Raw genomic sequence first — 83082 nt, 5'->3', positions numbered from 1 at the left:
AGAGACCTAGTTTGAAACTGGCCGTGTCCCTATCAGCTGTCATCGAAAGTCCTGGCACCCGGCGGCAACACCCCCCCGGATTATGGAAACTGCAGGGCAAGTAAGCCATACCGGGACCAGCGACTATCCCCATTATCAGGGACACTCACAAGGTAACGGGGCTTTGTAGCAACGGTCGGCAGCGGTCGTTATTGGAGTGCTGTATCAGCGTGACGTTGTAGCGAGCGGTTGTAGCGTGCCGTCTTAGCGTGCGCGGACTTTCGCCAGAAGATGCACCTCGCGACATTTGATAACACACTCAATAACACACTCGAAAATACGAGCGAAAAGGTTTACTAAAGGGGTTGTGCAATCGAACGGGTGTACTATAATGGAGGTATCCAGAACAAAGTGCTTGAGCTTCTCTTCTTGGCGTTGGGCTAGTGGTATTCACTGGTCATCGACACCAAGTGGGGTTGGGGCTTTGGAGGAACAATGTCTGAAAAAGATAGTCCGGCCAAACAACCGTCCGATGTTTACCAAGCGGCTCTGCTGCCTGAAGCGCCGCAGTTTTTCATGAGTCATCCACGAACCAGTTGGCGGTGGCGGGTATCCAACGCAACCGCTTGGAACTGGGTATAGCTTGCGGTTGCACGCCGAAGTCGCTTGAGATTGATGTGGATGCATACATTGCTGAAATCGCACCCGAGTTGGGTATTTCCCGCGGTAAGGCGCTCGAGTATGTAGAGGTCGGCATTCAGTTAGCGCGTATGCCCCGGCTGGGTGCCTTTATTAAAGCTCGAGCTCATTTGCCCTTTGCGCATCTGATCACCATTGCTCGCGCGACAGCGCCGCTCCACGATCCAGAGGTGCGTGCAGCTGTTGAAGAAGAAATTGCCCGCTTTGTCATTCCCCGAAAGCATGGCGAGGCACTCCGGGGAGTTCGCAGCCTACATAAATTCCTGCAACGGGTTATCGAAGAAATTGAACCTCAGCTTCGCCCCAAAAACCTTCCGGGTGATGTCGATCCGCTGCTTCCTGCAGGAGAACGCGAAATAGTAGGAGAGAGTATCGGTTTTGAAGAGAGCGACAACTTCGCGGAAGCTTTTATGGAGCTGGAAAAGACCCGCGCTCTCGAATTCAAAACCACCCTCGAGTCCATCTCCAGCTCAGCTGGCTGCACTCGAGTCGAAGCTTTGACACACCTCATCCGCGGCACCGCCGAGGCAAAAATCGTACTCAACCTATACTGTCCTGCCACAGAGGAGCGTCCCCGCACCGCCTGGCTTGGCGGCGTTGGCTGGATCTCGCAGTTAGCTACGCAGGCGTGGATTGATAAGGTCACGCATATTCGTATGCTTGCCGACGAAACCGCGGAGGGCTACGCCCCAACCGAAAGTCAGAGAGCCTTCGTTAAAGGTCGGGACGGAACGTGTCGCTTTCCGGGGTGTGATGTACCCGCGGAGCTCTGCGACATTGACCATATTGAGCCGTACGACAAAGAGCACCCAGAGGAGGGCGGGGCAACAGAAACGCCGAACCTCCACTGCCTCTGCCGCCGGCACCACAACATGAAAACAGCTGGTCTGTGGAATGTTGCACGTGATCGGGATGGGGTGGAACTGTGGACGTCGTCAAGCACGGGCAAAAAGGCGGTGAGCCTGGAAGACGGGCCGCTTGCCGGGCACGGGCGCTACACTTTCGACAAACGGGGACTGCGGATGACGCAGGCGCTGGCAGAATATAACGAGTATCGCCAGGAGCTGATAGAGCAATCACGGAAGCTGGTCGAGGAAGCGCGCAGGGGAGAAGACACCGATACTCCCAACCCGCAAGACCCCCAAGACTCGGAAGCTCCCCAAGACCCGCAAGACCCGCCGAACATGGAAGAGTTTGGTTTCTGACCAGGGGGTGTGTAATAATTTCCAGGTTGTCTTTATAGGCAGCTTTACCTGTTTCGGGCATGAACCGGCCGAGCGTCCCTCTGTGGGAAAGCGCCGCCAGGGTCCTCTGTCTATGCAAAAAGTAAAGGAATAAGTTTCCATGAACATTCTTGACAAGGTTGATGCAGCATACCTGCGCGACGACATTCCGGAGTTCCGCGCTGGTGACACCGTCGAGGTCGACGTAAAGATTGTCGAGGGTAAGACCGAGCGTATTCAGGTCTTCAAGGGCGTCGTTATCCGTCGTCAGGGCGGCGGCGTCCGCGAGACCTTCACCGTCCGCAAGGTATCCTTCGGTATCGCTGTTGAGCGTACCTTCCCGGTGCACTCCCCGAACATCGACGAGATTCGCGTTGTCTTCAAGGGCGACGTTCGCCGTGCGAAGCTGTACTACCTGCGCAACCTGCGCGGTAAGGCTGCACGCATCAAGGAGCGCCGCTAGTCTTTTGGCGCAAAATAATCCCCATCGAGTGTTGAGCTCGGTGGGGATTTTTCTATCGCGTATAGTCTTTTCCCATGACCGACGACGATTCTCGCGAACAGACTGACGGCCAAAAAGAAGACCGTACTGAAGGCTTGAAAGGCTTCCGGAAACTTGACGAGGAGCCTGAAAAGCACACTCCGTGGTACATCGAGATTCCAATCATTATCGTGATTGCCCTGCTCATCAGTGCTGGTGTGCAGTCCTTTATCGGCCGTGTCTACGTGATTCCATCCGAGTCGATGCAGCCGACGCTCAACGGATGTGTCGGGTGCACCGGTGACCGCATTTGGGTGGATAAGGTTTCCTACCAGTTCTCAGATCCCAAGCCCGGCGATGTTGTCGTCTTTAATGGCCCGGAGTCCTGGAATAGTAACTACGTGTCACAGCGTTCTACTAACCCGGTGGCAAACTCGCTGCAGACGGTTGGTTCCTGGATTGGCCTTGTCGCCCCTGATGAAAATGCGTTGGTCAAGCGTGTGATTGCCACGGGTGGGCAGACTGTGCAGTGTCGCCCAGGAGATCCCGGCATCATGGTTGACGGCAAGATGACAGACCAGGATTTCATTAAAACTCCAGCAGACAAGCCGGTGGTGGATAATCTTGGCTCAGAGCAGTGTGGTGGCCCGTACTTCGGGCCGGTAACAGTGCCGGAGGGGCATCTGTGGGTCATGGGTGATAACCGCACCAACTCCGCGGACTCTCGCTATCACATGGGCGACGAGCTGCAGGGTACTGTGCCACTGGATAACGTCGTCGGCAAGGTGCAGGCAATCATCCTGCCGTTTAACCGCATCGGTGGCGTCGATGATCCGGACATCCAGCACAACTAGTCAGCACAGTCTGCTCACGCCGCCGGCGCCGAAACTGCGGAGGCTGAAGCAGTCGCGCACGATAGAGGTCGCGCTGGCAAAGCGCGGCTTTGGACCTGTAGCCGGGGTCGACGAGGCTGGTCGCGGCGCCTGTGCAGGCCCGATAGTTATCGCCGCCTGCTGCCTTCCAGAACGCCCTATCGCAGAGCTGGATAAGCTCACCGATTCTAAAAAGCTCACGCCGGCCGCACGTGAACGGCTCTTTCCGCTCATCCAACGCTTCGCCACCTCTTTTTGCGTGACGACGATTCCCGCGTCCTACATCGACCAATTCGGCATCCAGGACGCGAATGTCACTGGAATGCGCCGCGCGGTAGCCGGGTTGGGGCAGCGTCCTGGCTACGTGCTTACCGACGCACTCAAGGTGTCTGGCTTCACGGCACCCTATTTGCCCGTGATTGGTGGTGATTCCGCTTGCCGATGTATTGCTGCTGCGAGTGTCTTAGCCAAAGTCACCCGCGACCGCATTATGGTTGACCTATCGGAGAAGTATCCGGACTATGGTCTGGCGGGGCATAAGGGCTACGGCACGTCATCGCATATGGAAGCGATTTCACGCCATGGCGCAACCCCGGAGCATCGGTGGTCATACCGCAATGTGCGCTTGGCACACGCGGAGTATCTTGAGCACCCCGAATAGACCAACATGTACAAAAAGAGCAACATGTAAACACTCGAAGGAGCCGTCGCGGTCGTGAGCGCAGAAGATCTAGAAAACTACGAGGCCGACGTTGAACTATCCCTGTACAAGGAGTTCCGCGATGTCGTTAGTCAGTTTTCGTACGTTGTTGAGACGGAGCGCAGGTTCTACCTTGCTAATGCTGTGGAGCTGATTCCGCACAACAGCGAAAACGAGGTCTATTTCGAGCTGCGGATGTCGGATGCGTGGGTGTGGGATGTCCATCGCCCGGCTCGGTTTGTCCGCTACGTGCGCGTTATCACTTTCAAGGATGTCAATATCGAGGAACTGGATAAGCCGGACTTGCGACTGCCGTAGGTTATCGTCGCCTGTCATCGCATGTTATGGCTAGCTGCTAACAGTTATCCACAGTCGAAAAATTATCCACAGTTAGGGCCCTCTGAGCATTTATCGGAGGGCCTTTGTCATGCCCGCTGTGCAAGAGTGTTTCCGAACCGCCAAGGCGGCAAAAGTCTAGGCAGTAAACCGCCAAGGCACAATTCAACGGGGAACCAGGGGGACCGGGGCTATGACACAGAGCTTTGAAGAACTAACCACAAGACAGCTCGGCGCGTTTGGGGAGGATTTCGTTGCTGAGATGTTGGTGGATCAGGGGTGGGAAGTTATTGCTCGGAATGAGCGGGTGGGGCGCTATGAGCTCGATCTTATTGCTGAAGATGTTGACGGCAGGCTGCATTTTGTGGAGGTAAAAACGCGGCGCAGCTCGCGAAGTAGTCAGTTTGGGGACGGCAGAGAGTCCATCACAGCAGCCAAGCTTCGTCATTTGCGCAAGGCGGCGGGACAGTGGCTGTCAGAGAGTTCTACCTACTGGTTAGAGTCCGTAGTTATCGACTGCGCAGAAGTCACAGTGTCCAGCCCTTCGTCCGGTCCTCCAGTCGTTGCAGTTACGTACATTCCCGCAATCAGCGACGCAATCATGTGGGACTGCTAGATGACTGTCGGTACAGCTCTTGCAGTCAGCCTCAGCGGCATTGAAGGAACTATTGTGCAGGTGGAAGCCGATGTTGGGCGTGGCTTGCCGGGAATGTATATCGGTGGGCTCGGCGATGCCGCCGTCGGAGAAGCCAAACATCGCGTGCGCACGGCGGTTGCTAACTCGCAGTTGCCCTGGCCGAAGACAAAAGTCGTGGTGAGTCTGTCGCCGGCGCATATCCGCAAGCACGGCACTAGCTTTGACCTCGCCATCGTCTGCGCCATCCTTATCGCAACCAGCGATGACATGGAGGCCCGAGGTCGTCTCCGCCACACGGTTCTCATTGGCGAACTTGGGCTCGACGGTTCCATTCGCCCGGTGCGTGGAGTGCTGCCGCAGGTCCTTGCCGCCCGCGAGGCAGGTGCCCGTTGGGTTGTCGTCCCCGCCGCCAACGCCGCCGAGGCCGCGCTCGTCGACGGCATCGCAGTCTGCACCGCAGCCGACCTCACACAGCTATGGGGCTGGGTACTCACCGGCTCAGGTTTGACGACCGCGCTTAACGACGACCCCAGCGAACAAGCCTTCTCGGTAGACCTGGCCGATGTCGATGGCCAACCTGAGGCCCGCTTCGCCCTCGAGGTAGCCGCAGCAGGTGGGCACAATCTGTTCATGCAGGGTTCTCCGGGAACTGGGAAGTCCATGCTCGCTGAGCGCTTGCCCACAATTCTGCCGCCATTGCAGAAGTGGCAGCAGCTGGAGGTCACCGCGCTGCATTCGGTGGCCGGAGCGCTCGATACTGCGGACACTCTTATTCAACATCCGCCGTTTGTGGCTCCACATCACAGCGCGACTGTGGCAGCGTTAGTCGGCGGCGGTGCTGTGCCCAAGCCCGGCGCGATTAGCCTTGCCCACCATGGGGTGCTGTTCTTGGACGAAATCACCCTCATGCGCCCGGCGGTATTGGATGCGTTGCGGATGCCGATGGAAAACGGGGTGGTCGTCCACCTGCGTACGCACCATCGAGTGACCTTTCCGGCGAGAACACAACTAGTCATGGCGACCAATCCCTGTCGGTGTGGGGCGGCGTATGCCAGCGAATGCACCTGTTCTAGTACCGAGCGAGCCAAGCATGGTCGCGCATTATCGGGCCCGCTACGCGATCGCATGGATCTCAACGTCACGCTCAGTCCTGCCGGGGCCAAGCTGGGAATTAAAAACAAAGCACACAATGAGCCCTCCGCGGCCGTTCGCGATCGGGTACAGGCCGCACGTGACCGTGCCCGACATAGGTGGCAGGCCCTGGGGCTTGCCGACGAAGCAGCCGTCACCAACGCGAGTGTGCCACGCTCGCTTCTCCGTCGTCACGCGGGCTTAGACGAAGAAGCGATGGCGTTATTGGACTTCCAGTTGAGGAACGGAGAGATTACCCAGCGGGGAGTGGACAAAGTAATCGCAGTGGCGTGGACGCTCGCAGACCTCGGGGGAGTAGACGCGTTTACCTTCGAGCACGTGCAACGTGCCTGCCAGCTGCATGACCGCGAGGGCGGCTAATACAACCGAACCACTATCAAGGGGGAGAAATGGACGAAATTCACGCGTGGGCTTACCTGAATCGTGTGATAGAGGCGACGCATCCGCAGATTGTGCGGCTCGTGACGGAGTTTGGGCCGGTAGAGGTAGCAGAGAGGATCAAGGCTCGCGCCGGGCTGCCGGAAGGTCTGCTCAATACGACGCAGGCACGGGCCGACGTTGACCAGAGCGGCCACGATTTGGAGCTGGCGGCAGCGATGGGGTGGCGTCTTATTTATCCGGGGCACCCAGAGTGGCCGGGGGAGCTGCTGTCCTGCTTTACGACGCTCGAAGTCCGTGACCGCGCCGATGCACCGCCACTTGCGCTGTGGGTGCGTGGCCGTGACTTGCGGGACGTGGTCAGTGAAGCGGTGGCGATTGTCGGAACGCGGATGGCCAGCAGCTACGGGACACAAGTGGCGGCCCAACTCGCGGGACAGTTCGCGAACGCGGGGGTTAGTGTCATCAGTGGTGGTGCGTTGGGTATTGATGCCGCGGCGCATCGAGCTGCGCTCGACGCTGGCGGCACTACGGTTGTGGTCGGAGCCGGTGGTGTAGGGGTTGACTATCCGCGGGCGCATGCAGAGCTCTTCGACCGGATTGCAGAGCGGGGTGCGCTGATTACGGAGTATCCACCGGGGGTGCGACCAGCACGGCATCGGTTTTTGACTAGGAATCGGCTGGTAGCGGCCCTATCGCGAGCAACCACAATCGTCGAGGCGGGCTGGCGTTCAGGGGCGCGCAACACAGCGCACTGGGCAGTGAGGCTAAACAAGCCCTTGGGAGCAGTGCCGGGACCGGTGACGCTGCAAACTACCTCTGGCTGTCATGATCTAATCCGCAGTGGCGAGGCTGTCCTGGTGTGTAGTGCCGATAATGTGCGGTCGCTGTATCGGTCAGTTGGCACAGTGAATGAGGATGCTCAGCTTGAATTGTTGTGGGAAAAGTCGGCGGTGCAGAAGCTTTCTCGAAACGAGCTCGCTGTCTACGACTCTCTGAATTCTGCGGAGCCAACGCCGGTGGGAGAAGTCGCAGCGCAGGCGGGATTGGCCGTGGCGCTTACGACACATTTGTTGCTGGAGCTGCAGGGACGGGGGCTGACCAGTCGGGTGGAGGGTGGGTGGTTGCGCCAGGAACAGAAGCGTTAGTGAGGCGCTAATAAAGCCTTCTGCAGAGAATCTCGAAAAAATCTTGAATTAGGTATTGCAATTCTCTGTACGCTCAGTAATATAGGCAAGGCAAGCCTAAGTAACTGTTACGGAAACGGGCTTGTGACATGGGTGAGGCAATAGGGCAGTGGCTCTGGCGAAAGTCGGAGTCACTGCCTTTTTCCGCTGTCTGGTGAGGTCTCGCGGTGTGCATCTACTAAGGTCAGAACCGTGAAGCGCGCAACCAATAACGACGACAGGACTGAGCCGGATCTCGGGTTATCCGCCAATATTGAGGCCGTGCTCATGGATTTTCTCGATGAGCTGACTTATTCCCGCAGACTCTCTGACGCAACCGTCCGTGCCTATCGAGCCGATCTCATCCCCCTCCTCGCCGGCCTGGACCACATCAGTGAACTCTCCACCCCTGTCATCCGTGCGCACCTCGGCGCGAAGCATGCGGAGGGTGCTGCGCGGTCATCGCTGGCTCGCTTAACGACGTCCATTCGCCAGTTCTGTAGTTGGCTCGTAGCTCGGCAAATTCTCGATGCTGATCCGTCGCTGCGGCTGTCAACGCCGAAGAAACATCAGCATCTTCCGGAAGTGCTCTCGCCGGAGAGGGTTGAGGAGGCAATCGAGAAAGTCTCCTCCGAGGACAGCGCAGTTGCGGCTCGCGACTTGGCCATTGTGGAACTGTTGTATGCCACTGCGATGCGTGTAGAGGAGCTGTGCAAGGCTGACGTCTCTGATGTGGACTTTTCCCGCCACATCATCTCGGTAGTGGGTAAGGGGAACAAGCAGCGCATCGTGCCCTTCGGTGTACCAGCGGAGGCGGCACTCAAAGGCTGGCTCCAGGTGCGTGGAAGCTTTCATGCTTCCGCACAGGCCGAACATGCGCTTTTTCTCGGTGTGCGTGGAGGTAGATTGAATCCTCGTCAGGCGCGCCGAGTGATTCATAAATGGGCTGATGTTTCACCGCATTCGCTCCGGCACTCTGCGGCCACAGCCATGGTGGAAGGTGGCGCTGACTTGCGTGTGGTGCAGGAGATGCTCGGTCATTCGAGTCTGGCGACCACGCAGATTTATACCCACGTCTCAGCGGACCGCCTCCGTGAAGTACACAAGCGGGCACATCCGCGCGCTTAATCGCGCAGGGTTGTTTAATTGCGTACAGGCTTGAGCACGATTGGTCTCCGCTGTATCAAATCCAGTGGGTTGAGATAGTCTTTGCCGCGCAGTGCGCCCCAATGCAGGCCCGGTTCGGGATGTTTGGCGTTGACCACAAGATGACCAATCACCTGGCCAGCGGCCACGTGGTCTCCCTTTTCTAACGCGGTATCTATGGGCTGATAGGTTGTGCGGATGCCATCGGCGTGCATGATTGACACGGAAGTCATTCCGGCGATCGAACCGGCGAAATGCACCACACCGGGAGCTGAGGCGCGGATTGGCTGGCCCGGGGAGGCGTTCAGGTCTACTCCGCGATGTCCAGGCTGCCAGCGTTTTTCCGGTGGGGTGTAGAAGCGTAGAACTTTGCCGTGCACAGGGAAAGTATGCGTAATAGCGGATATTGGCTCGCCGGTAGCTGCAGGTGGGCTTGGGGGTGTTGTTAGCGCGACAGCGAGCACGAATAGCGCTAATGTGCGCATTAGCGAGCGCCTGAAACTCTGCTTGGTTGTCATGCGCGATAGTGTGGCGGACGCTACACCCGTCGACAAGCGGCAGTGCATTGCAAACGGTTCTAGCTGTGGATGACTTTTTGTCCTGTGGATAGCAGGGCGTGTCAGATATTGCGACCTGCGCGATGTATCAGATAAGATTACGCTCGCGGTGTCTGCCTTAATGGGCGGTCATTAGCACAAAGACTACGCGCGCGACCCATTCCGGCTGGTTCACGGGTGCTCGGCAGGATATCTGTCGGGTGTGAGGCAGCGGGGGAGCGCTAGGGCACAGGGAAAGCCTGTGCGTGAACTGTAACCACCTATATCGGATAAGAAAGGAAGGGAAGCAGCCGCAGCCCTAGTCAGGCTGGACGTGAGGATCTTCCCTGAATATGACATGGCTGTTGTATCCATGCGAGAACTGCTCGATGCAGGTGTCCACTTCGGTCACCAGACCCGTCGTTGGAACCCGAAGATGAAGCGTTTCATCTTCACCGAGCGCAATGGCATCTACATCATCGACCTGCAGCAGACCCTGACCTACATCGACGAGGCTTTCGAGTTCGTCAAGGAGACTGTCGCTCACGGTGGCAACATCCTGTTCGTCGGTACCAAGAAGCAGGCTCAGGAAGCCGTTCAGAACGAGGCAGAGCGCGTTGACATGCCGTACGTCAACCACCGCTGGCTCGGCGGTATGCTGACCAACTTCGCCACCGTTTCCAAGCGCCTGGCTCGCCTGAAGGAGCTTCAGGCAATGGACGCTGCTGAGAACGGCTACGAGGGTCGCGGCAAGAAGGAAATCCTGATGCTGACCCGTGAGCGCACCAAGCTGGAGCGCACCCTGGGCGGTATTCGCGACATGTCCAAGGTTCCGTCCGCACTGTGGATTGTTGACACCAACAAGGAGCACATCGCTGTCTCCGAGGCTAAGAAGCTGGGCATTCCGGTTGTTGCCATCCTGGACACCAACTGCGACCCGGATGACGTTGATTTCCCGATCCCGGGCAACGACGACGCAATCCGCGCTGCTTCCGTGCTGACCCGCATCATCTCCACCGCTGTTGAAGAGGGCCGCAAGGCTCGCGCTGAGCGCGAGGCCAACGCTGCTCGCGAAGCAGCAGGCGACGCTCCGATCGAGTCCGCCGCTGAGAACACCGACCAGGCTGCAGAGATGGACGCCGAGGGCTCCGCTGCAACTGAGACGGCATCCGCTGAGTAAAGCTGAACTTTCTAACCACCACAAGTTCTAACCACCACAAGGAGGAACGCCCAGCATGGCGAATTTCACTGCTGCTGACGTCAAGAAGCTCCGTGAGCTGACCGGCTCCGGCATGAAGGCTTGTAAGGACGCACTCGTCGAGACCGACGGCGATTTCGACAAGGCTGTCGAGATCCTGCGCATTAAGGGCGCAAAGGACGTCGGCAAGCGTGCAGAGCGCACCGCTGCCGAGGGCCTGATTGCTGTTTCTGGTAACACCATGGTCGAGGTCAACTCCGAGACCGACTTCGTTGCCAAGAACCAGGAGTTCATCGACTTCGCCAACAAGGTCGCCGACGCTGCCGCAGCAGTCAAGGCAAACTCCCCGGAAGAGCTCGCAGCAGCTGACCTCGACGGTCAGACCGCAGCTGAGGCTACCCAGGAGCTCTCCGCAAAGATCGGTGAGAAGCTGGAGCTGCGTCGCGCTGCTACTCTCGAGGGCGACAACATCGCTGTCTACCTGCACCGCCGTGCAGCAGACCTGCCGGCAGCTGTCGGTGTTCTGGTTGCTTACACCGGTGAGGGAGAGGGCGCTGCAGAGACTGCTCACGCAGCAGCTATGCAGGTTGCCGCTCTGAAGGCTCAGTACCTGTCCCGCGAGGATGTCCCGGCTGACCGCGTCGAGGCAGAGCGCGCTGTCTACGAGAAGATTACTCGCGAAGAGGGCAAGCCGGAGCAGGCTATCGCCAAGATCGTCGAGGGCCGTCTGAACGGCTTCTACAAGGACGTTGTTCTGCTGGAGCAGCCGTCCGTCGCTGACAGCAAGAAGACCGTTAAGCAGCTCATGGAAGAGGCTGGCGTTACCCTGACCGGTTTCGTCCGCTTCGAGGTTGGTCAGCACTAATTCGCTGTAATTTGTGCATAAGCCTCTAGCTGTGAGCTAGTTTAAATGCCCCGCTCGGGAACCCGGGCGGGGCATTTTGCTGCCATGTTGCAGACAATGCGGAGCGTCAAGTGTGCCTTGCTGTCGTGACCGGGTAGACTCGTCTGCGACTTTTTAAACGGTGTGAGAAAGGTGCATGGTCATGGCAGAATCTGTCGAGCGCAATGGCTTCAAGCGTGTGATGCTCAAGCTCGGTGGTGAGATGTTCGGTGGCGGCAAGGTTGGCGTTGACCCGGACGTGGTGCAAAACGTTGCCCGACAGATTGCGGAAGTTTCCCGAAAGGGCGTCGAGGTCTGTGTCGTCATTGGCGGAGGTAACTTCTTCCGTGGCGCACAGCTTCAGCAGCGCGGCATGGACCGCGCACGCTCTGACTACATGGGCATGCTGGGCACGGTCATGAACTGCCTGGCTCTGCAGGACTTCCTCGAGCAGGAGGGCGTGGACTGCCGTGTGCAGACTGCTATCAACATGGCACAGGTCTCGGAGCCGTACCTGCCGTTGCGTGCTAAGCGCCACCTGGAGAAGGGCCGCGTGGTCATCTTTGGTGCAGGTATGGGTATGCCGTACTTCTCCACCGACACCACCGCCGCCCAGCGCGCCCTGGAGATCGGCTGCGAGGTGCTGCTGATGGCCAAGGCCGTTGACGGTGTCTACTCGGCCGACCCACGTGAGGTGCCGGACGCAGAGCTGTTCGATGACATCACCCACCGTGAGGTTCTGGAACGCGACCTGCGCGTTGCGGATGCCACCGCTTTCTCCCTGTGCATGGACAACAACATGCCGATTCTCGTGTTTAATCTGCTTACCGACGGAAACATTGCGCGCGCGGTAGCCGGTGAGCAAATCGGTACTCTCGTCCACAGCTGATAAATTTGTTCGTAATACGTTCTTTCCACAGAGCGCTCTAGAACTATCTAGAACCCGCGTAGAAACCCGAGGTTAAAAACACAATGATTGATGAAGTCCTGCTTGACTGTGAAGAAAAGTACGGTAGCTCCGTAGAGCACTGCCGCGAGGAGCTGACGCACATTCGCACTGGCCGTGCGAACCCGGCGATGTTCAATGGCGTTATTGCGGAGTACTACGGGGTTCCGACTCCGATTACCCAGATGGCTACCATTTCGGTTCCAGAGCCGCGCATGCTGCTGATTAAGCCGTATGAGCTGAGCGTTATGGGCGACATCGAAAACGCGATTCGCAACTCCGACCTGGGTGTGAACCCGACTAATGATGGCCAGGTTCTGCGCGTAACTATCCCGCAGCTGACCGAGGAGCGTCGTCGTGAGATGGTTAAGGTCGCACGTTCGAAGGGCGAAGACGCCAAGATCGCGATTCGCAATGTCCGTCGTAAGGGCATGGAAACTCTGAAGAAGATTCAGAAGGACGGCGATGCTGGCGAGGACGAGGTGCAGGCAGGCGAAAAGGAGCTGGACCAGGTCACCAAGAACTACGTCGAGCAGGTGGACTCCTTGGTTGAACGCAAGGAAGCGGAATTGATGGAGGTTTAGGCCTTCATATTCAACCGGGAGAGGGGATTTGAGGCGCCAATGCCAACGTCGAAGCCAGCGTCCAATAAGGAACGTGTTCTAGACGAGCTACGGCTTATTAAGCCGCGTAACTCGGCAGGTCGGAACCTGCCGGTTGCAATTACGGTGGGCGTAGCACTTGGTGCAGTCGTCATCATCGGCTTGCTACTGGGGGCGCTCGCCTGGACCGTTCTGGTCGCCGCGGCGGTTGGTCTCGCAACCTGGGAGGTCTGCGAGCGGCTCCGTGAGTCCGATTGGCAGGTCCCTCGCCCGGTATTGATTCTCGGCGGACAGCTGATGGTGTGGTTGTCTGCCTACTGGGGGATTGACGGTTTGGTCATGGGCCTGGCCGCGACTCTGATGCTCTTGCTGGTCGTTCGTCTGTTCTTACACGGGATGGCCGAAGCACCACGGAACTGGCTGCGGGATGTCGCAGTCGGTGTTTTCGTGATGATGTGGATTCCGTTCTTTGCCGCGCTAGCAGTGCAGCTGGTACGCATGGACAATCCCTGGGGAGTTGATCCGCGTCTGGTCATTGTGACCTTCATGATTGGGGTTATTTCAAATGACGTCGGAGGCTATGCCGCTGGTGTAATGTTCGGAAAGCATCCGATGGCCCCAAAGGTAAGCCCTAAAAAATCCTGGGAAGGGTTCGGCGGCTCTCTTGTACTCGCCACCATTACTGGAGCGCTCTGTGCGATCTTTATGTTGCACGCGCCGTGGTGGCAGGGCATCGTGCTGGGCATCGCCCTGGTTATCTCGGCTACGCTTGGTGACCTGATGGAGTCCCAGTTCAAACGAGATCTGGGGATTAAAGATATGTCCTCGATTTTGCCGGGCCACGGCGGTCTGATGGACCGCCTGGATGGCATGCTGCCATCAGCCGCGATGACGTGGCTGATATTGCAGCTATTCAGCCTAGTTTAATTCGGCTGGTTCAATCGGCCTTTAGTTGCCGCCCTTACGAATCTGGCGGCGCAGATCAAACATTCGCCAGCCACCGATGAGTGCGGTGATGAGGGCGCCGAGGATGGCAGCGAACAGCATTCCGACGCCGACTGGGAAGTTCCAGGTCCAGCCGAACAGGTTTAGTGCGGTCTCCTGCTGATTCTGCAGAATGAACACCAGCAGTACGATCAGCAAAACTGCACTGATGACCAGGCCAATCCACATAGAGCCCGCAGTGGTCTTTTTCACCTTACGCTGGCCAGGGGCGGGCGCTGGCTCCGGTGCGGAGTCCTTCTCTGTCGGCGCGTCAACGACTGGCTCTGGAAGGTTGTCCTGCTCAGGTGCAGGAGCCACGGAATCATTTGGGGAGTACGACGGAACGTCGTCGAAAAGCGGACTGTCGTTATTCGGCTGATTAGCGTTAGTCATACCTATCATTCAACACGTTTTGGCAGGTATGTACCACTTATAAAGGTTCACTTAGTTGCGGCTGCCGAGTCACTCATTAGGCCAAAACCGTCATTACATGCGAAAATGGGTGTCATCATGGCATCTTCACTTCCAATCGTTCTTAAAGCTCCACGTCGCGGCATGCCCGCGACCCATTTTGCGGACCTCGATGTTGAGGAACGGAAGGCTGCGGTCAAGGAACTGGGCCTGCCGGCCTTCCGCGCCGATCAGATTGCCCGGCACTATTACGGTCGGCTTGAGGCTGACCCTATGACGATGACTGACCTGCCAGAAGCAGATCGTCAAAAGGTCAAGGACAGTCTCTTCCCACCTCTGTTGACTCCCGTTCGCCACATCACCTGTGACGACGGCGAGACTCGTAAGACTCTGTGGCGTGCAGGTGACGGTACGCTGCTGGAATCCGTGCTGATGAAGTACCCGGGGCGTGCGACCCTCTGTATTTCCTCACAGGCCGGTTGCGGTATGGCATGCCCATTCTGCGCGACGGGGCAAGGCGGTCTGCAGCGTAATCTCTCCACCGCGGAGATTGTCGACCAGGTGCGTGAGGCCGCTGCCACTATGGCAGCTGAGGGCGGTCGTCTGACCAACATCGTATTCATGGGCATGGGCGAGCCGCTCGCGAACTACAATCGTGTTCTCGCCGCCGTCCATCGCATCACGCGGCCCTCGCCGGAGGGATTCGGCATCTCGATGCGCAATGTCACCGTCTCTACGGTCGGTTTCGCGCCGAACATCCGACGGCTTGCCGACGAGTACCTGTCAGTAACTCTCGCGGTGTCTCTGCATACTCCGGATGACGAGCTTCGCGACGAGCTGGTACCGATCAACAATCGCTTTACAGTGGCCGAGGTACTCGATGCAGCTCGCTACTACGCAGACAAGACAGGCCGTCGCGTATCTATTGAGTACGCTTTGATTCGCGATATTAACGACCAGGATTGGCGTGCAGACCTGTTGGGTAAGAAGCTCCACAATGCTCTGGGCTCACGTGTCCACGTCAACCTAATCCCGCTCAACCCAACTCCGGGTTCGATGTGGGACGCCTCCCCGAAGAAGCAGCAGGAGGAGTTCGTCCGCCGCGTACAGGCCCAGGGGGTACCGTGCACGGTCCGCGATACCCGTGGCAACGAGATTGCGGCAGCGTGTGGTCAGCTGGCGGCTGAAGAAGTTTAGTCGCTGAATAGCAAAAATCCGCACCGAATTCGGTGCGGATCTTTTTGTGCGCTGTAGCGCTATAGAGCTGTCGCTATAGAGCTGTTAGGCCAGACTTTCTGCAAAAGTGGCTAACTCTACTGGTTCTGTCCTTCCGGCAGGCGGTTCCAGGAGCGCAGCTGAGAGTCGGTCAGGTTAGCGTAGACACCAGTGCCGTTAACCTGGTCACGTGCCCACTCCGGCTCAATGTGGCCTTCCGGCTTGTTGTGACCGGTAACGGTGCGGACCTGAGAACCCTGCGGGGCGAACAACTGCAGCAGCAGGCCAATAGCAATCAGGGCGGCGATGGCGACCAGCCACCAGTTCTCGACGTTGCCCTTGTGGTTACCAATGGTCATACCCAGCAGGAAAATCACGGAAATCCAGCCGGCCTTCTGCATAGCGCTCTTGCTAATGCCGTGCCAGCCCCACTTCGCCGACGGCTCGTCGAGGGTGCTGACGCCGCGGTAAATCTCTTCCTTTGGCTCGTGGTTGCTCACTTGAAAGTCCTCCTGTAAACACTTTCGGCGAATTGCACTCTATATGCACTTCAGTCTATCTGCGATTTTGCTGAAAGCGACTGAGCGCATTTTCAGACAATCTTGAGTATCGGGTGTAAGGATACCTTAGAACTTGCTGAAATTGGGACTTCGCCCGGCCGGAAACTCTCCGCCGGTGTGCTCGTTTGCCCAAAGTGGGGGTAGGGTGAGCACTCGTGACATTTCTTCTTGGAGTTTTACTCTTCGCAATCGGCATCGCGGTGACAATCGCCCTTCACGAATGGGGCCATCTCACCGCAGCTCGACTGTGTGGAATGCAAGTGCGTCGGTACTTCATTGGTTTCGGCCCAACGCTGTTTTCCTTCAAGCGGCATCACGCTGCGGCAGGAGGGCATGACACCGAGTATGGAGTAAAGGCAGTTCCGTTTGGCGGATTCTGCGACATCGCAGGTATGACCGCTATGGATCCAATCGATCCTGCCGAAGAACCCTACGCCATGTACAAGAAGCCGTGGTGGCAGCGCATTATCGTGATGCTCGGTGGGGTGGCAATGAACCTCATCGTTGGATTCATCATTCTTTACTTCATTGCCGTGACGTGGGGTTTGCCCAACATGGGTAAGGAAATGGCGCCACGCATTCAGGCGGTGCAGTGCGTCTCGCCGGCACAGCGTGCCGACGGCACGCTGGAGCCCTGCACTGGTTCCGGTCCTGCAGAGCGCGCAGGGCTACGTGCCGGAGATGTGATTGAGAAGATCAATGGCACCAAGATTACGTCCTACCCCGAGGCTGTGTCGCTTATTGGCAGCTCTGCAGGTGGCGACATCAAAATGACCATCGACCGCAATGGCACCTCCGAGACGGTCACGGTCACCCCGGAAGTCGTCAAACGCAAGACTAACGACGGCCAGGACATCGACCAGCCAGCGATTGGTATCGCCTTCCAACGCCCAGAAACTGTTCTCCACGAGTACAACGCAGTGACCGCCATCGGTGGTGCGGCCAGCTTCACAGGCAGTCTTTTTGGGGCGGTTTGGAATGGGCTGCTCTCCATCCCGGAGAAGGTTCCCGGTGTGGTTGCGTCCATCTTCGGTGCTCAGCGTGACCCGGCCAGCCCAATGAGCGTCGTCGGCGCTTCGCGTGCCGGCGGTGAATTGGTGGAGATGAACCAGTGGCCGTCGTTCTTCCTATTGCTGGCCAACCTCAATTACTTCCTGGCCGTGTTCAACCTCGTGCCGTTGCCGCCACTCGACGGTGGCCACATCGCCGTTGTTATTTATGAACGCATTCGAGACGTGATTCGCAGGGCATTCGGTAAGCCAGCGCTTGGGCCTGCCGATTACACCAAACTCATGCCAGTTACTATGGCCTTTACCGCGGTTTTGCTGGTATTCGGCGTTCTGGTCATGGCCGCTGACGTGGTCAATCCAATTGTGCTGAACCGCTGATAGCAGGTTGCGGCGTGCCAGCGTCGTCGTAAAGCAAAGCGGTGCTAACGTCAGCCCACATGGAACAAACTTCGCGCCGCAAGCCCGTGCTTCGCAGTATCTCGGCTGTGGCAATCACGGGTCTGGTGTTGTCATCCGCCGCGTGTACGCCGCGGCCTGACACCGGGCGCGAGGTGCTCGAGGAATTCCTGGGGGCGCTGGCGGGAGGGGACGTTGCTAAGGCGGCGGCACTGACTGATCACCCGGACTCCGCTGAAGGAGATCTGAAGGCGGCCACTGCCGGACTCCAGCCGGAGGGGCTTGAGTATGAGATTGCGGGTATCGATTCCAGCTCGAACCAGTCCTCGGCGGAAGTCGCCATGAATTGGCAGCTACCGCATCAGCGACGCTGGGGATATGACACCACTTTCACACTGACCAAGACTGAGACTGGGCAACGGGATTGGGCATTGCGCTGGTCGCCAGCATCCCTGCATCCACAGCTGGGGCGTAACCAACACCCAGAATTGCGCACTATCGCAGCTCCACGTCCGTCTGTGGTTGGCTCGGACGGTGCGGCCTTGCTCGAGCCAGGGACTGTGCACCGGGTAATTCTCCATCGTGATGGGGCGGAGAATGTGCAGTCGTCGATTAACCGGGCGGCGACGGTCATCAATAATGAAATGCCGGAAGACGGTCCGAAGCTTGACGCACGCGCTGTGGGGGAGCAGGCGAGCGGCGGAAGGGGTAATTTTTCGCTGATCGTGTTGCCGGCATCCACGCCACAGCGTGTCAAAGATGATCTCGCTGACATTGATGGAATTTCGGTTAACGATGAAGCCGCTATGGTGCGACCCGACCCGGGGTTCGCGCCCGATTTGATGAGCCGCGTGGAAAGACTAGTGGACACCGGTGATCACGGTGCCGATGGCTGGAATATCGTGGCGGCCAACGAGGGCGGAGCCGTCGTCGGCACCCTCTATGAGGTGTCTCCGGATGTAGCGCCGGCGGTGCAGGCATCAATTAGTAAAAAGGTGCAGGACGCAGCGCAAAAGGCCGTCGATACGCGGCAAGATGCTAAGGCAATGCTGGTGGCTGTGCAGCCGTCTACGGGCAAGATTCTGGCGGTAGCACAGACAGCGGAAGCAGATAAGGACGGCGACCTTGCGCTGATGGGACAGTTCCCGCCGGGATCGACGTACAAGATTGTTACTGCCGCCGCAGGTGTGCAGCACGAGGGGCTAAATGCGGGATCGACTGTGCCGTGCCCAGGTTCGATGGAGATCGGGCCGCGTATTGTCACCAACTACAACGGAAGTGGTGTCGGGAATACCTCGCTGAGCGATGCGTTCGCGCGGTCTTGTAACACCACGTTTGGCAACATCTCTCACAAGTTGGAGCCAGGGCAGTTCAAGGAGGAGTCCAAGAACTTCGGCATCGGCATCAACTATCACATCGCGGGCCTCGACACTATTACCGGCAGCGTGTCTGATGGCAGTGATGAAGTCGAGCGTATCGATGCGGGCTATGGGCAGGGCAATGACTTGACCAGCCCGTTTGGCATGGCGCTGGTTTCCGCGACGGTGGCGGCCGGACGAACTCCGACACCGTCACTCGTGCCAAGCGCGGGAACCTGGCAGTCGCAGGTATCAAAGCCACTGCCGCCTGAGGTTTTGAATGAGGTTCGCACACTCATGCGGGCGGTGGTGACCTCTGGTACTGGTTCGGCCATTGCCGGTCGAGGTGAAGTTTATGCAAAGACCGGTGAGGCCGAGTACGCTGGCGGCTCCCACGCTTGGTTTACTGGCTACCGCGATGATTTGGCCTTTGCCACGCTTATCGTTGGCGGTGGTGGTTCGGAGCATGCCGTGGCGATTACCGATGCCTTCTTTGCCAATATCGATGAAGGTTCGGGGGACGAGGGCTAGAGCATTTCTGGCTTTGAAACCGGCACAGGCCGAAAGGCTAATCCGGGGGTAGGGGTAGAGTATGTTCCATGATTCAGCGTTCTCCACTTACTCAGCAAAAGTCCACTCCAATTCGCACCGTTCCGGCACATATTGAACGGCCGGAGTACGCCTGGAAGGACGAGGTTCAGGAAGGCGTCGGCGAGCCGCTGGTACAGACTCCGGAAGATATTGAAAATATGCGAGAGGTCTCTCGCATTGCTGCCAACGCGTTGGTGGAGGCCGGCAAGGCCGTAGCTCCGGGCGTGACCACGGATGAGATTGACCGGGTGGTGCACGAGTACCTGTTGGATCACGACACCTACCCGTCCACGCTGGGGTACCGCGGTTTTGAGAAGTCGTGCTGTGTGTCTCTTAATGAGATTGTCTGCCACGGTATTCCGGATACTCAGGTTATTGAAGACGGCGATATCGTCAATGTCGACGTCACCGGATACAAGAACGGTGTCCACGGCGACACCAACGCGACTTTCCTCGCGGGCAATGTCTCGGAGGAGCACCTCCAGCTAGTGGAGCGCACTTACAACGCCACCATGCGCGGCATTAAGGTCATCAAGCCGGGCCGTGAGATTAATGTCATCGGCCGCGTAATCGAGTCTTACGCTAAGCGTTTTGGATACAACACCGTTCGGGACTTCACCGGTCACGGTGTCGGTACCACGTTCCACAATGGTTTGATTGTCCTGCACTACGATGAGCCGAGCCAGGACACGATTTTCGAGCCGGGCATGACTTTGACTGTCGAGCCGATGATTAACCTCGGTGAGCTGCCGTACCACATCTGGGAGAATGGCTGGACTGTGCAGAATGATGACTTCAAGTTCACAGCTCAGTTCGAGCACACGGTGCTGGTGACCTCCGACGGCTATGAAATCCTCACTCTGCCGGATGAGCAGAACGTGCCAGGCCAGTTCCAGACTGGTTGGAAGCCCGAGGCCTAAACCGTGCAGGCCCCTGCAGCTCTGATTGCCGGCTGCACCTCAGATGCCGGTAAGTCGGTTCTGGTCGCCGGCATGTGTCGGCTACTCGCGCGCCGCGGCGTGAAGGTCGCGCCCTTCAAGGCGCAGAACATGTCCAACAATTGCGCTGTCACGCTCGACGGCGGCGAGATTGGGCGCGCGCAGGCTCTACAGGCGTTGGCCTGTGGGCTGGAGCCGGATGTCTCCTTTAACCCGGTGCTTCTCAAGCCGGGCTCGGACCACACCAGTCAGGTGGTGGTCAAGGGCAAAGCCGATGGGCATGTGAGCGCTCTGACGTACCGGTCGCGGAGAAAAGCGCTGCGCGGAGTAGTTGCGGAGACATTGGAAGAGTTGCGGGGGCAGTTCGATGTCGTCCTGTGTGAAGGCGCTGGTAGTCCTGCCGAGGTCAATCTGCGAGAGTCAGACATCGCCAACATGGGGTTGGCAGAGCTCGCTGATCTGCCGGTTGTGGTCGCCGGTGACATTGACCGCGGTGGGGTGCTTGCACATTTCGTCGGCACGCATGCAATTTTGAGCCGCGAAGACCGCGCGCGGATTACCGGTTTTATCGTCAACAAGTTCCGGGGCGATGTTTCGCTGTTGACACCGGGATTGGACGTGGTGCGCGAGCACACCGGCGTGCCCGTACTCGGCGTAGTGCCTTTTATTCCGGGGCTGTGGATCGATGCGGAGGATTCGCTCGGTACAGTCGCTGGTGCGTCGGTAGGGCCGGCGAACGCACCGCTGGGTACGGAAACGTTGTCCGTGGCCGCCATTCGCTTGCCGCGCGTGTCCAACGCCACCGATATCGAAGCGCTTGCCTGTGAACCAGGGGTACACGTGCAGTGGACGGTCGATCCGTCGGTCGTTGCTCGCGCCGACCTGGTCGTGTTGCCCGGGACGAAGTCGACGGTCGCCGATCTCAAGTGGTTGCGCGAGCGTGGGCTTGACGACGTGCTGGAGAACCGAGCTGCCCGGGGGTTGCCGCTGATTGGCATCTGCGGTGGGTTCCAAATGCTCTGCACCACCATCACTGACTCGGTGGAGTCGGTAGCCGGGACAGTGAACGGGCTTGGAGTGTTCGATACCGACATTGAATTCGCGGGGACGAAGACGCTGGTGAGCCACCCGGATGGCTCTTACGAAGTCCACAATGGACAGGTTGTGCGAAGCAGCGAGGCGCCCTTTATCACTGAGCCTGAAGAAGGGGCGCGGCGTGGCATGGTGATGGGTACGCACCGCCACGGCTACCTGGAAAATGATCAGGCGCGCCGTCAGTTGCTGAGCGAAGTCGCAGTTGCCGTCGGTCGAGACGGCTTTGAGGTCAGCTCTAATACTTCGTTTGCCGAAGAACGGCTGCGGCAGATCGACCTGTTGGCCGATGCAGTCGAGGAGTACCTGGCTGGGCCCGCATTGGCCCAGGCCACAGGTATTGAACAGCTGGGCTAGTTATCGAACTCCAGGCCCAGGATTGCGTTTTCAATCAGCTCTGGCAGTGCTGGGTGAATCCAGTGCTGGCCCTTGACAACTTCGCGCACATCCATCTCGAAGCTCATCATCTGGATGCACTGCTGCACTAGAGTGGCAGCCTGCTCGCCGATGAAGTGCGCACCCAGCAGGCGGCCGGTGGCGCGGTCCGCAATCAACTTGGCAAAGCCATCGCGATCCTCCAGCGCCCAGCCGTAGGCGACATCGCCGTAGTTCTGTACCTTCACGGTAATGTCCGTGCCATTTTCCGCAGCCCAGGCGCGAGCTTCATCCTCGGTCATACCGACCTGACCAATCTGCGGATGTGAGAAGACTGCCGACGGAATGTAGCGGTGGTCAAATTCGCGCAGGTCCGACGGATTCAGCACGTTGTGGAAGACAACCTTGGCCTCATGGTTGGCAATATGCTTCAGCTGGTACGGGCTAGAGACATCGCCCAGCGCCCACACACCTTCGGCAGAGGTGCGGCCGTACTGGTCAACCTTGATGCGACCATCGTCGTGCATCGCCACACCACCGGCTGCAAGGTCCATACGGTCACCGTTGGGGATGCGTCCGGTTGCCACGAGCAGGGCATCGGCTGCGAGCTCCGTGCCGTCGTCAAGCGTGACCGTGACGATCTCGCCCTCCTGGGAGAGCTCAGTGATGGAGGTGTTCATACGGATGTCAATGTCGCGGGAGGCAACCTCGTGGAAGCGCTCGGAGATAGCGGCGTCTGAGCCACGCAGCATGACATCGGAGCGCACCAGCATGTGCACCTTCGTGCCGAAGGATGCGAAGACATGCGCGAACTCGCTAGCGATGTAGCCGCCGCCGACGACGATCATTTCGCGCGGAAGCTTGTCGACGCGCATGATGTTCTCGTTGGTGTAGTAATCGACCCCGGAGTCTGCGATGAGGCCCGGAACGTGAGGGCGGGAGCCTGCAGCGATGATGATGTTGTCGGCTGTGATGTCGACGGTTTCCTCGCCGATGCCGGTGCGAATAGTGCGAGGGCCGACGAACGTTGCGTGGCGGTCGTAGACATCGATATTGGGAGTCTCGTCCCCGCGGCGGTATGCCTCGCCGCCGTCGGCAATCTGGTCGACGCGCTGGGCAAAAACGCGATCCTGGATTTGCTTGAGATCAACGGAGTCGAAGGTGCCGTGCACGCCCAGGCGGCTGGCCTCGCGGATGTTGCGGGCGGCATCAGCGGCCAGAACGAACATCTTGGTGGGAATACACCCAACGTTGAGGCAAGTACCGCCGAAACGTCCTTCCTCCACCAGAGCGATACGGACATTGTCGTAGGCCGGGGCTGGAATGGAATTGCCGGACCCGGTTCCGATAATGATGACGTCGTAGTGGCGTGGGGTAGTCTCAGGCGAATTCTCAGTGGTCACAAGCACTCCTAGCATTCTGGTCAAACTAGTTTGGTTCAACCGTACTGAATGCTGATTTATTCCGAGTTCCTATTCTGTGCTCCTATTTTGAGCTGTCTCCTGGATTGACTGTGGCAAGGAACTGGAATGTCTCATTAAAAGCGCGGTCTAGTGCTTCGGGTGCGGAGAGATACACGTCGTGGAGAGCACCCGGAATCGCGACGTTGCGAGCCTGCGGTCCCAAGTGGGCAGTGGCATCGGCAATTTGCTCAGTGTTGAGGACAGAGTCAACGCGGCTGAGTTCCGGTGTGTAGTCGGAACCGAGAAGGTAGTTGTCCGAGTGGAGAACGAGCGTCGGCACGCCGGTATCGATACCGCGGCTGACACGTTGCTGGCCGACGATGATGGCATTGAGCCAACGCCAGTTCTTGTCATGGCCAGCCAGCGGCTTGAAAGTGCGGTTGTACTCCCAGCGTCCCTGGTGGTCGGCGCTAATGGATTTGCCATAGCCGCCCGCAGACTGCACCGGAATGAGACTGTTAGGGCGAATCCGCGACATAACGCGAGTCACCAGCGAGTACACGGGAGCCTTTGCCCGGGAAACGTGCAGAGTCAGCCACGGTGAGTTCAAGACGGCAGCTGTGACGGAAATATTGGGTGCTTGCGGGCAATGGCCGCCTGTGCTTCGTAACCAATCGAGCCAGAGCACGGCAATGAGACCACCAGTGGAGTGCGCATTAACAGTGACAGTTGTATGACCGGCGTGGTCTAACACTGCGAGTGCCCTGTTGAGATCCTCGAAGTAATTCGTTAGATCGCTGCAGCCATGCCAAGTCTGCCCCGGTTGGTGTGCGCGCCCGCACTTACGCAGGTCAATAGCGTAAAAGGCGTAGCCTTCGGCGTGGTACCGCTCCGCCACGTGCTTCTGGAAGAAATAGTCCGACATCCCGTGAATCCATAGAACCGCCGGACGTTTTTGGAAGTCGCTTGCCGACGAGTCGGGGCAGTAGCGGACCAATACCGCGTGTACGGATCCCTCACCGTCGGGATCCTGGCCGAGTTCGATGACATGTTGGCTGTAGTCTTCGCCTAGGTTATCGGGGTTAAAGGTGGGGGTAACGAAATCGGGAATATCGGTAGTCACAGGGTCAAGCCTAGCGCCGATTACCGGGGGTAGTGGGAATGTGTGCCACAATAGATTATGGACTGAGACGGTAGCTCTCTTTTGCGTCTTTAGTTGTGTGCGCGCATGTGAGCGAGCGCTAGTTTGAATCACTAATCAAGTTAGTAAGGATGTTGACAGCAAAATGGCTGATAACAAGCTTCCTGCTTCCAGTGGCGACGAGGTAGACGTCGTCCTCATCGGTGCAGGTGTAATGAGTGCGACGCTGGGTGTGCTGCTCAAGGAGCTCGAGCCATCCTGGTCACAGGTTCTGTTCGAGCGTCTCGATCAGCCCGCCAAGGAGTCTTCCTCCCCGTGGAACAACGCTGGTACCGGCCACTCTGCTCTGTGCGAGCTGAACTACACGCCGGAGAAGAACGGCAAGGTCGATGTCACCAAGGCTAAGCTCATTAATGAGCAGTTCCAGGTTTCCCGCCAGCTGTGGACCTCACTGATTGAAAACGGCACCCTGACTGACCCGAAGGAATTCATCAACCCAGTTGATCACACCACCTTCGCTCAGGGTCCGGAGCAGATGGCGTTCATGCGTCGTCGCTATGAGGCACTTGAGAAGGAGCCACTGTTCCACGGTCAGGAGCTCATTGAGGATCCGGACCGTTTCGCTGAGTACCTTCCGCTGATGTCCGAGGGTCGTGACTTCTCCAAGCCGGTCTCCGCTATTCGTAACCCGAATGGTACGGACGTTAACTTCGGTGCACTGACCAAGCAGTACCTGGCCGCACTGTCCGATATGGGTACTGAGATTCGCTACGGACACGAGGTCACCGGTCTGAAGCGCGACGGTTCCAAGTGGATCGTCACCGTGAAGAACCTGCACACCAAGGACGTTCGCACCCTGGTTGCCAACTTCGTATTCGTCGGTGCCGGCGGTGACGCACTGCCGCTGCTGCAGAAGGCTCGTATTAACGAGATTCGCGGTTTCGGTGGCTTCCCGGTCTCCGGCCAGTGGCTGCGCTGCACCAACGAGGAAGTCATTGCTAAGCATGACGCCAAGGTCTACGGTAAGGCTTCCGTCGGCACGCCGCCGATGTCCGTTCCGCACCTGGACACCCGTGTTATCGACGGCAAGCGCGGCCTGCTCTTTGGCCCGTACGCCGGTTGGAACATGAAGTTCCTCAAGAACGGTAACAACCTGGACCTGATTAAGTCCCTGCGTCCGGCCAACCTGCCGTCCATGATGGGTGTTGGTGTCCAGGAGATGGGGCTGACCAAGTACCTGATTACTGAGGTTTTGAAGGACTTCGACGCACGTATTGAGTCCCTGCGTGAGTACGTCCCGAACGCTCGCCCAGAGGACTGGGAGCTGATCGTCGCTGGTCAGCGCGTCCAGGTCATTAAGCCGATGAAGGCTCCGGTCTTCGGTACCCTCGAGTTCGGTACCGCGGTCATCAACTCGTGGGACGGCACCATTGCCGGCCTGATGGGTGCATCCCCGGGCGCTTCCATCGCTCCGGCTGTGATGATTAGCCTGATTGAGCGCTGCTTCGGCCGTCACATGGGCAAGTGGGCCCCGAAGCTGAAGGAGCTCGTCCCGTCCTACGGTACGCACCTGGCTGATGACCCGGCTCTGTTCAAGGAGGTCTGGGAGGCTTCCCAGAAGACCCTGAAGCTGGAGCGCTAGTAACTCACTGAAGAGCTTCAGAGAGTTCAATTAAGCCAACATTGTTCTACCCCGCTGTGAGCCATCCGCTTGCAGTGGGGTAGAACTGTGCTTATGGAAAAAATCACGTCAGCGACCACTGCACAAACAGAGCCCACTTTTCCTTTTACTGCGATCGTCGGGCAGCAGCGACTACAGCTTGCGTTGATTCTGACCGCGCTATCCCCGGAGATTGGTGGTGTCGTCATCCGCGGTGAGAAGGGCACAGCCAAGACCACTACGGTCCGCGCGTTGGCGCCATTTCTCAGCGGATCGTTGGTAAACCTGCCACTCGGCGCTACGGAAGATCGAGTCGTAGGCTCCATCGATGTGGAGACCGTCCTGACTACCGGACACGCACAGTTCAATCCGGGACTACTCAGCGCGGCTGACGGTGGCATTCTCTATGTCGACGAGATTAACCTGCTGCCGGATCATCTCGTTGACTCCGTGCTCGATGCCGCAGCCACCGGTCGCGTGGTTGTTGAACGCGATGGTATCTCGCACTCCGCAACCTCCAGGTTCGTGTTGGTCGGCACGATGAACCCGGAAGAGGGCGAATTGCGTCCCCAGCTTCTCGACCGCTTTGGTCTCGCCATCGACGTCACCGCATCCAAGGATCCGGCTGTCCGCGCGGAAATCGTCGCCCGCCGCCTCGACTTTGACGCCGACCCGGAGAGCTTTGTCGCGCGGTTCGCCGCCGACGACGATGCGCTACACGCTCGCATCGATCGCGCGCGCGCACTGCTTGACGACGTCGAATTGACCCCCAACATTCTTGGTCAAATTGCCACAGTGTGCGCTGCTTTTGATGTGGACGGGATGCGTGCCGACATCGTCATTGCACGTACCGCCCGCGCTCACGCTGCCTGGCGAGTAGCCGGGGACGAGTCGGCGCAGCCGGCACCCGGCAATCCAATTGAGATCACTGCGGAAGACATTAAGGTAGCTGCGGAAATGGCACTGCCGCACCGTCGTCGCCGTGACCCCTTTGATGAACCAGGACTGGACCAGGAACAGCTCGACGATGCTCTGCAGGATGCAGAGGAGCAGTTCCGAGATGACCAGAATCAGCCAGAGTCGAGTCCGGAGTCGGATCCAGAGCCCGATGCTGAGCAGGTCTCCCAGTTCGACTCCAACTCCGAACCTCAGGAGCCACAACAGTCGAATTCCTCGGGATCGAAGGGAGGTCGCGCCGCTGAAGGCGCCCCCTTTCGCCGTTCGTAAAATCAGCGTTGACGGTGTCGGCCAAGGGGATTCCGGTCGGCGTTCCAAGGCCATTGGCCCGCGGGGCAGCACCATTGGTGCCGAGCGGGGAGGCCATGGTCTCCACGTGCCGGCGACAGTGCTGGCGGCGGCCAATCGTGGCGCCCGCATGGGCGACTCCATGATTCCCCTGGAACCGGAGGACGTTCACGGCGCTATTCGACAGGGAACTGAGTCCAATCTGGTCGTCTTTGTCGTGGACACCTCGGGTTCCATGGCAGCACGCGACCGTCTGGCAGCCGTCACCGGCGCGGTCACTGCGCTGCTGCGTGATGCCTACCAAAGCCGCGATAAAGTCGCTGTCATTACTTTCCGCGGAAATAACGCCGAATTAGTTTTACCGCCGACGAAGTCTATCGACACCGCAGTACGTCGCCTCGCAGATGTCCGCACTGGTGGCCGAACTCCATTGGCCGAAGGATTGCTGAAGGCACACGAAGTGGTAGTTCGGGAAGCCCATAGGGAGCCCACACGGCGCGCAATCATGGTCTTGCTCTCCGACGGCCGAGCAACGGGTAAAAATGGCCTGCAGCAGGCGAGGGCTGTGGCCGCAAAGATCCGTCGTCAAGCGTTGGCGGCGACGGTGGTTATCGACTGTGAGCGCTCTCGCGTGCGGCTGGGGCTGGCACAGGAACTCAGCGTGGAATTGGGTGCGACCTGCATAAATCTCTCCGAACTCAATGCCGAAGCCGTGGCGGGCGTGGTCCATGCCTATCATCGAGACCATGGCACAAGGAAAGCTTGACCCCAAATCAATTCCCAACGATGGACTGACCACCAGGCAGCGTCGCATGATTCCGATTACTGCGGTGCATACGGGCCCAGGTAAGGGCAAGTCCACCGCGGCATTCGGTATGGCGATGCGCGCGTGGAATCAGGGGATGAATATCGGTGTCTTCCAGTTTGTAAAGTCGGCAAAGTGGAAGGTTGGCGAGGAAGCTGTCATGCGCCGGTTGGGCGAGCTTCACGACGACACGGGGGAAGGCGGCCCGGTCGAATGGCACAAGATGGGCGAAGGTTGGTCTTGGTCGCGTAAGCAGGGCACTGAGGAGGACCATGCGGCAGCTGCTGCCGAGGGATGGCAGGAGATTAAACGCCGCCTGGAAAATGAGGTGCACGACTTCTACGTGCTCGACGAGTTCACCTACCCAATCAAGTGGGGTTGGATTGATGTCGACGATGTGGTGGAGACATTGAGGAACCGTCCCGGCCGCCAGCATGTGGTGATGACTGGCCGCGATGCGGATCCGAAGCTCGTGGAGGTCGCGGATCTGGTGACGGAGATGACCAAGATTAAGCACCCGATGGATGTCGGACGTAAGGGACAAAAGGGCATCGAGTGGTAGCGCCTGGAATTGTCATCGCGGCGACAGCATCAGGCACGGGAAAGACGACAATCTCCACGGGCCTGATGCGTGCACTGTCGCGCCGTCACGCGGTGGCACCTTTCAAAGTCGGACCCGACTATATTGATCCTGGCTATCACGGGGTAGCCGCTGGTCGTCCCGGCCGCAATCTGGATTCCTTTATGTGCGCGCCTGAGATGATTGGGCCGCTCTACGCACATGGAGCTGCCGACAGCGATATTGCGGTGGTCGAAGGGGTTATGGGGCTTTTCGACGGCCGCATTGGTGACGACCCGCTATCGGTGGAGGGCTCGACGGCTGAGATTGCCTCACTGTTGGGACTTCCGGTGGTGTTGGTGATTGATGCCCGGCATATGTCGCAGTCGGCGGCGGCTGTTGTCCACGGTTTCTCCACGCTTCGCACTGACGTCCGTGTCAGTGGCGTGATTATTAATCAGGTGGGCAGCCCGCGGCATGCGGACATCATTACCCGTTCTGTGGAGACCATGGGGGTCGAGGTGCTCGGCGCTATTCCGCGAGTGACTGATATTGAGGTGCCCAGCAGGCATTTGGGGCTGGTCACTGCAGTCGAGCAGGGTGAGCAGCTAGAAGCGGTCATTGAATCGATGGCCAACTTGGTGGAGACCTACATCGACATAGACCGGATTATCCAGCTTGCCCGGCAGCCCTATCCAGCTGAACCATGGAACCCCGCACAGTTCGTTGTACCGCTGGCTACTCAGCGCCGCGTGCGTGTAGCGGTCGCGGCGGGTCCTGCGTTCTCGTTTACCTATGCAGAGCACCGTGAGCTATTGCAGGCCGCTGGAGCCGAGGTCGTGGATTTCGACCCATTGGTTGACGAACTGCCGGAAGCCGAAGGCTACATCGTGCCCGGTGGATTCCCAGAAGAGCATGCCGACGCGCTATCTATTCGTGATGACATTCGCCGCGATCTACGTCAGGCTGCCGACGATGGTGCGCTGATCCACGGCGAATGCGCGGGGCTGCTCTGGCTGCTTGAAGATCTCGGTGGGCGCCGTATGTGTGGCATCATCCCGGGGCGAGCGCACATGGCACGGTTGAAGCTGGGGTACCGGGAGGCTGTGGCGCTGACTGATTCTGTGCTGTGCCCGGTAGGAACGCGCGTGCGCGGTCACGAGTTCCACAAGACAGCCCTAACCGATGACACCGCAAGTGTCGCTGCTGCGGCCGGGTGGCAACCAGCCTGGGGTTGGCGTGGATATCAAGGCGAAACAGTTCGCGACGGCTTCGTTTCCGAGTCTGGGCGGATTCATGCCGGTTACCTGCATGTTCATCCGGCGGGTGCGCCGGGGAACGTCAGTCGCTTTGTCGCTTCGTGCGCCGGGTAAAGTGTTAGCTATGAGTTTGCTTCTCAAAGACTACGGTGTGTTGGTGATTGGCGGTTCCACGGCTGCAGAGCGCGTGATTCCTCGGCTGTTGGACTCTGGCGCTGATGTCACTGTGTGTGAAGGTGGGGAAGTAACAACTGCGATTGAGGCCTGGGCTGCAGACGGCCGTATTACTTTGACCCGCACCGGTTTTACCGAGGCGATGAGCTGGGGCAAGGCTCTCATGGTCTGCTGTGACGAGGCGTTGTTGCGTGAGGTGACTCTAGAGGGACACCGCCGAGGTATTCTCGTCGACGATGAAACCGGGGCTTCCAGCCCGCTTACTCCTGTGGCGCTGACCGGCCGTCGCGCGTCGCGCGCTGGGGACCTCGCTGGTCAGGTCGCACTCGTAGGCGGTGGCCCGGGCGACCCCGGTCTGATTACCGTTGAGGGGCGTCGCTTGCTCCGGCTTGCCGACGTTGTCGTTGCAGACCACCTCGGTCCACTGTCGCTGCTCGGTGACTTGGAGCCGGATGTCGAGATTATTGATGCCGGCAAGCTTCCTTACGGCCGCGCCATGGCTCAGGAGCGCATCAATGAACTGCTAGTTCATCGTGCCCGTGAGGGCTACTTTGTGGTCCGGCTCAAGGGTGGCGATCCGTACATCTTCGGCCGCGGTTTTGAAGAGCTTCAGGAGCTGCAGAAGGCTGGGGTACCGGTTCGCGTTGTGCCGGGTATTACTTCAGCACTGGCGGTACCGGGGACGATTGGCATCCCAGTTACTATGCGTGGCGTCAACCATGAATTCACTGTTGTGTCCGGTCACGTCCCACCGGGGCACAGGAAATCGCTGGTCAATTGGGATGCGCTGGGCCGGATGCACGGCACTATTGCCATCATTATGGGAGTTAAGAACGGGCCAAAGATTGCCGAGGCTCTGATGAAGGCCGGCCGCAGCCCGAAGACTCCGGCTGCGGTCATCCAGGACGGCACGCTGCCGAATCAGAGGTCGCTACGCTGCACACTCGGCGAGCTTGGCGAGAAAATGGTCGAAGAGGCAATCAAGCCGCCCGCGGTTATCGTCATCGGTGAAGTCGCCGGTCTGGATGAGGGCGATGAGTAAGAACAACAAGTTGAGCAACAACAAGTCGAGGAAGCGTGAGCCAGAGCAGCAAAAGGCAGGGCTTGTTACCCGACTGCTTGCCGACGATCAGCTGCGTAGCGCCATCTGGATGGGCGCTGCGACCTTCCTGGTGTTCTACCTCGGAACCATGATCATCTTCCGACTCCTTCTCCTCGGCGGAGAAGGATCGCGATACGACAGCATTTTCATCGCTATTATCGCTCTGATTGCCGCCATTGTGGCAGGCCGAAAGCGCTACAACGACGACATTTAGTTTTCCGGGACGCGGAAGATGAGGGTGTCGTCGTCAAGCGAGACGTCGTATCCTGCGGCGCGTGCGATGTCGACGGCCTCTGTGGGGGAGGTCGGTGTCGTGTCGGAAAGGGCGATGGCGCGGGCAAATAGGCCCTTGTAGTGCTTGTTGAAGTGGCTGACGATTTTGCCCTCGGCGGTGAGCACGGTCATCGTTGTCGCGCTCTTGACTTTGCCCAAATTGGCGTAGGTGCCGGAACGAAGGTCGATGAGGAAGTCGACATCATTGAGAGCCTCGGTGATGGCGGTACCCCAACGGCGCTTCATTGTGGGAGCCGCGTCGGCAGGCTGATCCGCGAAGGGGAGCTTGACCGTACCAGAGAGACGGTAGTGGGGGATGAGGTCGTCCCCGCCAATGACACCGAAGAGCGCTGACCCGATGGCGAGTCGAGCACGGCCGGTTTCCGGCAAATCGCTGGGGGAGAGTGCGTCGTAGAGCACCCCGGTATAACGCTCGAGAGCCGGCATGGTCGGCGACTCTAGGAGCGCGGCATTAGCTGTGACTTCGTCAGCAAGCCGTGGCCCCAGCTTCAGTGTTTCCATCGCGGCTTCCCTGTTCGCACTTAGCGCCACGAGATCGGCTGCAATGCGCTCGCGGATGGGGTTGAGGGAGCCGAAGCTCAGCGAGGAAAAGTCTACTGCGGGATGGCTGCCACCAGTGGCTTTGGTTTCAGAGGGGGGTAGGACTACGAGCATGGGCACCATAGTAATGCCCCGCATGTTGCGAAGAATGATCGACGGGTAAAATCAGCATTCATGATTACGCGAATGTCCCAGCTGTTCCTGCGCACACTGCGCGAGGATCCAGCTGACGCCGAGGTCCCTAGCCACAAGCTGCTCGTCCGTGCCGGCTACATCCGGCGAACTGCCCCTGGTGTGTACTCCTGGCTGCCACTGGGCTTGAAGGTTCTGCGCAACGTAGAGAAGGTTGTGCGCGAGGAGATGGAAGGCATTGGCGCACAGGAGCTGGCATTCCCTGCACTGCTCCCGCGTGAACCGTACGAGGCGACGAATCGGTGGACCGAATACGGCCCCGAGCTGTTCCGTCTGAAGGATCGCAAGGGCGCGGACTACCTGCTGGGGCCGACGCACGAAGAGATGTTCGCGCTGGCTGTCAAGGATCTTTTCAGCTCCTACAAGGATTTCCCGACGACGCTGTTTCAGATTCAGACCAAGTACCGCGACGAGGCTCGCCCGCGCGCTGGTATTCTGCGTGGCCGCGAGTTCGTGATGAAGGACTCTTATTCCTTCGACATGGACGACGAGGGGCTGGAGAATTCTTATCAGCAGCACCGCGGTGCCTACCAGCGAATTTTTGACCGGCTGGGCATTAAGTACGAAATCTGCCACGCCACCTCCGGCGCTATGGGCGGTTCGGCCTCCGAGGAGTTCCTGGCTGTTAGCGAAAGTGGCGAAGACTCCTTCGTAGTCTCCACCGACGGTGAGTACGCCGCCAATGTGGAAGCCGTGAAGATTCCGGCAGTTGAACCGCAGCCGATTGAGGGACAACCGGAGGCGAAGGTTTACGAGTCTCCGAACTGCACCACAATCGCAGCACTTGTTGATTGGGCCAATGGTGCGGACCTCGGACGCGAGGTCACTGCTGCCGATACTTTGAAGTGCGTTCTCGTCGCCGTCGACCCGAAGAAGGTCGATAAGGAGGGCAACGCCCTGCCGGAACAGCTCACCGCAATCCTGGTTCCCGGTGACCGTGAGGTCGATGAAAAGCGTCTTGAAGTCGCATTTGAACCGGGTGAGGCGCGCTTGCTGGAGGACAAGGACTTCGCAGCCAATGACTTCCTGATCAAGGGCTACGTCGGCCCGCAGGGGCTCGCCGATCGCGGTGTGAAGGTCCTAGCTGACCCCCGCGTGGCGGAGGGCACAAATTGGATTACAGGAGCCAACGAGGAAGGCAAGCACATCGTCGATGTGGTCGCTGGTCGCGACTTCCAGATTGACGGTATTTGCGATGTCGCAGAGGTGCGTGACGGCGACCCGGCTCCGGAGGGGCATGGCACGCTAAAGATCGAGCGCGGAATCGAGATCGGTCACATTTTCCAGTTGGGCCGCAAGTACACCAACGCCTTTGAAATCGACATCCTCGATGTCAACGGTAAGCGTGCTCGTCCGACGATGGGGTCCTACGGCATTGGCGTGTCCCGCCTGGTCGCTGTCCTCGCGGAACAGCAGTTGGATGAAAAGGGCCTCAAGTGGCCAGTTGCCGCGGCACCGTACAAGGTTCACATCGCTGTGGCCGGCAAGAACGCCGAAGCAGCTGAGGCCGCTGAACAGCTGGCGGAAGACCTCAGCCAGCAGGGCATTGAGGTGCTTTTCGACGACCGTCCGAAGGTCAGCCCCGGTGTGAAGTTCAAGGACGCCGAGCTGCTGGGTATGCCGTTTGTGGTCATCTTTGGCCGTGGCTACGCGGACGGCAAGGTGGAGCTGCGTAACCGCCTGACCAACGAGACCGACGAGGTCGCCGCTGACGGCATTGCAGCTCACGTCGCGGAGCTGGTTCGCAAGGCTTAGAGCCCGGGCAACGGCTCCAAGTTGTTGCCACCTAGCGCTGCCGCTCCGGCGGCAGCCACGCCAGCTGCCTGCAGTGCGAACATACGCATCCGAGGGTTATTAGCAGCGAGCAATACGTCTTCCCACGCCTGGGCACAATAGCGCTCCAATGCAATCATGTAATCGACGGGTGCCGTATCTGGCGAAGGAGCGCCTTCCGGCATATAGCCAGGTGCGCTCTCCGGCACCTCAACGTCGGAATCCTCCAAAATTAGTCGGGCACGATCGCGCAAAATTCGGTGGCGCTCGCCACGGGCCAAAAGTGCAGTAGTGGTATCGCCTCCGACACGTGGTGCGGCTACGCCGACACCGTAAATCATCATGTATTCGGCTTGCAGTGCCTTAGTCATCTGTTCTTCGGCACCCGAGATTTCATCCCTGTCACTGGGAATCAATGGGACAAGCTCCTCCCACGCAGCGCCCGCAACACGCAGAGCGAGGACGATACCACCATCGACAGCCGTAGCAAGGCGTGCAGCATGCTTCTCCCGCAGCGCCGTGCGTGAATCCAGAGCCTTCGTCAGTACTGGATTGTTTCGCGAGTCCGTGAGCAGTAGCTTCGCGTCGGAACCGGTAACCAGGGATCCTGGGACTGCTACGTCCGAGCCACATTCATCGACAGGTTTACCGTCCTTGTGGGTACCGCAGGCGCGTGTGATTTCCTTATCCAGTTCGGTTACCTGCGCGGAGCGCACAGCTGCGAGGTCAGGATTGGCGTCGATAAGCGAATGTGAATCGCGCGCCGCCAGCGCATGGAGAACCTCAATGGCGTAATCGGGGCGCGGTGCCACCAGATGCGAGCACGCGGAAAGCGCAGGAAGTGATCCCACGGCGAGGGCAGCAGCGAGGAAGCCACGGCGCGAGAGAGTACGAGTGCGATGCGATGCGGAAGCAAAACTGGGGGCGGGAGGTTCAACAATCACCTCACTATGGTGCCACGGCGGGCGGCACTTTGTGTCAACGCGGTGTGTGGAAACCGCCCAGGTGCGCAATTCCTAGTACTTGACCTGTAGACTCTACGACTATGGCGATACCCGCACCCGAGAAAATTGAACAGTTTGTGAGCCCGGCGCTCGCACAAATCGGCCTGGATGTGGAAGATGTCAAGGTCGTTCGCGCCGGCGCAAAGTCACAGGTCATTGTGTTGGTTGACGCAGATGAGCGTCCTGACCTCGATGTTCTGGAACAAGCCACGCATGAAGTATCTTCGGCTCTGGATGCCGCGGAGGCACGTGGTGAAGCCGACTTCGGCGCTCAGGGCTACACCTTGGAAGTTTCCACTCCTGGTATTGACGCACCGCTGACTCAGCCTCGGCACTGGCGTCGTAACCGTGGTCGTATTGCGGAGATTTCGCTTGCCGACGGTTCCGCGATTGCAGCCCGCATTGGTGCGCTGTCGCCGGATGAAGAATCCATCATTCTCGTTACCTCTAAAGGGCCAAAGGGACGTTTGAAGGCTGTTGGTCAGCGTGTCCAATTAACCAATGTGGCCCGTGCAGTGGTACAAGTTGAATTCTCTAATCCGCCCGCAGCCGAGAAAGATTTTGCGGGACTAGACTATGACGATGCCTTGACCAGGCTGGAGGATAACAAGTGAAGATTGAACTAGCTGCCCTGCGAACCTTGGAAAAGGAAAAGGGTATTCCTGTCGACGAAATGCTGGGACTGGTCGCCCGAGCATTGCGTGAAAGCTACCGGAATACCACCGCACCGGCACAGTATGCGCGCGTCGAAATCGACCGTGAGACCGGTGACGTCATAGTCTTTGCCCAGGAGCGAGACGACGAGGGCAATCTCATCTCCGAATGGGACGACACTCCGGAGGACTTCGAGCGTACCGCTGCATTCGCTGTTCGTCAGACCATCCTTTCGCGTCTGCGGGATGCGGAGAGCGATAAGGTTCTCGACGAATACGCAGACCTGTCTAATCAGGTCATTTCCGGCGTGGTCCAGCGCGATGTCTATGCCAATGAAAAGGGCATTGTCGTCGTCCACATCGGTTCGGAGGCCAACGGCCGCGACGGTATTCTGATGCCGGCTGAGCAGCTGCCAGGTGAGGAACTCAAACACGGTGACCGCATCAAGTGCTACGTCGTCGGTGTGAACAAGACTCCGCGGGGTGTTGCGATTCACCTGTCACGCACGCACCCGGAGCTCACTCGTAAGCTCTTCGAACTTGAAGTTCCGGAAGTTGCCGATGGGGCAGTGGAATTGATTTCCATTGCGCGCGAGGCCGGTCACCGCACCAAGGTTGCTGTACGCCCCACGGTCAAGGGCCTCAACGCTAAGGGCGCCTGCATTGGGCCCCGCGGTCAGCGTGTGAGCTCGATTATGAATGAGCTCAAGGGCGAGAAGATCGACATCATCGACTACGACGAGGATCCGGCGAAGTTCGTTGGTAACTCGCTGGCGCCCGCCAAGGTAGTTAGTGTCAAGATTCTGGACATGGACGAGCGCCGTGCACACGTTGTGGTGCCCGACTACCAGCTCTCTCTTGCTATCGGCAAGGAGGGACAGAATGCCCGTCTGGCGGCTCGTCTGACCGGCTGGCGAATCGATATCCACTCCGACGCGGAGTAGACACAACGTCAGCGTCCCAGCGGTTGCGAAAGTGGCGGGAAAGTGCCTAGGGGGTTGGCACTTTTCCGCCTTTTCGGGTTATGCTGGGAGGTGGCCAAACGACAAGGCGTGATTTTCCTATGCGAATTTTCGCGCTGAATTTTTTAGCAGGAAGGTGGGTGCGTCAGGAGTATGACGACTTCGCGGGTGCTAAACCCGAATTCGACAACTCATACGCCTGCACCCACACGTACCTGTATCGCAACTAAGCAGCGCCACAATTGCTCGGAGCTGCTGCGCATTGTCGCCACCACCCGTTCAGATGGCTCAGTAGCCGTCGTTGCTGATCCGCATCGTCGGATGCAGGGGCGAGGTGCCTGGATCACCCCAACACTAAAGGCTTGGGAGATCGCCGACAAGCGCCGTGCATTTGGCCGCGCACTGAAGGTATCTACGCAGGTAGATGCGTTTCCGGTTAAACAGTTTATCGCCACGCACTACGAAGCGGCGGAGGGTTTCGCCCCCGCTGACGATGTGCGTGTCGCTAAGCAGGGAGGCAGGAAAAATGACAACAGAAAGACCTGAACACTGATGAGCACACGATGAAGCATCAGCGATGAACGGCAATAGATAAGAGGGAGCCCTGCAGGCGCTCTCGGTGCGCGGACAAATCCGCCATCGGGCGCTGCTCGGCCCCCACTAGTGAGGAGAGCAGTGTCCGGAAAGCTACGTGTCCATGAGCTCGCTAAGCAGCTCGGGGTCACCAGCAAAGAACTACTCGCCGAGCTGAAGGCTCAGGGCGAGTTTGTTAAGACCGCTTCTTCGACGGTGGAACCACCCGTCGTCAGGAAGATGAAGAAGGTCTACGAAGAGAAGAATGCTGGCGCAGGTGCTGACGCGTCTGCCCAGGCCCCAACTACCAAGGCTGCTGCTAAGTCGGGTGCCAAGCCAGCTGCAAAACCAGGCGCTAAGCCTGCTGCACCAGCGGCGGCAAAGCCGGGTGCCAAGCCAGCTGCAAAACCAGGTGCCAAGCCTGCTGCACCAGCGGCGGCAAAGCCGGGTGCCAAGCCAGCAGCTAAGCCAGGCGCTAAGCCTGCTGCACCAGCGGCGGCAAAGCCGGGTGCCAAGCCAGCTGCACCGTCCCGTTCGCCGAAGCCGGGACAAGAAATGCCACGCCCGCCGAAGCCTGCTGGCCCGAAGCCAGGGCCGAAGCCAGGCGCACGCGCACCGCGTGTGGCGAACAACCCATTCTCGACCGGCGGATCCTCCCGTCCGGCACCGCGGCCGTCCAACATGCCGCGTCCGCAGGGTGGAAACGGCCGTCCGGGCCCGAAGCCGGGAGCACGCCAGGGTGGCCCTCGCCCGCAGGGTGGAAACGGCCGTCCGGGCCCGAAACCGGGAGCACGCCAGGGTGGCCCTCGCCCGCAGGGTGGACAGGGCCGCGGTAATAAGCCGAGCGGCAATCGTCCGACTCCGGCAATGATGCCTTCGCACCCGAACCCGGGGCAGATGCCTGCAAAGGCAAGCCGCGGTGGCGGTGGCGGTGGCTTCGGCGGCCGTGGTCGCGGCCCGGGTGGCCCGGGTGGCGGACCGCGCGGTGGTCGCGGCGGACGTCGCGGTGGAACTGCAGGTGCATTCGGGCGACCAGGAGGCGCCCCGCGTCGCGGACGTAAGTCGAAGCGTCAGAAGCGCAACGAGTACGAGGCAATGCAGGCACCATCCGTGGTAGGCGGCGTTAAGCTGCCCAACGGTAAGGGCACGACCATTCGCCTCGCACGTGGTGCATCCCTGTCTGACTTCGCTGAGAAGATTAACGCCGATGCAGCATCGCTGGTCCAGGCGTTGTTCAACCTCGGCGAAATGGTGACGGCAACTGCATCGGTCTCCGACGAGACCCTGCAGCTGCTCGGCGACGAGATGGATTACAAGGTCCAGGTCGTCTCGCCTGAGGATGAGGACCGCGAGCTCCTCGAGTCCTTCGACCTCCAGTTCGGTGAGGACGAGGGCGACGATGAGGACCTGGAGCAGCGCCCGCCAGTGGTAACTGTGATGGGTCACGTCGACCACGGTAAGACGCGCCTGTTGGACACGATTCGTAAGGCCAACGTCGGTGGCCACGAGTCCGGTGGTATTACCCAGCACATCGGTGCCTACCAGGTGCCGGTGGAGCTCGACGGTGAGAAGCGCAAGGTTACCTTCTTGGATACCCCGGGTCACGAGGCGTTTACCGCCATGCGTGCTCGTGGTGCCAAGTCGACCGATATCGCGATTCTGGTTGTTGCAGCTGATGACGGCGTCATGCCGCAGACGGTTGAGGCTATTAACCACGCCAAGGCCGCTGATGTGCCGATTGTCGTTGCAGTCAACAAGATTGATAAAGAAACTGCAGATCCGCAGAAAATTCGTGGTCAGCTGACTGAATACGGTCTCACTGACGAAGAGTGGGGCGGCGACACTATGTTCGTCGATATCTCCGCTAAGCAAGGTCTCAACATCGATCAGCTTCTCGAAGCAGTGCTGTTGACTGCCGATGCTTCGCTGGATCTGCGCGCCAATCCGGATATGGACGCTCAGGGTGTCGCCATTGAGGCTCACCTTGACCGTGGCCGTGGTCCGGTGGCAACCGTTATCGTTCAGCGCGGTACGTTGCGCGTCGGTGATTCCATCGTTGTCGGTGACGCATATGGTCGTGTTCGCCGCATGGTCGATGAGTACGGCAACGACGTCGATGAGGCCGGTCCTTCCCGTCCGGTTCAGGTGCTCGGCCTGACCTCCGTACCGGGTGCTGGTGACAACCTCCTGGTTGTTGACGAGGATCGTACGGCCCGCCAGATTGCAGACCGCCGCGACGCACGTCGTCGTAATGCGCTGCAAGCACGTCGTCGCAAGCGCGTCTCCCTGGAGAACCTGGACGAGATCCTGAAGGAGACCAACACCCTCAATCTGATCCTGAAGGGCGACAACGCCGGTACCGTCGAGGCACTGGAAGAAGCCCTGCTCAAGATCGAGGTCGACGACGAGGTCGCACTGAACATCATCGACCGTGGTGTCGGTGCTGTTACTCAGACCAACGTCACGCTGGCTGCTGCGTCTGACGCCGTCATCATCGGCTTCAACGTTCGCTCCGAGGGTAAGGCCACAGAGGTTGCCAACGCTGAGGGCGTTGACATCCGCTACTACACGGTGATTTACCGTGCTATCGAGGATGTTGAGGCTGCTCTGAAGGGCATGCTCAAGCCGGTCTACGAGGAGAAGGAGATTGGTCGTGCAGAGATTCGCGCCATCTTCAAGTCCTCCGCAGTTGGCCTCATCGCCGGCTGTATGGTCGAGTCCGGCAAGGTCCGCCGCAACGCGAAGGCTCGCCTGGTTCGTGACGGCAACGTCATTACGGATTCGGCGACTATCGAGTCGCTGAAGCGAGAGAAGGACGATGCTACCGAGGTCGCAGCCGGTTACGAGTGCGGTATGGTGCTGTCTTACCCGGACATCCAGGTGGACGACGTTATCGAGGTCTACGAGATGGTCGAGGTTCCGCGCACGTAGCAACGTAAGCTAAACACTGCGTGAACTTTGATAAGGCGCTCCCTTCGGGGAGCGCCTTTTTGCGTATCGTGTTCGTTATGGGCTTCAAAACTAATCTCTTTGCACTCTCAGATGAACTGCCGCGAACGAATATTTTGAATTATCCTCCTGCGAGCGCAGAGGAGACTCTTGCGCAATTGGACAAGATTTGGCCAGGGAAATTCGCCTTTGATTCCGAAGAAACCATTGAGGATGGTCATAATTGGTACTTCCACGCGGTAGCGTTTGGGCCAACGCTGCTTTTCGGGACCGACGACGTATACGACCTTATTGAGGACCCAGCGTTGGCGAACGATCCTCGCGAAAGTTGGTCACTGTGCATCAATAGTGTTGTCGATTTCTGCCACTATAAGACTCCTACCAGGGAATTAGAAGCAAGCTGCGAAGACTATGATTTTGACATGCAGCGGTTTTTCAGCTCTGGACGACTGTTGGATTTTGAGGTACCGTTCGCTAACGGTGAACACGTCGAGGTACTACATCCGACGGATGTGGCTGAATGGGAACAAACCCATGGCAGTGTGGCGCCCAAGGATAAAAATGGTGAGGTAAGTTACCTTTTCCATCCGCTGGAGCTAGGTAATGCTGCGGTTAAATGGATTTTCGGCATCGAGGGAGAAACACCATTGCAGGATAGTGTGATGGATTCACTGCCTGACTGCTCCCATGTTAATGGGTTACCGATGTACAACTTCGTGGAGCGCCGTTAAGAGCGTACGGGTAGGCTGCGTTTCAGCTGCGCAATTCCGTAGTAGCGACTCCCCATGCCGTCGATGACATCGATGGTGGTGGCAGTGTTGTCGTGATGATTAATGGGTTAATAACAAAGGGCGAGCGTGCGGCGAAGCAATTGACTGCACTCGGTAAACGGGTGCGGGCGAAGTCGCGAAACATGCGGTTCGAAGTTGAGTAGTGTTTTGCGTGTTAGTATTAGCAGTCCTTTGTATTGAACCGTTTTGCCGGATCCCAAATGGGTCTTTGTCAGCGAAGGGGCACTTCAGGCCCCACGCTAAATGGGGTCTAGCTACGAATCGTTACGCACAGGTAGAGATAGATAGGGAGTAGCCAAAAATGGCAGATCCAGCACGCGCGCGCAGGCTGTCCAAGCGTATTCAGGAGATTGTCGCCAGCGCAATTGAGCGTGAGATTAAGGACCGGCGGCTGGAGTTTGTGACTATCACCGACTGCCGCGTCACCGGCGATTTGCACGACGCCACAGTTTTCTACACTGTGCGCGGACGTACGCTCGACGAGGAACCGGACTACGAGTCGGCAGCAGCAGCGCTGGAAAAGGCGAAGGGGCAGCTACGTTCCCTGGTCGGTCGTGGCACCGGTGTGCGCTACACACCGACGCTGGCTTTTGAGGTTGACACGGTGCCGGAGATTTCCGCGCACCTTGAGGAGCTGCTCGATAAGACTCGCGCGCGCGACGCGGAATTGGCTGAGCAGGCTAGAAACGCAAAGCCCGCAGGCGATGCCAACCCATACCGCGACGAGGAGTAAAACTCTCCACCGGCCACATCTATCGATGAAAGGGGCACCCACGTGACCACTTCTCCGCAGGCTCAGGAGCAGGCAGCTCACCAGCTTTCCCAGGCGATTAATCGCCGCATGTCCAAGCCGATTCAGCAGATGCAGGATATGCTTGCCGACGCCAAGAAGGTCGGCGTCATTGCCCATGTTCACCCCGATGCGGATGCGATTGGTGCTGCATCTGCGATGGTCATGGCACTTGTACAGCGTGGCATTTCGGCTGTAGCCAGCTACGGTGAGAGCGATTTGCCAGCCAAGTCGCTGCTGACCATCCCCGGATGGGAGCGATTTGTCGAGTACACGGACTTGGATGAAGACATTGACACGTGGGTGACTGTCGACTGCGCAAGCCCGGGGCGCCTCGGTGCGCTGGAAGATCGCGTGATGGCCTCCGACCGCGTTATCAATGTTGACCATCACGCGACCAACACTCGCTTTGGGTCCGTCAACATGGTTGACGAACGCGCAGAGTCCTCGACCATGGTGCTCCTGGACTTCTTTGGTGTCTGGGGTATCAAGCTGACCACGCCGATGGCTCATGCTCTCTATGCAGGGCTGTTGACGGACACCGCATCGTTCCAGTTCGGCCATTCCCGCATGCACACTGCAGCGGCGCGCCTGCTGGATAAGGGGCTCAATCCGCGCACGATTGGTGCACAGCTGCTGGAAGAACATCCGTTTGCCTACCTTCCATTCCTGGGCAAGGTGCTTTCCACCGCGACATTGGTGCCCGAGTGGGGCGACGGCGCTGGCCTAATCCACGTCGTCATTGAGCACGACCAGACCGCCGAAGTTGGCCACGATGAGATTGAATCGGTCGTGGACATTGTGCGTACGACTAATGCGGCCGACGTCTGTGCCGTGCTTAAGGAGTATGAGCCAAACCAGTGGGCCGTCTCGCTGCGTTCTCGCGAGCTTGTCGATGTCTCCCAGGTCGCCCTGGAAATTGGCGGCGGTGGCCACGAGCGTGCCGCCGGTCTGACTCGGGAGTGCAGCAAGGATGAGCTGCTGCAGGCCATCCTGGACACCAGCGATGTCGCAGCCCAGGCACGCCGAGGCACGAGCGAGGCCTAGGGGATTGTCGGACTCGCGAGAAACTCAGGAGCGCACTGAGATTGAGCAAACTGGCATAGAGCGAACCGGCATAGAGCGAACCGGGCACAGTGCGAAGTCAGATGTCAGCCTTCGCGCAATCGTTTCGCTTGCGCTGCCAGCGTTGGGTGTTCTTGCCGCGCCCGCACTCTATGTGCTGCTGGATACGGCTGTCATCGGTCGGCTTGGAGCTGTTCAGCTTGCGGCGCTTGCCGCTGGTTCGACGGTTTTTTCTGTGGTAACTACGCAGCTTACTTTCTTGGCTTACGGCACGACCGCCCGATCAGCGCGAGCCTTTGGCAGGGGCAACGTGGACGAGGCGGTTGAAGAGGGACTGCAAGCGACGTGGGTCGCCATCTTTGTGGGCCTTAGCCTCTTTGCCATCATCGTGGGGTTGGCACCAGTATTTACCGGTTGGTTAGCTCCTCATCCGGAGGTCGCTCATGATGCCGGGCAGTGGTTGCGAGTTGCTGCCTTCGCCATTCCGCTGACGTTGATTGCGCAGGCTGGAAATGGTTGGTTGCGCGGTATCCAAAACACCCGCGCGCCGCTGCTATTTGTGCTCTCAGGCCTTGTTCCGGCCGCCATTGTGATTGTGCCGCTGGTCCGCGCCTTCGGTCTCGAGGGCTCTGCGCTGGCCGTTCTCTTCGGCGAATTGATTACCGGCGGACTGTTCCTCCGCAGTCTTTTCAAAGAGTGCTCTAGCCGCAAGCTTTCCATGCGCCCGAATGGCGCCATTATCAAAAGCCAGCTGGTCCTCGGCCGCGATCTCATCGTTCGCTCCTTGTCCTTCCAGGTAGCGTTCCTCTCCGCCGCAGCGGTTGCTGGCCGCGTTGGGCCGACCACGCTCGGTGGGCACCAGGTCATGCTGCAACTGTGGAATCTGATTTCGTTGGTGCTCGACTCGCTAGCGATTGCTGCACAGACGCTCGTCGGTGCAGCGTTGGGCGGTAGCTCCACGGCCGTTGCCCGCTGGACTGGCAAGCGCGTGACGGTCTGGTCAAGCGTCATTGCCCTCGGCCTAGCGGCTGTTTTCGCAGTAGGTAATGCCAGCATCGTCCGCATTTTTACCGACGCAACAGGCGTGATTGACGCAGTCACCGCCGGACCATGGTGGATTCTTGTCGCAATGATTCCTATCGGCGGTGTCGTCTTCGCGCTCGATGGCGTGTTGCTCGGCGCCGGCGACGCAGCCTTCCTCCGTAACGCCACCGTTAGCGCGGTCCTGTGCGGATTCCTCCCACCGGTCTGGCTGGCGCAGGCATTTGGCTGGGGGCTGACCGGCGTGTGGTGCGGTCTCTTGGCCTTCATGATTCTGCGACTAATCTTTGTCGCTACCCGTTTCCGTGGAGAGAAATGGTACGGCATCAGCGCATGAGTGTGCTTGCCGACGTCCAGGAGTATCTGGCCAGGCATTTGCCCGCCGGTAGCCGGCTAGTTATTGACTCCAATGCCGAGCGTCCGTTTAGTGATGCGGAATTGCAGCAGCTCCGTAGCGCTGAGTTGAGGCTGTCTGATAGTGCAGCACCTGTTCGAATCCGTGATTTCACCCGAGGGCGCCTCGCTGCGCATGAGGCGGTGCAACGGCTAGGAGAGCCTGCCCCACATGGGATTGGCATGTCGACCACCGGAGCGCCGCTGTGGCCGCGAGGAGTCGTGGGGTCAATTAGCCATTGCGACGGGGCCGTGGCAGCCGTGTCCGCGAGCGCTGAACAGCTGCAGGGGATTGGCATCGATGTCGAGGTCGAGCAGACTCTAGAGTTAGGAATCATCGAGGCAGTCTTGCGCACTGACGAAGCACGCCTTGACCCGCTGGTGCAATTTAGCGCCAAGGAATCAATGTACAAACTCTGGGAGCCGATAGTCGGGCAGTGGCTAGACTTCGACGAAGTCTCCGTCCAACTGCGAAAGAAACGGATAGCAGCGCGAGGTTTTTCCCGAGGACTCACAGGCGGACCTTTACAGCTAACGTTTCACCGTGAGATTCCCGACGCCTTCTGCGGAGTAAAAGGCTTCTGGGCTCGCGGTGCAGGCATCGTTGCAACCGCGGTGTGGCTCGAGCAGTCTTAAAATCCTTGAGAGGTAGTCACAGCGTGGCCGGGCGCACCACGAAGACCGTCTTAGCCCGTTTGCCAGATTCTGTGAGCAGCGCCGGAACCTTTCCCGTTGGTGACACCGCCGCATAGACTCCAGGTTTTCCGATCGGCTCCAGCCACTTGCCCTGAGCCAAATCAGCCGCCTGCTGTTCAGTAATTTCGCGGGTATCAAAGCAACGCAGGCAGGCCTCGTCCAGACTCATCGGCAGCAAGGAAGCGGCGCGCTCCGGGACTGGGCGTCGCATCTCCGCAATTTCTGGATGGGCGGTGTCGAACTGCTCGGCCTTCGCCGTGAGCTCGTCGATAGTCAACGCCTCATCAATAGTGAAAACGCCGGCGGCAGTACGCCGCAGAGCAGTGAGATGACCACCGACTCTCAGTGCATCCCCCAAGTCACGAGCTAGGGCGCGGATGAAAGTGCCGGCAGAGCAGTCGACCTCCACGTCGATATCGATGCACTCCCCGGGGCGCGAAGGATCGGAGTCGTGGCGGATGTCCAGAACCTCATAGCGGGTGATCGTCACTGGGCGCGCAGGGATATCGACCTTCTCACCACGGCGGATGCGCTCGTAGGCGCGGACACCGTCAATCTTCACCGCTGATACCGCCGCGGGTTTTTGCATGATTGTGCCGGTGAACTTCGCAATTTCCGCTCGAACCATTTCATCAGTCACCGATGCCGCCGAGGATTCGGAGAGCAACTCGCCTTCGGCGTCGTCGGTAAGCGTGGCAGCGCCGAGTCGAATGGTGGCTTGGTAGGACTTCGTGTCGGCGTGGACATGTGGCAGGAAACGGGTGCCGCGGCCGATGCCGAGGACGAGCACACCGGTGGCCATTGGGTCGAGGGTACCGGAGTGGCCGACCTTCTTGGTGCGGAAGATGCGACGGAGTTTGCCCACTACATCGTGGCTTGTCCAGCCTTGGGGCTTGTCGACGATAACAATGCCGGAGTCTGCAATCGGATCGAAGTCGGTCATAGACGCAATCCTATGTTGCGCTATATGCGGTGTGTTAAACGGTGACCAGTTACACTGGCTCTTTGTGGAGATTTGGTATGGCTTGGACAATGCACCCGAAGACCTGGGGGACACGGTCGTAACCATCGGAGTGTTCGATGGTATTCATCTTGGGCATAAGCGCCTGATAGCTGCTGCGGTCAGTGACGCTCGCGCTCGTGGCGTGAAGTCGCTGTTGATGACTTTCGATCCCAATCCCGTAGCGCTGTTTGCCCCGGATAAGGTGCCGCCGGCACTGTCCACCGTGTCCCGTCGCGCCGAGCTGGCAGAAGCGGAGGGAATCGATGCCATGCTTGTCGTGCCTTTCGACAAGAACTTCTCCAGCATCCCCGCAGAAGACTTTGTACGCACCGTTGTCCGCGACAAGCTGAATGCACAGGCCGTCTTCGTTGGCCAGAACTTCACCTATGGGCAGAAGGCCGCAGGTACCGCCGAGACTATGCCGGAGCACGGCTGTAAGTGTGGGGTCGACGTCACCATCGTCGACCTTCTCGACGTCACTGCCGCGGACTCGACCGAACGTGTTTCGTCGACACGTATTCGCGGTTTGCTTGCCGACGGTGCGGTGTCCGCAGCCGCCTCGTGTCTCGGGTACTTCTACCGTGTCGATGGTGATGTTCTTCCAGGTCAGGGGCGTGGAGGAGCGCAGCTGGGCTTTCCGACCGCCAATATTGACTTCGCTGAGGGCCTGGCAATCCCGGCTGATGGTGTCTACGCGGCATGGTTCACGGTTCAGCCGACGGCAGCCCGCCCGGAGCCGGACCCGAAGGGCGATATCGAGTTTGGGGTGCGCTACCCAGCGGCCGTGTCGGTGGGCACTAATGTGACCTTTGGAGACACTGATCGAACGGTCGAGGCCTACGTGATTGACCGTCATGCGGACCTCTACGGCACCGCTGGGCAGGTTGAGTTTGTCGACCGGATTCGCGGCATGGAGAAGTTCGACTCGGTCGAGGAGCTCATTGACCGGATGAACCAGGACGTGGCAGACACCGAAGCCATTTTGGCTAAGACCGATTAGCTGTTAAAGTAAAACGTCGGCTGTGACTGCGGTCCACAAGCAGTTGCGAGGAACCAGTTGCCAGACGCTGTTTGGTTCCGGGAAAGCCGAGAATGTGGACTGAAAAAACGACCATAATTTGATTCAAGGAGTTAGATTTACATGGCTTTGAACACTGCAGAAAAGGCTGAGATTCTCAAGGAGTTCGGCCTGCACGAGACCGACACCGGTTCCCCGGAGGCTCAGGTTGCACTGCTGACCGCACGTATTCGTCAGCTGACCGAGCACCTGAAGTTCCACAAGCACGATCACCACTCCCGTCGTGGTCTGCTGCTGCTGGTCGGTCGCCGCAAGGGCCTGCTGCAGTACCTGCAGGACAACGACGTTGAGCGCTACCGTAAGCTGATCGAGCGCCTGGGTCTGCGTCGCTAAGGTTCTCCTTAAGGTCCTGTTTGTCAGAGCTTCATTGGTGTAAGTTGCTCTGTTAATTCAAGGCTTTTAAGCTTTTTAGACTCGCCGTTTGGGTTTCCATTGGATGGAAGCTCACGGCGGGTCTTTTTTTTGATCACTTGTCGTTGTGGTATTCACTCATCGATGCGCTGTAGCGTGGCCACAAGTGAATACCTCATCGACAGGTGGAGGGGCTGATCGAAAGCGTGCGCATAAGTGCCGGGGCACCATCGATAAGACACGGTAATTCGTCGATAAGACACGGTAAACCATCGATGAGTCAAGAAAAGTCATCGATAAGTGCCCCCCCCCGCCCCGCAAACTCCTAGAACCCCGCGTAGGTGCAAGAACCCAGATGCAGTGAGAGATCTCCGATCCGTCCAATACGAGAACTTTCCGCGTTAGCTGGTAGAATGCGTGACGCAAACGAAGTTCATTCGATCTTTTACAGGCGACATCGATGATCGCCGCTATTTCTAGGAGTAAGAAACCTATGGCCAACAGCAAGGCTGTTGAATTTTTCTTTGATGAGGATTTCGGTATTACCGAGGCCGTTGCCACCATCGACAATGGTGATTTCGGCACCCGCACCATTCGCTTTGAAACGGGCCAGCTGGCTCGTCAGGCCGATGGTTCGGTGACCACCTACTTGGACGAGGAGACCATGCTCCTGTCCACCGTCACCGCTTCCAACCAGCCCCGCGAGGGCTTTGATTTCTTCCCGCTGACCGTCGACGTTGAAGAGCGTATGTACGCTGCGGGCAAGATTCCGGGTTCGTTCTTCCGCCGTGAGGGCCGCCCGTCTACCGATGCCATCCTGGCATGTCGTCTGATTGACCGTCCGCTGCGTCCGACCTTCGTCAAGGGCCTGCGCAACGAGGTACAGGTTGTTGTCACCGTCATGTCCTGGGATCCGAAGGACCGTTACGACGTTGTCGCAATCAACGGCGCGTCAGCTGCAACTCAGCTTTCCGGGCTGCCGGTCTCCGGCGCTGTCGGTGGCGTCCGCATCGCGCTTGTTGCTGATGACAAGCACCCAGAGGGTGCATGGGTCGCTTTCCCGACCGAGGAGCAGCACGAGCAGGCTCTGTTCGAGATGGTCGTCGCTGGCCGTATCGTCACCCGCAAGCGTCGCGGCAAGAACGTCGAAGATGTCGCCATCATGATGGTGGAGGCCGGAGCAGGGGAGACCGTCGTCAAGCGTATTGCTGACGGTGCACCGGCGCCGACCGAGGACATCGTCGCCGCTGGCCTCGAGGCAGCAAAGCCGCACATCAAGGTTCTGTGTGAGGCACAGAAGGGTCTGGCTGAGCGCGCAGCGAAGGAAACGCAGGAGTTCCCGCTGTTCCCGGCATACAGCGATGAGATTTTTAACGCAGTCGAGAAGAAGTCCGCTAAGAAGCTGGCCAAGCTGCTCACCATTCCGGGTAAGCAGGAACGAGATGACGCCACCAATGAGTACATGGAGGACGTCGAGGGGCAGCTGCTGGAGCGCTTCGTATCCGATGATGTCGACGAGCAAGCTGCATCTAAGCAGATTCGCGCTGCATACAACGCAGTGATGAAGCAGATTGTCCGTGAGAAGATTCTGGCTGAGGGCTTCCGCATCGATGGTCGCGGTGTCACCGACATTCGTGACCTGGGCGTTGAGGTCGGTCTGATTCCGCGTGCCCACGGCTCTTCGCTGTTTGAGCGCGGCGAGACCCAGATTCTGGGTGTCACCACTTTGGATATGCTGAAGATGGAGCAGCAGATTGACTCGCTGACTCCTGTTACCTCCAAGCGCTACATCCACCACTACAACTTCCCGCCGTACTCCACCGGCGAGACCGGTCGTGTTGGCTCTCCGAAGCGCCGCGAGATTGGTCACGGGGCACTGGCTGAGCGCGCTCTGCTGCCGGTCGTGCCGTCCCGCGAGGAATTCCCGTACACCATTCGCCAGGTCTCCGAGGCTCTTGGATCCAATGGTTCGACCTCCATGGGCTCGGTCTGTGCTTCGACTCTGTCGCTGTACAACGCCGGTGTGCCGCTGAAGGCTCCGGTTGCCGGTATCGCCATGGGCCTGGTTTCCGGCGAGGTTGACGGTGAGAACCGCTTCGTCGCACTGACCGATATTCTCGGTGCCGAAGACGCATTCGGTGACATGGACTTCAAGGTCGCTGGTACTGCGGACTTCATTACCGCACTGCAGCTGGACACCAAGCTCGACGGTATTCCGTCGAAGGTTCTGGCCGATGCTCTGTCCCAGGCTCGTGATGCACGTCTGGCCATCCTGTCCACCATGGCTGAGGTCATCGAGTCTCCGGACGAGATGAGTGGTCTCGCTCCGAAGATCACCACCGTTAAGGTTCCGGCTTCGAAGATCGGTGAGCTCATCGGTCCGAAGGGCAAGACCATCAACGGCATCACCGAGGAAACCGGTGCTGATATCTCTATCGAGGACGACGGCACCGTATTTGTCTCGGCAACTTCCGGTAAGGCCGCGGACGCTGCAATCGAGCAGATTAATGCCATTGCTAACCCGCAGCTGCCGAAGGTCGGCGAACGCTACCTGGGCACTGTCGTGAAGACTGTCGCTTTCGGTGCTTTTGTCTCCCTGACTCCGGGCCGTGACGGTCTGATCCACATCTCCAAGCTCGGTGGCGACAAGCGCATCGAGAAGGTCGAGGATGTCATCAATGTCGGCGACAAGATTCAGGTCGAAATCGCTGATATCGACAACCGCGGCAAGATCTCGCTGGTTCCGGTCGAAGACGATTAATGCTTGGCGACGGAGGATGTGCTTTAGGTAGCCTCCAACAACGCGTGTAGCGATGGCGCGGTTAGGTCACAAATTGACCTAACCGCGCTTTTGTTTTGGGTTAATCTCGGGTTTCGAAGGGATTAATTTTCGAACCCACGTGGAAGGTAATTTGCGCATGCAACTTGTCGCGCACGATCATGAATTCATCGACATTGCGGCCGGTGGCTATGTCGCAAGTATTTCCCAGTTCGGTGGTGGACCGAGATCACTGGAGTACTGTGGCCTGCCACTGCTGACTGACTATCCCAAAGGGTTCAATCCACCGTTGTCCGCAGGTACGCTCCTGGCTCCGTGGCCGAACAGGGTCGCTGACGGAGTATTCATCTTTGATGGGGAAGTCCATCGACTAGATATTTCGGAGCCGTCCCGGGCGAATGCTATTCACGGATTTGTTGCAGATCGCGTTTGGTCTGTGGTCGATTCTGATGACAGCAGCGTCACCTTGGGCGTGGAAGTTGAGCCGCAACCGGGCTGGCCTTGGGAACTCGGTATGACCGTGCGCTGGCAAGTCACGTCTGCAGATGGCCTATCGGCGGAGTTCACAGTGCATAATCGCAGCGATAGGGAGTGCCCGTTTGGTCTGGGCTGGCATCCCTATTTAAGCGCGTTGGGCGCTGACTTCGGCAGTTGCACACTACGGTTGCCCGTTGATAACAACCTGCCACTGGAGCCAATTCGAAACTTGCCCGCCGGCCCAGCGGTGCCAGCGGAGACAGTGGTTCCCAGCCTTCGAGAGGGGGTATCCCTGGATGGACTGTGGCTGGATCACTGCTTCTTTGCTGCCGCGGAGGCAGCGGGGAGTCACTCACCGTGCCGTCGTGAAGCACATTTGGTTGGACCAAATGGCAAGGGTGCTGTGCTCTGGGCCGATGATGAATTCCGCTTCTTCCAGGTCTATGTTGCCGACGCTGGACGACGAGAAGGATTTCCTGGGCACGGGAATGCGATTGCGGTGGAGCCAATGACATGTCCGCCGGATGCGCTACGCTCCGGTACCGGTTTGCTGCGAGTTCAGGCTGGAGAGACAACAACTCTTGCCATGGGACTGCGCGCGGAAACGGGCGGAAAATAGTTTTCCCAGCGCAGAAGAGTGCAGCCCCCTCAATCGGGTTAAAACCTTCTTAATTAATTCACCTGGAATTAAGAATGGAAAATACACTTGGGGACGAATGTAAAAGAATAGGTCTTCCTTTTGTTCCGGATAGTGGCTATCTGGCCCCACACTTCGGGGTAGGTCGAGCCACTTTCACGGCCTTGATGGGCGTGCACCAGCCAGGTGCCGAGAAAAAGAGATCCCAATTCGTGCATTTCCTGAATACGTTTTGACTCCCTAATTGTGAGGAGGCCGTCGTGATAGTGGCGCAATCAGCCCTACGGATCGAGGCATCATGGGTGGATTACTCCATTGTTGCCCTATACTTCCTATTCGTCCTAGGCATTGGCTGGGCTGCACGAGCCAAAGTGTCCAGCTCCATTGACTTCTTCCTCTCTGGGCGCTCACTGCCGGCTTGGGTGACAGGGTTGGCGTTCGTCTCAGCCAACCTAGGCGCAGTGGAAATCGTCGGTATGTCCGCAAATGGTGTGGAATACGGTTTCCAGACCATGCACTACTTCTGGATTGGTGCGGTTCCCGCCATGGTGTTCCTGGGCATTGTCATGATGCCCTTTTACTATGGCTCCAAGGTTCGCTCAGTACCAGAATTCATGCTGCGTCGTTTTGGTCCCGGAGCGCACCTTGTCAACGCGATTTCATTCGCCGTCGCGCAGCTGCTCATCGCGGGTATCAACCTTTTGCTGCTGGCCAAAGTGGTCAATGCGCTACTCGGCTGGCCACTGTGGCTGACATTGGTCGTCGCTGCAGTCATTGTGCTGTCCTACATCACGTTGGGCGGACTGTCCGCAGCGATTTACAACGAGGTACTTCAGTTCTTCGTGATTGTCGCAGCTCTAATGCCACTGACTCTAATCGGTCTGCACAGCGTCGGCGGCTGGTCGGGGCTTAAGGAAAAAGTTGCCACTGAATCGCACTTCCACACCTGGCCGGGCACGGATATTTCTGGTTTTGACAACCCGGTAGTTTCAGTCATCGGATTGGTATTCGGTTTGGGATTCGTGCTGTCCTTTGGCTATTGGACAACGAACTTCGTGGAGGTTCAGCGATCCATGGCAGCCGATTCGCTGTCGGCCGCACGCAAGACTCCAATTATCGGCGCGTTTCCAAAGATGTTCATTCCGTTCATCGTGGTGCTGCCGGGCATGATCGCCGGCGCGACTGTCGCACCCATCATGGATCAGACTGCCAAGCCTAACGACGCAATTCTGTACCTAATGAGAGATTTGCTTCCCAACGGCCTGCTGGGCATCGCTATTGCAGGGCTACTAGCAGCCTTTATGGCAGGTATGGCGGCGAATATCTCCGCGTTCAACACAGTCTTTAGCTACGACATTTGGCAGACCTACGTCGTCAAAAATCGAGCAGATGATTACTACCTCAAGGTTGGTCGTATCGCTACCATTGGCGCGACCGGCATCGCAGTGTTCACCGCATTGATTGCCGATAATTTCGGCAACGTCATGGACTACCTGCAGACGCTATTCGGCTTCTTCAACGCACCGTTGTTCGCTACCTTCCTTATCGGTATGTTCTGGAAGCGCATGACGCCGACAGCAGGTTGGACGTCTCTGCTCGCAGGAACGGGTGCTGCGATTTTGTACTGGTACATCTCCGAGTTCACGTCGGCAAGCGCAACCATCTTTGAGCTGCCGGGGCAAGGCACTGCGTTCGCTGCCGCCTCCGTGGCATTCGTCGTCGATATTGTGGTGGCTGTGGTCGTTTCGCTCATGACAACGCCGAAACCCGATGAGGAGCTGGTGGGCTTCGTCAAGTCCGTCACGCCGAAGGCTCACTTCACAGACGCTGCTGAGGCAGAGCTGCCATTGTTACAGCGAACTGTTCCGCTGGGTATTTTGTGCCTGGTGATGGCCGTAGTTCTTAACATCGTTTTCGCATAGGAGCTAGTGAGAAATCATGTCACGGACACACAACAATTCAACTGTAGAAGCGACTATCAGCACCGGTAATAAGAAAGCAGGTGCCTTTGACATTCGCAATGTCATTGGGGCGCTGCTTGGTCTTTACGGCATCATTTTGCTGCTGTCGTGGCTGTTCCTCGATCCTGGAGTTAACCCGGAGACCAGTGTTGCCAAAGAGCCGATGTATAACCTGTACAGCGGCATAGCCCTGCTTCTCTTTGCAATCGTTTTCTATGCCTGGGCAAAACTGCGCCCAACGGTTGTCGAAGAATCATAAGGAGTAAAAATGACAACCGATGACCAGCCTTCTCACGCTTTTTCGGTAACGCGCACTACGCTTGCCGACGGTCGCGAGCTAATCTACTTCGACGATGAACCGGACTATGTCTCGGGCAAAAAGACTCGAAAGTTAACCGACGAACGTGATTTGCCACAGGCGATTACGGAGTCGGAGCTGCGCCAAGATCCGCTGACAGGTGATTGGTACTGCTACGCGGCGCACCGCATGAACCGCACCTTTATGCCTCCTGCTGGTGAGAACCCACTAGCTCCGACGCTGCCGGAACAACTTCCCACAGAGGTGCCTGCCAGTGACTACGACGTGGTGGTTTTTGAAAACCGCTTCCCTTCGCTTTCCATGCACATGGAAGTTCCGGATGACTTTGCCCAAACTGTCGACGGCGCCGAGATTTTCCCGCGGAAGCCGGCCTTGGCTCGGTGCGAGGTTGTCTGCTTTACCCCGAATGTTTCGGACTCCTTCCGGGATCTGACCTTTACTCGTGCTCGCACCGTTATTGAAGCGTGGGCGCACCGCACTGCGGAACTCAGCAAGCTCGAAGGTGTGAGGTTGGTGTTCCCCTTTGAAAACAGGGGCAAGGAAATTGGGGTAACGCTGCAGCATCCTCATGGGCAGATTTACTCGTACCCGTATCTGCCCCCACGTGCGGCAGCCATTGTTTCACGCGCGAAAGCCCACTTCGAAACCACCGGTCGTGACCTCTTTGAGGATGTCCTGGAGGCCGAAAAGGCTTCAGGTCGACGGATCATCGCAGAAGGGGAGTACTTCACCGCATTCGTCCCAGCTGCAGCTAAGTGGCCAGTCGAAGTCATGATTATGGCTAACCGCGCTGTCGGTAGTTTTCAGGAGCTGACCGATGCGGAGAAGGACGAACTGACAGCAATGTACCTTGACCTGCTGCGACGTATTGACCGATTCTTCCCCGGCATCGACAAAACGCCGTACATCGCAGCATGGAACCAAGCTCCGGTAGGCGAGGATCACCAGTTTGGCCGCCTCCACCTGCAGCTCTATTCCATGATGCGCTCTGCAGGACGCATGAAGTTCCTCGCGGGTTCAGAGTCCGGGCAAGGAGCCTGGATTTCGGACACGACCCCGGAGGCAATCGCTGACCGCTTCCGGGAAGTTGGCCAGACTCGCTGGCTTCCCACTCGCTCCCATAAACAGGCGGTATCTGACGTAACTGAGCAATTCCGCCGCAGTTTCGGTTCGGAACCACAGGGCGTCTTCCGCGCCCCAGGCAGAGTCAACCTGATTGGCGAGCATGTCGATTATGCCGGTGGTATCTGTCTGCCATTCGCGTTGGCACAGAGTACTTTCGCAGCGGTGGGTGCCCAGGCTGCTGGTGACTCGTGGACAGTGCGAGTTGTTTCGGACTTGATGGACAAGGACGACGCCGCAGACGGTGACAAGCCGGTTGCTATCGCAATGTCCGATGTCGGTCCGAACTCTCCTGCAAATTGGACGGGATACGCAGTTGGCACTATCTGGGCTATGCGTGAGGCAGGGCTGTTGCCCGCGGATTGTCCAAGCCTTGACATTGCGATTTCCTCCGATGTTCCGATCGGTTCCGGGCTCTCCAGCTCCGCCGCTCTGGAGTGTTCTGTCGGCGTTGCAGCCTTTGAGCTCGTCCACGGGCGCGCACCAAACGATGAAGAGCAGCAGGGAATTGTTGAGGCGGCTATCCGCGCAGAAAATGAGGTCATTGGTGCCTCTACCGGCGGTCTGGATCAGCGTATTTCCATCAAGGGCAAGGAAAACCACGCACTGGTCATTGATTTTGCGAAGAGTTCTGACCAGCTTGTAAAGGCTGCTTTCGCAGACGAGGACCTAGAGGTTTTGGTAATCAACACCAACGTTCGGCATAGTCTCTCGGATGGTCAGTATGCGACGCGTCGCGGAATCATCGATGCCGTGACAAATGGTCTTGGGGTATCTGATTTCCGCGGTCTGGATGATGCAGTTGGTGCTGCTATCAATTGGGCGAAGGAGAACGTCCCAGCTGAGGCAGATAGGGATCAATGGGTTGATACCGTGGCGCGCCGAGTACGTCACGTTGTTACCGAAATTGACCGGACGGCACAGGCGATTGAAAAGCTTTCCGAGGGGGACTTCGAGGCCTTTGGCACGTTGATGGTGGTAAGCCATCTTTCGCTGAGGAATGACTACGAAGTTTCCTGTCCAGAGCTGGATCTTGCTGTGGACGTAGCGCTTGAGCAGGGGGCGCTTGGTGCCCGAATGACTGGCGGTGGCTTTGGCGGCAGTGCCATTGCGCTGCTGCCACACGACCGTGTCAGTGCTGCAGCGAATGCAGTTGCGTCGGCCTTCCGTGACAGAGGAATGCCGGAACCGGAGTTTTTCGTTGGAAATCCCGGGCCGGGAGCAAGCCGCCTAGTTTAGGCGGTATTCCCCCCCGGTCTTGGGGGGGGCTACTGTAATGCAATCTTCTTCCGCTGCGGCTTGAGCAGCGTGGTGAGGAAGATTAGCACCACGGCAAATCCCGCGGCGGTAAACATCGCAATGCTATAGCCACGAATCAAGTCGTCGGCGGCAGGAGCTGCTGCACCAGTGCCGGACAGGCCAGTGGCAATAACAGCTGACAGCGCCACAAACAGTGCGGTACCGACAGCGCCGGCAACCTGCTGTAGCGTGTTCATGATTGCTGAGCCATCCGGGTAGAGGCGCTTCGGAAGATCACCAAGACCGAATGTGAACAGCGGAGTAAACAGCAGCCCCAGGCCAATCTCAAGGACGATGTGGCAGGCGACAATCCACCATAGCGGAGTCGATGCTGAGATGAAGCCGAGCCCGAAAAGACCGAGGGCAAGGACAATGGAGCCGGGAATTGCCAGTGGGCGCGGACCATAGCTGTCAAAGAGCCGGCCGACAGCCGGTCCCATCAGACCCATAACCAGTGGACCAGGCATCACAATCAAACCAATAGTCTTGACGTCGACACCTCGCAGATTGAGGTAGAGCGGCAAAATGATGATCACACCGAACATCAGCATGAAACCAATGGTCAGAATGATTGTGGACAGCCTAAAGCTCTTTGTGCGGAAGGTTCGAAGATCCAGCAGAGCTCGGTTGTGCGGTGCCAAACGGCGCTGGCGCATGATGAAGAACACCAACAGCACGATGCCGACTGCGCACAGGATTCCGTCGATAAGCGAAAACTCTGCGCCTACGCGGCTCAGCGCGTACACCAGCGGGCCGAATGCGCCGGCACTGAGGAACACCGAGAGGATATCGATGGGCTTCGCGGAGTTTTCCTCAATATTGGGAACGAGGATGACGCCCACTACCAGCACAATTAGGCCGAGCGGCAACATCGTGTCGAAAAGCGCATGCCAATTGTTATTGGCAATCTCCAGAATGAGACCGGAGATGGTCGGTCCGATAGCAGGCGCGACAGCGATGACCACGCTCATTCGTCCCATCATGCGCCCGCGCTCATGCTCCGGTACTACGTTGAGCACCGTGGTCATCAGCAGCGGCAGCAGCACTGCGGTACCGGACGCTTGGACAATGCGTGCGAGCAGAACGATCGCGAAGTTTGGCGCGAAAGCACCGATGAGAGTGCCCACGACGAATAGTCCTTGACTGACCGCGAAAAGAATGCGGAACGGCACTGCCGAAATGAGAAATCCAGTGACCGGAATGACAACTGCCATGGTCAGTAGGAACGATGTTGTCAGCCAGCCTGCGGTAGCTGCGCTGATTCCGAGGTCCGCCTTGACGACGGGAATTGCGACGCTCATGACCGTCTCGTTCAAGATAGCCATGAATGCCGCAGCTAGTAGCACGTAAATGGCCATATAAGCACTTTTGGGCGCATCGGCCTGTGGTGCCTCCGAACTTGGGCTGAGTTCGGAATCTTCAGATTCAGAAACCAATTGAAGTCTCTTTCTATATATCGGTACAGAAATAGGTAATTGTCGAAGATATGGAATCTTAGCGCAACAAAAACCCCGTCGTAAGTCGACAAAAAGGCAAAGCGGACGGGGGCATTGGCACACAAGTTGGCCAACACATTCTAAGGTAAGGGAGAAAGATAAACCCGTTGGGAAAGGACAATAGCTGTGAGCAATATCAAGGTCGGCGTACTTGGCGCCAAGGGCAAGGTAGGGTCCACCATCTGCGAGGCAGTCGAAGCCGCCGACGATTTGGAGCTGGCAGCGGGTCTCGACTCTGGCGATGACCTGAATGAACTTGTCACCGCTGGTGTGCAGACCATTGTTGACTTTACTCAGCCCGACGCTGTGATGGGCAATCTTGAGTTCTGCATTAAGAATGGCATCAACGCCGTCGTGGGTACTACGGGTTTTACCAAGGAGCGCCTCGATCAGGTGCAGCGCTGGCTTGACGACGCCGCCGGTGAGGCCAATGTTCTTATTGCACCGAACTTCGCAATCTCCGCGGTACTGACGATGAAGATGGCGGAGCTAGCCGCTCCGTACTTCGATTCCGCTGAAGTTATCGAAATGCACCACCCTTTTAAGAAGGATGCCCCCTCGGGCACCGCTATCCACACTGCTGAGGCTATTGCTCGTGCTCGCAAGGAAGCCGGCATGGGGGAGCAGCCGGACGCCACTGAGCAAACTCTCGATGGTGCTCGCGGTGCTGAGGTCGAGGGCATTCCGGTGCACGCAGTCCGTATGACCGGTTCGGTGGCTCACGAGACCGTTATCTTTGGTGCAGAAGGGCAGTCGCTCACCATCAAGCAGGACTCCTACTCGCGCACCAGCTTCGTACCAGGCGTTCTGCTGGGTGTGCGCAAGATTGAGGATTTTCCGGGCCTGACTGTGGGACTGGAGCCGTTCCTGGGACTTTAATGGCCGGGAGTTAACTGAAAATGTCTGAAAATGTCACTCTCAAGGCGCAGCTAATCGCCGCGACCAACTTCTTCCCGCCGGAGGACATCGACTTTGATACCGATGCCGATGGTGGGGAAGCATTGATTGAGTTCTCCGGCAGGGCTTGTTATGAAACGTGGGACAAGCCCAATCCACGAACGGCGACGAATAGGGGATATCTGCGACATGTGCTTGAGGTAGGCCACACCTCACTTTTTGAACACGCAAGTGCAAGCATCTATGTTCGTGGGCTGTCGCGCTCGTGTGCACATGAACTCACACGGCACCGCCACTTTTCCTTTTCGCAGTTGTCGCAGCGGTTTGTGCCGGCCAGTTCCAACAATGTTGTGGTTCCTCCCGCAATTGCGGAGGACCCGGATCTGTTGCGAGTTTTCGAAAGCGCGGTTGATCAGTCCCGTTTCGCCTATGGTGAGTTATTAGACGCACTGGAAGAGAAGTGGGCCGACGAGCCCAACGCTATCTTGCGGCGAAAGCAGGCACGCCAGGCAGCCCGGGCGGTTTTGCCCAATGCCACCGAAACTCGAATCGTGGTTACTGGTAATTTCCGGTCTTGGCGCCACTTCATTTCGATGCGTGCGACTGAGCATGCCGATGCTGAAATTCGGGAGTTGGCAGTGGCTTGCCTGCGGGAGCTGCAGCGCTGTGCTCCTGTTGCTTTTGGGGATTTTGAGATTAACACTCTGAAGGATGGGTCGGTCGTCGCGTCGAGTCCTTACGCCTTCGAGGGGTAATCGCACGTACAGTGTGAAGATATAGTCGATTGAGATTTTTAAGAAAAGGTAGTCAACAATGAGCACAGGAATTGCGTCAACTCGCGGTGCTGACATTTTCGGCACCGTCGCCGTAGCTATGGTGACCCCTTTTGATAAGGACGGAAACCTCGATGTCAAGGCGGGTGTGCAGCTCGCTGGTCATCTTGTAGACGGTGGCTGCGATGCACTCATTCTGGCCGGTACTACCGGCGAGTCGCCTACTACGACGGTTGAGGAAAAGCTTGAGCTTCTCCGAGCTGTCCGTGCAGAGATGGGTGACGAGGTTAAGCTCGTGGCCGGTGCCGGCACCAATGACACGGCCGGGTCCATCGAGCTGGCAAAGGCTTCTGTGGAGGCGGGCGCGGATGCGCTGCTCGTCGTCACGCCGTATTACTCCAAGCCGTCCCAGGAGGGGCTGTACCGTCACTTTACGGCAGTGGCTGACGCAACCGAGGCGCCGGTGTGTCTGTATGACATTCCACCGCGTTCGGTTATTCCGATTGAAGTTGATACCATTTACCGGTTGGCGGAGCACCCGAGAATCCAGGCTGTTAAGGACGCCAAGGGGGATTTGGGAGCTGCCGCCGGCATTATCGCTAATACTGATTTGGCGTGGTACTCCGGTGACGATGTGCTGAACCTTCCGTGGCTGTCTATTGGCGCCACCGGGTTTATTTCCGTTATTGGACATGCAGCCCCGCAGCTGCTGGCTGAGGTGCGCTCTTGCTTTGACAAGGGAGACCTTGCTGGTGCGCAGGCTGCCCACGCGAAGATGACTCCGCTGTTTGCCGCTCAGGCTGCACTTGGCGGTGTAAGTTTTGCTAAATCCGCTCTGCGTCTGCAGGGCATTGAGATAGGAGATCCACGCTTGCCGCAAATTGCAGCAAATGACCAGCAGCTTGAGGTGCTTGAAGAAGCTATGCGGAAGGCAGGTGTTCTGTAGTGGCTGAAGGACGCAATCGCGCCCGCAAGGTAACTCGTAAGGCTGGTCCGCCTTCCGAGTCCGACGTGGCTGCAGCAGAGCAGTCCAATAACTCTGCATCCAAGGGTTCCGACAAGGGTGGAGCTAAATCCAACGGCTCGAAGTCCTCGCAGCGTTCCGGTGAGCGTAAGAACTCCGGTAACGCTAAGAAGTCCCAAGGTTCCTCGAATTCTTCCAACCGCGGTTCCCGCGGTGGTCGCGGTGGCCGTGGAGGTAATCGCGGAAATAGTTCGAGGGGTGGCCGTGGCGGACGCGGTGGCAACCGTCGTAACGTAGTCCAGTCGATGCAGGGTGCGGACTTGACCCAGCGTCTTCCTGCACCGCCGAAGGCCCCCAAGGACGGCCTGCGCGTGGTTGCACTGGGCGGTATTTCCGAAATCGGTCGCAATATGACCGTGTTGGAGTACAAGAACCGCCTGATCATCGTCGACTGCGGCGTGCTGTTCCCGAGCTCGGATGAGCCGGGTGTTGACCTGATCCTGCCTGACTTCTCCTACATGGAAGACAAGTGGGATCGCGTGGAAGCTCTCGTGGTCACCCACGGTCACGAGGACCACATCGGTGCTATCCCTTGGTTGCTCAAGCAGCGCGCGGACATCCCGATTATTGCTTCTCGCTTTACCCTGGCACTGATTCAGGCCAAGACACAGGAACACCGTCAGCGCCCGAAGGTCATCGAGGTCAACGACACCAGCCACATTCAGCGTGGCCCGTTCGATCTGCGTTTCTTCAATGTCAACCACTCGATTCCGGAGTGCCTTGGCATCGTCATTAAGACCGGAGCCGGCATGGTCGTCCACACCGGTGACGTGAAGATGGATCAGACCCCGCCGGACGGAAAGCCGACTGACCTGCCGGCGCTGAGCCGCTACGGTGATGAGGGAATCGACCTCTTCTTGTGTGAGTCCACCAACGCTACGATTCCGGGCTTCTCGGGATCCGAGGCGGAGCTGGCTCCAACTCTGCGCCGTCTGATTATGGATGCCAAGCAGCGCGTTATCGTCGCGGCCTTCGCATCGAATGTTTACCGCGTGCAGGCGGTCATCGACGCAGCTGTTAAGGCTGGCCGCAAGGTTGCCTTCAACGGTCGCTCTATGATTCGCAACATGCGCATCGCGCAGGAATTGGGGCTGCTGACCGCTCCGGAAAATACCATTGTGGAAATGAACGAGGCCGCTCGCATGGCGCCCCACAAGGTCGTGCTGGTGACTACCGGTACGCAGGGTGAGCCAATGGCTGCGCTGTCTCGCATGGCCCGCCGTGAGCACCGTCAGATCACCGTCCGTGATGGCGACCTGATTATCCTCAGTTCTTCGCTGGTACCCGGTAACGAAGAGGCAGTCTTCGGCGTTATCAACATGCTGGCCCAAATTGGTGCCACGGTTATCACCGGTAAGGATGCGAAGGTTCACACCTCCGGTCACGGCTTTGCCGGCGAGCTGCTGTTCCTCTACAACGCAGCTCGTCCGTCGAACGTCATGCCGATTCACGGTGAGTGGCGCCACCTCCGTGCCAACAAGGAGCTGGCTGTGTCCACTGGCGTGAAGCCAGAGAACGTTGTCCTGGCTCAGAACGGTGTGGTAGTCGACCTCGTTGATGGCCGCGCTCGTGTAGTTGGCCAGGTTCCGGTCGGTAACCTCTACGTCGATGGCGTCACCATGGGTGACGTCGACGCTGACGTGCTGGCAGACCGTGCTGAAATGCGTGAAGGTGGTCTTATCACCGTCACAGCCGTCATTGATAACCGCACTGGCCGCCCGTTGGAGAAGCCACGGGCTCAGGCTCGCGGTTACTCGGACGACGCCAAGGAAGTGCTCGAAACCGTCGAGCAGGTCGTTGACGATACTCTCTTTGACCTGGCTGGCAGTGGCGAGAACAACCCGTACCGTATGGCTCAGGAAGTTCGTCGCCGCACCGAGCGTGTCATTAACCAGAAGTGGCGTCGCAGCCCGATGGTTGTTCCGACAATCGTGCCGATGTCCTCTGAGGCAGCCGAAGAGGTTACCGATGAGGAAATCCAGGAGTCGCGCGAAAGTATCTAAATTTCTAGAGCGTCTTTTAGCGTAAGAGCCCGCATCCACCTACAACCGTGTGGATGCGGGCTTCTCCGTGCCTGGTCTAGGCTGGAGCTATGACTTTTGCTGAACGGGAACGTGAAGACCTAGCTAATCTACTGCTCAGCGTCGGCCCCGACGCCCCGACCTTGTGCGAGGGGTGGACGACCCGGGATCTTGCCAACCACCTGTACATTCGTGAAAACCGTCTGGATGCCGCGGGCGGGATGTTCGTCAAGGCGCTTTCGGACCGCCTCGATGCTGTTACCGCTGAGGTCAATCGAATGCCCTACGTCGAAGTGGTGGGGAAGTGGGGTAGTGGTGCTCCGCGATGGAATCCAATGAACTGGGCAGACCGCTACGTCAACGCTGCGGAGAACTTCGTCCATCACGAGGATGTCCGTCGTGCCCAGGAAGGCTGGACCGTTCGTCAGCTGCCGCCCTCCGGAGTGTCGGACCTGTGGCGTCTGGTCACTACTGCCGGCCGTATGATGTTGCGCGGTTCGACCTCGACCGTGGTGCTAATGCGTGACGACGGAGTTGCGGTGACCCTAATCGACAACAGTGCTAAAGGTGCTCCAGTTGTGACTGTCCGCGGAAGCGTCGGGGAACTGGTGCTGTGGCTCTATGGCCGTGACGAGGTACGCGTCACCATCGACGGTGACGAATCGGGCATCAAGCGCAACAGTCTTTAAAATCACGTTCTCAGTTCTGGACGGTCGCGACAGCACGCCTGTTAAACAATGACACGCGTGTGACTAATGTGAAAACGATCCGGTGTTAGCTGTAAGGTAATGGTCATGTCTGCGACCAGCCGAACCAGAACTGACAATCGTCGTGGATCTTCCCGCTCTGCGGAGACAGATGCCACGCGGCGATACCCCGTGCACAGCGCCACGGAGGAATTCGAGCGCACTCCTAGCGCCATGTCGTTCGTGGCCAATAGCTTGGCCAGCGCCTGGACTGAAACTGCCCGCGGCGTGGCCGGTCTTGCCCGGCGGGTCAGCGGTCGCAAAAATAAGCGAAACGAAGAGGAGAATATGTCGCGGCGCGAAAGAGACGCCGATTTTTCGACGAAGCCCCGTAGGAAGCGTCGTAAAGCAGCTAGCGGCTATGACGATGTAATTGAACCGCCGGCACCGGCCTCCGTGCCAGCTGACGAGTTCGACGCAGACTTCGATGAGGGTGGCGAACCGGGATCGAAGGATGGCCTCGCACTACTCGTGCTGGCGTTGGCGATTGTGCTCGCTGGCTCGACATGGTTCCACCTGGCAGGGCCAGTGGGGGAGTTCATTGAAACGGCAGTGCGCACGCTCATTGGTATCGGCGCTTTTGTACTTCCGGTGCTGCTCGGTGTTGTTTCCGTATTAATGATGCTGGATGCTATGCCGCGCCGTGAACGTCTGACACCTACCATCACTGGAGCTTCGCTGATCGTGGTGGGGCTGCTCGCAATTGTGCATATCGGCTCGGGTCGTCCTGCGGACTGGCAGGGGCGACGTGCAGCTGGTGGCGCAATTGGTGGTTATATCGGTTCGCCGCTAGCAGCCGGGTTTACCTCGTGGGTCGCCGTGGTTTTGTTGCTGGGTATCGTTTTTTACGGCGCTCTGGTGCTCTCTGGCGCGACGGTGCGCCAGCTTATCGATGCCACTAAGGAATACTTCAACTTTTCCGAGTGGTCTTCGCGTCGTGCCGGCGACGAGCCGGAATCGGACGATCCCTACGGCAATGTCGATGACATGCTGGAACGTCGTGCGAGCTGGGATTCCGATACCGCATATGCCGATGAGGACTTTGACCAGCCGACGCAGCTAATTGAGCGTCGCCCAAGCCACAGCAGCCGCACGCAACATTCCTCGTCTCGTTCGACCGGTCGCCCTGCTTACCGAGCGTCCCGCCGTGGCGCGGATAGCCGTATATCCGCACCCGAACCCGCGCCTTACGACGAACCGGATACTGACGGTAACCTCTACGATCTTTTGGACGAAGAGCCGCAGAGGAACCGACAGGCTCCGCGACGTGCCCGTCAGGTTGAGGATGTCGACTACGATTCGGCAAAGACCACAGTGTTCGATGTCCGGAATGGGGCACCGCACTCCAATCGAGTTTCCCCAGTGGAGCCGGCGTTTCCGGCAGCTGAGTACGTGGAGGAAGCTCAGTCGGATGCAGTACATCGCGACACCGCTGAGACAGAATCGACTATTCCAGCTGTCGGGGGCACGAACTACCACGCTGTCGACGAGGATTATGACGAGTACTCCGAGTACCCGACGCAGGAGGCTGCTGCAGCTAATAACAGCGAACGGAATTGTGTTTCCGATTCCCGAGCTCCGAAACAGCCCGCTGTTCAACCTGAGGCCGTAGAGCCGGCGAGCGCGCCGCAGGGCGAGTCGTCTGTCGATGATTCGCGGGATGCAGTGTCTGAGGCTACCCGCCGCACAATGGATGCCATTGCCGCTCGTTCTGGTATCGATGCCTCTAAGATTCCGGCCACAACTCCGAAGTCTGAATTGGAAAAGGATGCCGAGGGTACTTCCGGTTCGTCGGCACGCACGCCGGAATCTGACTACCACCTGCCATCGACTAATTTGTTGATTCCAGGTGAGCGTCCCAAGACACGTACGGCGACGAACGACCGCATGATTGAGGCGATTACTGAAGTATTCGCAGAATTCAAGGTCGATGCTGCGGTGACTGGTTTCTCTCGCGGTCCGACGGTGACTCGCTACGAGGTCGAGCTTGGCCCGGGCGTGAAGGTCTCGAAGATCACGAACCTGCAGTCCAACATTGCCTACGCGGTAGCGACCGACAATGTCCGCTTACTGACTCCGATTCCGGGAAAGTCGGCCGTTGGTATCGAGGTGCCGAACAACGACCGTGAGATGGTTCGGCTTGCCGACGTACTCAACGCGCCCAAGACCGTTGCGAACGATGACCCGATGCTGATCGGTCTCGGTAAGGATATTGAGGGCGAGTTTATCTCGCACTCCATCCAGAAAATGCCGCACCTTCTCGTTGCCGGTTCGACCGGTTCGGGTAAGTCCGCGTTCGTAAATTCGATGTTGGTTTCGCTGCTGACTCGTGCGACCCCGGAGGATGTCCGCCTGATTCTGGTGGACCCGAAGATGGTCGAGCTGACTCCATATGAGGGGATTCCTCACCTGATTACGCCAATCATCACTCAGCCGAAGAAGGCCGCGGCGGCTCTGCAGTGGCTGGTTGAAGAGATGGAACAGCGCTACATGGACATGAAGGCCGCCCGCGTCCGTCACATCAAGGACTTCAACCGTAAGGTCAAGTCCGGTGAGATTACGACCCCACTTGGCTCGGAGCGCGAGTACCGTCCGTACCCGTACATTGTCTGTGTCGTTGACGAGTTGGCAGACCTGATGATGACCGCACCCCGCGATATCGAAGATGCGATTGTGCGCATCACGCAAAAGGCCCGTGCTGCCGGTATCCACTTGGTGCTGGCTACGCAGCGTCCGTCTGTGGATGTGGTCACCGGCTTGATTAAGACGAACGTGCCATCGAGACTGGCATTCGCTACCTCGTCGCTCACGGACTCCCGCGTCATTCTTGACCAGGGCGGTGCTGAAAAGCTCATTGGTATGGGCGATGGCCTGTTCATCCCACAGGGTGCAGGCAAGCCGCGACGTCTTCAGGGGGCCTTCGTCACAGACGAAGAGATTCAGGCAGTAGTCGATGCAGCTAAGGCGCAGGCCGAGCCGGATTACACCGAGGGTGTCACGGAGGATAAGAGTGCTGAGGCTGAGCGCAACATTGACCCCGATATCGGAGATGACCTGGAAGATTTGCTTCAGGCAGTCGAGCTGGTGGTCACCGCACAGCACGGATCGACCTCGATGTTGCAGCGCAAGATGCGAGTCGGTTTCGCCAAGGCCGGTCGACTGATGGATCTGATGGAAACTCGCGGAGTGGTTGGACCGTCAGAGGGATCTAAGGCACGTGAGGTGCTGGTCAAACCAGAGGAGCTCGAAACCATTAAGTGGATGATCAAGGGCGCAAACCCGGAGGATGCTCCTAAGGAAGAAGTAAACGTAGTCGACGCTGATCCGAATCAGTCTATGGCGTAGGACGACCCAGCCTTACCGCCGTTTCTGATTGCGTGTATAGTCGGCACACGTGGAGGGGAGTATCCCCGGTAAAAGTGGATGTTTTCCGCTAGCCCGTGACGGTTATCGTCAGCACGGATTGGACGCACAGACTCGTCTTGCGCACATCGAATCCCGGTGCCGTCACTTTTGCCACTATGGCAGAAGCAGGAGAGACCTCCGGTTCATGTTCGCACGACCGGAGGTCTTTTTTTAATATGCATGTCCCCGCATTGGTATGGATTATCACCATTGTGGTCGTCATGGGTTTTATCGCCTTTGACTTCTATGCACACGTTCGCACGCCGCATAACCCAACTATGAAGGAAGCCGGCATCTGGACCGCTTTCTACGTAGTCTTGGCATTAATTTTCGGCGGAATGGTGTGGTTGTTATGGGATCACCACCGAGGCATTGAGTTTCTATCGGGCTATATCACCGAAAAGGCGCTCAGCGTAGACAATCTATTTGTCTTTGCACTCATCATCGGCGCATTCAAGATTCCGCGCCAGTACCAACAAAAGGTTTTGCTGTTCGGTATTGCGATGGCGCTGGTATTCAGAGGCCTGTTCATTTGGGCTGGTGCGGCAGTTATTGCCAAGTGGTCTGACGTTTTCTACCTGTTTGCAATCTTCCTGATTTACACGGCTATCAAGACGGTGTACGACGAAGCCGTCGATAAGCCGGAACCCGATCCGTCGGATATGAAGCTGATTCAATGGCTGCGTCGAATCGTCCCAATTTCGGACCATTACAACAAGGACAAGCTGACCGTTAAGGAAAACGGCAAGCGTTACTTGACTCCACTTGCCATCGCGCTGGTGTCCATCGGTTTTATCGATGTGATGTTTGCGTTTGACTCTATCCCGGCTATCTACGGCCTGACGGATGAGGCATATATCGTCTTTACTGCAAATGCCCTTGCTCTCATGGGGTTGCGACAGATGTACTTCCTGCTCGACGGTCTGCTGGATCGCTTGGTGTACCTGGCTTATGGCCTGGGTGTCATCCTGGCCTTTATTGGTGTGAAGTTGCTGTTGCACGCACTGCATGAAAACAACCTGCCGTTTATCAACAGCGGTGAGAACGTGTCGGTGCCTGAAGTATCGACCTGGGCGTCGCTGGCGGTCATCGTCATCGTTCTGGTGGTGACTGTCCTGGCATCGTGGCTCAAGAGCAAGCGTGATGAAAACATGGGTGCGATTGCCCTTCCGCGTGTTCACCACGATGATGATGGAAGCCGCGATGGCCTCGGCTCTCACGCCTCCTCTACTTCTGTCAGTGAGGGGTCAACGTCGGCCGGAAGCGAAACTAACGGTTCACACACCGGTAAGAACGAGCCTGGGCGTTAATCGAACACGATTGTGAGATAAGGTAACAACTGTGACTGCTCCAAGTGCTGATACAAGCCGTGTTTCCAACTGGAACTTGCCCAATTTCCTGACCGTGCTTCGCATCCTCGGAGTACCGGTGTTCCTGTGGGTACTTCTTCAGGAGGGCGGCGAAGCCACCAATTGGCGCTGGTGGTCGTTTGTCGTATTCGCGCTTCTGATGGCGACTGACAAGTTGGACGGGCACCTCGCACGTAGCCGTAACCTCATTACCGACTTTGGCAAGATTGCCGATCCGATTGCCGATAAGGCTCTAATGCTGGCTGCGCTGATTGGTATGAACATCATCGACATTCTGCCGTGGTGGGTGACTGTCATCATCGTGATTCGCGAAGGTGGCATCACCATCTGGCGTATGTTCGCCCTGCGTCAGGGGCGTGTTGTTCCGGCTTCTCGGGGCGGCAAGATAAAGACGGTCCTGCAGTCTGTAGCAGTGGGGCTCTTCCTGATGCCAGTGGACTGGTTGTTCTGGCCGTCCTGGATTGTGATGGTTGCCGCCATTGTCGTCACCGTCGGTACTGGTATCCAGTACATTGTGGATGCGCGAAAGGTCTCGTAGAGAAATTAAGTGGAGGGTAAAGCTGTGAACACAGTCGAACGCCTCGCCCAGAGCGACGAAAACGCTGACGGTGTCGATGGCGTTTCGCTTCAACTCGTCCAAACGCTTACGGCTCGTGGCGAGACTTTTGCAGCCGCAGAATCACTTACCGCAGGTCTTCTCTGCGCTACAGTTGCCTCCGTACCGGGAGCCTCCGCCGTTCTCCGCGGTGGCGTGGTCACTTACGCCACTGACACGAAGGCGTTGCTTGCCGACGTGCCAAAGGATGCTTTGGCCGCATATGGCCCCGTGTCCGAGTTGACGGCCCGGTATATGGCACTTGGAGTGGCAAATAAAGCAGTGGCGGACTGGGGGATTTCGCTAACTGGCGTTGCTGGTCCAGCGATGCAGGATGGGCACCCAGTAGGTGAAGTCTGGTGTGGTCTGAAACCGCCGGGAGTTTCGTACCTTGATGGGGTAACTGCTGTTAGGTTGCCGGTGAATAAAGAGGGGTCGCGCGCGGAGATTCGTCGTCAAGCAGTGGTATTGGCGTTAGAACTGTTGTTGCAGAATCTCGACGGTGAGTAGAATTTTTGAAAATTGGGAACAGGTCGGCCTTCTAAAGCGTTAGAGAAAGTGATGACCAACAATACTGCACTTATGACCATTCGCTACCCAGAGGTAGATAGCGCTGCCGCTTTCGAAGCTTCCATGGATGCCACAGCACCGTCGGCGCGGGTGGCTGTAGGGGAGCAGCCTGGATCGGTTGCAAAGTTAACGGCACAGGATTTGGCGGAACGGGGAGAATCCCGTGAGCCACTCCTGCGAGAGGCACTGGGGGAGACGCTGCGTGATATCCGTTCGCGCAGTGGACAGACGCTGCGTGAGCTTTCTGAAAATGCGGCTATTAGCCCTGGTTATTTGTCTGAGCTTGAGCGTGGACGGAAAGAAGTCTCATCTGAGCTGCTGGCGTCGGTATGCGCGGCGCTTGGTGTGACGGTGTCGGATTTGATGATGGAAGCAGCCACAGCGATGGCCCTGCATTCGGCGAGCCCAGAATTGGCAGCGATGTAGAAATTGGTTGCGGCGGTGGAATTTCATTCCATTGCTCCGGTACTTAGCACCCGAAGACGCTCGGCTTTAGTTAAGATTGGGTGCGCGATAAGCACAGACCTGCTTTGAGGTAGTTGCAATAAGAAAGGTGTATGGGACGCTATGGCTAATCCATTTGTAAAGCTGTGGAATTACTTGATGGCCGCTTTTGATTCCAAGATTGAGGAAAACGCTGATCCGAAGGTGCAGATTCAGCAGGCTATCGAGGATGCCCAGCGGCAGCACCAGGAACTATCGCAGCAGGCAGCGGCGGTGATTGGTAATCAGCGCCAGCTGGAAATGCGCCTTAACCGTCAGCTCGCTGAGATTGAGAAGCTGCAGGGGAACACTCGTCAGGCATTGCAGCTCGCTGACAAGGCTCGTGCTGAGGGGGATACTGCCAAGGCTACGGAGTATGAGAACGCAGCTGAGGCTTTCGCAGCTCAGTTGGTTACTGCTGAGCAGTCGGTAGAAGATTTGAAGGCTCTGCACGATCAGTCGCTGCAGCAGGCGGCTCAGGCTAAGAAGGCCGTCGAGCGTAATTCCATGCAGCTGCAGCAGAAGGTCGCGGAGCGCGCAAAGCTCCTCAGCCAGCTGGAGCAAGCAAAGATGCAGGAGAAAGTCTCTGAGTCCCTGCAGTCGATGAATCAGATTTCTTCGGGGGCTACACCTAATCTGGATCAGGTTCGTGACAAGATTGAGCGTCGTTACGCTAACGCTCTTGGTCAGGCCGAGCTAGCTCAGAACTCGGTTCAGGGGCGTATGGCTGAGGTAGAGGCCGCAGGCGTTCAGCTTGCTGGGCACTCTCGCCTGGAGCAAATCCGCGCAGAAATGAACGGTGGCAACGAGCTCTCTGGTGGCGAGGCTCAGAAGTCCATCGAGGGAAGCGCTGCCTCCAACGTTGACCCTGCTGTTGCTGAGCGCATGCGCCAGCTGCGTGAGGGCAATTAATTCTCCTACTCACCTTCACCACGTGCGATTAGCGAATCACCCATTGCCTTCGAGCGATTAATGGTTCGGATGACCACAGGTACGCCGAAGGCAATGATTGAGCCGGCAGCCCCTCGTGCTTTTCGAGCCTCCAGTACCTCGGCAGCGGCCATAACCTGAAGCGGAATCATACGCAGCGTCAGCGATAGTGCGAGCGCGATGGTGTCGACTGGTAGGCCGAAACGGGCGAACGGCTGCATCGCAGTGGTCAAAGTATCCATGATGTCGCTGACGCGGGTCGTCAGCGTTAGCAATATTGCCGCTGCGATTGCGGCGAGAAGCGCGAGGAAGGTCGTCAGCGCTTGCTCACCCCCGGCGCGCCACCACAGGAGAAGCGAAAGCAGCGCCAAAATGACTACGGCTCCACGGAGCTGTCGGAAAGCAACCATTGGTGGCACCTTGGCCACCGCATAAGCGAGGGTGACAATTGCCAGGGCAATCGCCCCGCCTAGCCAGGTATCCACGAGAATCCCGGTGAGCAATAAAAATGCGATGACAATGATGAGTTTGGGGGCCGTCGGGAGCCTGTGCACAGGCGACTTATGGTTTAGGTAAAGCCCTAACGGGACATCGGCTGGATGAATCATGAGCGGCCTTCTTCCGCACGAGTCATATCGCTGACGTATCGGTCAATAACTTCCTTCGGCGCACCGTCGTCGACGATTTCTCCTGCGCTTACACGGATAACTCGGTCGAAGTCCATAAGAAAATCCAGATCATGAGTGACCACGATAATTTGCTGCTCAAGCTGGGCGAAAATACTCCGAATGTGGAGACGATTGCGCAAGTCGAGGAGCGTAGTGGGCTCATCGGCAATAATGGTCGTGGGATTAAGAATTAACACTGCCGCCAGCGCCAGTAGCTGTTTTTGTCCACCCGAGAGCAAGTGTGGCGAGGCGTCAGCATGATCGGCAAGCCCAAACCGCTCGAGGGCTTCCTGCACCAGCTGGTTGCGCTCATCCTTTGGTAGTTTTCGCTTGCGTAGTGAAAAGGCAATGTCCTCTGCGACTGTAGGCATCACAATTTGATTATCCGCATCAGAAAAGATGAAGCCGACATTCTTGCGAATTGCCTTTGCCTGCTTTGCGACATTCATGCCCTCATACGTGACCGTGCCACCAGTGACCGGGCCCAGGCCGTTAATGAGTCGCACCAGCGTGGACTTACCGCCACCGTTTTCGCCGATAATGCCAATGCGCTTCTCTGTGAGAGTTAGCGTGGTCGGCTTCAGTATCTGGCGTCCCGAATAGGTTGCGGAAGCGCGGTCAAAAGCGATGGTGGGCATAGTGCGACTCGAGACCCTTTCTAATTCTGTGGGGTTAATTGCCCGAGGTGGCTGCTTCCTTAACCAAACGACTTTGCTTACGGTTGGCAGCGTCGGGAAGCAAATCAGGGAAAGCCTGCAGTACTGCAGTAGCAATAAGCGCGGCTACGACAACCTTTGCCACGTCGCCTGGGATAAACGGGACGTTGGTAATCAGTGCGTCGGTGAAGCTAAGTCCCATACGCCAAGCCAATCCGACAGATCCGAAGAAGTACTGTAGTAGAACTCCAACGAGGCCCGCGCCGATGAAGACGCTGATTCGTGAAACTTTCGCCCGTGGTGCTTGCTGGGCAATCGCGCCGATTGCGAAACCTGCAATTAAGTAGCCGACAATGTAGCCCACGGTAGGGCCGGGAAGTGCGGCGAGAAGTGGTTTCCAGCCCGCCATGTTTGGGACGCCCACGAGACCAACAGCCAGGAACAGGGTAGTGGCGAGGCCACCGCGTTTGAATCCGAGAATCATCCCGGCCAGTGCGATGCCCATGTTCTGTAGCACGATTGGCACGCCGAGGCCGCCAACGGGAATGGCAATGCCGCCGAGCACGATGATCAGTGCTGCGAAAGCAGCGATAAGAGTGAGGTCATACACCTTGGAATTATTCACAGCTCTCATCTTAAACCCATGAGTTGAGCACTGTTCAGGCAGGGGAGCGGGGATTAGGTTATGAAAAGAGGGTGGCCAGGTAGGTATCAGTGACAGGTATCTTGTACGTTGGTCTCATGCGATTGGCCGATTTTCACAACTTCGTCAACCACGAATTTGGGCCTCAGCACGGCCCGTGGCTGTTGCATTCCCACGTACTGATGGAATATGGAAAAACTCCCGCGGAATTGCTCGAGGACGGGGTCGAACCTCGGGATATCTGGTGGGCGCTGTGTAGGGAACACGATATTCCCGAAGACCGCTGGTACGGTCCTGACGAATAGGTTCCGGCGTAGACGACGGTGAATGCTTGCCGACGGCTCTTGCGTGTCGTTGCCATTCGAACAGGGTTTCGCATATTATCGAAAGTGCTGATGAAGTCAATCCGTCTGATTCGGTATAACTTCCGGGTGTAACCGGCAGTAGAGGTGTCGCGGACCAATTTGGAACCGGAACGGCTAGTTTCGCGCCTAATTAAGTGTGAGCGAAGTTTCTGTTTTGGATGAAAATCGGGAGACACATTCTCTGAGTACGGCTCCAGAACCCGATACCGTACGCGACAATGACCGCGACAATGACAATGAGGAAGAACAACGAACTATGGCTCGTAAGAAGGCTACGGCTTCGAACCAGGGCAATGATCGCCTGAAGGCGCTCGATGTAGCTCTGGCGAATATTGAGAAGGACTTTGGTAAGGGTGCAGTTATGCGCCTGGGGGACGACAATCGTCCTCCAATTCAGGTTATTCCCTCCGGCAATATCGCTATCGACGTGGCCTTGGGCCTGGGCGGGTTCCCGCGTGGTCGTATCGTAGAAATCTATGGTCCAGAATCCTCGGGTAAGACCACAGTCGCACTGCATGCTATTGCAGAGGCGCAGCGGCAGGGCGGTATTGCCGCATTTATTGATGCGGAGCATGCGCTGGATCCGGTTTATGCGCGCAAGCTTGGAGTAGATACGGACAACCTTCTGGTATCCCAACCAGATACCGGTGAGCAGGCACTTGAGATCACAGATATGTTGGTGCGTTCCGGTGCTATTGACATCATTGTGGTTGACTCGGTGGCCGCGTTGACTCCGAAGGCTGAAATCGACGGTGAAATGGGCGATTCCCACGTTGGTCTGCAGGCGCGGTTGATGAGTCAGGCGCTGCGCAAGATGACGGGTGCGCTGTCCCACACCGGTACCACTGCCATCTTCATTAACCAGCTGCGTGAAAAGATTGGCGTCATGTTCGGCTCTCCTGAGACCACCACGGGTGGTAAAGCACTGAAGTTCTACGCTTCCGTTCGCTGTGACGTACGCCGAATTCAGACGTTGAAGGATGGCCAGGATGCGGTGGGTAACCGCACGCGCTTGAAGGTAGTCAAGAACAAGGTGTCGCCGCCGTTCAAGCAGGCAGAGTTTGACATCATCTACGGCGAGGGCATTTCGCGTGAGGGCTCGTTGATTGACATGGGCGTTGATAACGGCATTGTCAAGAAGTCCGGTTCGTGGTTTACCTACGAGGGCGATCAGTTGGGGCAGGGCAAGGAAAAGGCTCGTATGCACCTGCGCGAGAATCCAGAAATTGCCCAGGAAATCGAAGTCAAGATCAAGAAGAAGCTCGGCGTCGGGGAATTCGCGGAGGTCGAGGACGAGACCGATATCGATGCCCCTGTCGATGTCGTGCCGGACATCGACTTCGATGATTTGGAAGACTAGCTAGCTCGAGGCGTAGTGCCGCGACACACGAAAAGTGAGGACCGTGGAGGATCGTAACGGCCGCGATGTGCGGGAGACTATCGAAAAGCTTGCTCAGCAAATTGCGGAAGCTGACGGTAGTTCGCTCTACGATGCGGGTCGTGAGGAATCCAAGGCCCCGGTTCGTGCTAAGGCACTGCGCTTGCTCGATCAGCGAATGCGTTCCCGCAAGGAACTCGTAGAAAGGCTCGAGGCAGTCGAGGAGTTTCCAACCTCGATGATTGAAGAAGTCGTTGATGACCTGACCCGAAGTGGATTGGTCAACGACGAGCTTTTCGCATCCGAATGGGTGCGGCAGCGCTTTGCCAGTCGCGGCAAGTCGAAGATGGTTTTGAACCGGGAGCTGCAGGAAAAGGGCATTGATGTTTCACTTCGTGCAGATGCGTTGGAGCAGATTACGCACAACGCGGAAGAAGAAGTCGCCCGGAAGCTAGCGGCGAAGAAAGCGGCCACTATTAAAACAGTGGCACCTGACTTCAACTCCAAGCAAAAGGATTTACGCAAAGTCGTCGGTGTGCTGGCGCGGCGTGGTTTCCCCTCTGAATTGTCCATGAGCATTGCTCGGGATCAGTTAGAAGAGCGATACCGGGAACTCGAAGAGGACACAGATTAGCGCCGGTGCCACCGCACGCCGGATTAGCACGCCGGCTGCGGACCCGTCAGGTTTAAAGGGGTCGCTGATTGGGGAAATGGGCCATAAACAGCTAACCTAAACTGCCGTGACTACCCCTTCTTTGAACTCTCAGCAGCAGTCTTCGCCTCGCACATATGAGGTACGTACGTTCGGTTGTCAGATGAACGTCCATGACTCGGAACGACTGTCTGGCTTGCTGGAAGAAAACGGTTATGTAGCGGCTGCAGAAGGCGATAATCCTGATCTGGTCGTTTTCAACACCTGTGCCGTTCGAGAGAATGCGGACAATCGCCTTTATGGCACGTTGGGACAGCTCAAACCAGTCAAGGATGCTCACCCAGGCATGCAGATTGCCGTCGGTGGCTGCTTGGCCCAGAAGGATAAGGACGTCGTCGTAAAGAAGGCCCCATGGGTGGACGTTGTCTTCGGTACGCATAACTTGGGTTCGTTGCCAGCACTGTTGGAACGCGCCGCTCATAATGACCGGGCTGAAGTCGAGATTAAGGACGCGCTGGAAGAATTTCCCTCGGTGCTGCCGGCCAAGCGTGAATCCACTTACGCAGGTTGGGTGAGTATCTCCGTAGGCTGCAACAACACGTGCACCTTCTGCATCGTCCCCAGTTTGCGTGGTAAGGAACGCGATCGTCGTCCAGGCGAGATTCTCGCTGAGGTGCAGGCACTCGTGGAGCAGGGCGTTACTGACGTCACCCTCCTTGGACAGAATGTCAACGCCTATGGTGTTAACTTCGCCGACCCTGACATGGAACGCGACCGCTCGGCTTTTTCCAAGTTGCTGCGCGCCTGCGGCCAGATTGAGGGGTTGGAGCGCGTGCGCTTTACGTCTCCGCACCCAGCTGAGTTCACCGATGATGTCATCGACGCCATGGCGGAGACACCGAACGTGGTTCATCAGCTACACATGCCACTACAGTCCGGTTCCGACCGAGTGCTGAAAGACATGCGCCGTTCCTACCGCACCAAGAAATTCCTGGGAATTCTGGAGAAGGTTAGGGAAAAAATGCCGGATGCCGCCATTACCACTGACATTATTGTCGGTTTCCCAGGCGAGACTGAAGAGGACTTCCAGCAAACTCTCGACGTGGTGGAAAAGGCTCGTTTTAGCTCGGCGTTCACCTTCCAATACTCGCCCCGCCCGGGAACTCCGGCGGCAACCATGGCGGATCAGGTTCCACCACAGGTTGTGAAGGAACGCTATGGTCGGCTGCTAGCGCTTCAGGAGCGTATTTCCGAGGAAGAAAACGCTAAGCTAGTCGGCCGGGAAGTCGAGCTGCTGGTCAGCCAGTCCGATGGCCGTAAGAATGCGGAGACTCATCGCATGTCTGGTCGTAGTCGGGATGGCCGCCTGGTGCACTTCAGCCCGTCGGAAAGCGAACCAGGCATCGTCGACCGCAAGATTCGCCCAGGTGATTACGTGACAGTACGCGTGACCGACTCCGCACCGCACTTCCTCATTGCTGACTCCGGTGTGCTCACACACCGCCGCACTAAGGCGGGGGATAATGTAGAGGTCGGCCAGACTCCGACGACCGCGCCGATCGGAGTTGGTCTGGGCTTGCCAAAGATTGGGCGCCCGGAGAAAACGAGTGTAAGTGAGGGATGCGGCTGTGAGTAGTGACAAGGCTTCGCCGGAAAGTGATATGGAATCCACTAGCGAGCAGTCGGTGGAATCCGCGCAGGCGTTGCGGGTTCAGGAGCGCAAGGCCGCTGGCGAGCTGGATCTCGGCCGTGCGGTGATTCCGATGATGGTTGCCGTCATCGGCCTCATTACGAGTTTCTTCCTTCCGCACTCTGGCGTCGTTTTGGGCTTTGATGTGTTGCTGGATACGGATGTTGCGCATCAGTACTTCACGACTCGACCGGAGCGAATTTACTCCATTCTCGTGGTGGTAGGTGTCTTGCTAGCTATTGCCACGCTGATTACGCGGACGACGATTCTCGCATTCGTCACCTGGTTTTTTGCCTGTATTCAGATGGTCTACTCAGTCTTCGCTGGCTGGATGCGTCAGTCTCGTCCACAGGAACTGGCCGGCGAGGGTATTTCTTTCGGCCTGATGCTCGGTATTTTCTGCAGTTTTCTACTGGCCATCTCCGTGACTTTCATCGCTTTCCGACGTAGTAAGGAGCAGCTCGCAATCGCGACGAAACGTCGCAAGCACGCTGACACCGATCCGGTACTGCGCGCGCAGCAGGTTTACCTGCGGGCGGGCCTGACACCGAATACGACAACGGATGTTGAGGTCGTCGACGACCGCCGTGAACGTGCTCGCCGACGCAATCGCGGCCAGCAGGGCAGTAGTGCGGACAATGTCTCTCAGCAGACCGGCGAACAGGACGAACAGGTCAGCGACGAGTAGTGAGACTTTTTAACTAGCGCAGTAAGTAAGGGGCTCTCTTCCACTCCGGAAGAGAGCCCCTTACTTTTAACCATCGACGCGTTGCCAGCGCGTAGCTGAGCCAGGATTCTGTTGCGGACGCCGGAGAGCGAGAACATGCTTCCCCGACACACAACTAGCTTCTGTTAGAGCTCCTTGAGAGTCTCCGCGGCCTGCTCTGCCCACTGTCGCCACTGTTCGGCCTGCTCCCGAGCCTTGGCTGCCTGAGAAGTCTTGCCCTTCGCCTCGAGTTCGGCGGCCTTCTGCTCAAACTCCGCTGCGCGGTCGGCGAACTGCTGGACGCGAGCCTGTGCTTCGGGGTCGGTACGGCGCCACTGCGAATCGGCAGCATCGGAGACGCGCTTTTCCAGTGCGCCAATGCGGTTTTCATACTCACGCACACGACCACGCGGCACAAAGCCGATGGCCTCCCATTTCTCCTGCAACTGACGCAGTTCGTTGCGAGCGTGATCGAGGCCCTTGGACGGATCAATGCGGTCTTCGTATTCAGCCAGCAGTGCGTCCTTGGCCGCAGCGTTTTCCTCGAACTCCCTGTCTCGAGCTTCGTTGACCGCGTTGCGAGCACCAAAGAACTCATCCTGGGCGGCCTTGAACTGCGCCCACAGCTTGTCATCGACCTCGCGTGGGGCTCGACCAGCGGCCTTCCACTCAGCCATCAGGTCGCGGAAGGCAGCAGCGGTGCCACCCCAATCAGTGGAGGTCTTCAGGGCCTCAGCTCGCTCAATGATGTCCTCCTTAACGCGGCGAGCAGCCGCACGGTTGCGGTCCAGTTCCGCAAAATGGGCACCGCGGCGGCGGTTGAAAGAATCACGCGCGCGGGAGTATCGGCGCCAGAGCTGATCATCAGTTTTGCGGTCGATGCCGCGAATCTGCTTCCACTCTGTGAGAATTTCGCGGATACGGTCGCCGGCGACCTTCCACTCGGTGGAGTTCTCTGCGAGCTCTTCGGCCTCTGCGGCGAGCTCTTCCTTACGTGCGATGGCGTTCTTACGGCGCTCTGCCTTGTCGTGAGCGACTTTTTCCTCTGCGACGTGGGAGGTGGCAATGACCTCTGCAAGGCGCTTATCCAGCGCATCGATATCGCCGAGGACCGTGGCGGTGGCAAGGCTCTCACGCAGTTCAACTGCGTTGTGAGAAATGGTCTTTGCCTCCTGCGGGTGGGAGACTGCACGAGATTCCAGTAGCTCGACCTCGGTGGCCAGATCCTCGTAGCGCTTGCCGTAGTGGGCATAACCCTCTTCTACGGTGCCGGCCTGCCAGGAACCAATATTGCGCTCGCCGGCGCTGGTGACCAGCCAAACAGTGCCGTCTTCGTCAATGCGGCCAAACTTCTTTGGATCATTGTGGACGGCATGTGCCACAGCGGCCGACCCCGCAGGCGCTGGAGTAGCTCCAGGGGCCTCACGATGAGCCGGCATTGAGCCTGGTCGAGGTCCGGGACGTGGACCCGGGCGTGGACCTGGCTTAGGGGAATTGCTGGTACCGGTCATAGTGGGTAAACCTCTTCCAATCTTCATGCAGAACTGCCGCGCGACACGGCTGCCATCAAACACTTACGGTATGTGCTCGAGTATCCCAAAAATTTTGGCACAGCGCGCGTAACACCGCCGGATTAAGGCATCGACTAGCCCCTCACGGTAGCGTTGAGGACGTGAATTCGCGTTTGCCTCGGCTTGTTATCGTTCCGCGTGCGCTCCTCATCGTCGAGGAGCTGGGTGGTTTTGCGCCCACCGCCACGGAATTGCGCCGTCATGCCCGTGAAACCGTCGCGACGCTGTGGAGACATGACGAACCCGGAGAGCCCGGCGCGGTCGCTATTATCACTGGCAGGATGCAGGCGAAGTCCCCGCACCAGACCAGCGCACCCGGCAGTCTTTCTCCGTATGGGGTTGATGTCACGGTGTCAGGCGGAACCGAATTACCTGAGCTGCTGGGGCGCTGGCTTATCGAAGACTACGCGCGACGGAATTCTGAAGGACCCACTGGCCGCGTCATTCAGGCAACGTGCTTCGACTCTATCGCTGAGGCACTCGCTGCCGGTCACACGCGTCTGCTTGTGCTTGTCGACGGCGCATTCGGCCTTGCGGACGATTCCCCGGTCGGCGTAATTGAAGGTGCAGCGGAGGTTGATGCGCTGTGCAGTCTGATTGCTGGTCAGGACTGCTCAAGCATTAACGTGGAAAATATTGTGTTTCCAGCTCCCGGCGCGTACGCGGCCGAGTTATGGCAGCAGCTGAGTAAAGCTGCTGAAAGCTGGACGGGGTCTGGAATGACCGTCGTAAAGCGTTCTTACTATGACGGGGCGCCTTATGGAATCGGCTACCACGTGGCCAGCTGGCGGTGTGTTGCGAAGTAAGAGCGCGCGTTTTTAGTTTTTGTGCAGGAGTGTGAACTGGGTAGTGACGGCTTTCGAGAGTGAGAGCTTGCCGGTGCCGATTGCGGTGGTAGGGCCGACGGCGTCGGGAAAGTCGGATTTGGGGCTGGTGCTTGCGAAGCAGCTTGGCGGTGAGGTCGTCAATGTTGATTCGATGCAGCTGTATCGAGGGATGGATATCGGAACAGCGAAGCTGTCGGTGGATCAGCGGCGGGGGATTCCGCACCACCAACTCGATGTTCTGAACGTGACGCAGCCGGCGAGTGTGGCGACGTATCAGCGTGAGGCGGTTGCGGATGTTGAGGACATTCGCGCGCGGGGGAAAGTCCCCATCCTTGTCGGCGGGTCGATGATGTATGTGCAGGCGTTGGTGGACGACTGGCAGTTTCCACCTACGGATCCTGAGGTACGTGCGAAGTGGGAGACAGTGCAGGACGAGATCGGTCCGGCGGCGTTGCATGATCGGCTGGCAGAGATTGATCCGGATGCGGCGGCAATTATTGAGACCAATGACCCGCGGCGCACCGTCCGCGCCCTGGAGGTCATCGAGCTCACGGGCAAACCTTTTGCAGCGTCGAAGCCGTCGATTGATAAGCCACCGCGGTGGAACACTCGCATATTGGGGTTGCGCACGCAGGCGGAATGGCTAAATCCGCGGATTGAACAGCGTACGCGGGGCATGTTTGCCGCTGGCCTGGTGGAAGAAACTGAGAGTTTGATTGCGCAAGGGTTGCGCGAAGGTGTGACCGCTAGTCGCGCGATTGGCTATGCGCAGGTGCTGGACTACTTCGATGGGGTTTACGACCTGGATACGGCTTGTGAACGCACGATTACTGGTACGCGCAGGTATGTGCGGCGTCAGCGCTCCTGGTTCAACCGTGATCATCGGATCATGTGGCTAGACGCTGCCGGTGACGTGCCGGGACAGGCGTTTTCCGCACTTGGTCTGTAAGAGATTCGGACCTCCCGCTAGCATCAAGGGCATGGTTTCATTTGCCAAAGGCCACGGTACGCAAAACGATTTCTTGATTTTTCCAGATGATTTGGTGTCGATTGATTTGACCGAATCACTGGTCGCAGCAGTGTGCGATCGACAGCGAGGTCTTGGCGCTGACGGCGTCCTGCGGGTTGCCCGAGCGGGGAAACTCGTCGATGCCGGTGTTTTGGCGGCATTGCCGGAGGGCGTTAAAGCCGACGATTGGTTTATGGACTACCGCAATAGTGACGGTTCTATTGCCGAGATGTGCGGGAATGGTGTCCGCGTCTTTGCACACTATATTGCCGCGATTCACAGCCCGGACAGTGTCGTCGACGGAACTTTGCGGGTGGGCACTCGAGCAGGGCTGCGCGCTGTTTCGATTGATGAGCTCAGCCGCAGGCACGCGGTCGTCGGGGTGGATATGGGCCAGCCGGAAGTCCTCGGTCTCGCTACTGCGTTCATTGGTTCGGGCAACAATGCCCAGAAATTCGCCGGGATTGGTGTCGACGTGGGAAATCCGCATTTGGCCTGCGTCATGCCTGGCCTAAATGCCGCCGCTCTGGCGGAGCTGGAATTGGAAGCGGCGGGTAGTGTCGCGAAGCCAGTGCGTGCCGACGAAGCCATGTTCCCGAACGGCCTCAATGTGGAAATTGTCACTCCGTTGGATGCCTCTGATTCGGTGACCATGCGAGTAATTGAACGCGGAGTTGGTGAGACCCGCTCGTGTGGCACCGGTACGGTTGCGGCAGCTATTGCCGCGCTGGCCGATGCCGGCCGGACTGAGGGGGCTGTGACAGTCAAGGTGCCCGGCGGTGTGGTGACTGTGGATGTCCACAAGGCCAGCAATGCGGATGGGGACTTCTCGGCGACCTTGACCGGGCCGAGCGTGATTCACACGCTCGGCGATATTGAGCTGGAAGCCCTGTGACTGGTAGCTAGTGCTGCAGGAGCACTAGCGGGGTACTGGAAGCGGTGGGGGAATCAGCGGACTAGTGTCCGCCGCAGCCACCGTCGCCACAACCACAGCCGCCATCGCCACAGCCGCCTCCGCAACCTTGAGGCGGAATGATCTCACCGGTCAGTGAGAAAGTACCGGAAACGACCATGCCTGGCTGGGGAGCTTCGTCGCCGCCGGGGACAAGTACGTCCATGGGAGTCGGAAGAGCAAGGTTGAGCACCCAGAACTTCTTGCCGGTTAGCTCATTGACATGCTTGCGGGAGTTATTGATAACACCAGCCAGTTTCACGGTTGCGCTAGGCGATGTCTTCCCGACCTGATCTCCGACAATTGCCTTAGCACCTTCGAAGTCCAATGTTGTCGGGGTTGCCCCGGTGCGCTTCTCGTACTCTTCGATGGATGCGTCGAGGGTGAAATCAGTTGCTAGAGCTGATAGCGCGACATGCTCAAAAGTCTGAGTTCCGGCATCAACAATCATTGGCCCCTGTGACAGCAGGCAGGTAGCGACCTCGATGACCTTATCAAAGTTATCCGAGGAGGGATCATCCTCGACGATTTCCACGAGCGCCAAGACATCGTCCACGCTGGATACATGGGCAGTGACGGTCGGGCTGCCCGCGAAGCCGGCGTAGGTAGAAAATGGTTCAACACCCAGGATGTGCAGACGCGCACCAGAGGAATCTTCGAAACGGACCAGCTGGCCACCGCGGACCTCGCCGATGACCGACAGATTGTCACTGGCAATCGCGGCTTCCATCGCGTCTCGCCAGCTGGGGTAGTCCATGCCAATGCTTCGCAAGTCAGTAGTCATACTTTTCGATGATACTTCCCATATCTTCATCTGCGAACTAACGAATCGCACGTGAGCACATTGTGCTCTGGGGTACCTAGAACCATTCCTGCACGCCGCGGCAACTATTCGGATGGGACTAACAATTCTGCCACGCTAAATAGGTAAAGGGTAAGTGTGGCATAAATAACTTTCCTTAGGTGTGTCGGGTTTATTCCATTTAGGCATGCCTAAGAGTAAGCTCATCTCTGTAAACACGATTTGCTTAGCTTAATTCTTATCTATATAAGCGAGGTTTCTCATGCTCGGATTGCGGTCTCGAAAACAGTCGGATGACATTCAGTCGCTTGCCGACGTCCCGGTGGGGGTAACCGTCACTCTGGGAGCGTCGCATGTGGATGAGCGCCTGTGCCGCAGGCTTTCGCAACTGGGGCTTCGCCCTGGAATGAGTGTCACTGTGGGACGGAGCACCAGCGGCGGTGGGCGAATCGTCCATGCTGGCGCAACGCGCTACGCCATCGATGCCAGCACGCTGCACAAGATGTCCGTCGTGGGTTAGGGCCCCTACATCTCTTTTCTCACCTCCCTTCTGAAAGTAAACAATGACAACACCTACGGATTCCTCAACGCGAAAATTCGCATCCACGCCCAGCTGCCATGCATGCAGTGGCGGAGCACCAGCAAAGGATGGTGCACCTGTTGTCGCAGTAGTCGGCGCACCGAACTCCGGTAAGTCAACACTGTTCAATAGTTTGACTGGTGCGAAAGCGCAGATGGGCAATTGGCCTGGTACGACCGTGGAGGTCAGCCGTGGCGCGTGGAAGACCGATGCCGCTGAGTACGATGTCATCGATTTCCCGGGTGCCTACTCGCTGGATGCCATGAGTCCGGACGAAGAGCTCACTCGCGAGATGCTCATCGAGAAACCGGAAGAAGAA

The 83082-nt window shown here is 58.0% G+C and carries 78 protein-coding genes (1 of these 78 cut by a window edge); 64 read left to right on the top strand and 14 right to left on the bottom strand.

Features of this window, described 5'->3' with window-relative positions; translation table 11 throughout:
• The first annotated feature begins 656 nt into the window (after nucleotides 1-656).
• The 9 genes from QP995_RS04590 to QP995_RS04550 all read left to right on the top strand — a co-directional run bounded on the left by QP995_RS04590 (nucleotide 657) and on the right by QP995_RS04550 (nucleotide 8751).
• Nucleotides 657-1883 carry an HNH endonuclease signature motif containing protein gene (locus QP995_RS04590; RefSeq protein ID WP_284852959.1) on the top strand — a complete coding sequence of 409 codons (1227 nt, stop codon included), beginning with the start codon at nucleotides 657-659 and terminating at the stop codon, nucleotides 1881-1883.
• 139 nt (nucleotides 1884-2022) lie between these two features.
• Nucleotides 2023-2364: a 50S ribosomal protein L19 gene (gene rplS, locus QP995_RS04585; RefSeq protein WP_048761860.1), complete on the top strand. Its 342-nt coding sequence runs from the start codon at nucleotides 2023-2025 to the stop codon at nucleotides 2362-2364.
• A gap of 74 nt (nucleotides 2365-2438) precedes the next feature.
• Nucleotides 2439-3236 carry a signal peptidase I gene (gene lepB, locus QP995_RS04580; RefSeq protein ID WP_048735525.1) on the top strand — a complete coding sequence of 266 codons (798 nt, stop codon included), beginning with the start codon at nucleotides 2439-2441 and terminating at the stop codon, nucleotides 3234-3236.
• Nucleotides 3211-3915 (top strand): ribonuclease HII, encoded by a 705-nt coding sequence (locus QP995_RS04575; RefSeq protein ID WP_224783775.1) that lies wholly within the window; start codon nucleotides 3211-3213, stop codon nucleotides 3913-3915. Before lepB ends, QP995_RS04575 begins: the two co-directional genes overlap by 26 nt.
• A gap of 54 nt (nucleotides 3916-3969) precedes the next feature.
• Complete coding sequence (locus QP995_RS04570) at nucleotides 3970-4272, top strand: DUF2469 domain-containing protein (protein WP_005509529.1); 303 nt, start codon at nucleotides 3970-3972, stop codon at nucleotides 4270-4272.
• Between the two features lie 211 nt (nucleotides 4273-4483).
• Nucleotides 4484-4906: a YraN family protein gene (locus QP995_RS04565; protein ID WP_284852958.1), complete on the top strand. Its 423-nt coding sequence runs from the start codon at nucleotides 4484-4486 to the stop codon at nucleotides 4904-4906.
• Nucleotides 4907-6439: a YifB family Mg chelatase-like AAA ATPase gene (locus QP995_RS04560; RefSeq protein WP_049194022.1), complete on the top strand. Its 1533-nt coding sequence runs from the start codon at nucleotides 4907-4909 to the stop codon at nucleotides 6437-6439.
• 29 nt (nucleotides 6440-6468) lie between these two features.
• Nucleotides 6469-7605: a DNA-processing protein DprA gene (gene dprA, locus QP995_RS04555; RefSeq protein ID WP_284852957.1), complete on the top strand. Its 1137-nt coding sequence runs from the start codon at nucleotides 6469-6471 to the stop codon at nucleotides 7603-7605.
• 291 nt (nucleotides 7606-7896) lie between these two features.
• The gene (locus QP995_RS04550; protein WP_502869795.1) at nucleotides 7897-8751 is read left to right on the top strand and encodes a tyrosine recombinase XerC; all 855 of its coding nucleotides are present in this window, start codon (nucleotides 7897-7899) and stop codon (nucleotides 8749-8751) included.
• A gap of 14 nt (nucleotides 8752-8765) precedes the next feature.
• Here QP995_RS04550 and QP995_RS04545 read toward each other — a convergent pair whose 3' ends face one another.
• Nucleotides 8766-9287, bottom strand: coding sequence for a murein hydrolase activator EnvC family protein (locus tag QP995_RS04545; protein ID WP_070429359.1), 522 nt, complete (start codon nucleotides 9285-9287; stop codon nucleotides 8766-8768).
• 376 nt (nucleotides 9288-9663) lie between these two features.
• Between QP995_RS04545 and rpsB the strand changes: the two genes are divergently transcribed.
• The 5 genes from rpsB (at nucleotide 9664) to QP995_RS04520 (ending at nucleotide 13861) form a co-directional block, all read left to right on the top strand.
• Nucleotides 9664-10485 (top strand): 30S ribosomal protein S2, encoded by an 822-nt coding sequence (rpsB, locus tag QP995_RS04540; protein WP_038628671.1) that lies wholly within the window; start codon nucleotides 9664-9666, stop codon nucleotides 10483-10485.
• Between the two features lie 55 nt (nucleotides 10486-10540).
• The gene (gene tsf / locus QP995_RS04535) at nucleotides 10541-11368 is read left to right on the top strand and encodes a translation elongation factor Ts (protein WP_048735543.1); all 828 of its coding nucleotides are present in this window, start codon (nucleotides 10541-10543) and stop codon (nucleotides 11366-11368) included.
• 181 nt (nucleotides 11369-11549) lie between these two features.
• Nucleotides 11550-12275, top strand: coding sequence for a UMP kinase (gene pyrH / locus QP995_RS04530; RefSeq protein WP_005509726.1), 726 nt, complete (start codon nucleotides 11550-11552; stop codon nucleotides 12273-12275).
• A gap of 83 nt (nucleotides 12276-12358) precedes the next feature.
• The gene (gene frr / locus QP995_RS04525; protein WP_038628675.1) at nucleotides 12359-12916 is read left to right on the top strand and encodes a ribosome recycling factor; all 558 of its coding nucleotides are present in this window, start codon (nucleotides 12359-12361) and stop codon (nucleotides 12914-12916) included.
• Between the two features lie 39 nt (nucleotides 12917-12955).
• Nucleotides 12956-13861, top strand: coding sequence for a phosphatidate cytidylyltransferase (locus QP995_RS04520; protein ID WP_048735546.1), 906 nt, complete (start codon nucleotides 12956-12958; stop codon nucleotides 13859-13861).
• 21 nt (nucleotides 13862-13882) lie between these two features.
• On the opposite strand, the gene QP995_RS04515 is transcribed toward QP995_RS04520, so the two are convergent.
• Nucleotides 13883-14311, bottom strand: coding sequence for a lipopolysaccharide assembly protein LapA domain-containing protein (locus QP995_RS04515; protein WP_070439607.1), 429 nt, complete (start codon nucleotides 14309-14311; stop codon nucleotides 13883-13885).
• A gap of 117 nt (nucleotides 14312-14428) precedes the next feature.
• On the opposite strand from QP995_RS04515, the gene rlmN reads away from it, so the two are divergent.
• Nucleotides 14429-15526 (top strand): dual-specificity RNA methyltransferase RlmN, encoded by a 1098-nt coding sequence (gene rlmN / locus QP995_RS04510; RefSeq protein ID WP_049170933.1) that lies wholly within the window; start codon nucleotides 14429-14431, stop codon nucleotides 15524-15526.
• Between the two features lie 116 nt (nucleotides 15527-15642).
• Here the strand turns inward: rlmN and QP995_RS04505 are convergent, their stop codons facing one another.
• A complete protein-coding gene (locus tag QP995_RS04505; protein ID WP_038628682.1) occupies nucleotides 15643-16044 on the bottom strand; it encodes a DUF2631 domain-containing protein in 402 nt (133 codons plus the stop codon).
• A gap of 215 nt (nucleotides 16045-16259) precedes the next feature.
• Here QP995_RS04505 and QP995_RS04500 point away from each other — a divergent pair, with 215 nt between their 5' ends.
• The 4 genes from QP995_RS04500 to QP995_RS04485 all read left to right on the top strand — a co-directional run bounded on the left by QP995_RS04500 (nucleotide 16260) and on the right by QP995_RS04485 (nucleotide 21846).
• Nucleotides 16260-17492: a M50 family metallopeptidase gene (locus QP995_RS04500; RefSeq protein ID WP_284852955.1), complete on the top strand. Its 1233-nt coding sequence runs from the start codon at nucleotides 16260-16262 to the stop codon at nucleotides 17490-17492.
• Nucleotides 17493-17551: 59 nt separating this feature from the next.
• A complete protein-coding gene (locus tag QP995_RS04495; RefSeq protein ID WP_284852954.1) occupies nucleotides 17552-19399 on the top strand; it encodes a penicillin-binding transpeptidase domain-containing protein in 1848 nt (615 codons plus the stop codon).
• A 68-nt stretch (nucleotides 19400-19467) separates the two neighbouring features.
• Nucleotides 19468-20379 (top strand): type I methionyl aminopeptidase, encoded by a 912-nt coding sequence (gene map, locus QP995_RS04490; RefSeq protein WP_049170794.1) that lies wholly within the window; start codon nucleotides 19468-19470, stop codon nucleotides 20377-20379.
• A 3-nt stretch (nucleotides 20380-20382) separates the two neighbouring features.
• Nucleotides 20383-21846: a cobyric acid synthase gene (locus QP995_RS04485; protein ID WP_049170796.1), complete on the top strand. Its 1464-nt coding sequence runs from the start codon at nucleotides 20383-20385 to the stop codon at nucleotides 21844-21846.
• Here the strand turns inward: QP995_RS04485 and mtr are convergent.
• Both mtr and QP995_RS04475 read right to left on the bottom strand, forming a co-directional pair.
• Nucleotides 21843-23282, bottom strand: a complete 1440-nt coding sequence (gene mtr / locus QP995_RS04480; protein WP_049170798.1) for a mycothione reductase — start codon at nucleotides 23280-23282, stop codon at nucleotides 21843-21845. The genes QP995_RS04485 and mtr overlap by 4 nt on opposite strands.
• Before the next feature lie 67 nt (nucleotides 23283-23349).
• Nucleotides 23350-24390, bottom strand: a complete 1041-nt coding sequence (locus tag QP995_RS04475; protein WP_049170801.1) for an alpha/beta hydrolase — start codon at nucleotides 24388-24390, stop codon at nucleotides 23350-23352.
• A 163-nt stretch (nucleotides 24391-24553) separates the two neighbouring features.
• On the opposite strand from QP995_RS04475, the gene mqo reads away from it, so the two are divergent.
• From mqo to QP995_RS04440, 7 genes are all read left to right on the top strand, one after another.
• Complete coding sequence (mqo, locus tag QP995_RS04470) at nucleotides 24554-26050, top strand: malate dehydrogenase (quinone) (RefSeq protein ID WP_049170803.1); 1497 nt, start codon at nucleotides 24554-24556, stop codon at nucleotides 26048-26050.
• Between the two features lie 93 nt (nucleotides 26051-26143).
• A complete protein-coding gene (locus QP995_RS04465; protein WP_049194032.1) occupies nucleotides 26144-27295 on the top strand; it encodes a magnesium chelatase ATPase subunit I in 1152 nt (383 codons plus the stop codon).
• Nucleotides 27296-27401: 106 nt separating this feature from the next.
• On the top strand, nucleotides 27402-28079 hold the full coding sequence (locus tag QP995_RS04460) for a vWA domain-containing protein (protein ID WP_241486360.1): 678 nt from the start codon (nucleotides 27402-27404) through the stop codon (nucleotides 28077-28079).
• Nucleotides 28060-28680: a cob(I)yrinic acid a,c-diamide adenosyltransferase gene (gene cobO, locus QP995_RS04455; RefSeq protein WP_042389270.1), complete on the top strand. Its 621-nt coding sequence runs from the start codon at nucleotides 28060-28062 to the stop codon at nucleotides 28678-28680. Before QP995_RS04460 ends, cobO begins: the two co-directional genes overlap by 20 nt.
• Nucleotides 28674-30050, top strand: coding sequence for a cobyrinic acid a,c-diamide synthase CobB (locus QP995_RS04450; RefSeq protein ID WP_049170806.1), 1377 nt, complete (start codon nucleotides 28674-28676; stop codon nucleotides 30048-30050). The genes cobO and QP995_RS04450 overlap by 7 nt, the downstream gene beginning before the upstream one ends.
• Nucleotides 30051-30060: 10 nt before the next feature.
• Nucleotides 30061-31152, top strand: coding sequence for a uroporphyrinogen-III C-methyltransferase (cobA, locus tag QP995_RS04445; RefSeq protein ID WP_049170808.1), 1092 nt, complete (start codon nucleotides 30061-30063; stop codon nucleotides 31150-31152).
• A complete protein-coding gene (locus QP995_RS04440; RefSeq protein ID WP_016422579.1) occupies nucleotides 31145-31426 on the top strand; it encodes a hypothetical protein in 282 nt (93 codons plus the stop codon). The genes cobA and QP995_RS04440 overlap by 8 nt, the downstream gene beginning before the upstream one ends.
• On the opposite strand, the gene QP995_RS04435 is transcribed toward QP995_RS04440, so the two are convergent.
• Nucleotides 31423-32160, bottom strand: a complete 738-nt coding sequence (locus QP995_RS04435) for a YaaA family protein (protein WP_042389272.1) — start codon at nucleotides 32158-32160, stop codon at nucleotides 31423-31425. The two genes, QP995_RS04440 and QP995_RS04435, sit on opposite strands and share 4 nt — an antisense overlap.
• Before the next feature lie 60 nt (nucleotides 32161-32220).
• On the opposite strand from QP995_RS04435, the gene QP995_RS04430 reads away from it, so the two are divergent.
• Complete coding sequence (locus QP995_RS04430; RefSeq protein WP_016422581.1) at nucleotides 32221-33993, top strand: proline--tRNA ligase; 1773 nt, start codon at nucleotides 32221-32223, stop codon at nucleotides 33991-33993.
• On the opposite strand, the gene QP995_RS04425 is transcribed toward QP995_RS04430, so the two are convergent.
• Entirely contained in the window at nucleotides 33990-34955 is a 966-nt protein-coding gene (locus tag QP995_RS04425; protein ID WP_284797461.1) for a DUF4439 domain-containing protein, read from the bottom strand. The two genes, QP995_RS04430 and QP995_RS04425, sit on opposite strands and share 4 nt — an antisense overlap.
• A gap of 101 nt (nucleotides 34956-35056) precedes the next feature.
• Between QP995_RS04425 and rimP the strand changes: the two genes are divergently transcribed.
• The 9 genes from rimP to QP995_RS04380 all read left to right on the top strand — a co-directional run bounded on the left by rimP (nucleotide 35057) and on the right by QP995_RS04380 (nucleotide 44868).
• Complete coding sequence (gene rimP, locus QP995_RS04420) at nucleotides 35057-35629, top strand: ribosome maturation factor RimP (RefSeq protein WP_069358755.1); 573 nt, start codon at nucleotides 35057-35059, stop codon at nucleotides 35627-35629.
• Nucleotides 35626-36612 (top strand): transcription termination factor NusA, encoded by a 987-nt coding sequence (gene nusA, locus QP995_RS04415; RefSeq protein ID WP_069358754.1) that lies wholly within the window; start codon nucleotides 35626-35628, stop codon nucleotides 36610-36612. Before rimP ends, nusA begins: the two co-directional genes overlap by 4 nt.
• Nucleotides 36613-36783: 171 nt before the next feature.
• A complete protein-coding gene (locus tag QP995_RS04410) occupies nucleotides 36784-37176 on the top strand; it encodes a YlxR family protein (RefSeq protein WP_016422585.1) in 393 nt (130 codons plus the stop codon).
• Between the two features lie 129 nt (nucleotides 37177-37305).
• Nucleotides 37306-40134, top strand: coding sequence for a translation initiation factor IF-2 (infB, locus tag QP995_RS04405; protein WP_284852953.1), 2829 nt, complete (start codon nucleotides 37306-37308; stop codon nucleotides 40132-40134).
• A 20-nt stretch (nucleotides 40135-40154) separates the two neighbouring features.
• Nucleotides 40155-40883, top strand: a complete 729-nt coding sequence (locus QP995_RS04400) for a hypothetical protein (RefSeq protein WP_048733528.1) — start codon at nucleotides 40155-40157, stop codon at nucleotides 40881-40883.
• 361 nt (nucleotides 40884-41244) lie between these two features.
• A complete protein-coding gene (rbfA, locus tag QP995_RS04395) occupies nucleotides 41245-41676 on the top strand; it encodes a 30S ribosome-binding factor RbfA (protein WP_016422588.1) in 432 nt (143 codons plus the stop codon).
• 42 nt (nucleotides 41677-41718) lie between these two features.
• Nucleotides 41719-42780: a DHH family phosphoesterase gene (locus tag QP995_RS04390; protein ID WP_049170820.1), complete on the top strand. Its 1062-nt coding sequence runs from the start codon at nucleotides 41719-41721 to the stop codon at nucleotides 42778-42780.
• A 4-nt stretch (nucleotides 42781-42784) separates the two neighbouring features.
• A complete protein-coding gene (locus QP995_RS04385; RefSeq protein ID WP_502869794.1) occupies nucleotides 42785-44176 on the top strand; it encodes an MATE family efflux transporter in 1392 nt (463 codons plus the stop codon).
• Complete coding sequence (locus tag QP995_RS04380; RefSeq protein ID WP_049170823.1) at nucleotides 44155-44868, top strand: 4'-phosphopantetheinyl transferase family protein; 714 nt, start codon at nucleotides 44155-44157, stop codon at nucleotides 44866-44868. The genes QP995_RS04385 and QP995_RS04380 overlap by 22 nt, the downstream gene beginning before the upstream one ends.
• A gap of 16 nt (nucleotides 44869-44884) precedes the next feature.
• Here QP995_RS04380 and truB read toward each other — a convergent pair whose 3' ends face one another.
• Entirely contained in the window at nucleotides 44885-45871 is a 987-nt protein-coding gene (truB, locus tag QP995_RS04375; RefSeq protein ID WP_016422592.1) for a tRNA pseudouridine(55) synthase TruB, read from the bottom strand.
• A gap of 64 nt (nucleotides 45872-45935) precedes the next feature.
• Here truB and QP995_RS04370 point away from each other — a divergent pair, with 64 nt between their 5' ends.
• The 7 genes from QP995_RS04370 to galK all read left to right on the top strand — a co-directional run bounded on the left by QP995_RS04370 (nucleotide 45936) and on the right by galK (nucleotide 55894).
• Complete coding sequence (locus QP995_RS04370; RefSeq protein WP_042388641.1) at nucleotides 45936-46931, top strand: bifunctional riboflavin kinase/FAD synthetase; 996 nt, start codon at nucleotides 45936-45938, stop codon at nucleotides 46929-46931.
• Between the two features lie 141 nt (nucleotides 46932-47072).
• Nucleotides 47073-47342: a 30S ribosomal protein S15 gene (rpsO, locus tag QP995_RS04365; protein ID WP_016422594.1), complete on the top strand. Its 270-nt coding sequence runs from the start codon at nucleotides 47073-47075 to the stop codon at nucleotides 47340-47342.
• Nucleotides 47343-47853: 511 nt separating this feature from the next.
• Entirely contained in the window at nucleotides 47854-50121 is a 2268-nt protein-coding gene (locus QP995_RS04360; protein WP_048733516.1) for a polyribonucleotide nucleotidyltransferase, read from the top strand.
• Nucleotides 50122-50278: 157 nt separating this feature from the next.
• A complete protein-coding gene (locus QP995_RS04355) occupies nucleotides 50279-51235 on the top strand; it encodes an aldose 1-epimerase family protein (RefSeq protein ID WP_049170826.1) in 957 nt (318 codons plus the stop codon).
• A 278-nt stretch (nucleotides 51236-51513) separates the two neighbouring features.
• Complete coding sequence (locus tag QP995_RS04350) at nucleotides 51514-53175, top strand: sodium:solute symporter family protein (protein WP_284852952.1); 1662 nt, start codon at nucleotides 51514-51516, stop codon at nucleotides 53173-53175.
• Between the two features lie 16 nt (nucleotides 53176-53191).
• Nucleotides 53192-53473, top strand: coding sequence for a hypothetical protein (locus QP995_RS04345; protein ID WP_049170832.1), 282 nt, complete (start codon nucleotides 53192-53194; stop codon nucleotides 53471-53473).
• A gap of 9 nt (nucleotides 53474-53482) precedes the next feature.
• Nucleotides 53483-55894 carry a galactokinase gene (gene galK, locus QP995_RS10905; RefSeq protein ID WP_080985596.1) on the top strand — a complete coding sequence of 804 codons (2412 nt, stop codon included), beginning with the start codon at nucleotides 53483-53485 and terminating at the stop codon, nucleotides 55892-55894.
• Between the two features lie 29 nt (nucleotides 55895-55923).
• On the opposite strand, the gene QP995_RS04330 is transcribed toward galK, so the two are convergent.
• Nucleotides 55924-57312, bottom strand: coding sequence for an MDR family MFS transporter (locus tag QP995_RS04330; RefSeq protein WP_224433133.1), 1389 nt, complete (start codon nucleotides 57310-57312; stop codon nucleotides 55924-55926).
• Between the two features lie 264 nt (nucleotides 57313-57576).
• On the opposite strand from QP995_RS04330, the gene dapB reads away from it, so the two are divergent.
• The 11 genes from dapB to QP995_RS04275 all read left to right on the top strand — a co-directional run bounded on the left by dapB (nucleotide 57577) and on the right by QP995_RS04275 (nucleotide 70246).
• Nucleotides 57577-58329: a 4-hydroxy-tetrahydrodipicolinate reductase gene (gene dapB, locus QP995_RS04325; protein ID WP_049170836.1), complete on the top strand. Its 753-nt coding sequence runs from the start codon at nucleotides 57577-57579 to the stop codon at nucleotides 58327-58329.
• Nucleotides 58330-58349: 20 nt separating this feature from the next.
• The gene (gene thyX / locus QP995_RS04320; RefSeq protein WP_049170838.1) at nucleotides 58350-59102 is read left to right on the top strand and encodes an FAD-dependent thymidylate synthase; all 753 of its coding nucleotides are present in this window, start codon (nucleotides 58350-58352) and stop codon (nucleotides 59100-59102) included.
• 58 nt (nucleotides 59103-59160) lie between these two features.
• Nucleotides 59161-60066: a 4-hydroxy-tetrahydrodipicolinate synthase gene (gene dapA, locus QP995_RS04315; protein WP_049170841.1), complete on the top strand. Its 906-nt coding sequence runs from the start codon at nucleotides 59161-59163 to the stop codon at nucleotides 60064-60066.
• Nucleotides 60066-62147: a ribonuclease J gene (locus QP995_RS04310; RefSeq protein ID WP_049170842.1), complete on the top strand. Its 2082-nt coding sequence runs from the start codon at nucleotides 60066-60068 to the stop codon at nucleotides 62145-62147. The genes dapA and QP995_RS04310 overlap by 1 nt, the downstream gene beginning before the upstream one ends.
• Before the next feature lie 89 nt (nucleotides 62148-62236).
• The gene (locus tag QP995_RS04305; RefSeq protein WP_049170848.1) at nucleotides 62237-62854 is read left to right on the top strand and encodes a TIGR03085 family metal-binding protein; all 618 of its coding nucleotides are present in this window, start codon (nucleotides 62237-62239) and stop codon (nucleotides 62852-62854) included.
• 105 nt (nucleotides 62855-62959) lie between these two features.
• Nucleotides 62960-66256 carry a DNA translocase FtsK gene (locus tag QP995_RS04300; RefSeq protein ID WP_049193034.1) on the top strand — a complete coding sequence of 1099 codons (3297 nt, stop codon included), beginning with the start codon at nucleotides 62960-62962 and terminating at the stop codon, nucleotides 66254-66256.
• Between the two features lie 236 nt (nucleotides 66257-66492).
• Nucleotides 66493-67626: a TerC family protein gene (locus QP995_RS04295; protein WP_016422604.1), complete on the top strand. Its 1134-nt coding sequence runs from the start codon at nucleotides 66493-66495 to the stop codon at nucleotides 67624-67626.
• Nucleotides 67627-67657: 31 nt separating this feature from the next.
• Nucleotides 67658-68224 carry a CDP-diacylglycerol--glycerol-3-phosphate 3-phosphatidyltransferase gene (gene pgsA, locus QP995_RS04290; RefSeq protein WP_016422605.1) on the top strand — a complete coding sequence of 189 codons (567 nt, stop codon included), beginning with the start codon at nucleotides 67658-67660 and terminating at the stop codon, nucleotides 68222-68224.
• A gap of 24 nt (nucleotides 68225-68248) precedes the next feature.
• The gene (locus QP995_RS04285) at nucleotides 68249-68791 is read left to right on the top strand and encodes a CinA family protein (protein WP_016422606.1); all 543 of its coding nucleotides are present in this window, start codon (nucleotides 68249-68251) and stop codon (nucleotides 68789-68791) included.
• A gap of 51 nt (nucleotides 68792-68842) precedes the next feature.
• A complete protein-coding gene (locus QP995_RS04280) occupies nucleotides 68843-69277 on the top strand; it encodes a helix-turn-helix domain-containing protein (RefSeq protein ID WP_016422607.1) in 435 nt (144 codons plus the stop codon).
• Nucleotides 69278-69418: 141 nt separating this feature from the next.
• Nucleotides 69419-70246 (top strand): PspA/IM30 family protein, encoded by an 828-nt coding sequence (locus tag QP995_RS04275; protein WP_005509356.1) that lies wholly within the window; start codon nucleotides 69419-69421, stop codon nucleotides 70244-70246.
• A gap of 5 nt (nucleotides 70247-70251) precedes the next feature.
• Here the strand turns inward: QP995_RS04275 and QP995_RS04270 are convergent, their stop codons facing one another.
• From QP995_RS04270 to QP995_RS04260, 3 genes are read right to left on the bottom strand one after another with little or no spacing between them, the layout of a single operon-like run.
• Nucleotides 70252-70872 (bottom strand): energy-coupling factor transporter transmembrane component T family protein, encoded by a 621-nt coding sequence (locus tag QP995_RS04270; RefSeq protein ID WP_049170855.1) that lies wholly within the window; start codon nucleotides 70870-70872, stop codon nucleotides 70252-70254.
• Nucleotides 70869-71570, bottom strand: coding sequence for an energy-coupling factor ABC transporter ATP-binding protein (locus QP995_RS04265; protein ID WP_049170859.1), 702 nt, complete (start codon nucleotides 71568-71570; stop codon nucleotides 70869-70871). The genes QP995_RS04270 and QP995_RS04265 overlap by 4 nt, the downstream gene beginning before the upstream one ends.
• A 34-nt stretch (nucleotides 71571-71604) precedes the next feature.
• Nucleotides 71605-72222: a biotin transporter BioY gene (locus tag QP995_RS04260; RefSeq protein WP_049170862.1), complete on the bottom strand. Its 618-nt coding sequence runs from the start codon at nucleotides 72220-72222 to the stop codon at nucleotides 71605-71607.
• 80 nt (nucleotides 72223-72302) lie between these two features.
• Between QP995_RS04260 and QP995_RS04255 the strand changes: the two genes are divergently transcribed.
• The 5 genes from QP995_RS04255 (at nucleotide 72303) to QP995_RS04235 (ending at nucleotide 77004) form a co-directional block, all read left to right on the top strand.
• On the top strand, nucleotides 72303-72536 hold the full coding sequence (locus tag QP995_RS04255) for a DUF3046 domain-containing protein (protein WP_005509697.1): 234 nt from the start codon (nucleotides 72303-72305) through the stop codon (nucleotides 72534-72536).
• A 316-nt stretch (nucleotides 72537-72852) separates the two neighbouring features.
• Complete coding sequence (gene recA / locus QP995_RS04250) at nucleotides 72853-73956, top strand: recombinase RecA (RefSeq protein ID WP_049170952.1); 1104 nt, start codon at nucleotides 72853-72855, stop codon at nucleotides 73954-73956.
• Nucleotides 73957-73999: 43 nt separating this feature from the next.
• Nucleotides 74000-74608: a regulatory protein RecX gene (locus tag QP995_RS04245; RefSeq protein ID WP_284852951.1), complete on the top strand. Its 609-nt coding sequence runs from the start codon at nucleotides 74000-74002 to the stop codon at nucleotides 74606-74608.
• A 106-nt stretch (nucleotides 74609-74714) separates the two neighbouring features.
• Nucleotides 74715-76262 carry a tRNA (N6-isopentenyl adenosine(37)-C2)-methylthiotransferase MiaB gene (miaB, locus tag QP995_RS04240; RefSeq protein ID WP_049170866.1) on the top strand — a complete coding sequence of 516 codons (1548 nt, stop codon included), beginning with the start codon at nucleotides 74715-74717 and terminating at the stop codon, nucleotides 76260-76262.
• Nucleotides 76255-77004 carry an Rv2732c family membrane protein gene (locus QP995_RS04235; RefSeq protein ID WP_224433130.1) on the top strand — a complete coding sequence of 250 codons (750 nt, stop codon included), beginning with the start codon at nucleotides 76255-76257 and terminating at the stop codon, nucleotides 77002-77004. Before miaB ends, QP995_RS04235 begins: the two co-directional genes overlap by 8 nt.
• A 164-nt stretch (nucleotides 77005-77168) precedes the next feature.
• On the opposite strand, the gene QP995_RS04230 is transcribed toward QP995_RS04235, so the two are convergent.
• The gene (locus QP995_RS04230; RefSeq protein ID WP_284852950.1) at nucleotides 77169-78533 is read right to left on the bottom strand and encodes a DUF349 domain-containing protein; all 1365 of its coding nucleotides are present in this window, start codon (nucleotides 78531-78533) and stop codon (nucleotides 77169-77171) included.
• A 161-nt stretch (nucleotides 78534-78694) separates the two neighbouring features.
• On the opposite strand from QP995_RS04230, the gene QP995_RS04225 reads away from it, so the two are divergent.
• From QP995_RS04225 to dapF, 3 genes are read left to right on the top strand one after another with little or no spacing between them, the layout of a single operon-like run.
• Nucleotides 78695-79399 (top strand): hypothetical protein, encoded by a 705-nt coding sequence (locus QP995_RS04225; RefSeq protein ID WP_049170871.1) that lies wholly within the window; start codon nucleotides 78695-78697, stop codon nucleotides 79397-79399.
• A 43-nt stretch (nucleotides 79400-79442) separates the two neighbouring features.
• Nucleotides 79443-80369, top strand: a complete 927-nt coding sequence (gene miaA, locus QP995_RS04220; RefSeq protein ID WP_414630014.1) for a tRNA (adenosine(37)-N6)-dimethylallyltransferase MiaA — start codon at nucleotides 79443-79445, stop codon at nucleotides 80367-80369.
• 31 nt (nucleotides 80370-80400) lie between these two features.
• Nucleotides 80401-81324: a diaminopimelate epimerase gene (gene dapF / locus QP995_RS04215; RefSeq protein ID WP_049170874.1), complete on the top strand. Its 924-nt coding sequence runs from the start codon at nucleotides 80401-80403 to the stop codon at nucleotides 81322-81324.
• A gap of 61 nt (nucleotides 81325-81385) precedes the next feature.
• Here dapF and QP995_RS04210 read toward each other — a convergent pair whose 3' ends face one another.
• Nucleotides 81386-82165 carry a hypothetical protein gene (locus tag QP995_RS04210; RefSeq protein ID WP_049170875.1) on the bottom strand — a complete coding sequence of 260 codons (780 nt, stop codon included), beginning with the start codon at nucleotides 82163-82165 and terminating at the stop codon, nucleotides 81386-81388.
• Nucleotides 82166-82445: 280 nt separating this feature from the next.
• On the opposite strand from QP995_RS04210, the gene QP995_RS04205 reads away from it, so the two are divergent.
• Nucleotides 82446-82703, top strand: a complete 258-nt coding sequence (locus QP995_RS04205) for a FeoA family protein (protein WP_016422620.1) — start codon at nucleotides 82446-82448, stop codon at nucleotides 82701-82703.
• Between the two features lie 43 nt (nucleotides 82704-82746).
• Nucleotides 82747-83082, top strand: partial view of a ferrous iron transport protein B gene (gene feoB / locus QP995_RS04200; protein WP_049170878.1) — the 5' end (the start) only. Its footprint extends 1650 nt past the window's final position; the window shows 336 of its 1986 coding nt (coding positions 1-336); its start codon is at nucleotides 82747-82749; the stop codon falls past the right edge of the window.

The organism is Corynebacterium sp. MSK032 (genome assembly GCF_030232065.1).
Classification (GTDB): domain Bacteria; phylum Actinomycetota; class Actinomycetes; order Mycobacteriales; family Mycobacteriaceae; genus Corynebacterium; species Corynebacterium jeikeium_D.
Note: the sequence above shows the minus strand (reverse complement) of the source record. Positions and strands in the feature narration are given on the sequence as shown.

Bases quoted from the DNA above. Each gene is read 5' to 3' on its own strand.
- rplS (WP_048761860.1), top strand. From the start codon at position 2,023: ATGAACATTCTTGACAAGGTTGATGCAGCATACCTGCGCGACGACATT.
- lepB (WP_048735525.1), top strand. From the start codon at position 2,439: ATGACCGACGACGATTCTCGCGAACAGACTGACGGCCAAAAAGAAGAC.
- QP995_RS04575 (WP_224783775.1), top strand. From the start codon at position 3,211: ATGATCCGGACATCCAGCACAACTAGTCAGCACAGTCTGCTCACGCCG.
- QP995_RS04565 (WP_284852958.1), top strand. From the start codon at position 4,484: ATGACACAGAGCTTTGAAGAACTAACCACAAGACAGCTCGGCGCGTTT.
- QP995_RS04560 (WP_049194022.1), top strand. From the start codon at position 4,907: ATGACTGTCGGTACAGCTCTTGCAGTCAGCCTCAGCGGCATTGAAGGA.
- dprA (WP_284852957.1), top strand. From the start codon at position 6,469: ATGGACGAAATTCACGCGTGGGCTTACCTGAATCGTGTGATAGAGGCG.
- QP995_RS04545 (WP_070429359.1), bottom strand. From the start codon at position 9,287: ATGACAACCAAGCAGAGTTTCAGGCGCTCGCTAATGCGCACATTAGCG.
- rpsB (WP_038628671.1), top strand. From the start codon at position 9,664: ATGGCTGTTGTATCCATGCGAGAACTGCTCGATGCAGGTGTCCACTTC.
- tsf (WP_048735543.1), top strand. From the start codon at position 10,541: ATGGCGAATTTCACTGCTGCTGACGTCAAGAAGCTCCGTGAGCTGACC.
- pyrH (WP_005509726.1), top strand. From the start codon at position 11,550: ATGGCAGAATCTGTCGAGCGCAATGGCTTCAAGCGTGTGATGCTCAAG.
- frr (WP_038628675.1), top strand. From the start codon at position 12,359: ATGATTGATGAAGTCCTGCTTGACTGTGAAGAAAAGTACGGTAGCTCC.
- QP995_RS04520 (WP_048735546.1), top strand. From the start codon at position 12,956: ATGCCAACGTCGAAGCCAGCGTCCAATAAGGAACGTGTTCTAGACGAG.
- QP995_RS04515 (WP_070439607.1), bottom strand. From the start codon at position 14,311: ATGACTAACGCTAATCAGCCGAATAACGACAGTCCGCTTTTCGACGAC.
- rlmN (WP_049170933.1), top strand. From the start codon at position 14,429: ATGGCATCTTCACTTCCAATCGTTCTTAAAGCTCCACGTCGCGGCATG.
- QP995_RS04495 (WP_284852954.1), top strand. From the start codon at position 17,552: ATGGAACAAACTTCGCGCCGCAAGCCCGTGCTTCGCAGTATCTCGGCT.
- map (WP_049170794.1), top strand. From the start codon at position 19,468: ATGATTCAGCGTTCTCCACTTACTCAGCAAAAGTCCACTCCAATTCGC.
- mtr (WP_049170798.1), bottom strand. From the start codon at position 23,282: ATGCTAGGAGTGCTTGTGACCACTGAGAATTCGCCTGAGACTACCCCA.
- mqo (WP_049170803.1), top strand. From the start codon at position 24,554: ATGGCTGATAACAAGCTTCCTGCTTCCAGTGGCGACGAGGTAGACGTC.
- QP995_RS04465 (WP_049194032.1), top strand. From the start codon at position 26,144: ATGGAAAAAATCACGTCAGCGACCACTGCACAAACAGAGCCCACTTTT.
- cobO (WP_042389270.1), top strand. From the start codon at position 28,060: ATGGCACAAGGAAAGCTTGACCCCAAATCAATTCCCAACGATGGACTG.
- cobA (WP_049170808.1), top strand. From the start codon at position 30,061: ATGAGTTTGCTTCTCAAAGACTACGGTGTGTTGGTGATTGGCGGTTCC.
- QP995_RS04440 (WP_016422579.1), top strand. From the start codon at position 31,145: ATGAGTAAGAACAACAAGTTGAGCAACAACAAGTCGAGGAAGCGTGAG.
- QP995_RS04435 (WP_042389272.1), bottom strand. From the start codon at position 32,160: ATGCTCGTAGTCCTACCCCCCTCTGAAACCAAAGCCACTGGTGGCAGC.
- QP995_RS04430 (WP_016422581.1), top strand. From the start codon at position 32,221: ATGATTACGCGAATGTCCCAGCTGTTCCTGCGCACACTGCGCGAGGAT.
- rimP (WP_069358755.1), top strand. From the start codon at position 35,057: ATGGCGATACCCGCACCCGAGAAAATTGAACAGTTTGTGAGCCCGGCG.
- QP995_RS04410 (WP_016422585.1), top strand. From the start codon at position 36,784: ATGACGACTTCGCGGGTGCTAAACCCGAATTCGACAACTCATACGCCT.
- rbfA (WP_016422588.1), top strand. From the start codon at position 41,245: ATGGCAGATCCAGCACGCGCGCGCAGGCTGTCCAAGCGTATTCAGGAG.
- QP995_RS04380 (WP_049170823.1), top strand. From the start codon at position 44,155: ATGGTACGGCATCAGCGCATGAGTGTGCTTGCCGACGTCCAGGAGTAT.
- truB (WP_016422592.1), bottom strand. From the start codon at position 45,871: ATGACCGACTTCGATCCGATTGCAGACTCCGGCATTGTTATCGTCGAC.
- rpsO (WP_016422594.1), top strand. From the start codon at position 47,073: ATGGCTTTGAACACTGCAGAAAAGGCTGAGATTCTCAAGGAGTTCGGC.
- QP995_RS04360 (WP_048733516.1), top strand. From the start codon at position 47,854: ATGGCCAACAGCAAGGCTGTTGAATTTTTCTTTGATGAGGATTTCGGT.
- QP995_RS04355 (WP_049170826.1), top strand. From the start codon at position 50,279: ATGCAACTTGTCGCGCACGATCATGAATTCATCGACATTGCGGCCGGT.
- QP995_RS04345 (WP_049170832.1), top strand. From the start codon at position 53,192: ATGTCACGGACACACAACAATTCAACTGTAGAAGCGACTATCAGCACC.
- galK (WP_080985596.1), top strand. From the start codon at position 53,483: ATGACAACCGATGACCAGCCTTCTCACGCTTTTTCGGTAACGCGCACT.
- QP995_RS04330 (WP_224433133.1), bottom strand. From the start codon at position 57,312: ATGGCCATTTACGTGCTACTAGCTGCGGCATTCATGGCTATCTTGAAC.
- thyX (WP_049170838.1), top strand. From the start codon at position 58,350: ATGTCTGAAAATGTCACTCTCAAGGCGCAGCTAATCGCCGCGACCAAC.
- dapA (WP_049170841.1), top strand. From the start codon at position 59,161: ATGAGCACAGGAATTGCGTCAACTCGCGGTGCTGACATTTTCGGCACC.
- QP995_RS04305 (WP_049170848.1), top strand. From the start codon at position 62,237: ATGACTTTTGCTGAACGGGAACGTGAAGACCTAGCTAATCTACTGCTC.
- QP995_RS04300 (WP_049193034.1), top strand. From the start codon at position 62,960: ATGTCTGCGACCAGCCGAACCAGAACTGACAATCGTCGTGGATCTTCC.
- QP995_RS04295 (WP_016422604.1), top strand. From the start codon at position 66,493: ATGCATGTCCCCGCATTGGTATGGATTATCACCATTGTGGTCGTCATG.
- QP995_RS04280 (WP_016422607.1), top strand. From the start codon at position 68,843: ATGACCAACAATACTGCACTTATGACCATTCGCTACCCAGAGGTAGAT.
- QP995_RS04275 (WP_005509356.1), top strand. From the start codon at position 69,419: ATGGCTAATCCATTTGTAAAGCTGTGGAATTACTTGATGGCCGCTTTT.
- QP995_RS04270 (WP_049170855.1), bottom strand. From the start codon at position 70,872: ATGATTCATCCAGCCGATGTCCCGTTAGGGCTTTACCTAAACCATAAG.
- QP995_RS04265 (WP_049170859.1), bottom strand. From the start codon at position 71,570: ATGCCCACCATCGCTTTTGACCGCGCTTCCGCAACCTATTCGGGACGC.
- QP995_RS04260 (WP_049170862.1), bottom strand. From the start codon at position 72,222: ATGAGAGCTGTGAATAATTCCAAGGTGTATGACCTCACTCTTATCGCT.
- recA (WP_049170952.1), top strand. From the start codon at position 72,853: ATGGCTCGTAAGAAGGCTACGGCTTCGAACCAGGGCAATGATCGCCTG.
- QP995_RS04230 (WP_284852950.1), bottom strand. From the start codon at position 78,533: ATGACCGGTACCAGCAATTCCCCTAAGCCAGGTCCACGCCCGGGTCCA.
- dapF (WP_049170874.1), top strand. From the start codon at position 80,401: ATGGTTTCATTTGCCAAAGGCCACGGTACGCAAAACGATTTCTTGATT.
- QP995_RS04210 (WP_049170875.1), bottom strand. From the start codon at position 82,165: ATGACTACTGACTTGCGAAGCATTGGCATGGACTACCCCAGCTGGCGA.
- QP995_RS04205 (WP_016422620.1), top strand. From the start codon at position 82,446: ATGCTCGGATTGCGGTCTCGAAAACAGTCGGATGACATTCAGTCGCTT.